Origin of the sequence: Paraburkholderia sp. Tr-20389 (assembly GCF_017104565.1) — a bacterium.
Classification (GTDB): Bacteria; Pseudomonadota; Gammaproteobacteria; order Burkholderiales; family Burkholderiaceae; genus Paraburkholderia.
Genome location: NZ_JAAGPD010000024.1, coordinates 1 through 115,343, shown reverse-complemented (window position 1 = coordinate 115,343; position 115,343 = coordinate 1). Strand labels below are relative to the sequence as shown.

The window sequence follows — 115,343 nt, the reverse complement described above, 5'->3', positions numbered from 1 at the left end:
CGCGCATCGAATTACGTCGAGTGTCGGGACAAAAACAAAACCGCCGGCCTGATATTGGCCGGCGGTTTCATCAAAGCAGATCTTCCTTACGCGGATAGCGTCGACTGACGCCGCGCCGCACGCACCCGGCGCGAACGCGCCACGATCTTCGCAATCGTCACGCGACCCAGCGAACGACGCGTGTTCGTCGTGAGGTTCGCCAGCCGCTTGTCGCTCACGCGATGACGCGCCCACACGTACGCTGCAATCCAGCCGATCACCGTCCAACCGAACAGCACGTTGAAAATCGTCAGTGCGAAGGCGTCTTCGCGTTCGCGTGCATCGGCGACGATGGCGGGCAGAAAGTACACCACCACTGCCGCCAGCAACACCAGTCCTTCGAAGAATGCTCTCATGGCTTCACCTCCTGCCAGCATCATTTGCGCGGCGACACATGGGCCTGCCGCGCAAAGCGATCAATGAGCCTTGAACACGTTGACATCGTGAGCGTCTTGCGCGGGCTGACGGCTGCCCGATTCCGACGATGCGCCGTTCACGCCACCGACGGCATCGTTGGCAGCATTGGCCGCGTTGCGTTCCGCAGCAACGGTCTGCGAGCTGACGCCGCGTTGCGATGCGGGTGCGCCCACGGACGGACGATAGAACGGTGCCGGGCCATAACCCGAGGCGAACGCGGGAGCGGCAACAGCTGCGGACACGGCAACCAGCAAGGCGGCGATAAGACGGGTCTTCATGATGAAACTCCAGAGAATGTTGAATCAGGGAAGAGCGTCGCATCAGGATGATTCGGTGCGGCGTCGATTGAGAGAGAGTGTAGACGAGAGCTATCGAATTTCTATGCTCATAGATTGAAATCACAGTTCCCAAATTTCAAACAATCGGAAATCGCGTGCGGACACGCCGCAGCCTTTATCCATGCCGCTTTCAGCGGTTGTGTGTCCACTGGCGGGTGGGATTCGCCGGGCGATGCTAGGATCAGCTTCCGCTCAATTGCCGCCGGCACATGCCGCCTCGTGACGAGGCGAGCGCGGCGCACCGACGATGACCACTGTCGAAGCCACTATCGATCGCCGGGTATTTTCAGCAGGCCGCCTGTCGATCGGACTGACGCTGCCGCTCTTGCGCGCGGGAACGATCGTCGCGGACTTCCGCGAGCAGGTCGCGCTCGCGACACTCGCCGACACGCTCGGATTTCGCGCACTGTGGGTGCGCGACGTGCCGTTGAACAGCGCCGACTATCCCGACCCCGTCGGCCATCTCGACCCTTGGGTACTGCTCGGCGCGCTGGCGTCGCATACGACGCGGATCGCGCTCGCAAGCGGCGCGATCGTGCTGACGCTGCGTCATCCGTTGCATATCGCGAAGAGTGCGGGGTCGGTGCAGGCCCTGTCGAATGGCCGCTTCATCCTGGGCCTCGGTTCGGGCGACCGGCCGCCCGAGTACGCGGCGTTCGGACGCGATGCCGAAGCGCGCCGCGAACTGTATCGCGCGCACTGGGAGACGGTCGCGGCAGCGCTGGGGGAAGCCCCACGCGTGATACCTGATCTGCGGCCAGAAGATGCACCCGAATTCATGCTGCTGCCACGGCCGCCGTTGCCCGTGCCGATGCTCGCCGTCGGATCGGGCGGACAGAGCGTCGACTGGATTGCGCGGCATTCGATCGGCTGGATGACCTATCACCGCGAGCCGGAGACGCAGCGCTCAAGACACAGCATGTGGCGCGCGGCCGTGGAGCGTCTGCCCGTGCCGGCGTTTCGCGCATTCGGCGTCGCGATGCGGCTCGATCTCAGCGACGATCCACATGAGCCTGCGACGCCGTTATCGCTCGGCTATCGCGCGGGACGGCATGCATTGCTCGCGCTGCTGGCCGACATGCGCGAAACGGGCACACATCATGTGACGCTGAACCTGGCATCGGAGCGGCCCGTGCGCGACGCGATGGCGGAACTGGCCGCCGACGTGCTGCCTGCATTTCACGACTGATGGCCGTGTCGTTCGGTCGGACGTGAAGTTATTTTCCGGTCTTCTTTGACGCAGCAGCGCGGGTCGATCGGGCAGTGCTCTTTTTTGCAGCCGTCGTGCTCCCCGATGCAGCTTCATTCACTGCACTCTTGTTCTCTGCACTTTTCTTCACTGCACTTTTCTTCACTGCACTTTTCTTCACTGCAGTTTTCTTCACCGCACTCTTCTTCACTGCAGTTTTCTTCACACCCCCCGCCGCCCCTCCGAGATCGAGCACAACCCACGCTGGCGCATGGTCGCTCGCATGCGGCTCGCCTCGCACCCATCGGTCGACACCTGCGTCGCGCATCATGGCCGTCACCGTCTCGTTCAACAGCAGGTGATCGATGCGCAAACCCGAATTGCGCTCCCAGTGCTGCCGGAAATAATCCCAGAACGTAAAGATCTGCTCGTCGGGAAAGCGCGCGCGCAACGCATCCGTCCAGCCTTGTTCGAGCAACCGGGCATAGCACGCGCGGCTTTCCGGTTGCAGCAGTGCATCCTTGAGCCACGAGCGCGGATTGTAGATATCGAAATCGGTGGGCACGACGTTGTAGTCGCCCGCGAGCACGACGGGATGCCCGCTGTCGAGCAGCTTCTTCGCATACACGATGAGCCGCTCGAACCACGCGAGCTTGTAGTCGAATTTCGGCCCCGGCTGCGGATTGCCGTTGGGCAGATACAGACAGCCGATCAGCACACCGTCGACGGCCGCCTCGATGTAACGGCTATGCGTATCGTCGGGATCGCCGGGCAGGCCCCGGCGGGTTTCGACCGGCTGGGTGTCTTTCGCGAGAATCGCGACGCCGTTCCACGACACCTGCCCATGCCAGATCGCGCCATAACCGGCATGGTTGAGTTCGGCTTCGGGGAAGCCCGCGTCGGGCGCCTTCAACTCTTGAAGACACACGACATCGGGCGATTCCCGTTCGAGCCATGCGAGCAAGGCCGGCAGCCGCGAACGGATGCCGTTGATGTTGAACGTGGCGAGCTTCATGATCCCCGCGGCTTCGCAAGTCGCATACCCGCGAGCGGATGCTGGCCGCGGCGGGCCGCCACGACAGCCGGGCTCAGTTCTTCAGGTCGTCCGGCACCTTGCCGCCGTTTTCCGCCAGCTTCGTCATCACCTGCTTGTGCAGCCAGATGTTCATCGAAGCCGAATCGCCGGTGTCGCCGCTGTAGTCCAGCTCCTCCGCGAGCTGCTTGCGCGCGGCGAGGCTGCTGTCCAGGTCCAGCAGCTTCATCAGATCGACGATCGACGTGCGCCAGTTCAGCTTCTCCGGGTTCTGGTCAGCGAGCGCCGTCAGGATCGCCTCGACATCGACAGGCTCGGCGGGTGCCGCCGCAGGCGCCGCATCGGCGGGCGGCGAATCAGGCGCGGCATCCGCGACAGGCGCCGCATCGGGTGCCGCGGCGGCCTGCACGGCAGGATGGCTCGACGGGAAGATCTTGCTCAGGATGGTGCTGAAAATGCTCATGGCTTTCCTCCGGACAATCGGTTGAAGGTGTCAGCGTGGCAAGGCCGACGCGCATCGCTTGCACGCGGGCGAACCATTATCCTCGCCGAAAAAAATGACAGCGCCATGCCGCTCAATCTTTCTTGAGGACGTAAAATCCGGCCGCCAATCTTGCGCAGGAATCGGACTCTGATCGGACTCTGAACCGGCGAAGGCTCACAACAAGGCAAAATACGGGTTTTGACGCGGAATCAGCGACTGCGCGTCCGCCCGTTTGCGGCGGCCACGGCCATCCGCCCCGAATCCCACGCGGCCGCGCGAACCCTGTGCACCAACCGGGCGCGACGCAGCAGTATCCAAAGAATCAGGAGCGATCTTTCATGACCGAACCGAACGTTTCGTTGCTGGGCAGGCTGTCGCTTGCTTTCGGCACGTTTTTCAGCATTCTGGGCGACCGCGAGTTCGCAGCGAGCGTGTTGCGCCTGCGCAGCGGCACCGTGCCCGCCCCGACCCCGGCTCCGGCGGCCACGCCCGTGACGCCGCCTGCACCCGCGCCGGCTCCCGCTCCCGTCGTCATCAAGGAGGCCACGCCCGAAGCCGCGCTGCAACTGCTCGGCCTCCTGCAGCGCGATGCGCGCTTCATCGATTTCGTCGAGGAAGACATCGCGAAGTATTCGGACGCCGACATCGGCGCGGCCGCGCGCCTCGTCCATGACGGCTGCCGCGCGACGCTGCGCGAGCACTTCACGATCAAGCCGGTGCGCGACGAAGCCGAAGGCAGCCGCGTGACCATCAATGAAGGCTTCGACGCGACGGCCATCCGCCTGACGGGCAACGTCGTCGGCAAGGCGCCGTTCTCGGGCAGCATCAGCCATCGCGGCTGGCGCGCCGCCGAGGTGCGTCTGCCGAAGCTCACGCAAAGCCACGACGCCACCGTGCTCGCCCCTGCGGAGGTGGAACTATGAGCGATCCGCGCTATTCGATCGGCATCGATCTGGGCACGACGCACTGCGCGCTGTCGTATGTCGATCTCGCCGCCAGCGACGGCGAGAAGACCGATCAGCAGGTAATGCCCGTCACGCAACTGACCGCGCCCGGCGCGCTCGAAGACCTCGATCTGCTGCCGTCGTTTCTGTATCTGCCGCACGAAAGCGAGCTGACGGCGGGCGACCTTGCGCTGCCGTGGACGGGCGAGCGCAATTTCGTGGTGGGCGAGATGGCGCGCACACGTGGCGCAGGCACGCCGATCCGGCTGGTGTCGAGCGCGAAGAGCTGGCTGTGCCACCCGGGCGTCGACCGCCGCGCGGCGATCCTGCCCAGCGACGCGCCGCCCGAAGTCGCCCGCGTGTCGCCCCTCGAAAGCTCGGTGCGCTATCTGACGCACCTGCGCGAAGCATGGAACCACGCGCATCCCGACGCGCCGTTCGACCAGCAGGAAATCACGGTGACGATTCCCGCCTCGTTCGACCCCGCCGCGCGCGAACTGACGGCGGAAGCCGCCAACGCCGCCGGCTACGGCCAGATGACGCTGCTCGAAGAGCCGCAGGCCGCGCTCTATAGCTGGATCCAGAAGAGCACGGGCGGCTGGCGCAAGCAGGTCAAGCTCGGCGACATCATCCTCGTCGTCGACGTCGGCGGCGGTACGACCGACCTCTCGCTGATCGCCGTGATCGAGCGCGACGGCAATCTCGAACTGCATCGCGTCGCCGTCGGCGAGCACATCCTGCTCGGCGGCGACAACATGGACCTCGCGCTCGCGCACGTCGTCGCGCGCAAGCTGGCGTCGCAAGGCACGCAGGCCGATCCGTGGCAGCTGCGCGCCCTCACCTACGCCTGCCGCGGCGCGAAGGAAACGCTGCTGTCCGATCCGTCGACGGATACCGTTCCCCTCGTCGTGCCGAGCCGCGGTTCGAAACTGATCGGCGGCTCGATCCGCACCGAGCTGACGCGCGACGAACTCACGCAGACGATCCTCGAAGGCTTCTTCCCGCAAGTCGACGCGAGCGCGCGGCCCGTCGCCCGCACGCGCGCCGGTCTCACGCAACTCGGCCTGCCGTACGCGCAGGACGCGGGCGTCACGCGCCATCTCGCCGCGTTTCTCGGGCGCCAGGTCGCGGCGCTCGCGGAATTGCAAGGCATGCAGGGATCCGGCCAGCAGCCGCTCGAAGCCAATACGACGTTCCTCCATCCGACGGCCGTGCTGTTCAACGGCGGCGTGTTCAAGTCGCCGCTGCTCGTCGAGCGCATCATGTCGACGCTCAACGGCTGGCTCGCAGCCGATGGCGGCGCGCCCGCGCGCCTGCTCGAAGGCGCGGACCTCGACCTCGCCGTCGCGCGCGGCGCCGCCTATTACGGCTACGTGAAGCGCGGCCGCGGCGTGCGCATTCGCGGCGGCACTGCACGCGCGTACTACGTCGCGATCGAATCGGCGATGCCCGCCGTGCCCGGCATGGAGCCGCCCATTTCCGCGCTGTGCGTCGCGCCGTTCGGTATGGAGGAAGGCACCGACGCGCCGCTGCCGGAACAGGAGTTCGGCCTTGTCGTCGGCGAGCCGGTGCACTTCCGCTTCTTCGGCTCGTCGGTGCGGCGGCTCGATCAGGTCGGCACGATGCTCGACTACTGGTCGCCCGACGAACTGCAGGAACTCGAAGAGATTCAGGCGACGCTGCCCGCCGACGGCCGCACCGTCGGCGAAGTCGTGCCCGTCAAGCTGCACGCGCGCGTGACGGAAGCGGGCACACTCGAACTCGAAGCGATTCCGCGCGGCACGGACGAGCGCTGGAAAGTCGAGTTCGACGTGCGCGGCGGCGCGCAAGGCTGACCCGCAAGGCTTCGATGAAGGGCAAGCTGAAGGGCGAACAACGGCGGCCGGCGAGCCGCTACACGGTCGGCATCGATCTCGGCACGAGCAACACGGTCGTCGCGTATGTGGAGAGAGGTTCCGACGACATCCGCGTGTTCGACGTCGAGCAACTGGTCGCGCCCGGCGAAGTGGGCGCGCGGCCGCTGCTGCCGTCCGTGCGCTATCACGCGGCTGCGGGCGAGCTGAATCCGGGCGATCTGCAACTGCCCTGGTCGCGCACCGACCTGCAGCCCGGCGATGCGCCGCCGCCCGTCATCGGCCAGCTTGCGCGCACGCTCGGCGCGCAGGTGCCGGGACGGCTCGTCACGAGCGCGAAAAGCTGGCTGTCGCATGCCTCGGTGGACCGGCTCGCGCCCATCCTGCCGTGGGGTGCGCCCGACGAAGTCGCCAAAATCTCGCCCGTCGCCGCGAGCGCGAGCTACCTTGCGCACGTGCGCGCGGCCTGGAACACGCGCTTTCCCGATGCGCCGCTCGAACAGCAGAACGTCGTGCTCACGGTGCCCGCATCGTTCGACGAAGGCGCGCGCGCGTTGACCCTCGAAGCCGCGCGTCTCGCGAAGCTGCCCGAGCTGCGGCTGCTCGAAGAACCTCAGGCCGCCTTCTACGACTGGTTGTTCCATCATCGCGCGAACCTCGGCGCCGAACTGGCCGACACGAAGCTCGTGCTGATCTGCGACGTCGGCGGCGGCACGACCGATCTCACGCTGATCAAGGTTCATGTCGACGCGAACGGCGAGCCGCAACTGACGCGCATCGGCGTCGGCAATCATCTGATGCTCGGCGGCGACAACATGGATCTCGCGCTCGCGCGCCTCGCCGAGACACGGCTTGGCGCAGCGCAGGACGGCCAGGCACGGCTGTCGGCAGCGAGCCTGTCGCAACTCGTCGAGCGCTGCCGCGTCGCGAAGGAACAGTTGCTCGATACGAACGCGCCCGCGTCCGTGGCGATCACGCTGCTCGGTTCGGGCTCGCGCGTGATCGGCGGTTCGCGCACCACACATCTCACGCGCGACGAGATCGAACAGGTCGTCGTCGACGGATTCTTTCCGCAGGTCTCTGCCGACGAGATGCCGCGGCGCTCGCGCGCGGCGATCGTCGAATTCGGGCTGCCATATGCGAGCGATGCCGCCGTCACGCGCCACGTCGCGGCGTTTCTGAAGCGGCTGGCGGCGCCGTCCCGCGACGCGCTGGGTATGACGGGCGAAAGCACCGCCGATCAAACGCTCGCCGTGCCCGACACGCTGTTGCTCAACGGCGGCGTGTTCCGTGCACAGGCGCTGACCCAGCGGCTCGCCGGCACGCTCGGCGGATGGCGCGGCAAGCCGTTGCATGTGCTGCAGAACGATCATCCCGATGTCGCCGTCGCGCGCGGCGCTGTCGCTTATGGTCTTGCGCGCGCGGGCAATGCGCCGCGTATCGGCGGCGGCTCGGCGCGCAGCTATTTCCTCGTGCTCGACGGCGATCAGGGCATCTGCCTGCTGCCGCGCGGCACGGAAGAAGCGCATGAAGTGCATCTCGACAAACGCGTGTTCGCGCTGCGGCTCGGGCAGCCGGTGCGTTTTCACCTGATGTCGACGGTCGCCGATATGCGCTTCGCGCCTGGCGAACTCGCCGATCTGTCGCAAGGCGATTTCGTCCGCCTGCCGCCCATCGCAACCGTCGTGCAGCGCCGGCATGCATCGGATGCCGACGAACGTGCCGTCAGGATCACCACGTCGATCACGGAAGTCGGCACGCTCGAAGTGACGTGCATCGCGACCGATGATCCTTCGCAAAGGTGGCTCCTGCAATTCGAGCTGCGCCGCGATGAAGCAGGAGCCACGGATGAAGCCGGCGCAAATGCGCCAGGCGAAGCGCAACGCCATCCGCAGCTCGATCATGCGATCGAACTGATCGAGCGTTCGTTCGGCGCGCGTTCGTCGAACGTCGGACCCAACGAAGTGAAGCGGCTGCGCGCGCAACTCGAACAGACGCTCGGCGCACGCGACAACTGGGACGTCGCGCTGCTGCGCGAACTGTTCGGCGCGTTGTGGGAGCGCGCGAAACGCCGGCGGCGCTCGGCGGATCACGAACGGCTGTGGCTCAACCTCACGGGGTATTGCCTGCGGCCGGGCTTCGGCTATCCGCTCGACGAATGGCGTGTCGAGCAGTTGTGGTCGATCTTCGACGACGGCATTCAATACATCCAGGAAAGCCAGGTCTGGTCCGAATGGTGGACGCTGTGGCGTCGCGCGGCGGGCGGTCTGAACGAGGATGCGCAGTTGCAGTTGCTCGACGCGATGGAGTTCCTGCAGGCGGCAAGCATCAGGAAACAGAAGCTGCCGTTCGATCCCGCGAAGGTCGGCTATGCGGACATGATTCGCGTGCAGGCGTCGCTGGAGCGTATTTCCGTCGAGCGGAAAATCGCGCTCGCGCAGCAGTTGCTGGAGAGGCTGCGCAAGCCTTCGGAGAATCATCAGACGTGGTGGGCGATCGGACGTATCGGCGCGCGCCTGCCGTTCTATGGCAGCGCGCATGGCGTCGTGCCGCCCGAAGTCGCACGCGAGTGGCTCGACGCCGTACTCGCGCTCGACTGGAAGAAAGTCGAGCCCGCCGCGTTCGCGGCCGTGCAGCTGTCGCGCATGACGGGCGACCGTTCGCGCGATCTGCCCGACGACGCTCGCGAAGCCGTGATACGGCGGCTGGAAACGCTCGGCGCGGCGCCCACGTGGATCCAGATGGTCCGCGAGACCGTCACGCTCGACGATGCCGACAGCGGCCGCGTATTCGGCGAGTCGTTGCCGGCGGGGCTGAAGCTGATCGGCGGACTGTAGTTTTCAAGGCGGTTTTCAAAGCGGCTGTGCGCTCGCCCGGCCTTGCGCATGGCGACGGGCATCGTCGCTCGCCTTTGTATCCCGATCCTGACGTGCCTGCGCCGACGTCGCGATCAGCACCGGGCGGCGCGTGCAGCGCGCGATCACGTCGCTCATCCGCTCTTCCCAGAAGCGCCATTTCGGACCACGGCCCGCGCCGACGACGACCATGTCCGCGTCGAGTTCGTCGGCGAGCCTCGCGATCGTGCGGCCCACGCCGCCGTGCAGCGGCACCGTCATCGCACGCGTGTGAATGTCCCACGCGTCGAGTTCGAAGGTCTCGTTGCAGCGGCGTTCGACCGTGCGTTCGAGTTCCTCGACCATCTGCAGCGTGTCGAGACAGCCGTACTCGACGCCCGCCAACGCCCACCAGGGCATTGTGTCGACGACATACACGGCCGTCAGCCGTGCGCCCGTGTGGCGTGCCTTGTCGATGGCCGTCTTCAGTACTTGGTCGTTCCTGTGTGCGCCGACCGCCACCAGAATGTGCTTGATCATTTGAGTGCCTCCGTCAGTACGTCAGTTCATGCAGTGCATGATGCGACGCGAGACTTAGCGGCAAATGAGCAAGACGTAATGAACGAATCAGATGATCAGACGGGATATCTTCGAGCCTTCCAGTGACACGCCCGCCATCAGCCCGCCATTGGTCAGCACGAATGCTTCGACGGGACTCATCGCCGTCGACGTATCGACATTGCCGTTCGCGCCGACCTTCACGAGCGCGACCGTCGCATCGACGCCCGCCGCCCAGCCCTGGCTGCGCGTGAAGCTGCTGAGCGCCTCGTCCGTCATGAACAGCATGACGATCGCTTTGGATTGCGCGCCGATCTGCAAGCCGAACGACGCGGCCGCGATGCTGTAGTAGCCCGACGTCTGCCCGCCGACGCGCAATGCGCCCTGCCCGTACTGTCCGCCGAACCAGAAGCCCGCCGAAAGCACCGATGGAAACACGAGGATGCCGCGCGCCTTGTCTGCGAGTTCGCGCGAGCCGCCGATGGCGTTGAACAGGCGCGTGAGTGTCGCATTGACGTCGGCGTCGATCGACTGGCGCTTGCCCGCATTCGCTTCGGGCGACGCATCCGACGACGGCCCCGTGGTCGTGCAGCCCGCAAGGGCCAGCCCGCCCGTGGCGAGCGTGGCGGTGGTCATCGCGATGAATCGGCGGCGGTGCATTGTCATTGTTCGTTCCTTGCTTGATTCCGTTGTTGATTCCGATATCGGGAATGGCGATCTATCCGATGACAGCGAATGCGACGCGGGAGTTCCTTACGTCGCCTGTCTCAAGCCTCCGCTGCGATACGCTCGTGCATCGCGAGGCAATGACGAACCAGCTCGGGCCGCGATATCACATACGCCTTCAGCGGCGTGTCGATTTCATAGAAGTAAATGTTCGCGACAAAACCGTAAATCGCCGCGTCGATGGTCGCCGGTTCCGGGCCGAACACGAAGCCGCTGTCGCCGAGCAGATCGGCGACGACGCGCAGATCGCCGATCCCGCGCGCGTACACCTGATCCGGATCGTAGCGGCCGATGCCCTGATAGTGATAGCGCTGCCGGTTGTACTCGCGCGCGGCTTCGAGCGCGCTCGCCGTGACATCCGCGTGCTCGCGCAGCACGGCATCGCGAAACGCCGGCCAATAGCGTTCGTCGCGCCAGCGCGAATAGCTCATCGGCCAGTAGAGATCGTCGAGTGTGCGGCGCACCAGAAAGTCGAGGTCGGTCTGCCCTTGCGACAGCGCAGCGTCGATCCGCAGATCGTATTTGTCCTTCAGATACGCGATGATCGCGTCGCTGTCGCCGACCGTCTCGCCGTCATCCGACAGATACGGCAACTGGCCGCGCGGCGCATGCGACGTGTCGAGAATGTGCCGGTGCTCGAATTCGAGTCCGCACAGCCGCATGAACGCGTAGACCTTCAGCCCGAACGCGTTGTTGTCGGCGACGCCGAACAGATCGGGGTACGAGTAGAGCGTCAGCATGAAAGCAGTCTCCATGTGAATCGGTTCGAGATCCGGCTGCGCAAGCGTGGCGCTGCAGCATGCGTTCTTTAACACCTTCCGGCGACGTTTCGCGTGCGACAGCCCACATTCGGCGGACGTGCTTTTTTATTCGGTTTTGATGCGAATCGCGCTACGCTAGCCCTAATGTCAGTCTGGAGAAAGGGCATGACGAAGACCCGAGCGATCCTGCGCGCCATTTTCGGCATCCATCACGCTCCCGAACCGGCCTCGCGACGTCACGCGGCAAGCCGCAGCGTGATGATGCGCGTGACGCTCGACGCGCAACATGTGACGCCGTTGCGCCGCGCGCTCACGCGCGATTGCGCGGGCCAGCCGTGGACGATCCGGATCGCGACGTTGCCGCATACGGAGCGTGTGCAACTGTCGCTCTATCTGCCGAAAGACGCAGTCAACGGTGCGATCCAGCAGGTGACGAAGATCGCGCCCGCTGCGCAATTCGGTCATCTGTTCGAGATTCCCGATACTCCGACGGACGGCTGGCGCGATCTGCTGCGCGCGACGTCATGGGCTCATGCCGCGAGCGTGCTGCGTCCGGCGAAGACGACCGCCAGGGCAGGCGAAGACGACGGCATCGACACGCTCGACCATCTGCTGAGCGCCGACAACGTGTTGCTCGATGCGGACATTGCCGATCGCGACGCACTCTTCGCGCAACTCGGCGCGTTTTGCGAAAGCCGCTATGGCGTGCCCGCCGGCCAGGTGATCGACGGCCTGAACACGCGCGAAGCGCTGGGCTCGACCGGGCTCGGACAAGGCGTGGCCGTGCCGCACAGCCAGATTGCGGGCCTGTTCAGCGCCGTGGTGCTCTATGTGCGGCCGCGCGTGCCGCTCGATTTCGACGCACCGGATGCGAAGCCCGTCAGCGACGTCATTGCGCTGCTCGTGCCCGAAGGCGCGAACACGATGCATCTGAATCTGCTCGCGGATGTCGCGCAACGCTTCTGCAATCAGCATTTTCGCGAGCGCCTGCATGCATGCGGCAGTGCAAGCGAAGTCTGCCGGCTGTTCGCCAACGCGGCTGAAGCGTCCGGACCGCCGTCGGCGATACCCCACGCCACCTCACGTGGCGACGCATCCGGCGCACAACTCAGGGCCTGAGAACCGACCGTTCCTCCGCGCAACGCCGCGCGCTAACCGTGCTTCATTCCCAGCGGTTTTCGTCGCGGCCATGCAGCGCCGCATCGCGCAACGTGTGCTGCGTGCGCCGGAACACGCGCGGCGGCACGCTCGGTGCGTCTTCCGCGAGACGATCGAGCATCTCGCGCACTTCGCTGACATAGCGGCCGTCGCGCGCGCCCGGGTCGCCCGCATAGATTGCCTCGAGGCGGCGCCGCACCGCGCCATAACGCGCGCCCGCCGCGCGATGCGCTTCAGCCCGCTCCGCGTAGCGCAGAAACGTCTGCAGTGCCGCCGACGCAGCCGCCGCAATGCTGACCAGTCCGACGACGAGCCGCCCCCAGGGCGAATCTTCCGATACCACCAGCGACAGAAACACCGTCGTGCCGACCACGGCCGACAGCACCGTCACGCCGATACCGAACAGCCGGTTGCGGGCGGCGAGCAGGTCGGCCATGTCGTAGTGGCTCTTCTGCGATTCGCGCGCGCGGCGGATCCACTTCAACAGCAGCTCGTTCTCGTTGGCGGGCGGCCTGTATTCGCTCTGCACGCCCGCAGCGGCATCGGAACGTGAGCCAGCAGCGGCGCGCGCCTGCGCATCCGTATCGAGCATCGTCATGCCATTGCCCTTCTTCGACGGGGAGAGGCCAGCATAGCATCGCCGCGTGACGCCGACGTCGCGAGCCCCGCCGGCGTCCCCGGCGAATCTTGGTAGGATAAGGGGATGGCGGGATCGCAGGAGCATCGATGGCAAAGCGCGAAGTGGAATCGTGGTATCGGCCGCCGCCGGATGAAGTCTGTCCGCTGTGCGGCCGCGCGATTCCACCTGACCAGCGCGACGAGCATCATCTGATCCCGAAGGCGGAAGGCGGCCGCGAAACGGTCGCGCTGCACCGGATCTGCCATCGGCAGCTGCATGCGCTCTTTTCGGAGCGCGAGCTGGCCACGACCTACGCATCGGTCGATCGCCTGCTCGACAATGAGCAAGTCAGAGCTTTCGTGAACTGGGTACGCACGAAGCCGGTCGGGTTTCATGAACGCACGCGCAGCAGCCGGCGCAAGCGCTGAAACACGATCGCGCACCGTGCGATGACGACGGAACGAGTTATGCCTGTGTACGACTACACCTGCGCCGATTGCGGCGCGTTTGAAGCAGTGCGGCGCATCGCCGAGCGCGACGAGCCCGCTGCCTGCCCCCGCTGCGGCACGCTCGCGGAACGCGTGCGGATCGGCGCGCCCGCTTTGTTGGGCGGTGCTTCGGGAGGCTCATCGGGTGACGCATCCGGTAGCGAGGGCGGCTATGGAATGCGGCATCGCGGCTGTTCATGCTGCCCGTGACCGGACCGGCCACGCGGGCCCTTTTCATTCGAACAGCCGCATCGCGTCCGTGCGCCGCCTGACGCCAACGACGCCCCCTCACCTCCACCGCCCGAAGGTCGCGCCATGCCCCTACGCCTGCCGCCGCTGAATTCGCTGCGTTTCTTCGAGGCAGCCGCGCGGCTCGGCAGCTTCAAGCTCGCCGCCGCGGAACTCAACGTCACGCCGAGCGCGGTGAGTCACGGCATCGTCGCGCTCGAAGAGACGCTCGGCGTCGCGCTGTTCGTGCGCGAGCCTCGCAAGCTGTCGCTGACGCCTGCGGGCGAACTGTATTTTCCCTATATCGCCGAAGCGTTTTCGCTGATCCTGCTCGGCACGCAGCGGCTGCCCGACGGCCGCACGCATCGCACGATCTCCGTGAGCTGCGCGCCGACGCTCGCCGTACGCTGGCTCGTGCCGCGCCTGCACGACTTTCGCGCGCAGTGGCCGAACATCGATGTGTCCGTCGATACGTCGCGCCGTCAGGTCGGCTTTCCCGTCGACGGCTTCGATTTCGGCATCCGTCTGAGTCGCGGCCCCGTGCCCGGCACCGACTGGAACCGGCTGTTCGGCGAAAGGCTCGTGCCCGTGTGCAGTCCCGCGTATCGCGAAACATTGCTCGACGCGCACGGCGACGTCGACTTGCGCCGCGCGACGCTGATCCACGTCGATACCGCGAGCGACGACTGGCAGGCGTGGCTCGACGGCGCGGGCATCCACGATATCGACGCGACGGGCGGTCTGCGCTTCGACACGATCCAGCTCGCGCTCGAAGCGGCGACGACGGGAATGGGCGTCGCGATCGGCAGACGGCCGCTCGTGAACCGCGAACTCGATGCCGGCATGCTCGTCGAAGCGAGCACGCTGAGCGTCGATGCAAAAACGGCGTACTGGCTCGTCGGTTCGGAAGGCGCGGACGAGCGGCCGGAGTTGCAGGCGTTCAAACGCTGGCTGTTGCACGAAGCGCTGGCATTCGAAGACTTCTCGACACACGACCTCACCGCGTCCGCTGCGGACAGCCGTTAGCAACAGCGCTCATCACGAGTGAATTTTCTTCACCCGTCGCCGAAAACTTTTCGTTTGTCGTGCCGCATCGCTATTGCGACGATGCGGCAAGGAGGAAACGAAACATGTCGACGAGCAGATCATCCGCTTATGCAGCCCCCCTGAAAAACCCGACGTTCTATGTGATCGTCGCCGCCGCGCTGATCCTGAGCGCGGCAATGGGCATCCGCCAGACCTTCGGCCTGTTCATCGGGCCGTTTTCATATGATCGTGGTCTGCCCGTTACGCTGATCGCGTTTGCCATCGCGCTGCACAATCTCGTGTGGGGCTTCGCGCAACCGTTCGCAGGCGCCGCCGCCGACCGCTACGGCGCCGCGCCCGTGGTCGCGTTCGGCGCAACGACCTTCGCCGCAGGCCTCGCGCTGGCGGCGAGCGCGCCTTCCGGTATCGCGCTGATCGCGGGGCTCGGGCTGCTGGTCGGCATCGGCGTGAGCTGCACGACGTTCGGCGTCGTGCTCACGGCCGTCGGACGCGTCGCGACACCCGCGCAACGCAGCATGGCGATGGGGATCGCGAGCGCGGGCGGCTCGCTTGGACAGGTGCTGATGGTGCCGTTCGCGCAACTGGTGCGCGAAACGTCGGGCGTGTCGACGTCGCTCTTCGCGCTCGCGTTCCTGATGCTCGTCGCGGCGCCGTTCGGCATTCTGCTCGACCGCCAGCGCGACACGCGCGCATCGCAGGCGGCTGCATCGCCCGTTGCCGTGTCGTTGCGCGAAACGCTCGCTTACGCGACTCAGCATCGCGGCTACCGGCTGCTGACGCTCGGCTTCTTCACCTGCGGCTTCCAGCTCGCGTTCATCGCGACGCATCTGCCCGGCTATCTGACGCTGTGCCACATGCCCATGGGGCTCGGCGCAACCGCGCTCGCGCTGATCGGTCTCTTCAACATGGCGGGCAGCTGGGCCTGCGGCTGGCTCGGCGGGCGGTTTCGTCAGCAGCACGTGCTCGGCTGGCTGTATCTGATACGCGGTGCGACGATTGCCGCGTTCTTCCTGCTGCCGAAATCGACGCTATCCGTCGTGCTGTTCGCAGCCGTGATGGGCCTGACCTGGCTCGGCACCGTGCCGCTCACCAGCGGCCTGATCGCCAAGGTGTTCGGCACGCGGCATCTGGGCACGCTGTTCGGCGTGGTGTTTCTCAGCCACCAGTTGGGTTCGTTTCTCGGCGCGTGGCTCGGCGGCTACGTGTTCGACGCGACGGGTTCGTACACGCCGATCTGGGCCGCGACCGCGCTAGCGGGACTGTTCGCCGCGCTGCTGCATTTTCCCATCGACGATACCGTTCACGCGAGCGCAGAACCTGCACGTGCGTGATGCTTTCCAGAGGCCGGCCAGTATCGGCAGCGGCTTTTTATGCGGACGGCTTGCGCCGTCCGCTTTTTTACGTGCTTACTGCACGCGTCGCAACGACATGCGCCGTCAGGTTTTCGGCGTGTCGCCGAGCATCACGGTCCACCCGAGGCCGCGCACGTTGCGGATCACCGCTTGTCCGAACTTCTTGCGCACGGAATGGATCAGCACGTCGACGGCATTGCTCTCCACTTCCTTGCCCCAGCCGTACAGCTTGTCTTCGAGCTGATCGCGCGACAGGATCGTGCCGGGCCGTTCGAGAAACGCGAGCATCAGCGCGAATTCGCGCGCCGACAGCACCGACGACACGCCGTTGCAGCACAGCGTGCGCTTGTCGAGATCGAGGTTCAGCGCATCGTCGCCGAGACGCGACGACGCGTAGCCCGCCTTGCGGCGCAGCACGGCGCGCATGCGCGCCATCAGTTCGGGCACGTCGAAGGGTTTGAGCACGTAGTCGTCGGCGCCGACGTCGAGGCCTTGCACGCGCGCTTCGAGATCGTCGCGTGCGGTGAGGATCAGCACGGGCACCGTATTGCCCGCGCTACGCGCCGTCTTCAGCAATTCGATGCCGCCCATGCCGGGCAAACCGAGATCGAGCAGCACGACGGTGTATTCGGCGGCGGCGATGGCCGCGCTGCCCGCATTGCCGTCGCGCACCCAGTCGACGCTGTAGTCCGCGTCCTGCAGCGCGCGCATCAGACTTTGACCGATCTGCAGATCGTCTTCAACCAGTAGCACTCGCATGATGTCGTTTCCACAGCAACGAAGCGTTGTCGTCGGCTGCGGCGCGAGGACCGATCGACCGCGCGGCGTCATTGCTCTGGCGGTGTGCGATTCCGGGCCGTAGCCGCCGGCGCGTCCCACTCCCGCGTCGGCCTGATCGCATGATAACCGAGCCCGCATGGCCCACGCCGCGCAAGGGGATGACAAAAAAGGCCGACCGCTTGCGCAGCCGGCCGAAGGATTCTGGCCTGCACCCATTGCCGTGCCAGAACCAGAGGGGCCTGCTCCAACCGTTCTCATGCTATGCGCGCAGGCTTAGCGAAGAATGAGCGCGTTGGCCCTTCTGGTCTCGTCGTTCAGGGTACGGCGGCGAAACCGATCGATGCGACGATGCCGGACTGCCCGTCCGTGCGATTGCGCAGATGCACTGCGCCGCCGTACCGGTTCGCGATGGCCTGCACGATCGACAGACCCAGTCCGCTGCCTTCGATCTGCGTATTGGCCCGGAAGAAGCGATCGAACACGCGCGGCAGTTGCGCCTCGTCGATGCCCGGCCCCGTATCGACGACTTCGATCCACGCCATTCCATCGCGCAGATGCACGCTCAGATCGACCTTGCCGCCGTCCGGCGTATAGCGGATCGCGTTGCTCACGAGGTTGCGCAGCGCAATGCCGATATCGGCGTCATTCGCGTACACATGGGCGCTCGTCATTTCATCAGCGCCGATGTCGATGCCGCGTTGCATCGCAATGGGCAACACTTCGGCGACGGCATCGACGACGACGGCCGACACGTCGACGCGCATCAGCGTGTCCGCCTTCAGCGCCGCATCGGCGCGCGCGAGCCGCAGCAGTTGCGCGATCAGCCGGCCGCTGCGCCGGATGCCGCTTTGCAGCTCGCGAAAGCGCTCCTGATTGCCGGGCGCGATATGCGGCTGCAGATTGTCTGCCTGCAACTGAAGCGCGGTAAGCGGCGTGCGCAGTTCATGCGCGGCGTCGGAGATGAACTTGCGCTCGCTCTCGATCGACTGTTCGAGACGCCCGATCATCGTGTTGATCGACGTGATGAACGGGCGGATCTCCGTCGGCACGCCCGAGGTGGACAATTGCTCGAAATGCGTCATGTCGATGGCCTTCACCTGCGCGCCGAGGCGCGTCAACCGGCGCAGCGCGCGCCGCACGACGAGCAGCACGGCGATCCAGACCAGCGGCACCAGCACGATCATCGGCCACAGCGTATTCAGCGAACGCGCCTGCGCGAGTTCATGCCGCACGCGCGAGCGCTGCGCGACCTGGATCACCATCGACGGCTCGCGCAGCGTGTAGATGCGCCAGCTTTCGCCATCCACCATTTCCGTCGTGAAGCCGGGGTCGGCGTTGCGCGGCAATGCGAGCGCGGGATCCGTCGAACGATACGGCGTGGCGATGTCGTCTCTCCAGACCGTGACGTAGATATCGCGTTCCGGCTGCGAGCCGCGCGCGGGAATGGCGGGCAATGATTCAGCGAGCCCGCTCTTGTACAGCCGCGACGCCGCCTGTTCGAGACGCAGATCGAGCAACGCGCTCATGCCGGCTTTCGCCAGCTGCCACGAACTGACGCCCTGCACCACGCCGACGACGCTCACCAGCACACACAGGGCGAGCACGAGTTGGTTTCTGAGCGAGCGGATCTTGGGCATGGATGATCCTGTTGACGACGCTGTTGCCGAGCCAGTCGGCGAGCCTGCTGCCGAGCCTGTTGGCGAGCCGATTCTACACCGCACGGCATGCTCTCCCGGTTGCGAACGCAATGATGCGGACGCGCAGATTTCTCTGCGCGCCCGCGCGTTTCATCGTGCGGAGAATGGCGTTCCGCAAGCCTTCAATGCCCGACATAAATCGACTTCAATCCGACGTCATATTGCGGATGAAAAGCCGCGCCCGCCTGCGACGTGTGGTCTATCACGCCGCCGTATTCATCCGCGTGCTGCGAATCGATTCGCGCCTGCGTGGCTTCGATGCCCGTCGGATAGTGCGCGTTGTCGCCCGCCGGGCTGTAGCCCGCGCTTTCCAGTTGCGCGAGTTGCGCCCGAACGTCGGCACGCGTGACAGGTGCGCTCGATTGTGCGAATGCGGCGATGGGCAACGCCAGCGCCATCGCGACAGCGGCCGTACGAATCAGCGTTTTCATGATGTTTCCCTCCAGATGTCGATCAAGTGAGCCTTGCGATGAAGCTCATCGTAGAGCCCGAGAATGAGAAGAAAATGAGCGGCCGTTTGCGGCGCGTTCATGCGCGGATCAACGGCTGGCCACCTCGGCGGCCGCCTGCATTTCATAGCGCGCGTCCTGCAGCAACTGGATCGCGCGTCCCGCATGTCCGCCCATGTCGTAGCCATTGGCACGCTGCGCGGCGCGCATGCGTTCGATCGCCTGCTGCGCGTCGAAGTCGGCCGTCGCGATGTTCGGATGACGGCTCAGGAAATAGCCTTCGCCGGCGACCGCACATCCTGAAACGAAGGAAAGTACGCAGGCTGCGGCGGCGATCGTTGCAAGGTGTCGTGAGTTCATGACGTGTGCTCCATTCGATGAAGTTGATTGCGGTGCATCGCGCGCTCAGCGCCAGTAACCGTAGTAACCGCGATACGCCCAATGCGGATGGCCCCAATAGCCGACCACGACGGGCGGCGTGTAGACAGGCGGAGGCGGCGCGTAATACATGGGCGGCGGCGGCGCATACACGGGCACGACGGGAGCGACAGCTACGACGGGTGCTAAGGCGGGTGCGATGCCGACGCCGACGAACACATGCGCCTGCGCCGCACTCACGAGCCCCAGGCCGAGCGCAGCGGCAACGGCAACGTGGCGAATCCCTTTCATGTTGTTCTCCTTGACATCCGATGCCGTGTCATTGACGCATCGGTTGATTCGCATTCTGTGCATCGAGAGTGAGCAAAGAATTAGCGCGCGTTCCGCATCGGACAGCGCGTCGAAACGCACATGCGCACGGCTCTCATTTCCCGCTAATTCAGCCCGCCTACGATGCATTCCGTCGATGCAGCGTCCCTGATCTCAGGCGACCACAGACACTTGAAACCAGGCCTGCGCATCGCACTCATCTCTCATCGCACTACTGAAGGAGAACATCATGTTTAGCGAAATCGCACGCCGTTTCGGCACGCTGCTCACCCATTCCCGCGAAAGCGAACGCGAAGCCTGGCTCGCGTCGTCGACGGATCTGGCCGATCTCGAACGCCGCATGCGCACGGTCGACGACGCGGACTATCCGTTTCATGTGCACTCGAGCGTGATGCCGCGCGACTGGATCGCGTGACGCGGACTGCGTCGTCAATCGAACCGAATCGAAGCAAAGCAAAGGAATGGAGATCTGAAATGCGTCACTATCGAAGCGACAGTCCCGAAGCGGCAGCCCGCATCGTGGCAGCGTGCCTGCTGTCGGACGGACACGTGGGTATCGACGAACTCGAAGCACTGGACCGCTACGGGATGGAAGAGCGTCTGCAGATGAACCGCGGACAGTTGCTCGCCGTCATGCAGCAGATGTGCGAGGACCTCACCACGACGGCCTATCTCAACTGGGGCGACGCTTGCCGGCTGGATCCCGCCGTGGTCTTCGGGCTCGCGCAGGACATCAAGGACTGGCGGCTGCGCCGCGAGATCATCGCGCTGTGCGAGGAAGGCGCGCAGGCGGACGGCCACATCTCCGACCCGGAAGCGCTGTTCATCCGGACCCTGCACGCCGCGTGGTACATGCCCGGCGCGCGCGAGATATACGAAAGCCCGCGCTCGCGCGAAAGACTGACACTTGCCCGGACGCCGCCCGGCTAACGCATTAGCGCGCACTAGCGCGCTGCTTTACCCAGGCGCTGTCCCGTCGAACGCTCGATCGCCCGGCCGGGACAGCGCTTCGCACATCGGCTCGCGATGCACCGGCCATAGCACGAAACCCGCTATCGATAGCGCAGCCCGCATGGACACGTTCGCACGAATCATCAGTTCTCTTTGCGCGGGCGGGCTGCTTGAATGAACGCTCCCCCTACATGGAGACGTCAGATGTCGAATACGCAAGCGGCCATCGCCGCATCGAACGCAGGCGCCATCGCCGCGCATGCGACACCCGAAACGCTCGACGTGCGCCGCGTCGCCGGCCGCATCGGCGCGGAGATTCGCGGCGTCGAACTATCCGGCTCGATCGACGCGCCGACCTTCGACGCGATCCACGCCGCGCTGCTGAAGCACAAGGTGCTGTTCTTCCGTGGCCAGCAGCATCTCGACGACGCAGGGCAAGAAGCCTTCGCGCGACGCTTCGGCGAGACCGTCGCGCATCCGACCGTGCCGTCCGTCGATGGCAGCCGCCATCTGCTCGAACTCGATTCGCAGCACGGCGCACGGGCCAACTCGTGGCACACGGACGTTACCTTCGTCGACGCCTATCCGAAGATTTCGATCCTGCGCGCAGTGGTGATTCCGCCGTATGGCGGCGACACCGTCTGGGCCAATACAGCCGCCGCGTACGAGCATCTGCCTGAGCCACTGCGCCGTCTGGCCGACACGCTGTGGGCGCTGCACACGAACGCGTACGACTACGCGTCGTCGCATGCGAACGCCGATGGCGAGCAGTTGAAGCGCTACCGCGAAGTGTTCACGTCGACGGTCTACGAGACCGAGCATCCCGTCGTGCGCGTGCATCCGGAAACGGGCGAACGCTCGCTCGTGCTCGGTCATTTCGTGCAGCGACTGAAGGGGCTGTCGGCGAGCGAATCGACGCATCTGCTGCAGGTCTTTCACGACCACGTCACGCGCCTCGAAAACACCGTGCGCTGGAACTGGACGCAAGGCGACGTCGCGATCTGGGACAACCGCGCGACCCAGCACTACGCGATCAACGACTATAGCGATGCGCACCGCGTCGTGCGGCGCGCAACGGTGCACGGCGACGTGCCCGTGAGTATCAACGGGCGGCAGAGCGTGGTGGTTCGGGGTGCCGGCGCGACGCTGCAGTGACGTGACGTTGCGCGGCTGCGGGGGCGATCAGAAGTCGCCGCGGCCGATCGTCGTCGGCTGCACGGTGCCCGGCACCGAGTAGAGCGTGATGCTCACGTTGGTCGCGTCGATGCCGTTGCCGCTGTCCTGTTCGGTGACGGCGAAGTTCTGCGACTTGTACAGGCCGCCGTCGTCGAGGTTCTGATAGCGGACGTCGTAGCTGCCCGGCGCGACGCCGAGCAGCGTGAAGCTCTTCCCCGCCGGGATGAAGAAGTGCCGCACCGGCTGGTCGAACACGGAGGCATTGAAGACGAGCTTGGCGAACACGTCGAAGCGGTTGGACGTGTTGTCGATCGTGACGGACGAATGCCCGCCGTCCGCGCCGACAGGCATGCCGTCGAGGTAAGACGCCGTCGACGGCCACGGCAGGCCGTTCGGCGCGGCTGTCGGCCTGGCGAACGCAGGCCGTGCAGACGAGGCGGCATCGCTGCCGGCGGAGGCATCGTTGGTCCACGGCGACGTCGCCGCCTGTGCCGACGACATCGCGGCCAGCGCGCGTCGCTTGCCTTCCGTCGATGCCCCACCGTCGCCGTCGCCTTCATCGCGCGCACCATAAGGCGAGCCGTACGACGTCGACGTGTTGCGCGTGAACGGCCACGGCGTCATCGATTCCGATATCGCGACGTAACCGAAGAAGGCGCAGACGCCGATCGCGATCCAGCTGCGCAGCGAAATCTTGCGCAGTGCAAACCCCGCTGCCGCGCGCGGCTTCTGCGGCGCAGCGCGCGGATCGATGCGCGCCTGCGAGGTCCACGCGCTGGAACGGGGCTGCGGACGCGGCGAAGCATCGCGCTTCGTCTGCGTGGCGGCCTGCCAGTTCGTCTGCTGGGTTTTCTGCTGATTCTTCTGCTGTGCCGGGGTCGCGGGACGCGGCGGAGGTGGCGGCGCAGCGGCGGCTGCCGCTTCGCGTTCCTTGCGCGCGAGCCATTCGTCGTGCTCCTTGCGTTGCACGGGATCGCTCAGCACCGCGTAGGACGCGTTGATGATCTTCATCACCCGCTCGGCATCGGGATCGTCGATCCGCCGGTCAGGATGATATTTCTGACACAAGGTCTTGTAGGCCGCGCGGATCACCTCTTGAGGGGCATCCCGCGAGACTTTCAGATTGTCGTAATGGCTGTGAATCTTCACGCCCTTCCCCGATTGCCGTGCTGGTCTTTTGTGTGATTCTACGCGAGCGCAAACGCCCCGGCCGGTCGCAGACCCAGCCGGATGCCGCCTTTTTGAGCGCCGTTGTGGCCCAGGCCGCACATTTCGTGCCGCGCCGGACCGGTCGTGTCCGTCGTACTGCCGATGCGATGCCGCTTCAGGCGGTTTTCTGATCGGGCATCCGCACCTCCGCCTCCGGGACATCGCGGCGACGCGCCTTCTGCTCGGTCCAGATCTGGCTGTCCGGAAACCAGAACGCGCCCTCGCGCGGCGGCACGGCCAGCCTGACGGGCAACGACGGATTGAATATTTTCGACCACGCCGACAGATATGACGGCGTCTTCAACAGATATCCGCAGTTCGCGAGCAGCAGACTCGCGACGAGCGCCTCGCGGCCGATCGCCAGCCCCGGATGGCCGCTGAAATGCACGGGCGTGCCGCCCGTCGCGAGCAGCCTGGCGGGCGCGACGCTGACGGGCACCCGGAAGCCCCACTTGACGAAGAAATCGAGGAACGCCTGTTCGTCGCTCGACACGAAGATGTTCGTCAGTTGCGGTTCTTCGGCGAGCGTGCGCTCGACGAGACGGCAAAATTCGTCCCAACCGATGGTATGTGCTTCGAGCTTCTTGTCGGTGCCGCGAAAATGCACGCCGAGCGTCGCAGCGCCGATGCCGGTTCGCCGGCGGATTGCGTCGACTTCCGCGCGGATCGGCGCGGTCGGCTGATAGTGCGCGCGGAATAGCGCGCTCGCGTGGCGCAGTTCGAGCTTCGACTCGTAACGGCGGCGAAATCCGAGTCCGCCGAGATCGTGCACGACCGACGTGCGCAGCCGCATGTTCGACGCCGGCGAGGCCGGCACGCCGACGGTATCGAAGTATTCGCCGAACCAGTCGACCTGGCCCTCCGGGTCGCCGTAAATGCCGCCGCGCGCAGAGATGAGCGGCGTGAGGCGCTTTTCATCGCAATACATCAGGATGAACAGCACCATCTGCATGACCGAGAAGAAGCCCGAGTGCGCGCGAATCTCGATCGCGAAGTAGCCGCGATTCAGACGTTGTTGCGCGTGCAGCGTGATGCGGCCTGGCGTGCTGATCGAATGTTTGAAGCGCTCGCTACGTCGGATGTGTCTCGCAATGTCGATCAACTTGTTCAACATGCCACGTCCCTCTCATGCGCCGGGCAGCCCTTCCCGGCAAGCCGTCTGTGTTCGAAGAAATCAGGCGAGATGCGGTGCGGTGTGCGACGGCCGCGAGGCGTCCATCATGCAGGCCTGTCCCTGCGCGCCTCGTTCGTCATACGAATCGGACCGCCGGCCCGATGCAAAATCGGCCAGCAAATAGACGTGTTGCGTCACGCGCCATCTTATAGGGCATAAACGGGCGGGTCGAGTGTAGAAAAATTGACTGTGTGCGACGCCATACATTCGGCACTTTTGCCACACACTTCGCGCTGCTAATCGTGTGAACTTATCGCGCGAGCGAATAGTCGGTGTCGGCTGTCGTGAACACAGCGACGGCTTCGCGCAGCGAGCGCGCCTGCTCCGCCATCGACTGCGCGGCCGCCGATGCCTCTTCGACGAGCGCCGCGTTCTGCTGGGTCACTTCGTCCATCTGCGTGACGGCGAGATTGACCTGTTCGATACCCGTGCTCTGTTCGTTCGATGCCGCCGAAATCTCGGCGATGATGGCCGTCACCTGCTGCACGGAGCCGACGATCTCTCCGATAATGCCGCCCGCGTCGCGCACGAGATCCGAGCCCGCCGCAACGCGCGTCGAAGATTGATCGATTAGCGCCTTCACTTCCTTCGCCGCTGTCGCGCTGCGCTGCGCAAGCGCACGCACTTCACCCGCGACGACGGCGAAGCCCCGTCCGTCTTCACCCGCGCGCGCCGCCTCGACGGCCGCGTTCAGCGCAAGGATGTTGGTCTGAAACGCGATGCCTTCGATCACCGCGATGATCTCGCCGACTTTCGACGAGCTTTCCGTAATGCCCGCCATCGTATCGACCACGCGCCGCATCACGTCGCCGCCGTGCACGGCCGTGTCGGATGCCTTTTCGGCCAGCGTCGCGGCGTGACTTGCGTTGCCCGCGTTCTGCCGCACGGTGCCCGTGAGTTCTTCCATGCTCGCCGCCGTTTCCTCGAGCGATGCAGCCTGTTCTTTTCCGTGCGCGCCGACAGGCTCATATTGCCCGCCGCGATCTGCGAACTGGCCGTCGCGACGCCGTCCGCATTGCGGCGCACGCGGCTCACCACGTTCGAGAGGCTCGCCTGCATCTCGGCGAGCGCGTTGAGCAGCGCGCCGATTTCGTCGTTGCCGTGTGCTTCGATGCGCGTCGTCAGATCGCCTTGTGCAACGCTGCGCGCGACATCGACCGCACGCGTCAGCGGCGACGTGATCGAGCGGCTGAACAGGAACGCGCCGCCCAGGCCCGCGGCGAATGCCGCCATCATCAGCACGAGGCTGATCGCGCCCGCTCGGCGCGCATCGTCGGCGGCTTGCGCGGACATCGCCGCCGTTCGGGTCGCGATCTGCTCGACGGCTTCGCCGAGCAGGCGCGCGGGTTCACGGTCGACACCCGCGACCGCCTTGTCGCCCGCCGTCGGCTCGAAGCCGGCCTCCTTGAAGGCTTCGAGTCCCTTGCGATAGCCGCCGCCCATCGCCACGTGCGCCGTCGCGAACTGTTCGACGAGCGAGCGCGTGCCGCCGTCGTCGAGCGACGAGAGCAGCGCCTTCGTCTGCGTATCGACGATGCTTTCCTGCTTCTCGAATGCGGCCCAGCCCTTGTCGAGCTTCGCGGGATCCTTGCCGCGCAGCAGGATGTCCTTCCACTCCTGCACCTGAAGCTTGAAGTTGACGAGGACGTTCGACGCCGTCCGCTCGTTGGCGACGTGCACACGCACGAGGTCGTTGTATTCGTCGATCGAGCGATGCATCGCGTACAGGCCGTACATCGCGCCGGCGAACATCAGGAAGAGCGCTGCGGCAAAAGCAAGGGGAAGCTTGAATGTGAGTTTCATGAACGATAGAGGGAGGATGCGCGGCCCGGCGCGGCGCAATGGTTCGCGCGCGCGTTGGCAGTGAAAGCCAACGTTTGCTCTCGCCTCTTACGGTTCGTTCAGGGGGATTCTGAATTGCACCCCAATATTTGGGAGGAAAATTTTACTGAAATCGTTTTCACGCAGAGCGTTCACTCGGAGTTCGCGTCGGGCCTGGCCATCCAGGCGCGCGCCGCCGATCAACCCTTCATGTCGACCCAGATGCGGCCCCAGGCGGTCGCGTACTTGAGCGCCTGTTCGCCGTCGTAGAAGTAGTCGAGTGCGTTGAAGATGCGAGGAGGCAGACCCGGTTTTTCGATGGTCAGATCCGCCGCGTGCAGGCCATCGTCGCGAATAGCAGCGCTGGCTTGAAGGCGATAGCCTCGGTGTGTGGTCAGCATGGGAATGGTCATTGATACGTCTCTGGCTTCAATCGAGATTGCTGGCGATCCACGCAACCCACGCCGCGCTTCACGCCCGTCCCGATTGCTCTCAGGCCAGGATCCGCATTATCGCGATGCCCCGTTACTGTTCAATGACGGCCGGCGTTCTCGCACACCGGCCCGTTTTTGTGCGTTTTGTCTGATCAATCGGCGATCGGTTTGCCCGATGCGTCCTTGACCTTGGCCTTCCACTGCGTGCGAATCTGCGACACGACGGCATCCGGCAGCGTGATGTAGTCGAGTTCCTGCGCCGTCTGGCTACCGTTCTTGAACGCCCAGTCGAAGAACTTGAGCGTTTCCTTGCCGCGATCCGGCTTGTCCTGCGCCGAATGCACGAGCACGAACGTCGCGCCAACGACGGGCCACGCGTCCTTGCCCGGCTCGTTGGTGAGGATCTGATAGAACGACTTCGACCACTCGGCGCCCGCTGCCGCCGCCTTGAAGGTGTCCGTCTTCGGCTCGACGACGGCGCCCGCCGCGTTCTTCAGCGACGTGTAAGTCATCTTGTTCTGCTTCGCATACGCCCATTCGACATAGCCGATCGCGCCCGGCAACCGCTGCACGAACGCGGCGACGCCGTCGTTGCCCTTACCGCCCGTGCCCGTCGGCCAGTTGACGGTCGAGCCTTCACCCACTTTGCTCTTCCATTCCGGACTCACCTGCGAGAGATAGTGCGTCCAGATGAAGCTCGTGCCCGAGCCGTCCGCGCGGCGCACGACGGCGATGTCGGTGTCGGGCAGCTTCGCGCCCGAATTGAGCGCGGCAATTTGCGGGTCGTTCCACTTCTTGATCTTGCCGAGGTAGATATCGCCGAGCACGGGGCCCGACAGCACCAGCGAACCCGGTTTCATACCGGGCAGATTGACCACGGGCACCACGCCGCCGACCACCGTCGGAAACTGGAACAGGCCGTCTTTCGCGAGTTCGTCGTCTTTGAGCGGCGCATCGGAGCCGGCGAAATCGACGGTTTTCGCGAGCACCTGCTTGATGCCGCCCGACGAGCCGATGCCCTGGTAGTTGATGCGGCCGCCGCCTGTCTTCTGATACGCGTCGGCCCATTTCGTGTAGATCGGCGCCGCGAAGGTGCTGCCTGCGCCCGTGACGTCGGCTGCGTGCGCGAAGGAAAACGACAGCGCTCCGAGCAGGCCGGCCGCCGCTAACAATGCGAGTTTCATGGTTCACCTCCTTTTGTCGGGAAGAGCGGCTTCGTTGGAGCGTGGCTCTGGTCCCATGCAAGATCGCTGCTGAAAGCTTTGTATGGGGTGCGTTTCGAAATTAGTCGCGCTTCGTGACAATGCGGTGACGGATGAAGCGATCGGCGCCGCTTGCTCTCTGCAGACGAAAACGTGCGATCGCCGCGCGTGTCGCTCGATGGTGTGTGTCGGTGGGCCGGTTGAACGGCACGCGGTTCCGGCGCATTTGAGGTCGCGGGCGCGCGCGACGTTTGTCCGCCGCACCGCACTCAAGCCGTGAACGGCAGTTCGGCCTGGATCGGCAGCGGCGGCGCCTGTTCGCTTGCTAGAGACAAGCCACTCACGCGCACACCGAGCAGCCGCAGCTTGCGCGTCAGCGCGACGCGCTTCAGACATTCGGTGGCCGCACGCCGGATGGCGCCCGCATCCGACGTCGCGGCGGGCAGCGTAAGATCGCGTGTCACGGTGGAGAAATCGTCGAAGCGCAGCTTGATGCCGATGGTATGTCCGACGTAGCCCTTGCGCTGCAAGTCTTCCGCGACGCGCACACACAGCCGCGTGAACGACTCCGACAGCGCGGGCCGGTCATGGCGCGGATGCAGATCGCGTTCGAAGGTCGTCTCGCGGCTCATCGACTTCGGTTCCGATTCGACGACCACAGGACGCTCGTCCGCACCCTGCGCGACGTGCGTGAGCCACGTCGCATACTTGAGGCCGAAGTTCGACTGCAACAGATCCGGCGCGGCGTGCGCCAGATCGCCGACCGTATTGATGCCCAGCGTGGCCAGCCGCTCGCTGGCCTTCGGCCCGATGCCGTTGATCTTGCGTGCGGCCAACGGCCAGATGCGCGAAGGGATGTCCTCGGGCGTCAGGATGGTCAGGCCGTCGGGCTTGTCCAGTTCTGAGCCGATCTTCGCGAGCAGCTTGTTCGGCGCGACGCAGATCGAACAGGTCAGGCCCGTCGCCGAACGGACCGCCTCTTTGATACGCGAGCCGATGTCGGCGGCATCGCCGGATACGTCGGTCAGATCGATATAGATTTCGTCGATGCCGCGATCTTCGATGCGCGTCGTAAACTTCGCCACTTCGGCCTTGAAGAGGCGCGAGTAATGGCGGTAGGAATCGAAGTCGGTGGGCAGGAGGATGGCGTCCGGCGCAAGCTGCGCGGCCTTCATCATGCCCATCGCCGAGAAGACGCCGAAGGCGCGCGCCTCGTACGTCGACGTCGTGACGACGCCGCGCCCCGCGTAGTCTTTCAGTCGCGCGAAACGGCGTGTGCCGTCAGCCAGCGTTTCGGGCGCCGCATTACGCCCTCCGCCGATCACCACCGGCTTGCCACGCAACTCCGGATAACGCAGCAACTCGACGGATGCATAGAACGCGTCCATGTCGAGATGCGCGATACGGCGAACGGTGACACTCATGATGCTTGATGCGGTTGGCGATGGAGGATTGCGCTGCGGCGAGCACGGCGGACACGTGCGGCGATGCGCCCGCGCACGCCCATACGGGCAGGGATAAGCAGTTTAGCAAGTTGCCCGCGCGACCCGGATTGAAGCGACGGCCGCCGCTTCATCGCTCCCCTCACACGCGAAACACGTTGCCATCAGGACCGATTTTGCGCGGAATGCTCCGGTTGCCGGGCCGCTTGGTCGACACCACCGACGACGCGCCCTGCACAGCCGGCGTATCGCCCGGTTCGGTCACCTTTCTGGCGAGCCGCGGCGCAGCGGGTTTTTGAGCATGCTGACGAACCGGCTTTTGCGCAGTGGAACCCGCCGAGTGGCCGCGTGCCTCCGGCGGATTCCAGATCTCGACGTACTTTTCCGCGTGCGCTGCGGAAGTCAACACCAGCGCGACGAGTCCAACCCACAGACGACCTGCATTCATTGCTCACTCTCCTGTGCCGCGCTTGCCGCCACGGACAAACCCGCGGTGCCCACCGACCTGCCGTTTTCGCATGCATAGAAGGTTGGCTCGCCCGCCTTGCCCCGGCGGATGGCCTCGTCGATTTCCCGCTCACCAAACGCGGACTTCAGGGTTGCGACAAACGCCGCAATCTCCGGCATGGGATGACCCGCGGGTTGATGCACACGCATATCCATGACGCACGTTCCTGTTCAATCGCACATCGATACTGTATATCCATACAGCCTTTTGTGCAATTGCTCCGACACGGCGTTGCGCGGATGCCGGGCGCTTCGCCTCAGCCGGCGCGCAGCAGTCTAACGCGCATGGCCGGACAGCGGACGAAGAAACGCCGGGCCGTCGCAATCTCGCGACGCCCGGCGTTCAATCGTTGACGACTGGATGGCAGCTGTCAGAAGGCGTGACGGATGCCCACCATGCCGACGAACGTGATTCGGCGAGAACTTCGCCGATACTTTCTTTTACCTTTCTTATTTCTTTCGATTTAGACTAGCGCCACCATCCAGAACATCACGGAGCGCTATATGGGGAATTTAGGAGGTTTCATGCAAGGTGCAGTCGCATTGGGCGGCTGCATTGGACTGTTCACGACGATCGTCTGTCTCGTCGAACTGTTTAGTGGCTGATCGTCAGATCGAGCGCGTGAGACCACGTGGCACCGAAGAGCCGTCGCGAGCCGACGGCTCTTCCTTTTTTCACTCCTGCTCGACAGCGTGCGCCTCTTCCATCGTCGACGCCCGCACCCGCTCGGCGAAGCTTTGCAACGCCGCCAGCGATCCATGCACGCTGTGATATTCCTGCCGCCCGATCCGGGCTTCGAGCACGACCGTCATGCCTGCTTGCCGCGCCACATCGAGGATGTCCATCTCAACCTCCACAATCCGTCCGATTCCTGAATCGCCTGGCGCCACGTCATCCGGCGCCCCTTGATGACTATTCTATGAATCTCTCGTCAAGCATCAATCGCATGCGCAGGGAATCTATGTTTGCGTGGGCACAACAATCCGCGGGCCGTGCTGGCACGAAAGTTAAGTCCGCGTTTGAGCCCGCTTCCAGGCCCGCTGATACTCCGGATTCACCGCGCGCACGCGCCTGCCTGTAGCATTCCCGTTGCCGCACCTGCACGACGGGCACGGCAAGACCACGACGCATCGCCATCGGAATCACTGCGCACGAGGGGACGCCATGATCGTGTACAAGTTCGGAGACGGCTCGGGCGCGATGCCGCCCGATCTCAGTCCGTTCGTCGTCAAGCTGGAAACATGGCTTCGACTGTCGAACATTCCGTACGAAGGACGCATCGGCAATCTCAATGCGATGCCGAACAAGAAACTGCCCGTGGCGGACATCGACGGCGTGACCGTGTGCGATTCGTCCGCGATCATCGGTTATCTGCAAAGCCGCTATCCGCACGCACTGAACGACGCGCTGCTCGATCCGAAGCAACGCGCGCAGTCGGCGGCGATCAAGGCGCTGCTGGAAACGCACCTGTATTTCGTGATCGTGTATTTTCGCTGGGCCGTCGACGGCAACATGGCCCTCTACAAACCGCTTCTGGTCGACTATGCGCGGCTCACCGCGCCGGCGTTCGCACGGCCGCTGGTCGGCGCGTTCGCGCCGCTGCTGCTGCCCACGATCCGCCGCAAGGTGCTGCGTCAGACGTGGGAGCAAGGCACCGGAAGGCATAGCTACGACGAAGTCGCGCGGATGGGCATCGACGGATGGCAGGCCATCGCCGATCTGCTCGGCGACCAGCCCTTTCTGCTAGGAGACGAACCGTCGACGATCGACGCAACGGGTTTCGCGTGGGTCCACACGACGGCCGTGCATCCATTTGAGAGCCCGGTGCACGATTTCGTCTCGACGCAACCCGCGCTGATGGCGTATCACGAGCGCATCGCCGCGCGCTGCTGGCCGAACCTGGCGCGAGCGGCACGGCGCTGAATCCGTCATGAACTGTCCGGCTTCGCGCGTGCGGCTGGCCTGACTCGCGAATGGCCAACTGTCTATTCCGCCCGATGCATCCCGCAGCGACAATTTTCGAAAACTCACTGAACGCGCGCCCATCCCATGACCAGCCTGCCGATCCTCTCCGCCAACGTCCTGTTCGCCTACTCCGCCTATTTCGTCGGTACGGCGAGCCCGGGCCCGAGCAATCTCGCCATCATGTCGATCGCGACCACGGACGGCCGCAAGGCCGCGTTCTCGTTCGCCGCGGGCGTCGTGTGCGGCTCGTGCTTCTGGGCGATGCTCGCGACACTCGGTCTGTCGGCGGCGCTGCTGGCGTTTTCGGGGCTGATGGCCGGGCTGAAGATTTTCGGCGGATGCTATCTGCTGTGGCTCGCGTTCAAGTCAGGCCGCTCGGCGTTGCAACCGCGTGTCGCGCAGACGCAGACTGCGGACGGCCATCCGTCGCTGCGTCGTCTCTATACGCGCGGCCTGCTGCTGCATCTCACGAACCCGAAGGCGATTCTCGTGTGGATTTCCGTCGTCGCGCTGGCTTCGCCGACGAACGGCGGTGCGCCGCATATGCTGACGATCGTCGCCGGCTGTCTCGCAATCGGCATGCTGGTGTTCGGCAGCTACGCCGCCCTCTTCTCGACGCCGCTCGCACGCCGCGTGTATCTGTCGATCCGCCGCTGGCTCGATGGCGGTCTCGCCGTGGTGTTCGGGCTGGCGGGTTTGAAGCTGCTGACTTCGCGCGCCTGACCAAGGCGCTCATTTCCCCCAGTAGCACACGACGCCCTGCCGCGCGCTGCTATCCGACGCATACGGCACGAAACCCTTCGCGCGGCTGCGCGCGAACACTCGCCGCGCACTTGCCGCGGCATCGCAGCCGCCGACGTAATCGAGCGTCGCGATCCAGAACGCGTGGCCATTCGGCCTCAACGCCAGCACTTTCCACGCAGCCAGTTCCGCTTCGACCGATGCGTCGTACTCCGGCGCGTACACCTCCTCGTGCGCAACGCCGTCCAGCAGCGACGCAAACGCAACGCCGCCCGTCGAGCCTTCGCGCGTCGTGCGGCCCGTGGCGTTCTGCATCACGAACACGAGCCCCGGATACTTCTCGCGCAACTCACGCACCAGATCGAGGCCGCCTTGCGCGCACGCGGCATCGCACGGACCATTGCGCGTCGCCGTGCCATGCTCGACGATTTCGAGGTTGTCGAGATAGAAGCCGTCGGCGCCTTGCGCAACGAGACGCGGCGCGACGTAATCGACGATGAGCCGCTGGTAAGCGGCGTTCGACAAGTTCATCCACACTTCCTGCCGGTAGCCGCGATACGCGCCCGCATACGCCGCCGTATTCGCCCCGCAGGACACGAAGCCTTCCGGCACGTCGCGCCAGTACGAACGCCAGGTCTCGCACGATCCGAGGTTCAGGTAGCTCAGCACGATGTTGCGGCCGCCGTTCTTGAGCGTGGCGATTTCGGCGGGTGTGAAGTTGTCTGCGTCGGGATCGAGGTCGACGTCGATCACGCGGAACGTCGACGCGACGCGCGCGAGATTGCCGAGACCGGCCGCGTCGCCGTAGTACGACATCCACGGCGACGGGTCGAACGCGCGCGACTCGACGACGGCGGTTCGATCCGCGGCATGCGCGCCTGCCAGCGACAACACGAACGCCGCGAACACGCCTGCGAAGACCCGCTTCAACTGTCCGTCCACTCGATCGCTCGCAAGGAAAAAACGAGCGCCAGTGTACCTGCGTCGCGTGAAGATAAAGGAAGCGCCGCGAATCAGATGCCCGCCTGCAGCCGCTGCGCTTCGCGAGCGAAATCGCCCGGCACGACGGGCCGTCCGAACAGATAGCCCTGCTGCCGCTCGCATCCGATCGAGCGCAAAAACGCCGACTGCTCGTTCGTCTCGACGCCTTCGGCCGTCACGTTCATGCCGAGCGAGTGCGCCATCGCGACGACGGCATGCGTGATCGCCACGGCATCGCGATGCTCGGGCAAGCCGGCGACGAACGACCGGTCGACCTTCAGGCTATGCAGCGGAAAGCGCTTCAGATACGACAGCGACGAATAGCCGGTGCCGAAATCGTCGACGGAAATGCGCACGCCCATGCGCGCGAGCGTCGTCAGAAGCGGCATGACGGAGTCGCTGTCGCTCATCAGCACGCCTTCCGTGATCTCCAGTTCGAGCGCCGACGGCTCCAGTCCCGCCCGCTCGAGACTCGCCGCGACATGCCCGATCAGCTCGCCGTTGATCTGCCGCGGCGAGAGATTCACCGCGATCATCAGATGCGGCGTGATCGTCCTGCGCCACTCCACGGCCTGGCGGCACGCGTTCTCCAGCACCCAGCGGCCGATATCGATGATGAGCCCCGTGTCTTCGGCGACGGGGATGAATTCGACGGGCGACACCTGGCCCAGCTCGTCGTTGTGCCAGCGCAGCAGCGCTTCGGCGCCGACGATGTGTCCCGTCGCGCCCTCGACGATGGGCTGATAGGCGAGGCTCAGTTCATTGGCCGCGAGCGCGCGACGCAACGATTGCTCGATCGCGAAGCGCCGCTGCAGACGCTGGCTCAGCTCGGCCGTGAAGAACTGGAAGTTGTTGCGGCCGCGCTGCTTCGCGTCGTACATCGCGGAATCGGCATTGCGCATCAACGTCTGCGCGTCGCGTCCGTCGTCGGGAAAGAGGCTGATGCCGATCGACGCGCCGAGGTAATACTCGTTGCCGCCGACCGCGAACGGCAGCGCGATCGTGTCGAGCACCCGTTGCGCGAGCGTAGTCAGGAACGACACGTCGCCGTAGTCGCCCGTCGCGATCACGAACTCGTCGCCGCCGACGCGCGCGAGCGTGTCCTCGCTGCGTACGCAGCCCGCAAGCCGCGCGGCGACGCTGCACAACAGCGCATCGCCCGCTTCATGGCCGGCGATGTCGTTGACCTTCTTGAAGCCGTCCAGATCGACGAACAGCACGGCCAGCCTGGGCGCAGCGGCCTGTGGTTCCGTGCGCTCGCGGGGCGCAAGACGCTCGCTCATCCGGTCGGCAAGATACGCACGGTTATAAAGACCCGTCAGCGAATCGCGCGTCGCGAGATGCTGCAGTTGCGCGCGCGCAGCCTGCACCGCGCTGATGTCGTTGAACGACACGAGCACGGCGCCTGGTTCCGTTTCGCCCGGCTTGAAGATGGGCACGACGTTCTCGGTGATCCAGATCGAACCGCCGCCCACCAGTTCGAGGCGCAGCGTCATGCCGACCACGGGCCGGCCCGTGCGCAGCACGCGCCGCGTCGGCTGCTCGCTCGTCTCGACGCGCGAGCCGTCGTCCCAGTACGCGGCGCGAATCACCTTGTAGATGTCCTGGCCGATCACATCGCCCGTGGCGCGCAGCATGCGCCGCGCGCTCGGATTGCAGGCCAGCACGATGCCTTCGCGCGACTGCACGACAATGCCTTCATTCAGATGATCGACGACGAGCCGGTGATGTTCCTCGCTTTCCGCGAGACGCTTGCGCATCAGATCCTGATGGACGGCCAGCCCGACGCCTTGGCCGATTTCGCGCAGCAGCGCCTGTTCGTCGTCGTTGGGGCGGCGGCGCCGGTCGTAGTAGACGCCGAACGCGCCGAGCACCTGGCCCGCGTCGTCTTCGAACGGCACCGACCAGCAGGCGCGTAGCCCGAGCGGCAGCGCGAGATGCCGATAGTCGGCCCACAACGGATCGCGTTCGATGTCCTCGACGATCACCAGCCGCCGGTCGTGCATCGCCGTGCCGCAAGAGCCGGCGCATGGACCGATGTGCATACCGTCGATGGCCGCGCTGTACTGCTGCGGCATCGACGGCGCCGCGCCGACGCGCACGGTGATGCCATCCGTGTCGAGCACGAGTATCGAGCATCGCGCGCCTTCGCCAAGCAGCGTCTCGGCGCGGCGGCACACCTCTGCGAGCAATTCGGGCAACGGTGTGCTGCGCGTGAGCAGGCGCAACACGCTCTGCTCGGACGCGAGCACTTCGGCGGCCAGATCCGCGCCGTGGTGAGTGCGGCCGGCTGGCTTGTCAGTCGCGATGTCTGCAGTCACTTGACGACTCATGGTTGCACTCCCTTCATGCAACAACGGCAGACGGACGCGCGTCGCGTATCAGGGTTTACACGAGTCGCGCGTGCCTGGACGTGCAAAAGGCCCTACGTTCCATGCGGATCGAATGACCGCGAGTCGATCGTGCCGCGCCGCGCGACGATCGCCGTCGACTCCGGAATTTCTTCCCACCACCCTTCCAGATCGACGAGCGGTTCCGACAGCACGAGAAACGCGTCTTCGCCGACGGCGGCCAGACGCGGATCATCAGGATACAACTCCATCAGATGACGGATCGACGTGCTGTGATAGAGCGAGCGCGACTGCCGTTCGCTCGAATAACGCGCCGACACGATCTGCTCGCCGTCCGTCGCGCAGACGGTCATGTTCAGCGGCGCCTCGATGCCGTGCCGCCGCCCCGTTTCCTCGACGAAACCGGCCATGCGTTCGAGCGCCAGTACGGGATCGATTTCCAGCCCGAACGTCAGCGCGAGATAGAACATCACCTCCGAATCCGTCGAGCCTTCGATCGATGCGAACAGGTCCGGGTCGATCCCGAGCATCAGGTCGCGCCGCACTTTCGGATAGTCGCGTATGAGCCCGTTGTGCATGAACAGCCAGCGGCCGTAGCGAAACGGATGGCAGTTGGTTTCCTGCGACGGCGTATCTGTCGCCGCGCGGATATGCGCGACGAACAGCGCCGCGCGCACGGCACGCGCGGCATCGCGCAGATTGCGGTCGCTCCACGCGGGATGCGCGCAGCGGTAGCGGAACGGAATGTCGGTTGGCTGGCCGTACCAGCCGACGCCGAAGCCGTCGCCGTTGGTGGTGGTCTGGCCGAGCCGCGAGTGCAGGCTCTGGTCGATCAGCGAGTGCTTCGCCCTGAACAGGACGGCTTCGAGCTGAATGGGGTTCCCTGTGTAAGCCAGCCAGCGGCACATGATCGCTCTCCTCGATGAAAAACGTCTATGCACGCGCCGCTTTGAAACACAGCGCGGCGCTCAGTTGTTCAGCCGCCCGGCCGCAATCGGCGCAAGAAACTCGGACAGCCCCGTCAGGATGATCTGCACGCCGATGCACAAGAGCAGGAACGCGGACACCCGCAAGGCCACCTTCGTCCCTTCCTTGCCGAGCAGACGTCCGAACGTAGCAGCATGGTTATACGTGAACCAGATCGCGAGCATGACAAGAAACGAAATCGTCACGGAGGCAATCGACGACATCAGGAACTCCGACAGCTTGTGACTGCGGTTCGCGTTCAGCGCGATTGCCGTCGCCATCGTGCCGGGGCCTGTCGTGAGCGGCACCGTCAACGGGAAGAATGCCTTCGACATCGCGTTGTCGGGATCGACGGGCTTGACGGCGGCTTCGTTCGGCTGCCGTTCGGGCGCGTTGAGCATGTTCCATGCGCTGACGGCAACGGCCAGTCCGCCGCCGATGCGCAATGCCTCCATCGAGATGCCGAAGAAATGCAGGATCGGCGTGCCGACAAAGAATACGACCAGCAGCACGAAGAACGCATTGATGGCGACGCGCCTCGCGAGCGCGGCGCGTTCGGCGTCCGTCAGCGAGTCCGTACGGTCGAGAAACACGAAGGCGATCGCGATCGGATTGATGATGCTGATCAACCCTGTGAAGCCAAACAGAATCTCCGAAATGAGGCTCGCAATCATCGATGAATTCGCTCTTGAATGGTTTTGTTTTTTGCGCCGCGCAACGGAGCATGAAGGCCGATCAGTGTAAATGCAACGAAATCCGCACGCTATTCGCGGGCACCTTCTTCATGCAATGCAGCACGGGTTCGATGCATGCCGATGCGTGCCGATGCATGCAGGCACTGCGTTTGCGCAACATCCTTTCAATATACCTGCATATTTTTGGCGACCTTTACCGAAATGTGGCAAGAGGCATACAGTCGGTGCGCGGCACCCAGTCATTGCTTCAGGAATTGACGTTCATCGAGACCGACTCATTCCCATTCGAGGAGTTGTCCCATGTCATTTCGTCTGCTCGCCGTGCTGCCGTTCATCGGCATTCTGCTCGGCGTTCCGTTCGTCAACCGCGTCGAACCGCTCGTGCTCGGCATGCCGTTCGTGCTTGCGTGGATCGTCATGTGGGTGGTGCTGAGCTCGGTCATCATGGGACTCATCTACCGGTTCGATCCTGCTAACCGTCAGGCTTCGTCGGGCGAGGAGGTGCGTTCATGAGCAGCGCCCTCGCAATCATCGCCGCCGTCACGCTGTTCGCGCTGTATCTCGGCGTGCGCGCCCGTCATGGTCACGACATGAGTCTGGAGCAATGGACGGTGGGCGGCCGCAGCTTCGGCACGGCATTCGTGTTCCTGCTGATGGCGGGTGAAATCTACACGACGTTCACGTTCCTCGGCGGCAGCGGCTTTGCGTACGGCAAGGGCGCGCCCGTCTACTACATTCTTGCGTACGGCACCCTCGCCTATATCCTGTCGTACTGGATGCTGCCGCCCGTGTGGCGTTTCGCGAAGGCGCATCGCGTGGTGTCGCAGCCGCACTTCTTCACGCGCAAATACGAGAGTTCCTCGCTCGGTGTGCTGGTCGCGATCGTCGACGTGGCCGCGTTGATTCCCTATCTCGTGCTGCAACTGAAGGGGCTCGGCATCATCGTGTCGACGGCATCGTATGGCGCGATTCCTTCGTCGGCGGCCATCTGGATCGGCGCGGCCGTGGTCACGATCTACGTGATGATGTCGGGCGTGCGCGGCTCGGCATGGAACTCCGTCGTGAAGGATATGCTGATCCTCGGCATCGTGCTGTTCCTCGGCATCTATCTGCCCATTCACTACTATGGCGGGCTGGGCCAGATGTTCCATGCGATCGACGCGGCGCGTCCCGGCTTCCTGACGTTCCCGGAAAAAGGCTCGAGCGTGACGTGGTTCCAGTCGACGGTGCTGCTGACTGCGCTCGGCTTCTTCATGTGGCCGCATACGTTCGGCTCGGTGTTTACCGCGAAGGACGAGCGCATTTTCCGGCGCAATGCGATCGTGCTGCCGCTGTATCAGCTGATTCTTCTGTTCGTGTTCTTCGTCGGTTTTGCCGCGGCGTTGAAGGTGCCGGGACTCAAGGGTGGCGATATCGATTTGTCGCTGTTCAAGCTGTCGCTCGCGACGTTCGATCCGTGGTTCGTCGGGGTGATTGGTGCCGCGGGCGTGCTGACTGCTCTGGTGCCGGGATCGATGATTCTGACGACGGCTTCGACGCTGCTCGCCAACGATATCTATCGCGGGCTCGTGCAGCGTAATGCTGCTGATGAAACTGTCGCGAAGCTCGCGCGAATGTTCGTGCCTGTTGTCGCGGTGGTTGCCGTGCTCTTTACGCTGCACGGCGGTGAGACGATCGTTGCGCTGCTGTTGATGGGTTATAGCTTTGTTACTCAGCTGTTTCCTGCTGTTGTTTGCAGTCTTGCGCCGCGAAATCGTGCTACGAAACAAGGGGCGTTTTGCGGGATTCTCGTAGGCGTCGCTGTTGTTGCTGTGACGACTATCTTCAAGCTAACTGTCGCGCAATTGATGCCGTTTTTGCCGGATGCTTTGAAGGATGTGAATATCGGGTTTGTTGCGCTCGCGCTGAATGTGGTCGTGTTTGTTGTTGTCAGTGCTCTGACTCAGCCGCATGCGCGGGCTGAGCAGTCGCAGGTGCATACGCATTGATTTTTCTCTGGGAAAAAAGGCCGTGCGGAGAGGCACGGCCTTTTTTCGGTCCGGTAGTACAGTCGCTCGTACGTTCAGGGTCCCGCTTTCTGTTCCGTTGCAAGGCAATCGAGAGCCTTTCATGTAGCCCGATAGTGTGAGCCGCTTCGTGCCCGTTGGACAGACTTTTGCTCAGAACTGTGCCGTCGCCTGCACACCGACCGTCACGCGTGCGGTCGGAAATCCGGCCGGTTTGTAGATCGGTGTCCCCACGAACAGGTCATACGAGATTCCTGCGTACTTCGCCGGTATGAGGCCGCGAATGCCGATCACCGCGCCCGCGAGTTGGGTGCCCGCCAGAATCGCCGTGTTAGGACCGAACACGCGGCCGTAGTCGATCCCTGCATAGAGCGTCTGCCCGGTCTGGAAGATCGGCCATTGCAGTTCGTTGCGCCAGTAGAAGCCTTTCTCTGCGGCGAGCATCGTTTCGCCGTCGAAGCCACGCACCGTGTAGCGGCTGCCGATGGTCAGGTCGTCGAGATAGAACAGCGTGTCGTTCGTGAACTGACCGTGAACGGTCGTCACGTAGCGGAAGGCTTGCGACGCGACAGCGAACGGAATCGACAGGTTCGCGTCGAGTACAGCCATCCTGAACAGATACGTCGGATAGGTTGCGGGCTTGCTGGTCTGGTCGTATAGGCCGGGGTTCGGATCGCCCGTCGCGCCGAGGCCGCGAACGCCCTGGCGGTACGCGAGCGTGCCATCGAACTGTGCCGCGCCGAAATAATGACGGTCGGTCGCGCCTGCTTCGATGAACGTGTTGTTGCGGTCCTGGATCGGGATGGTCGTTCCTTCGATGAAACTCTCGCCGAAGCGTTTCGACAACTGGATGTAGGCACCGAGTACGTCGGTCTGGCTGCGCGACAATACACGCGCGAGCCTGAACGCGGCTGTCTGCGAATTGCCGCTCGATACGAACGTCTCGTTGACCGCCGCGATGTTCTGATAGTACGTGTTCGTGTTGCCCGACAGCGTCGCGGTCCAGTAGCCCCATGGCACGGAGTACGAGCCGTTAAAGCCGTGCGAGCCAAGTGCCTTGTTGCCGAATGACAGGTCCTGGTTCGCGCCTGCTGCAAGCACGTCGTTCAGGCCGAGCGGGTTGTCGAGACCAAGGCTCACGTTGCCTTGCCACTTGCCCGTTGCCTTGGTGCCTGAGTTATCGACCGATGCGACGAAGCTCCATGGCTTCGCGCGCTTCATGTTCAGCACGATATCGCTCTCGCCGGGTGTTTCTGTCGGCTCGATCTTCATGTCCACGTCCTGCGACGCGACACGCTTCATTTGCTCCAGCCCTTGCTCAAGGTCGCGCAGGTCGAGCAGGTCGCCGTCGCGCGCGGGGAACGCGGACTTCCATGTGCCGCGTGTGTCAGGATCGGCGAAACGGATATGGCGCACGACGCCTGGCACGAGCGCGACCTTGAGTGTGCCCGTCGACAGATCCTGTTCTGGCAGCAGCACGCGCGTGGTCACATAGCCGCGCGACAGTATCGTCTGCTGCAATCCCTTGGTGAGCGTATCGAGTCCTACCTTGCCGATGCACTGACCCTTGTAGTGGTCAGGCCATTCGCGCGCGAACCAGAACGGATCAAGCGGCAGATTCGATGCGCCGTGTTTGCGTGCGATATCGGGCAGTGTCGCGGGCACGTCGAGCGCGAATGTGTCGATGCGAAAGCACGGCAATTCGACGGGCAACACAGGGAAGCCTTCGGCCTTCTGTGCCGTCGAGCGCACGGCAGGCGCGTTGACCTGTTGGGTGCGCTGCTGTGCGTCGCGCTGCTGCTGTAGCTGCTGGTTCTGTTCGGCATTCGCGCGGGCCGCTGCCGCTTCATCGGCGGGCGCTGGTGCGCGTTGCGCGGACGCGAGTGTGACCAGGGCTGTGAGCGGCAACGCCGCCAGCCTCTTGCTTATCTTCATAGAATCGATCGGAACTTAGGCTCGACTACGGTGCCGAGCCTGCAGAGTTAAATTTGATGTGCTTCGAGTGGGGCACGGAATTCGACATTACTTAAGTCACCACCAGGCCAGACCCCGTTGTGCCAGTTGTCAATAAGCCAGCGAGTCGACAGTTGCGACGGTGACGCTTCTTCAGGGAATACAACGTAGCAATTGATCCCTGCCTTGTATCCGCTAATCGCGATCAATCCGAGTCTGCCCGATTTATCTGGCGCCTCACATACCATCATCACGACATATTCCTCGAATGGATAGCCTGCTGCGAATCTAAGCAAGGAGCCACGTTCAATGTGCTCACTCGTTGAAGCCATAAGTTTTTGCCAAGTGTTCAATTTATTCACTTGGGGGAAAGCTTTTCAACGGTGAAAAGTCAACTTTCAAAATGTCAAGCTCGTATAGCTCGCCGCTGTCGTCTATATTCAAAGTCGCCAAAACGGCCACTCCGTCTTGGTCAGCAAACTGTTTCTCCGCTAAAACAGGTCCTAAGGAGCGATTTTCCCTGGACGAGATGAACGTTAATCCACCCATTCCGCCATCGTCCATGTCGTCCACCAATCTATCCGGCAAGCTTGAGGCGATTCTTTCTTCATCAGGCACGCCTTTCAGCATTTCCTTGACAAATGCAAGTTCACTTGGTCGCAATTTGCGCATTTTTATTTTGTCCTCGGTGGAGTAATACGTCCGACATTGACTGTTCCGTCGGGCAACTTAAACGCGCTGTAATCGAGCTTCACACCATTCACCACAACTGCTCCGCTGTATTGGCCTTGCGGAAGATAACTGGCGATACCAGATAGATCGGATTGGATCGCATTCTGCACAATATCGCGATCGAATCCTGTTGCTTCGATGTGGCGGAATGTGTGACTTATTTGGTTTTCAACCTTACCGAACTAAACAGCATCACCTACTGCTTCAACCGCAGCGCTTTTTCCTGTACCCCTCGTAGCAAGAGCTGCAGCAAAGAACTCTACACCAGTGCCAATCTGATCTCCCGGGGTGTAGGGCAATCGCGCCCCGTCTAGCGAGATATAGCCGGGGTCACCTGGCGAAGCAAACGGGCCACCGTTAGGCAAGTTGACACCCAATTCAGCAACGGCGACAAGACCATTCCAGGCACCAGCACTTGCATTCCTGGCGCTATTAATGAACTCGCTTTTCGTTTCGCCGTTGCCCTGTCCATTGGTTTCACTGCGGTTATACAGGTCCGCATTCGATGCCGTGAACGCACCCGAGTTGCCGCCCACCAGTCCACCAATCCCGCCCGCGATGATGTTGGCGGCGACGTTGCCCGCCGTCAGGCCGGGGTCTGCACCGCTGCCGTTGCCCGTCTCGAACTGGTCGGCCAGCGCATTCAGCTTGCCGCCAATCGCCGACGACAAGCCCGCGCCAGCCGCGCCGCCAAGCGCGCTGCCACCACCGAGGCCCGCGATCAGCGCGCCGCCTGCCGTGTGCATCGCAACGCGATAGGTCCCGCCTTCGCCCCAAAATCGGCAGACGCCGGGTTTGTTGTTTGCGGAGCTTAAATGCTCTTAATCAGTTCAAGTCCAATTTCCAATCTCTGTCGAACGTCGCGCGAATGTCGCATCTTCTGATAGACCGCAACGTCTAGTACCTTTAGCAACGGAGTGTTCCCCTCTGCATACTCACCTCGTGGAATCTCAATCTCCGCAACCTCCGTCGGACTCACCAGTACCCAGTAAATATCCTCCGCTTGCTCCGGTATCCAATGCACCACGAACGCATATGCTATTTCTGGAAACAAGCGACGCAGAGCTAGCCCTAGAGCATCTGTTTCATTACCAGCAAGCAAACTTGCGGAGCTTTGAAGCAGGTCGCGTCGAATAGCCTCCAATGTTCCATTTTTGCCTATACTCATTTCAATTTCCCAGGAAAGGCTGTCACGAGGTTCCCGTATCGGTCAGTCAGAACTGTCATTACGGTAGTCGGTTGATTGTTATTGAACTTATCTGTTCCGATGACTTGCCCAGTATTCACTTCGCGGACATAGCTCACATCGGCGCCGCTTTGAACAGTCTTGCTGATCGGCGTTGAGACAGTATTCGGATCTTGCAGTAAATTGCGCAAATCGTTTTCACTGATTGTAAATTGGCTTGCATTCACTGTCGGATCGAGGTGACGATCGCCGATGTGATCCATGCCGTCGTTAGTAACGTTAATACGCGACTGGACTCGCCCAGGAGTGGAATCAAAACCGCTGCTCGACTGTTGATTGTCGCCACTGTTCAGCGTAGCGTTACCGGCCCCATACCCCGGTGTGGCATTTATTCGAAGTTCACGGCAAAGACATCGCCCGCAATCTGCTTGCTGGTGTACTTAGTAAGTAACCCTTCGATAAGCTTGGATGCCACTGCCACAGACTGGGTGACATCCACCCCATCAAGATGAAGGGAGAAAGTGCTCAAGCAACCGTCCCTGCTCCAAGACACGAACATGTCGTCACTGGAAGAACTCCAAAACTGCACGTTTGTCAGCTCACCAGAATTAATTTTTGGCAATATCCTCTCCGACGCGGTCACAACCTGTTCCCCTTCGTCTGACCAAGAGGTGATCTTGTCAGTCTCAGGATTTTTGATCGTCAAGCCCGCGGAATCGATGCAGGCGGCTATGAAAGTAAATGCCAGATCCAAACCCTCAGGGATTGAAACACGAAAGATGCGAGTTGCCATCATTTACTCCCAGGGAATATTTTTACGTTGCCTTCGCCAAGAATCTTAGTCGCAAGGTTGATCGCCGACTGCGGGGTTCCCTCTGCGAAGTAGACCTGCGCAGAGACGCCACGTTGATCAGCTATCGTTTGATAGATACGAAGCTCTTGTCCCAACTTCCCAAGATTGTTCGCCTTGGCAGGCCCACCGACAGCGATCAGGTCGCCGTTTGGCGCAACCACATCGATGTCCGTCGATCCAATGCCGGGGACAGCGACCTTTTCGCCCGAAGTTGCACCGTTGACGATGTTGGCGACCGTTTCCTCGCGTTGTTGCCCAGTCAATCGTGCTGCATCGCCCGATGATTTAGATGCACCTTGCTGAGCGTCGCCACCGCCATCGTTGTTAAGTATCGCATTACCCGGCACATACCCCGGCACAACAATACCCGGCGCAACCGGCACTGGACCCTCAGGCGTCATCGCATAGGCTGGCGGCGTCACGACCGCTCCAGCAGGACCAGACGGAGTATTGCCACCATCATTGGCTTGCACTAGTGGATTGGGATCGGCGGGTGGCTGCTGACCCGAAGGTGACGGAAGAATGCTGTTCAGTGCATGGTTTAACGCGCCAAGCGGATCTGTCGCCGTGGACACGAGCGCATCGCCCAGCCTGTCCAGGAACTCGCTGCCCGTGCCGCCCTTGCCATCACCATTTCCGGTGCTGCGGTTATACAGGTCCGCATTCGACGCAGTGAACGCACCGGCACTACCGCCAACCAGCGCACCACCCATACCAACCAGCACGTTCGACGCCACGTTGCCTAGCGTCATCGAGCCCGTTGCATCGCCAATCTGGTCTGCAAGCCCGTTCAGCTTGCCCGCAAACGCCGCCGACACCCCTGCTCCAGTGGCCCCGGCAAACGCACTTCCGAAACCACCGTCGCCAAGTCCTCCCATCAGGGCGCCCCCAGCAACGTGAAGGGCCACCCGATTCGCTCCCCCCTCATCCCATTTGTCGGCCTCGGCCTGATACTGTGCCGCGAGTTCGGGATTGCCGTCCGCCGCCGCTTGATCCGCCGCATCCTTCGCTGCTTTCTGCTTCGCGTTTGCAATCTCGCCAATCTGCGTGGCAACGGCCTGACCCGCCGCGCTCGACGCGTTCATCATGTCAGCCTGTTTGTCGAGCAGGTTGTTGACATCGGGCAACTTCGCGACCGTGCCGTTGGTATCCGCCGTGTCGCGATTCAGGCTCGCCACGTCCTGCGTCTGGTGATCCTTATCTGTGACGTTGATCGTGCCCGCGCTGACGGCGCTGCGTGTCGTGGCGCTACCGCTACCGCTATCGCTCTGGCTTAACATCGGCGTGAAGCCGCCGCCGTTGCTCCGCGACGCCGGTCCCGTTCCGTCCTGCGCCATGCCGACCGACGCGCCACCGCTGAATCCACCCGAATGCGCGTCGTAATTCGACTGGTTCTGGATATCGGAGAATGTGAGCGTGCCCGTCGACAGCGTGTTCTTCGAGTCATCGGCATCGCTCGCGATCACTGCACCCTTCAGATCCGTGTTGCCCTTGACGTTGAGGTTGAATCCACCATCTCCGGCCCGGATGCCAGCCTGTTCATTCACGCCCGCATACCTGCCGTGTGCGTCACCGTGCTGGTTGCTGAAGCTGCCGCCGCCTCCCGCCTGACTGATGCTGACGCCGCCGCCCGAGCTTTCCTGATGCGCGCTGCCGCCGGTCGTATCCTGGACGCTCGCGATGTTCAGATTCCCGCCGATGTCGGCCGAAACCTGCTTTCCGTTCACATTCGCGCCGACGATGTTCGTGTCGCCCCCCGACGCAATCGTGACGCTGGTCGCGCCGTTGATGTGCGTGTTGTTCTGCATAGCGGCGTCGCTGTTCGCATCGCCGTGCGCCTTCGACATCGCCGCATCCACGCCCCATCCCTGCGTGCCATACGAGATGCCGACGCTCGCGCTCTTCGACTCGTTGGTGCTGAGGGTCGTGTCCGTGTCGGTGGAGTAGACGAGATTGACCTGATTCTTTGCCGCCAGCAGCACGTCGTTCGCATTCACGTCGGAACCGGCGATGGTCAGGTTGCCGCTGCCCGGCGTGCCGTTACCCGTCGCCGCAAATGTTGCCGTGCCGCCCGCGCGGACGGACGAACCCTGCTGCTGCGTGCCGTCTTCCGTGAAGGTGTTCTTGCTGCTACTGCTGCCGAAGCTCAGTTCGAGCTTCACATCAGGCGTGCCGTTCGCAAGCGATTCGGCCGCGCCTGCCACGTTACCCACCGCCGCAATCGTGTGCAGGACGGACGCGCGCGAGTCCTGGCTCTTGCCCGATGCCTGCGCCTGATCCACGGCAGTCTGGATCATGTCGACGAGGCCGCCCGCGACGCCGAGCGTCACGCCGCTCTTTTTGAACTCGTGCGTTTCGTCGTGATGCGTGGTGTTCGCGACCGAATCGATGGTGATGTTCGCGCCCGTGCCCGTCACGTTCTGTGCCGCGATCAGGTCGCTGCCCGTCACGTGCAGATCGGCGCCCGCCGACAGGTGGACGCTACCGTCCGTGCTGCCGACGAGACTTGCGTTGTTCGTCAGCGAACTGTCGTGAGCCGTGTCCTTCTGGTCGACCGTGCCGTAGGAAATGGCCGCGCCGCCCGAACTACCGAGGCCCGACTTTTCCTTTTCGTGGAAGTGTGTACTGTCCTTCGTATCCTGCGTCGTATTGATAGCAAGGTTGTTTCCCGCGGCAAGCGTTACATCGTTCGTCCCGGCAACCGTCGAGCCGCTGATGGTCATATCGTGACCCGCCGCGCCCGTCACCGTATCGCCCGATACCGTCGAACCGTTAGCGATTACCTGATGCGAACTCGCCGTGTCCGTGTCTTTCTGTTTCGACATGAACCCCGAATGCTCGTTGTGCGACCAGCTTTGAGAATCGTGCGTTTCGTTCACGCTGCCGATCGTCACGTTACCCGTGGATACCAGTTTGACGCCGCCGCCATTCGCATCCGTCGACACGGACGAACCAAGCACGGCAAGATTGCCGGTCCCGTTCTGACCGGCCGCTAGCGTGACGTTGCCGCCCGCGCTCACATCCGAACCCTTGACGGTTTCGTCATAGCTCGAAGCCGTGTGCTGGCTTCTGTTGTTGCTCATCGACTGTTCGGCGTGCGTGCTCGCGTCCTTCGCCGCCGTCACAGTCAGATCGCCGCCCGCGATCATCGTCGCGTTGCCGCCCGCGCGAACCGTCGCGTCGGTCAGTGTCGTGTTGCGGCCCGACGCCGTCGCCACGTCGCCGCCGGCGACGATGGCGCTGCCCAGGTTCTGCGTCTGCTTCTCGTGCAGCGAATCCTGCCCGCTGTAGCCGCTTGAATCCTTCGTCGTGGTCAGTTCGGTCGTGCCGACGTTCAGATCACGGCCCGCGACAACGGACGCATTGCCGCCCGCCTGCACCAGTGCGCCGTTCAGGTTCACGTCACGGCCCGCGATCACCGCCGCGCTGTTCGTCGCCGAAATCGTGCCGACCGCATCAACGCTGGTACTGCTGGCGCTGCCCGCGTAATGACCATCCGTGAATGACTTCGACACGCCGTAGGTCTGCGTCTCGTTGATGACATCGCGCCCGGCCTGCACGACGACATCGCCGCCGCCAATCCGCCCGCTTGAATTGCGCACGTCCTGCACCGCGACGACCGCCGTCGTCCCGGCGCTGCCGATAATCCCGCTATTCGTGATGTAGTTGCCGATGACGGTCGTCGCAAGATTGCTCACGATGTGCCCACTGTTGTTCACGTCGCCGCTCGCGTTCAGGTTCACCGCGTTGCCCGCGACGAGTGCACCGCTATGCGTGAGATCAACCGTGCTCGACTGCGCCAGATACACCTGTGGCACGAGCACGCTCTGATGCGAGCCATCGGGCAACGTCACGTCCTGCGACACCAGCCACACCATGTCGGTTGTTAGCTGCTGCATCTGCCCGGGCGTCAGCGCAATGCCGGGTTCCAGCCCGAACGTTTTCGCATACGTGACGCCGCTGTTCATGAGCGCCGTGTATTCGTCCAGGTTGTCGGTGAAGCCCGCAAGGAACGTGCGGCCCGTCAGTTGCGTGACCTGGTTGCGGATCAACGTTTCCTCATACAGCCCGTCGCCCAGGCGCTTGTCGATCTTCGTCGGATCGAGACCCAACTGGTTGAGCATGTAGTCGCTCGAAATGAACTTCGTGTATTGCGTAAAACGCGGGTCGGTCGCAATCAGGTAATCCGCACCGGGCGCGGTGTTGTACGTGTACAGACCATTGACAGGCAGTTTCAGGTTCGGAATACCGCCCGTTGCACCGCCGACCGTCTGGGGCCGGTTCGACTGCCCGTTGATGGTTCCCGTCTGCGTGCCGTCCGCGCTGCCGCCTGTCACGCCGGAACCGGCGACTGTCTGCCCCTGGCGGTTCACCGAGTTGATGCTGATGGTCTGCGCATCCGTCTGGACGTTCTGGTTCGACGTGGCAATTGCAGGGAGAGCATCGACGGTCGTCGTGTACTGGCTGATGCCGTCGAACGCGCCATCGTTGCGGGGCGCCGTCGTGGAACTGCTGCCGCCCGTCTTCTGATGCCAGTAAAAGATCGAAGACGTATCCTGCTCGACGCTCTGCTGGAGCACGACACCCGTATCCGTGACGCTGCCGCCGTTCGCGCGACGGACGAGGTCGCCGCCTGCGGCCATTGTCGACGCGTCGTTGCTGATGCTGCCGTTGTCGGCATTGATGCGGATTGCGCCCTGCGCCTGGATCGTCGCGCCGTTGCCCGCGCTCACTAGCTGGTCGGTGGTCGTCGTGGTCTGTGTCGTGCGCGACTTCTCGACGTAGTCATGGTTGCCGATGTCCCAGCGAACCTGTAACGGGTCCGGCCGCATGTTCTTGTTCGGATCGAAGTCCGGCCAGAACGTGATCGACACCGTACCGTCGCCGTTATCCGTCAGGCTGTTGTACCACTGCGTCGCGTTGGTCGTAACGTTGCGCGCCACCACGGTCGCGCCCGACTGGTAGTGATCGTAGATCGGCTGCGTAAGCGAGAATGTTTGTGCGGTCGTGTCCAGGTTCGTGACCTGCGAGGCCGGAATCGTGACGGTGACCGGCACCGCCAGGCCGTGGATGGTCTGGTCGGAAATCGCGCCTGCGCTCCAGTTCCATTGCGGGAAGTCAAGGCTGTGATAGTTGCCGAATACGCCAGCCGACAGGTCGCTTCCGAGGCCAGCCGTCCACAGCGTCAGGGTCGTCGATCCCGCGTCCTGCGGCGTGCCAGCCTGCGTGACGATGCCCGGACGAACGTTGTTGACCGTTTTCGCCGCGATGTCGATATCGCCGTCCGCCTCGATGGTGGCCGCGCTGTTGGTGAGCGTGCCTGTCTGGTTCGCCAGCAGGCCGGACGCATCGCGCGTGCTGTCCTTCGCAATCTCCAGATTGCCCGCGCTATAAATGAGTGCGCCGTCCGCGTTCGTGACGGAGTTCTGCGCATACACGTGGACGCGGTTCGCGCCCGCGATGACGGCCGTCGCGCCCGTGTTCTGCACGTCGTTCGCATTGACCGTCACATCGTTGCCGATGACCGTACCGGTATTCGTGAGGCTCGCGCTGTTCGTCGTGACAGTATCGCCTTCGATGCGTCCCGCGTTGGTCAGCGTGCCGGATGCGTTGACGGTCGTGCTGGCCGAATTGATGTCGCCCGTAGCCGCGTTGACGACGTTCGCGCCCGTCGCGGTGAGCGCGCCATTGGCGGCGAGCGTCCCCGTGTTGGTGAGCGTGCCCGTGGCGCGCACGTCCATGTCACCGTCCGCGTGCAGGTTGTTGCCCGCATCGTTGGTGTAGTCGCCATTGACGGCAAGCGAAAGGTTGCGGCCCGCGACCATCCCGCCATCGCCCGATACGACGCCACTTGTCGATACGTCGCGGTTCGCGCGGATCGCGCCGCCCGCGTTCGACAGCGACGCGACGTTGACCGACACGTCCAGCCCGCCGAGGATCGTGCCGCCATCGTTGATGACGGATGCGTTCGCCTGGTTGAGCGTCAGCCCCGTGCCCCCGAATAGCGTGCCGCCCGCGTTGTTGATGCTCTGCGCGACGTTCAGGTTCGCCACCCCGCCTGCAACGAGGTTCGCGCCTGCGTCGTTCGACAGCGTCTGTGCATTGACCGTCACGTCGCCGTTGCCGCCGAGCGTGCCGCCCGTGTTCGTGATGCCCGTTGACGAAGTGACGGTCGTCGCGCCGTCGCCCGCATTGGTCAGCTTGCCGCCCGTGTTGTCGATGCTGGCCGCGCTGACGTTTGCCGTGCCGTGCGCGCCGTTGGCTGCGATGGTGCCTTGCGCGTTGAACAGTGCGCCGCCCACCGACAGCGACAGGTCGCCCGCTGATTGTGCCGAGCCGCCCGTATTGTCGAAGTCGCCTTGTGTAGTCGCTGTCAGTCCGCCCACGCCGTAGAGCGAACCGCTGTGGTTTACGATGCCCGAGGTCGCGCTAATCTGCGCGGCCTTCTGCGCCGTGATCGTGCCGTTGCTGTTGTTCAGACTCGCAGCCGTTGCGTTCAGCGCCCCGTTGGTCTGCACCTTGCCCGCCACGTTTGACAGCGCGCCCGCCGATTTAACGTTCAGCGTACCCGCTCCCGCGTGCTGGATCGTGCCGCTATCGTTCGTGACGGTCTGTCCTGAGACGGTCAGGTTCGCCGCGTTCGATGCGATCGTGCCGCCTGTGTTGTCGAGCGTTCCGCCCGCGCTGACCATCTGGTTGGCGGTGCCGTACTGCGTGATGCTGCCGCCGCGATTGGTCAGCGCACCGGGCGTCGAGATGTTGAGCGTGTCGCCGTCGATATCGCCGTTCGTGTTGTCGATAGACGAAGCGGAAGCGGTGGTGGTCGCGCCCGTGAGCGTGCCGCCCGCGTTGTTCAGCGCAGCATTCGACGCGACATTCAGCGCACCGCCCGCGCTGATCGTGCCCGCGTGATTGTCGATGCTTTGCGCGCGCACCGTGGCATCGCTCGCTGCGCTGACGCTCCCCTGATTTGCGAGCGTGCCCGTGCTTAGATTCAGCGCGCCATTCGAGCCGAGCGTGCCGCCCGCGCCGTTGACGAGCACGCCCGTCGTCGTGACGGTCATGCCGTCGGCGTTGAGCGACACCACGCGGCCCTCGGTGTTGTCGAGCGATCCCGCGCTGACCGTCGAGCCGGCCGCCGACTGGATCGTGCCGTGACGGTTGCTGAGCGCGCCCGCCGTGTTCAGGTTCACCGTCGAGCCGGACACCATTGTGCCGCCCGCGTTCGATATGTTCGCCGCCGATACCTGCACGCCATTACCCGATAGCTCGCCGCTGTCGTTCGTGAGCGTGCCCGCTGCATTCGCGGCGAGCGTGCCGCCCGCCGTGGTCGTCGAGTTCGACAGGTTCATGTCGCCCGCGCTGGCGGTCAGTGCAAGCGTGGAATTTGCGGACGTATTGCTGCCCGCGAGATTGAGCGACGCGCCCTGAATCGTTGTATTGCCGCCGCCTTCGTTGCGCCCGGTTGCTGTGACCGCGCCGCCCGAACTCACCGACAGGTCGCCTGTGTTCGTAACCGTGCCGTCGCCGTTCACACCCGCGCCGAGCGTGCCCGTCGATGCGACGCTGCCCGCGCTGATGCTGGTGTTCTGCTGCGCGGCGAGCGTACCGCTGTTGGAGAGTGCGCCCGATGTCGTCGCGTTGACGTTCTGCTGTGCGTAGGTGGTGCCGCTGTTGTCGATGCCGTCGCGTGCAGAAGCGTTGATGTTGCCGCTCGCGTTGGTCTGTCCGGCCAATACCAGCTTGCCCGCCGTAGTCAGCACGAGGTCGCCCGATTGCGCAGCCGTGATGCCCTTGAGTGAAATGCCGACACCCAATTCCGTCCCGACCAACTGGATGCGGTTGGCGTACATACCGCCCAGATTGCTCACGTCGATGGACACAGCAGGGGCGGTGCCGCTGCCCGCGATGGGCGTTGCATTGAGCGTGTCGTGGTCGACGCTGTTCGCGCCTGTGATGACGTTCAGGTTCTTGCCGGCGTAGATGGCCGCATTGACCTGAACAGCGCGCGCAATCAGGTCCACCTGGTCGATATTCGAGCCGTTGAAGCCCGCGCCCTGAATCGTGACGTTGCCGCCCGTCACACTGAAACCCGCGAGCGACCCGTCCGCCGCGAAGTTCGGCGAGCCTGAGGTCAAAATCGAGCGGGACGTGTTGATAAAGCCGCCGCCGTTCACGCTGATGCCCGAGCCGTTCGCGATCACGACTTCGGCACGCGGTCCGGCGACTTCGACATAGCCGTTGATCTGGCTCGCGCTGCTGGAATTGACCTGATTGACGATGATCTTCGCGGCATCGTTCGGGCCGAAGTTCGGGTTGCCGTTGATGTAGCCCGCAAGCTGCGTGTTCGCGATCCGGTTCGCGTTGTTCAGAATTGCGCCGTTTTTCGATATGTCGAACTGGCTGTAGGTGTTCATCGATACACCGCCTGCACCGGACGGTCGATTGACGTTGACCTGCGGAATGCCGTTCTGCGTACTGATGACGCCGGGCGCGTGCGCGCCGCCCGGAACGATCTGCGCGAACGCCAGAAGCGGCGCGACGGCGGGCAGCAGTGCCGCCAGGCGTTGCAGTGGTGAGTGGGTTGTCTTCTTCGATGCGCGTCCGGAGACGCGTGTTTCGCCGGCCGATTTTCCGGAGGCCGTCGCGTTCTCCTCGACTGCGATCAGCATGTCTCTCAGTTTGCTGAATACCAGCCGATAGCTTCTCTGATTCATTGTTATTCGTTATGCGAATTAAGCTGAATCGGTAAACCTATCGGACTCGCGAAGGCGGAAGTGTCAAGGTTTGCAAAGGCTGACGCACGCGCAACACGTCGAGCGAAATAGGTCTTTTCTGATTGCGCGAGGAAAAGCTGCAAACCGGCCGACGAAAGAAAGCCCGCTCGGAGGCGGGCTGTAAAGAAAGCTTGCTTGGCTGGTAGGTAGGGCAGCCTTAATCTTCAAGCGCATACGGGATATGCGCGCAGTCAGGTTAGGGATATCGCCGTTCGGTCCACCATGGGACCAGCTCGAAAAATCGCTCTCGTGCAGGCGCGACGAATCGAATCGCTTGTGTCGTCTGTCGACAGTGATTGGCGATCAACCCGCGTGTGCCCCGTGGGTGTCCCCGGAAACAACGCGGACTCACACCGTCAGTGCGAGTTCCTACCCACGGCACCCAACGTCCCCATCCTTCTCACGGTAACGCGCTCGCGTGTGCGCGTCGCCATCGCTCTTCGTTGCTACTCCACTTTTTTTACTCCGCTTCCTTCGCATACAGCGTCGAATCGGCGAAATGCTCCGCATCCAGCACGCGCCCCACCAGAATCAACGCCGTTCGTTCGATATCCGTCGCCTGCACCTTACCAACGATATCCGCCAGCGTACCCGTCACCTTCTCTTCATCCGGCCAGCTCGCGCGATAAATCACCGCCACTGGACAGTCGCTGCCGTAATGCGGCGTCAGTTCCTCCACGATGCGCGCAAGGTGCCGCACGCCGAGATGAATCGCCATCGTCGCGCGATGTCGCGCCAGGTCCGCAAGCTGCTCGCCTTCCGGCATCGACGTCTTGCGCGCATAGCGCGTCAGAATCAGCGTCTGCGACACGTCGGGTAACGTCAACTCCACACCGAGCGCCGCCGCGCACGCGGCCGTCGCCGTCACACCCGGCACGATCTCGTACGGAATGCCGAGCGCTCTCAGGCGGCGAATCTGCTCGCCGATCGCGCCGTACAACGACGGATCCCCCGAATGCACGCGCGCGACGTCCTGCCCTTTCGCGTGTGCGTCGGCCAGCAAAGCGACGATCGCGTCGAGATCGAGTTCGGCCGTGTTCACCACTTTCTCCGCGACGTTCCCGCTCAACACGGCCTCCGGCACGAGCGAGCCCGCGTACAGAATCACCGGACATGTGCGCACCAGTCGCTGCCCCTTCACCGTGACCAGTTCAGGGTCGCCCGGTCCCGCGCCGATAAAAAACACCGTCATCTCTCACCACTCCAATCTTCTTCGTTCAATGCGCGCAGCAGTTGCACCGGACTGTCGAACTCGCGATCGACTTCAGGCAGCGCCGGTCGCCGCATCATCACGACGGGCACCTTCAGCTCGCGCGCGACATCGAGCTTCGCCTGCGTCGCCGAACCGCCGCTGTTCTTGGTCACGAGCACGTCGATGCGATTCAGCGCGAACAACGCCCGCTCGCCATCGATATCGAACGGGCCGCGTGCATCGATGATGCGCGCGCGCTCATTGCCCGGCTGCGCGTCGAGACAGCGCACGATCCAGTACTGATGCGCCGGTATCTCGTCCAGATGCGCGAGCGGCTCGCGACCCGACGTGAACAGCACGCGCCTGAACGGACGGATCGCATCGACGAGGCCATCCCAACTGTCGACCATGCGCCAGTCGTCGCCCGCTTGCGGCGTCCAGCCAGCGCGGCGCAGCGCCCAGCACGGCATGTTCGTCGCGCGGCACGCAGCGGCTGCATTCGCGCTCATTTGCGCGGCATACGGATGCGTCGCGTCGATCACGAGCGCAATGCCTCCACTCTCGATGTAGCGTGCCAGCCCTTCGCTGCCGCCGAATCCGCCGACGCGCACTTCGCAGGCCAGCCCTTCCGGCACGCGTCCGAGTCCGGCAAGGCTATACACATGGTGCGCCGCCAGTTGCCGCGCAATCTGCAATGCGTCGCCCGTGCCGCCGAGCAAAAGCACACGCTTCATCGCGCCTCTCCCACGATATGCCCCTGCCGGTCGATCGCGAACATCTCCACTTCGACCGACGCAGGCACGATCTCGCGCGCCACGTCGCGCGCCCGCGCACAGACGATATCGCCGAGCGGCACGCCCTTCTTCAGCGCCATCGCCAGCGCTTCCTGACTCGTGTTCGCGCCGACGATCGCGGCCTGCAACGCGGCGTCGCTGGCTGCATGCCCCGCACACCATTGCGCGAGCTGCGGCAAGTCGATGCTCGAATTGCGGCTATGCAGATCGAGGTGCCCCGCCGCCAGCTTGCTCAATTTGCCGAAGCCGCCGCACATGCTCAGCTTGTCGACGGGCGCGCGTTTCAGATGCTTGAGCACCGCCCCCGCAAAATCACCCATTTCGATCAGCGCGATATCGGGCAACCGGTAGTACGCGCGCATCGCGTCTTCGCTCGCGTTGCCCGTGCACGCCGCGATATGCCGATAGCCGTTCGCGCGCGCGACGTCGATGCCCTGGTGGATCGACGCGATATACGCCGAGCACGAAAAGGGCCGCACGATGCCCGTCGTGCCGAGTATCGACAATCCGCCGACGATGCCCAGACGCGGGTTCATCGTCTTCTGCGCGAGCGCTTCGCCATTCTCCACGCCGATCGAGACTTCGAAGCCGCCTGCATAGCCGCATTCCGCGGCGAGATCGCTGAGATGTGCCGTCATCATCTGGCGCGGCACCGGGTTGATGGCGGCCTCGCCGACGGGCAGCGTGAGCCCCGCGCGCGTCACCGTGCCGACGCCTGGGCCCGCATGAAAACGCACGCCGGGCGTATCGGCAAGGCAGACGCGCGCGAACACGACGGCACCGTGCGTGACATCGGGATCGTCGCCCGCATCCTTGACGGTGCCCGCTTCCGCGCCGTCCTTGCCATCGTTCAGCAAGCGGCAGAAGACCAGCTTCATCGGCACATGCTGGCCTTTCGGCAGCACGATCTCGGCGACATCGCTGGCGATACCCGTCAGCAGCAGACGCGCCGCCGCCAGCGAGGTCGCCGTTGCGCAGCTTCCTGTCGTGTAACCGCTGCGTAGCGGCGCAGGTTGTTCGGGTGTTTCGTCGCGCATCACGGTTTACGGGTGTCGAGCAGCGTGACCGGCAGCGCGGAACGCCACGTTTCGAAGCCGCCGAGCGGCTGGGCTTCGGCGAGCGCGATGCGCGTCAGCGTGCCGCCATGCTGCGCGCGCCACGCAATCAGCGCCGCTTCCCCTTCAAGCGTGACGGCATTCGCCACCAGCCGCCCGCCGCTTTTCAGCGCACGCCAACAGGTGTCGAGCACGCCTTCCACCGTGACGCCGCCGCCGATGAAGATCGCGTCCGGCGCGGGCAAATCCTGCAATGCAGCGGGTGCCTTGCCCGCGATCAATTGCAGGCCCGGCACCCCGAGCGCGTCGCGATTGTGCTCGATGAAACCCTGGCGCTCGCCGTTCGCTTCGATCGCTATCGCGCGGCAGCTGGCGTGCGCGCGCATCCACTCGATGCCGATCGAACCGCAGCCCGCGCCCACGTCCCACAGCAACTCGCCGGGCGCGGGCGCGAGACGGCCGAGCGTCAGCGCGCGCACGTCGTGCTTCGTCAACTGGCCGTCGTGACGGAATGCGTCGTCGGGCAATCCGGGTGTCAATGGGAGGCGCGGCGCATCGGGTGCAGCGCGCCGGCATTCGAGCGCAATCAGGTTCAGCGCCGCCGTCTCGCCGATCGACCATTCATGCGCGCGCGCGTCGATTGCGCGTTCGGCCTCGCTGCCCAGATGCTCCATCACGATCATGCGCGTCGCGCCGAAGCCGCGTTCGCCGAGCCATGCGGCGACGGCGGCGGGTGTCGTGCCGTCCGCGCTCAGCACGAACACGCGCGCGCCGTCGTGCAGATGCGTCTGCAAGGCCGCGAGCGGGCGTCCGACGAGCGACATCGTCGGCACGTCCTGCAGCGCCCAGCCGAGCCGCGCGGCGGCAAGCGACACCGACGACGGCGCCGGCAGCACGCGCAGTTCATCGGCGGGAAGATGGCGCGCGAGCGTCGCGCCGACACCGTAGAACATCGGGTCGCCGCTCGCCAGCACGCACACGGGCGTGTTGCGCCGCGCGAGCACGGGCGCGATGTCGAACGGCTGCGGCCACGGCTCGCGCACGGCGTTCAGACACACGGGCAGCATCGACAGATGCCGCTCGCCGCCATAGATCACCGACGCGTCGATCAGCGCGCGCCGCGCCACCTTTCCCAGACCGGCAAACCCGTCGTCGCCCATTCCCACCACGGTCAGCCAGGCCCGCATGCCTCGATCCTCATCTGCTTGATGGTCTGAAAACGCTGCGGCGGGCCGTGTTCAAAGGCCGCGGCATCGTTGTACTGTTCGAAAAAAGGCATAATACCCGTTCGCCGGTGCCTTTCGGGGCCTAAGAGGGAACACACATCACTGCGATGACCGTGACTGCCCCCGCAACTGTATGCAGCGAGTCCACGCCAATTTGCGCCACTGGTATCGACCGGGAAGGCCGGCATGGGCAATGACCTACTAGTCAGGAAACCTGCCGGCCAATCGTTCGTGCCAGCCAACATCGGGCGGGGTGTACCGATGCCGAGCCGCTCTCCTTCGAGACGCCCGGGCCGTCGCGCGACGTTAACCCGGTAATGCCTTGAGCCACGCTTTCCATTCGTCCGACGCTTCCGCCTTGCGCCCTTCGGCCTGTCCGGGGCTGCTGCGCATCGTGCCCGCGCTGGACGGCGGCATCTGCCGCGTGAAGCTCGCGGGCGGCGAGTCGAGCGCAAGCCAGGCGCTCGCCATCGCCGACGCCATCGACGAGCACGCGTCCGGCATCGTCGACATTACCAATCGCGCGAACCTGCAACTGCGCGGCGTGAAGCGCGGCCATGAAAACGCACTCATCGCGGCGCTGCTCGATGCGGGCCTCGGTCCGCGCGACGCGGCGCATGCTCACGCCGACGACGTGCGCAACGTGATGGCGAGCCCCGCCGCAGGCTGCGATGCACACGCGCTGTACGACACGACCGCACTCGCCGCCGATCTTCTGACCTTGCTGCAAAACGACGCGCGTTGCGTGGCGTTGTCGCCGAAGTTCGCGCTGCTGCTCGATGGCGGCGAGCGTCTGATGATGCTCGACCATCCGCACGACATCTGGTTTTCGGCAATGCATCCAGTCGATCGCGCGGAGCCCATGCTCGCGTTCGGTCTCGCAGGCTGCCCCCCTGTGACCTCGGAACATGCCGCTGCGTTAGCTGCCGTCGCGGCGCCGGACGTGGTCACGTTGACGCGCGCGCTGCTGCACACGTTCCTCGATCTCGCCGCGCCCGATCACTCGCGCATGCGTGACGTGATCGCGGCGCATTCAATCGAACGCGTGCTCGCGCATGCCGAACGCGCAAGCGGCGTACGGGTGCTGCGCGATGAGTCGATCGAAAACTGGCGCCGCGAGCCCGCCGATGCATCGTGCAGATTCGGCTCCTGTCGGCAAAAGGATGGCCAGCGCTGGCACATCGGCGGTCAGCCCCCGCTCGGCCGCATGAACAGCGCCATGCTGCGCGGTCTCGCCGCCCTCACGCAAGCACAAGGCGCGACGCTGCGCATGACCCCGTGGCAAAGCATATTGCTCACTAACATCGACACAGCGAATCTCGACGCCGCGTTGCAAACGCTCGACGCACTCGGCCTCGTGACCACGACGCACAATCCGCTGTCGCGCGTGATCGCCTGTGCCGGATCAACAGGCTGCGCGAAGAGCCACGCGGACACGAAAGCCGACGCCGCGAGACTCGCCGCGCGCTTACCCGAACACACGCAAGTCCATCTGAGCGGCTGCCCGCGTTCATGCGCGGCCGCGCACCGCGCACCGTACACGCTGCTCGCGGTGCACGATGGCCGCTACGACCTCTACACCACACACGACCCGCGCGAATCGACAGGCTTTGGCCGCCTGCTTGCGCGCGGTCTGACGATCGACGAAGCGGCGGACCTCCTGAACACGTCCGCCGTGCCCCCTTTTGATGAGCCATTCGATGCCTGACTACATTCGCGACGGACAAGAAATCTATCGCCAGTCGTTCGCGACCATACGTGCGGAAGCCGACCTCTCGGCCATTCCCGCCGACCTCGAAAAGCTCGCCGTACGCGTGATTCACGCGTGCGGCATGGTCGATATCGTCGGCGATCTGCGTTTTTCGGACGGCGCGGGTCGCGCCGGACGCAACGCGCTGGCGAACGGCGCGCCCATTCTGTGCGACGCCCGCATGGTGGCCGAAGGCATCACGCGCGCGCGGCTGCCCGCGAACAACGACGTGATCTGCACGCTCGCCGATCCGTCCGTGCCCGCGCTTGCCCGCGAACTCGGCAACACGCGCTCGGCCGTCGCGCTCGAACTGTGGCGGCCGCATCTGGAAGGCAGCGTCGTCGTGATCGGCAACGCGCCGACCTCGCTGTTCTATCTGCTCGACATGCTCGATGCCGGCGCGCCGCGCCCGGCGCTGATTCTCGGCTTCCCCGTCGGCTTCGTCGGCGCGGCGGAATCGAAGGCGATGCTCGCCGCCGACAGCCGCGGCGTGCCTTTCGTCGCGGTGCACGGACGACGCGGCGGCAGCGCGATGGCCGCGGCCGCTGTCAACGCGCTCGCCACGGAGGTCGAATAAATGGCCGAACAGAACGTCACGCGCGGACGGCTTTACGGACTCGGCGTCGGTCCCGGCGATCCGGAACTGATCACCGTGAAGGCGCTGCGGCTGCTCAAGTCGGCGCACGTGGTCGCGTACTTCGTCGCGAAGGGCAAGAAAGGCAACGCGTTCTCGATCATCGAGGCGCATCTCTCGGCCGAGCAGGAACAGTTGCCGCTCGTCTATCCGGTTACGACGGAGGCGCTCGAACCGCCGCTCTCGTATGAAGCGATCATCGCCGACTTCTACGATACGGCGGCCGAAGTCGTCGCGAAGCATCTCGATGCGGGCCGCGACGTGGCTGTAATCTGCGAAGGCGATCCGTTCTTCTACGGCTCGTACATGTATCTGCACGACCGGCTCGCGAACCGGCTCGCGCCGCGTTTCGAGGCCGAAGTCGTGCCCGGCGTGTGCTCGATGCTCGGCGGCGTGGCCGTGCTCGGCCAGCCGCTCGTGTACCGCAACCAGACCTTGTCGGTGCTGTCGGGCGTGCTGCCCGAAGAGGAACTCAAGCGGCGTCTCGCCGCCGCCGACGCCGCCGTCGTGATGAAGCTCGGCCGCAACTTCGACAAGGTGCGCCGCGTGCTCGACGAACTCGGTCTCGCGGAGCGCGCGCTGTATGTCGAGCGCGCGACGATGGCCAACCAGCGCATCGTGCCGCTCGCCGACGTCGATCCGATGGCGTCGCCCTACTTCTCTCTGCTCGTCGTGCCGGGGGAAAAATGGCAAGGATGACGTCGCCGCCCGCGATCGTGATACTCGGCGTCGGCGCGCTCGACACCGCGAGGCGCGTGCAGGCGCTCTACCACGGCGCGAAGGTGCATGGCCTGCAAGGGCGCGTGAGCGAAGCCGATGTCGCGTATGCCGAGCTCGGCGAGCATCTGCGCGAACTGTATGCGAGCGGCACGCCCATCGTGGCGCTGTGCGCGGCGGGTATCGTGATCCGCTGCGTGGCGCCGCTGCTGTCGAACAAGGGGGCGGAGCCGCCTGTGCTCGCCGTCGCGGAAGACGGCAGTGCCGTCGTGCCGCTGCTCGGCGGGCTGTCCGGCGTGAACGTGATGGCGCGCGAGATCGCCACGGCCCTCGATGTGCCGCCCGCGATCACGACGAGCGGCGAACTGCGCTTCGGCGCGTGCGTGCTGAATCCGCCCGAAGGCTACGCGCTCGCGAGCCTCGACCAGGGCAAGCGCTTCGTGTCGGATTTGCTCGCGGGTGAAGCGACGCGTATCGAAGGCGACGCGCCGTGGCTCGACGACGTGCAACTTCCGCGCGCCGACGACGCCCGCCGCACGATTCGCGTGACGCCGCTCGCGTGGAGCGGCGCGACGGACGAACTGGTGATCCATCCGCGCAGCGTGGTCGTCGTGGTCGATGCAAACGTGACGGGCGACGCCTTGCACGAACGCCTGCTGGAAGCGGCGCGCGCGCAAGGGCTGGCCGCGCCATCGCTGGCGGTGCTGCTCGCTCCGGCTTCGCGGCTCGGCGATCCCGCGCTTCGAGAAGCGGCGGACGCGCTGCAAGTCGCGTTGCGCTTCGCAGCCGACAGCGACGGCGCGAGCAACGCGGCTGACATGCTCCGCCAGACCTTGCGCGTACCGCACGCCCCATTCGACGCGGGCACCTCCATCGCATTCGCCGCCGCCCATGGGCCGCTCGATCCCGCGACCGTGGGCCGCGCACGCGGCAAGCTGAGCGTGATCGGCCTCGGTCCCGGCGATGCATCGCTGATGGCGCCCGCGGCGCGCGCGGCGCTGACGCAGGCGACCGACATCCTCGGCTACGAAACCTACGTGAAGATGGCGGGCCCGTTCCGCACGGATCAGCGCGTGCACGGCACCGACAATCGGGAGGAAATGCAGCGCGCGCGCCATGCTTTCGAACTGGCCAGCGCGGGGCGTCATGTCGCGATGGTTTCATCGGGCGATCCGGGTGTGTTCGCGATGGCAGCCGCCGTGCTCGAAGCGCTCGACGAAGCGCAGGCCGACGCGCACTACGCGACGTGGTCCGCCGTCGAACTGGAGATCGTGCCCGGCGTGTCGGCCGCATTCGCGACGGCCGCGCAGGCGGGCGCGCCGCTCGGTCACGATTTCTGCGTGCTGTCCCTGTCGGACAACCTGAAGCCATGGGACGTGATCGAAACGCGTCTGCGGCATGCGGCCGAAGCCGATCTGGTGATGGCGTTCTATAACCCGATTTCACGCGCCCGCCCCTGGCAACTCGACAAGGCGCTCGATATCGTGCGCGATTTTCGCGCACCGTCGACCGTGGTAGTACTCGGCCGCGATATTGGACGGCCCGGTGCGACATTGAAAACCACGACACTCGCCGAACTGAAATCCGGCGATGTCGATATGCGCACGATGGTCATCGTCGGCTCGTCGGCCACGCGTGCGTTCCGCGCCGCCGAGGACGGCCGGGAGTGGGTTTACACGCCGCGCTGGTATGAATGAACACGAGATTAAACGTTTTCGTCCGCTTTAAATCAACGGGTTATGTCGACTGAATAGCCTGCTGAATGGCAGTTTGATAACGCGTTTAAAAAGAAATTAAAGTTTTTCAGAAACGCGACGTATACAGCAGTTATCTCCAGCCAAAGCTTCATTCGTCCAGCATGCAAACCAGTGAAGACACCGTCGACACAGTCGCAGACGCGCCCGTCCCGTCCCGTCAGCTCGCGCCCGACGCCGTGCCCGTCGGCGAGCCGCTCGCGTTCCCGGTCGTCGATAGCGACGGCACGCTGCTGTTCGAACGCGGCGCGGTCGTGATCGGCGCAGAGGAACACCGTTTTCTGTTCCAGCACTTCAAGCCACAGCGCGGCGACCTGAGCGCGGTCACGCAAGGGGGCTCGGCCGCTGCCCTGTCCGCCGCCAAACAGCAGGCCGACGCCGATTCGCTCGCGCTGAAGGACATGCACCTGACCATCGGTGCGCTGATCGGCGTGCGTTCGCAAGTGGGAATGGGTGCGCCGATGCATCCGTCGCGCATCATCGGCTTCGCGCCGAACGAGTCGCTGTTCGTGACGCCGCCGCTCGTCGACGGCAAGGCGATGCAGCTGGCCGTCGGCGAAAACGTCGAGATCGTCGCGATTGCGAGCCAGGCCGTGTTCCGCTTCGTGTGTACCGTCGATTCCGTTTGCCAGGTGCCTTTCCACTATCTCGTGCTGTCGAAGCCGGGCGTGGTCCGCCGTCTGCGCGAGCGCAAGTCGGTGCGCGTGCGCGCGAACCTGCCGCTGCGCTTCGGCATCGACGCGGACGGCACGGGCTACGAAAGCCTCGGCCTCGTGCAAAGCGTGAGCGCGATGGGCATGTCGTTCTCCGCGCCGTGGACGGTCGGCGAAGTCGGCAAGCGCATCCGCGTTGCGTTCACGCTGCGCTCGAAGGATCTGGAGACGTCGATCGAAACCACGGCGATCATCCGCAATGTGCAGGCGGGCCCGGCACCCGGTGACCCGTCGACGCACGGCATCGAATTCGAGAAGCTCGATCAGGTCGAGCAGATGGCGCTGAAGGTCTACGTCTTCGACCGGATCGACGATGTGATCTTCTGGACGAGTGGTCCGAAGTAAGGAACCCGGCTCGGTCCAATAGAAAAACGGCCCGGTCATCGCTGATGACCGGGCCGTTTGCCTTGTGGACCGCACGAACGGCATGCGGCCCCGAGGTTACGTTGCGTGTCGTTACGGCTGTGCCGGCGCCGGTTGCGACTGCGTCGGCATCTGCCACTGCTTGCGCAGCTGCAACTGCTGCTGCGCAAGCGGCAACGGCTGCTGTTGCGCTGGCGCCTGAGCACGCTGAGGCTGGGTCGGCTGCGGCGCTTGCGCCATCCGCTGCGAACCCGCCTCCTGCGCGGGCACGGAAGCGGCAGTCTGCCCGCTCACGCGAATCTCCACGCGCCGGTTCGGCGCCAGACACGCGATCACGGAAGACTTCTTCGGCCCCGGGCACATGACCACAGGCGCCGTCGAACCCGCGCCTCGCACGTCGAAGCGCACAGCATCCACGCCGCGCTGCTTCAACGCGTCGGCGACGGCCTGCGCGCGGCGCCGCGACAGATCGCGGTTGTGCGCGACCGAGCCGAAGCGGTCCGTATAGCCGATCACGGTGACGACGTCGATTGCCTTCACACGCTTCAGGTTCAACGCGAGCAAGTCGACGGCCTCGATGCCTTCCGCCTTCAGCTTCGCGCTGTCGAAATCGAACAGCGCATCCGCGGACAGCGAGATCGGCTTCTCGGGCAGCGGCGTCTCCGCAGCCGGAGGCGGCGGAGGCGGCGGTGCGCAATGGTCGAGCTCGTCGTTGACCTGCACGCTCAGCTTCTTCGCGCGCTCGATCGCCTCCCAGCCGTGCACCCAGTGCGTGCCGTGCGTTTCGTCCTGCTCTTTCCAGACTTCGTCCGTCAACGCGAGCAGACGCCCTGCCGATTCGCCCTTGCACGTCGATGACGCCGCGCGGGCGTTGGTGGCTTCGATCTCACGGATCGCCTGCACCCACTTCTCGCGGGTCGGCCAGTTCTTCGCCGCGTACAACGCCTGCCACGGCGCGCCGTTGTCGATCAGAAAGCGTGCATCGCCGAGCGCACGGTTCGCCGCATCGTTGTACACATGCGAAACGAGCACATGACTATCCTGCCGCTCCGCGATTTCGAGGAAGCCTTCGGCCGCCCCGCGCCGATAAGGATCGGCGATGCGCTGCGCCAATGGCGTCAGCGCCTGGACCTGACTCGAGATGCTGTCCGCGAACGCCGGTGCGGCAAAAGCCGCCGCCAGCGTCGCGGCGAGCGTCATGAAGACCGGGCCGCGTAGTTTTGGTGTTTTCATCGTTTTTCTCCCCGCCCGCCGCGCTCATCGCGCGGCGGGCTGGTCACGCCTTTAGAACCCGAACGTCGCGCCGACCGAAGCGCCCGTGCTTGCGCCGTAGCCCGTCGAGCGGGTCACGTGCGCGTTCACCAGCAAACGGTCGCTGACCCAGTAGTTCGCACCGAGCGCGATGGCAGCAGCGCCGCCATACGTACCCGCAGCCGCCGACATCTGGAAGTTGCCCTCTGCCCGTGCATTCGGGATCAGCGACGTTGCCGCCATCGCCGCCGCGCCGAGCGAGTTCATCTTCTTGTCGAGGTTGTTGATCTGCTGGTTCGTGTACGCGTTCGCGGACTGGACACCCTGGGTGACCTTGTCGTCGACCGATGCGTTTGCCTGCGCAATCGCGTCGTTCAACTGGCCAACGTTGACGGCGTCCGTGGACGAGGTACCCGCGGCGACGTTCGTGACGCGGCGCTGCTGCGTAGCCGAGCCGACCGACACCGTGTTGTCCTGATCCGCGACGGAACCCGCGCCGAGGGCAACGGAGTTGTTGCCGCTCGCCGTCGAGTTCGCGCCGATTGCCGTCGACGTGTTGCCCGACGCGTTTGCGAGCGCACCCATTGCGGTGGCGTGCGTGCCACTTGCCTTGGCTGCCTCGGTGCTGCGGTCGCCGTCGCCGACGAACAGCGTATCGACACCCGTACCCGCGTTCGTGATGTTGTTGACCTGAGCCTGCAACGCCGCGTACTGCGAGTAGTTGACCGCATCGTTCGACTGCGTGCCCGCTGCGACGTTGTGGATCGTCACAGGTGCCGCGTTGGACGTACCGTCACCCAGCGTGATGCTGCTGTAGTCGGTCGAACCGTCGGACTTCGTGTCGTACGTCACGACAGCCTTCGTCTTGCCGGCCGGGTCGATGATGCCCGCCGCCTGCAACTGGCCGACGTTGACAGCATCCGTTGTCGCTACGCCTGCTGCGACACCCGACAGAACGCGAGCGCCCGCCGTACCCGTGAAGTCGACAACCGAACCGTCCGTCTTCGACGCAACGAGGATGTTGCTGCCCGGCTTGTCCTGCGTAACCATGCCGGTGCCGACTTCGTTGATCTGCGTCTGCAGGTTCGTGATGTCCGTGCTGTTCGCATAGACACGGGCGTCGAGGTTGGTGATCGCACCGCCGATCGTCGTGACCGTCTTGCCGCCCACGATGTACGTCGGGTTGCTGATCGTGCCGTTGCTGTTCACCGTCGAACCGCCGCCGATCACGTTCGCCGCCGATGCCGCCACGTTGTACAGCTGCGAGCCGTTCACCGCGTCGAAGCTCGCCGCGTTCACCTTGCCTGCCGCTACACCCGTGAGGACGCGTTGGCCGGCCGTACCCGTAAAGTCGACGATCGAACCGTCCGTCTTCGATGCAACGAGGATATTGCTGCCCGGACCGTCCTGCGTCACGAGACCGATGCCGCCCTTGTTGATCTGCGTCGTCAGGTTCGTGATGTCCGTGCTGTTCGCAATGACACGCGCGTCGAGGTTCGTGATCGCGCCGGCGACGTTGGTCACCGTCGTACCGCCGACATTGAACGTCGGGTTGCTGATCGTACCGTCGCTGTTCACCGTCGAACCGCCGCCGATCACGTTCGCAGCCGAAGCCGCCACGTTGTACAGCTGCGTGCCGTTCACGGCATCCGAGCTGGATGCGTTCACGTCGCCTGCTGCCAGCTTGGTGATCTTCGTGCCGTTGGCGCCCTTCAGCGTGATCTGGCTGTTGGTGGCGTCGTCATACACGACACCCAGTACATTGCCCGATCCCGCAGCGTTGCTCAGTGCCGACAGCGCTTCGCCGACGTTGGTGTACGTCGAGCCGCCGAACGTGTACTGCGGAGCCGTGATCGCGCCCGTCGTCGTATTGACCGACGCGCCGCCGCCCAGCGCCTGAGCCGTCGATGCGCCCTGTGCGAACAGCTGAGAACCGTTGACTGCTTCCGTGCTGGTTGCATTCAACGCGCCTGCCGTCAGACCGGTGATCTTCGTGCCGTTCGCGCCCTTCAGCGTGATCTGATCCTTCGTCTGGGTGTCGTAGTCGACAGCGAGCGGATCGCCGCCCGATGCGATACGCGTATCCAGCGACGACAACGCTGCGCCTACGTTGACGTAGGTGCTGCCTGCCAGCGAGTAGGCCGGTGCCACGACTGCGCCCGTGGTCGGGTTGATCGTTGCGCCGCCGCCCAGTGCGCTGACTGCGCCCGTGAGCTGCGAGACGTTGACGGCATCAGTCTTCTGCGTGCCTGCTGCGACGTTGATGATCTGGCGTTGCAGCGAACTGCTACCCACGGCGAGCACGTTGGCACGGCCGCCGTCGGCACTGGCGTAACCGAGCACGACGCTATTCGAACCCGACGCGACAATGTTCGCACCGATGCCCAGCGTGTTCGGGCCACCGACCTTCACATTACTGCCGATCGCCATGGCGTTGTCGGCCAGGACCGTCGTGCTGTTGGTGCCAATTGCGATTGCGTTGTTCGCCATCGCCGAGACGTTCGTCCCGATCGCGACAGAACCCACGCCGTCCACGGCGACCTGCTGGCCGATACCGACGGAAGACGTGCCGAGCACTTGCGCATTGCCGCCGATTGCGACCGCATAGTCAGCCGTCGACTGGGAGTTCAGGCCGATCGCGAGCGAATCGGTACCCGACGCCGTCATCATGCCGCCCTTGTTCGTCGGTCCCGCGACCAGCATCTGATCAGGTGTCAGACTCGAATTGATGGGGTCGCCCAACAATGCGGTCGACCTGACTGACGACGAAAGCAGCTTCGGCTGAGATACCGTCGAACTCAGATTCAGATTGGCGATGGCCGATTGGATATCCGAGTTCACCTGGCCAACCGTGGCTGCGTCCGTTGCGTTGACACCATCGGCCACGTTCACAATACGACGCTGCGTGAAGGCATTGCCCACCGCGAAGGTGTTGATGTCGGAAGCCTGCGAGCCGTAACCGATCGCAACCGTGTTCAACGCGCTGGCAATCGAACCGCGTCCGATCGCGAGCGCACCATTCGCACTCGCGATAGCGTTGCCGCCGATCGCGATGGAATCCGTACCGGATGCCTGCGATTTTGCTGCCGTGCTCGGACCGAAGTTGATGTACTTCAGGTTCGTCTGCAAGTTGCTCGATGCGCTCAGGAAGGCCCCCAGCGCGTCGCCGACGTTCGAATAGGTCGCGCCAAGCACGTTGTACGCCGGAGCAACGATTGCGCCCGTCGTCGGATTGACCGACGCGCCTGCACCCAGCGCCGCCGTGACGCCTGCGAGCTGCGACACGTTGACCGCATCGGTCGCGTTCGTACCGGCAGCCATGTTCACGACCTGGCGTTGCGCGCTCGATGAGCCCACCGACACCGTGCTCGCACGATCAGCCAGCGAGTTGGCACCCAACGCGACTGCGTTGCTTGCCGTCGCCATAGCGTTCGGACCTGCCGCGACACTATCCGTACCCGTTGCCGATGCACCCGCCAGTGACGAGTTCACCTGGAAGTACTTCATGTTCGCGCCGCCGCTGCTGATGTTGTTGACGACGTTGGTCAGGTTCGACAGGTTGTTGCCGACGTTGTTGACCTTCGCGTCTTCCGCCATCAACTGGCTGACGTTCACCGCATCCGTTGCCGCCGCGCCTGCTGCGACGTTCGTCACACGGCGAGCGAGGCTTGCATTGCCCACGGACACTTCGCCCGCAGCCGTTGCGCCTGCCAGCGTGCCGCTACCCGGATTGAACGCAGCGGCCGACAGGTTGGCCGTGGTCGTCGAGCTTGCGCCCAGCGCCACCGAGTTCGAGGCCGACGAAATGGCAGCACCGCCGATCGCCACCGAATTCGCACCCGATGCCGTCGAATCCGCCAGCGTCGAGTTCGCGTGGAAGTACTTGATGCCGCCGCCGAGATTGATGTTGTTGATGCGTGCATCAATGCTGGTCAGCGCGCCCGCGACGTTGTTCGACGTCGAACCTGCGACGTTGTACGTCGGGTTCGTGATCGAGCCGTTCGACGGGTTGTAGGTCGAACCGCCGCCCAGCGCTGCTGCCGTAGCTGCACCTTCTGCGTTGACCTTGGCGTCTTCCGACATCAGCTGGCTGACGTTCACCGCATCCGTTGCCGCCGAGCCTGCTGCCAGGTTCGTGATGCGACGCTCTGCGCCTGCGTAGCCCACCGAGACTTCGCCTGCTGCCGTCGTGCCCGACAGCGTTGCGCTACCCGGGTTATACGCGGCTGCCGACAGGTTGGCCGTGGTCGTCGAGTTCGTACCCAGCGCCACCGAGTTCGCCGCCGAAGCAATGGCTGCACCGCCGATCGCCACCGCGTTCGCACCCGATGCCGTCGAGTCCGCCAGCGTCGAGTTCGCGTGGAAGTACTTGATGCCTCCGCCGTTGATGACGTTGTTGTTGAAGACGTTGTTGAGGTACGTGATCGAGTTGCCGAGGTTGTTCATACGACCATCGACGCCCGTCAGTGCACCTGCGACGTTGTTGTAGGTCGCGCCTGCAACGTTGTACGTCGGGTTCGTGATCGAGCCGTTCGACGGGTTGTACGACGAACCGCCGCCCAACGCTGCTGCCGTCGCCACACCTTGAGCGTTGACCTTCGCGTCTTCCGACATCAGCTGGCTGACGTTCACCGCATCCGTTGCCGCCGAGCCTGCTGCCAGGTTCGTGATGCGACGCTCTGCGCCTGCGTAGCCCACCGAGACTTCGCCTGCTGCCGTCGTGCCCGACAGCGTTGCGCTACCCGGGTTATACGCGGCTGCCGACAGGTTGGCCGTGGTCGTCGAGTTCGTACCCAGCGCCACCGAGTTCGCCGCCGTTGCGCTGGCGTTGTAGCCCACCGCGATTGCGTTGGTGCCTGCAGCGGTCGCTTGCGGGCCCACAGCGATTGCGTTCGTGCCCGATGCCACCGAATCCACCAGCGACGAGTTGGCGTGGAAGTACTTCATACTGCCGCCGCCGGCCGCCATGTTGTTGACGGTGTTGCTCAGGTTGCTCAGGTTGTTGCTGACGCCGTTGACCTTCTGGTCTTCCGCCATCAACTGGCTGACGTTTACCGCATCCGTTGCCGAGTAACCTGCCGCGACGTTCGTGATGCGGCGTTCTGCACCTTGCGCGCCGATCGACACTTCACCTGCTGCCGTGGAACCCGAGATCGAGAAGCCGCCCGGTGCGAAGCCTGCCGTCGACAGCGTGGCCGAGCTTGCCACCGAATTGGAACCAAGCGCCACCGAGTTCGACGTGTTCGCGACCGCATTGCCGCCGATTGCAACCGAATCCACGCCCTTCGCCGCCGAATCAGCCAGCGTCGAGTTCGTGTGGAAGTACTTGATGCCACCGCCGTTCGTGATGTTGTTCACCACGTTGGTGACGTTCATCACGTTGTTGTTGATCGCCGTCTCGCCTGCGTCGAGTGCAGTCAGTGCAGCGCCTACGTTGTTGAACGTGTTACCCGCGACGTTGTACGTCGGTGCCACGATCGCGCCCGTCGTCGGGTTGACCGTTGCGCCGCCGCCCAGTGCCTTCGTCACGCCCGTAAGCTGCGAGACGTTGACGGCGTCGGTTGCCGCATATCCTGCTGCGACGTTGATGATCTGGCGTTGCTGCGTACCGCTACCGACCGAGACAACATTGGCACGAGCGCCGTCCGCGCTGCCATAACCCAGCGTGACGCTGTTGGAACCCGACGCGATGATGTTGGTGCCGATTGCGAGCGTGTTCGGGCCACCCACCTTCGTGTTGTTACCGATGGCGATGCCGCCGTTAGCCAGTACGGTCGTAGCGTTATTGCCGATTGCAATTGCGTTGTCCGCCATTGCCGACACGTTCGTACCGATCGCAACGGAGTTGACGCCGTCCACCGCGACCAGCTGGCCGATACCGACGGAAGACGTGCCGAGCACCTGTGCATTGCCGCCGATTGCGACCGCATAGTCTGCCGTCGACTGGGAGTTCAGGCCGATTGCGAGCGAATCGGTACCCGACGCCGTCATCATGCCGCCCTTGTTCGTCGGTCCCGCGACGATCATCTGATCCGGCGTCAGGCTCGAAGTCGAGCTGGCGCCCAGAAGCTGCGTCGACCGTACCGACGACGTGAGCATTGCCGGCTTGGCTTGTACCGTGCTCAGATTGAGATTGGCGATCGCCGTCTGGATATCCGAGTTCACCTGTCCGACCGTCGCCGCATCGGTGGCACTGATGCCGTCGGCCACGTTGACGATGCGGCGCTGCGTAAACGCGTTACCCACGGCAAACGTGTTGGGATCCGTAGCCTGAGAACCGTAACCCAGCGCCACAGAGTTCACGCCGCTGGCAAGCGCACTGCGCCCGATCGCAACCGCGCCATCCGCACTAGAGATAGCGTTGCCGCCGATAGCCACAGAATCGCTACCCGACGCCTGCGCCGATGCCGCATTGCTCTGACCGAACTTGATGTACTTCAGGTTCTGAACAATGTTCGACGTATTGTTGTTGATGCTGGCAAGCGCATCGCCGACATTGGTATACGTCTGGTTGTAGACGTTGAACGTCGGCTGTGCGATGGACCCATCCGCCTTCACCGATGCACCGCCGCCCAGTGCCGTTGTGACGCCCGAAAGCTGCGACACGTTGACGGCGTCCGTTGCCGCCGTACCGGCTGCCATGTTGACGATCTGGCGCTGTGCCGTCGACGAGCCGACCGACACCGTATTCGCGCGATCCGCCACCGAGTTCGCGCCCAATGCCACTGCACTGCTTGCGCTAGCCGATGCCGCCGGACCTGCTGCAACGCTGTCCGTACCCGTCACCGTCGAGTCTGCCAGCGTCGAATTCGCGTGGAAGTACTTCAGGTTGCCGGGGTTGACGCCGTTGCCGAGGTTGTTGACGGTGTTGCTGAGGTTATTGACCCGTCCGTCTTCCGCCATCAACTGGCTGAGGTTGACCGCATCCGTTGCCGAGTAGCCGGCTGCGACGTTCGTGATGCGACGCTCTGCGCCTGCCTTGCCGATCGAAAGTTCACCGCCCGCAGCGCTCGCAGCCGAGATCGCCGCGCCGCCCGGATTGAAACCGCTCGATGCTAGCGTCGTCGCGTTCGCGACCGAGTTCGAACCCAGCGCGACCGAGTTCGAGCCAACTGCGTTTGCCTTCTGACCGATAGCGGACGAGCCGTTACCCGAAGCGATGGCCGTGTCGCCGACCGCGAGCGCGCTCTGACCGGAGGCTGTCGATTGCGTACCGACAACGACCGAATACAGCCCGCTTGCCAGTGTCGTGTCGCCGAACGCAGAACTTTGATCGGTCAACGCCCGCGCTGCAACGCCAACGGCGACCGCCGAATCGCCCACCGCTGTGGAGACGTTGCCAACGGCGACACCCCAACCGCCTGTCGCCGAGGCGCCCGCTCCAAGCGCTGTCGCGGCACCCGAGCTTGCGACTGCCGCACCACCGATTGCAACAGCATCGCTGGCCGTCGCACTCGAATCCGCCAGCGCCGAATTGGCGTGGAAGTACTTGATGCCGCCGCCGTTCACGATGTTGTTCACCGTGTTGGTGACGTTCGTGACGTTGTTGCCCAGGTTGGTAACGCGCGCGTCGATGTTCGTGACGTTGTTACCCAGGTTGGTGACACGCGCATCGATGTTCGTCAACGCACCCGCGACGTTGTTGAACGTCGTGCCGCTCATGTTGTACGTCGGGTTCGTGATCGCGCCCGTCGTCGTGTTATAGGTCGCCCCGCCGCCCAGTGCTGCGGCTGTCGATGCGCCTTCCGCGTTGACCTTCGCGTCTTCCGACATCAACTGGCTGAGGTTGACCGCATCCGTTGCCGAGTAGCCGGCTGCGACGTTCGTGATGCGACGCTCTGCGCCTGCCTTGCCGATCGAAAGTTCACCGCCCGCAGCCGTCGCGGCTGCGATCGCCGCGCCGCCCGGATTGAAACCGCTCGATGCAAGCGTCGTCGCGTTCGCGACCGAGTTCGAACCCAGCGCGACCGAGTTCGAGCCAACTGCGTTTGCCTTCTGACCGATAGCGGACGAGCCGTTACCCGAAGCGATGGCCGTGTCGCCGACCGCGAGCGCGCTCTGACCGGAGGCTGTCGATTGCGTACCGACAACGACCGAATACAGCCCGCTTGCCAGTGTCGTGTCGCCGAACGCAGAACTTTGATCGGTCAACGCCCGCGCTGCAACGCCAACGGCGACCGCCGAATCGCCCACCGCTGTGGAGACGTTGCCAACGGCGACACCCCAACCGCCTGTCGCCGAGGCGCCCGCTCCAAGCGCTGTCGCGGCACCCGAGCTTGCGACTGCCGCACCACCGATTGCAACAGCATCGCTGGCCGTCGCACTCGAATCCGCCAGCGCCGAATTGGCGTGGAAGTACTTGAGGCTGGTCGGCGTACTGCCGATGTTGTTGACGCGTGCGTCGAGGTTCGTCAGCGCACCCGCGACGTTGTTGAACGTCGTGCCGCTCATGTTGTACGTCGGGTTCGTGATCGCGCCCGTCGTCGTGTTGTACGACGCGCCGCCGCCGAACGCCGCTGCCGTCGACACGCCTTGCGCGTTGACCTTCGCGTCTTCCGACATCAACTGGCTGAGGTTCACGGCATCCGTTGCCGAGTAGCCGGCTGCGACGTTCGTGATGCGACGCTCTGCGCTTGCCTGGCCGATCGAAAGTTCACCGCCCGCAGCCGTCGCAGCCGCGATCGCCGCGCCGCCCGGATTGAAGCCGCTCGATGCAAGCGTCGTCGAGTTCGCGACCGAGTTCGAACCCAGCGCGACCGAGTTCGAGCCGACTGCGTTTGCCTTCTGACCGAAAGCGGACGAGCCGTTACCCGAAGCGATAGCCGTGTCGCCGACCGCGAGCGCGCTCTGACCGGAGGCTGTCGATTGCGTACCGACAACGACCGAATACAGTCCGCTTGCGGTTGTCAGATCGCCGAATGCAGAGCTTTGCGAGGCCAACGCGCGCGCGGCAGAACCCACGGCGACTGACTGGGAACCCGCCGCTGTGGAGTTAGCGCCGACGGCGAGGCTGTGATCCGCCGAAGCCGAGGCGCCAAGACCAATCGCTGTCGCGGCGCCATTGCTTGCGACTGCCCCACCGCCAATTGCAACAGCCTCCGCGCCGCTTGCACTCGAATCCGCCATCGTCGAATTGGCGTGGAAGTACTTGAGGCTGGTCGGCGTACTGCCGATATTGTTGACGGTATTGCTGAGGTTGTTGACGCGGCCGTCTTCGGCCATCAACTGGCTGACGTTGACGGCGTCGGTTGCCGAATAGCCGGCTGCGACATTCGTGATGCGGCGCGCCGCACCCGAGCTGCCGACCGACAACTCACCCGCTGCCGTCGAGCCCGAGATCGTGGCGCCGCCCGGTGCGAAGCCGGCCGAGCCGAGCGTCGTCGAGTTCGCGACCGAGTTCGAACCCAGCGCCACCGAGTTCGAGGTGGTCGCATTCGCACCCGTGCCCATTGCGATTGCGTTCTGCGCCGCAGCCGTCGCCGACTGGCCCAAGGCGATAGCCGAACTGCCCGTGGCAGCAGCGACGTAGCCCATCGCCACCGAACCGCTGGCGGCATTCGAGGTGTAGCCGACGGCGACCGCGTTGCTCGCCGCCTTGGTCGCATAGCCGATTGCCGTGCCTTCGTAACCCGTCGTCGTCGCGTACGCGCCGAGTGCCGTGTTTGCGCCCCAGACGTTGTCGCCGTTCGCGTTGGCCTGATAGCCGACGGCGACGCTCGCCATCGAGCCGTTTGCCTGTGCACCGCCGCCAATCGACACATCGCCGGTCGCGCTCGCCACTGCCGCGCCACCGATTGCAACAGCCTCCGTGCCGGTTGCCGTCGAATCCGCCGCCGTCGAATTGGCGTGGAAGTATTTGAGGCTGCTGGTGTTGCTGCCGTTGCCGAGGTTATTGACGGTGTTACTGAGATTGTTGACGCGTCCGTCTTCGGCCATCAACTGGCTGACGTTGACGGCGTCGGTTGCCGAATAACCGGCTGCAACGTTCGTGATGCGGCGCGCCGCACCCGTGCTGCCGACCGATACCTCGCCTGCTGCCGCGGAGCCCGATAGCGTGGCGCCGCCCGGTGCGAAGCCGGTCAAGCTAAGAGTCGTCGAATTCGCGACCGAATTCGAACCCAGCGCGACCGAGTTCGAACCGACGGCCGTCGAGTTCCCACCCAATGCGATTGAGTTATAGCCTGTGGCAGTGCTCGACATGCCTACGCTAGTCGAATTCGTCCCTGACGCTGTGGAATACGATCCCAACGCTGTCGAATTCGTCCCATTTGCAACTGTATGTTCACCGAAAGCGGACGCATCTGATGCAGTGGCGAACGCAAAACCTACGGCCGTGGACTCATATCCACTTGCGACGCTCGACGTGCCTAAGGAAACCGCAAACGAGGCAGTGGCCGACGCCGACTGGCCCAGTGCAACGGCACCATATGCGTTCGCAAGGCTGTTACCGCCGAGAGCTTCCGCGTATCCAATAGCGGAGCCTCCGTCGACCCCGCCCGCATGCGCCGACAAGGATGCAAAAAGACTTGCTCCTGTAGCAAGCACGCTCATTGCCGTTCGAGTTTTCGTCTTGCCGCGACCCTTGGCGTTCTCTTGTACCGCCATCCAGGTTCCCGTCGCGTCATTCCAGACCGATCTATACGTCTTATTCATTCGTTATCCTATTTACCTGAACTGATATTTCTCTAAATCTGCAGCGATTAGGTGGAAAACCCATCTCTTCAAACGATCGCGTGTGGATGACCACGCATGAATAGCAATCTCTCTCGCCAACGCACAAAGAAATAGCTACCTCGCACGGCATTGACCGACGCGCCCTGAACGGTATGAAAACCGGAAACAATCAGTAATAGGACAACTCTGAACAGAGAATACGTCTCACCACATTTCGAAGTAGTACTACATTAAATGAATGCGGAAATAGAAGAAATTCGAAGCATGCCGACGATGTCGGACTTATTCGAATGCACAGTCTTGCTCGTTCTTGGCGAACGCAATATCGAATGCTTGAGGCTGCGCGAGAGACAATCGCCCGCGCTTCAAGAAACGCACGGCGTGTCGAATGGAATCGCGATCAACGAGGCAGATTCCGGTTTAACTAGCTTAAACGCGAGCGAATACCCGATAAGCAATGGAGTCAGCGTCCCACGCGTTTGCGAGGTGAGCGCATCGATCAAGCCGTACCTGCCCGTCGTCGAAATCAACGAATACGACGCGATCCGCATCGGAAGGACGAACGGGCGTCCCGCTACTGCGCCCATCGGTGAGAATCCACAGCCAGCGCTGCTGCGCAGGCTTTACCAACGCGGCCTGCTGGAGCAACCCTGCCGCCGTCTCGACGCCGGATACCAGCGGCGTCCCACCGCCACCACCCACGGGCTCGATCCATCGCTCGTTCCACCAGCGCGGCACGGTAGGCCGCAGGCGCACACGCGCCCCATCGCCGCCGAAGCAAACCAGCGCGACCTCGGCGCGTGCGATACGCGCCTGATCGAACAGCGCGACAAGAATGCCCTTGGCAAGCGCGAGCCTCTGCCCGGCCATCATCGAAGCCGAGCAATCCAGCAAAAAGCAATGCAGCACGCCGCCTTGTGCTTCCTCGCGCACAAAGCGGAAATGATCGGCAGTCAAACGCTCATTGCGTTTCGCGGCAAGTGTGCGTGGCCAGTCGACACGAGCCGTAGCCGCGCCATCGAGCGCCGCATCGCCCGCGCCTTGCCGCCACCGAAAACCGCTGCGCATTGCACGCGCGGCTGCGCCCTTCCGATGGCCTAGTGTTTTTTTGCCGGAAGCGGAATGACGCCCTTGACGCGCGCGATGCCCGTCGGTTCGGGCGGCAGATAGCCGTAATCGCTTTCGTTGGAACTGCTCGAACCGGACGCAGCCGAATGATCCTTGCCGGCGGAGGAAGACGATGAACCGCGCGAACCGTCATCATCGGACGCTTGCGCTTCATCATCGAATCGCCGCCGATGCATCAGCACCGAATCAGCGACACGCTCCACATGCTCGACAGTCACGGCGTCGGCATTTTCCAAAGCAGCCAGAGCACGCGCGGCCTTCAACATCACGAGGTCCGCCCGCAAGCCATCGACGCCCGCCGCAATACACAGTTCACTCACGCGTGCATGAACATCGTCGCGGAACGAAAGACTCGCCAATGCCTCACGCGCGTCGCGCAAGCGCTGAACATGCGCATGCTGCTGCGCTTCGTGCTGCGCGCGAAACCCCGTAGCATCGAGATCGAACGCCAGCCGCGCCTTGACGATCGCCTGCCGCGTTTGCGGCTCATAACAGTTCTCGAGCGTAACCATCAAACCGAAACGGTCGGTCAACTGCGGCCGCAACTCGCCCTCTTCAGGATTCATTGTCCCGATCAGCACGAAGCGCGCATCGTGCGTATGCGACACGCCATCGCGTTCAACCGTGTTCACGCCGCTCGCAGCAGCATCGAGCAGCACATCGACGAGTCCATCCGGCAACAGATTCACTTCATCGACATACAACACGCCGCGATGTGCCTTCGCCAAAAGCCCCGGCGAGAAACGCACGGATGAATCGCGCAACACGGATTCGATATCGAGCGTACCGATCAACCGGTCTTCGCTCGCACCAAGCGGCAACGTAACGAACTCGCCTTCCGGCAGCAACTCGGCGAGCGCACGCGCCGCCGTCGATTTTGCGGTGCCGCGCGGACCGCTCACCAGCACGCCGCCGATGCCCGGATCGACGGCCGCGAGCAGCAGCGCCTGTTGCAACGGTGCCTGACCGATCAATGCAGAAAACGGAAACACCGCGCGCGGCGCATTGGCTTCGCTCATGATCGTGATCCTTCGATGTGCTGTTCGCTATCCAGCAGATGCTGTTCGACTTGCGCGCGATAGTCGCCGGGTTCTTGCCATAGGCCGCGTTGCATCGCTTCGAGCAGCCGCTCGCAGACGCCGTGCATCGCGTGTGGATTGTGCCGCTGCATGAACTCGCGCGTGTCGGCATCGTTCAGATAGGCATCGGCGACCAGCGCATATTGATGATCGGTCACGACGCGCGCGGTCGCATCGTAGCCATAGAGATAATCGACCGTCGCCGCGATTTCCGCCGCGCCCTTGTACCCATGCCGCTTCACGCCATCGAGCCATTTCGGATTCACGACGCGGGAACGGATCACGCGCGCGATCTCTTCATGCAGCGCACGAACGCGCGGCGCATCCGGGTTGCTGTGATCCGCGTGATACACATGCGGCTGCGCGCCCGCGAGATGCCGCACGGCCGCCGTCATACCGCCCTGAAACTGGGAGTAATCGTTCGAATCGAGGATATCGTGCTCGCGGTTGTCCTGGTTCTGCAACACGACGTCCATCGCCGCGAGCCGCGTGCCGAATGCGTGGCGCGCTTCCTCGCCCGAACGCTTCTGCGTGTACGCATAACCGCCCCACGACAGATACGCGTTCGCGAGATCGGCATCTGTCTGCCATTGCCGCGTGTCGATCATCTGCTGCAAACCCGCGCCATATGAGCCCGGCCGCGCACTGAATACACGAAAGCCCGCGCGCCTGCGCGCTTCGCCGGGCGCGACGCCACGTTCGATCCACGCATCGCGCTCGCGCATCACGCGCGCGCGAATGGGATTCACGTCTTCGGGTTCGTCGAGTTCGGCGACGGCCTGAACGGCGGCATCGAACAGATGCATCACGTTCGCAAACGCATCGCGGAAGAAGCCGGACACACGCAACGTCACGTCGATACGCGGACGATCGAACGCCGCGATCGGCATGATCTCGAAGTCCGTCACGCGATGACTGCCCGGCGCCCATTTCGGGCGCACGCCGAGCAGCGCCAGTGCCTGCGCGATATCGTCGCCACCCGTGCGCATCGTCGCCGTGCCCCACACCGACAGTCCGATCGCGCGCGGATAATCGCCATGCTCCTGCAAGTGACGCTCGATCAAAGTCTGCGCCGATTTCAATCCAAGCGACCACGCCGCTTGCGTCGGAACGGCGCGCGTATCGACGGAATAGAAGTTGCGTCCCGTCGGCAGCACGTCGGGACGTCCACGCGAAGGCGAACCACTCGGGCCAGGCGGCACGAAACGCCCTTCGAGCCCCCGCTTCAGATGCATCAACTCATGTGCGCCACATGCATCGAGACTCGGCAGAATCGCGTCTCGCACACGTTCAAGCACGCGCGACGTTTGCGGCAGTTCATCCACGACTGCGATTGCGATTCCACGCGTATCTTCATCAGCCATCCCGCACATCTCATCGAGCAACGTCGCCGCAAGCAATTCGAGCCGTTCGCGTGTGTCGCCGTTATGACGCCACGGCGCGTCGCTGACCTGCCGCAACATGGCGGGACGCGGACCGTTCCACTCCGCGGCCCAATCCGCCGACAACGGATCGAAGATACGATCGACATCCAGATCGCGCGCCAATGCATCGATCAGCCCAGCCTTCGCACCTTGACCATCACCGACCGGAAAACGCGCGAGCGCGAGCAGCGTATCGCGCCGCTGCACGCCTGCCGGCGATTGTCCGAACGTATGCAAGCCATCGCGTATCTGTGCTTCCTTCAACTCGCACAGCCACGCATCGACCCTGGTCAGCAATATGTCTTCGGCGTCCGCATCGCTCGGTGCCGCGAGACTCAGCTCTTCATGCAGCCGATGCTTCACGATCGTATCGAGGATCGTCTTGCGCAACAGCTTCGCGCGACGCGGATCCACCATCAGCGCGTCGTAGTATTCATCGACCTGCCGTTCGAGATCCTGCAAAGGCCCGTAGTTTTCCGCGCGCGTGAGAGGCGGCATCAGATGATCGACGATCACGGCCTGTGTGCGCCGCTTCGCCTGGCTGCCCTCACCCGGATCGTTGACGATGAACGGATAAAGATGCGGCAGCGGCCCGAGAATCGCATCGGGCCAGCACGCATCGCTCAACGCCACGCTCTTGCCCGGCAGCCATTCCAGATTGCCGTGCTTGCCCACATGCACGACAGCATCGATATTGAACTGATGGCGCAGCCAGAAATAGAACGCAAGATATGCGTGCGGCGGCACGAGTTCGGCATCGTGATAGCTCGCATAATCGTTCTGTTCGCGCGTGCGCGGCGGCTGGATGCCGATGAACACATGCCCGCATCGCCAGCCGGCGATCATGAAGCGCCCGCGCCGCAACGTCGGGTCCTGCTCCGGCGTACCCCATTTCGCGTTCAACGCATCGCGCAGCGCTTGCGGCAATCGCGCAAAGTACGCGTTGTAATCGCTCAACGCGAGGCTTTGCAACGCAGGGCGCAGATCGCGCACGACGGGATCGTTCGTCACGCCTTGCGTCAACGCGTCCATCAACGCGTCGCCGTTAGCAGGAACGTCCTCGACGCGATAGCCCTCTTCGCGCAGCATCGCGAGAATGTTCACGACAGACGCGGGCGTATCCAGTCCGACGCCATTGCCGATGCGTCCTTCGCTCATCGGATAGTTCGCGAGGATCAGCGCGAGCTTCTTGTCCGCGTTCGTCGTGCGGCGCAGCTTGCACCAGCGCTCGCTCAACTCCGCGATGAACGCGACGCGCTCGTGATCCGGCTGATAGCGCACCACGTCCACTTCCGTATGCGGACAGCGATACGCGAGGCCCTTGAAGCTGATCGCGCGCGTGATGATGCGGCCGTCCACTTCGGGCAGCGCGACGTGCATCGCGATGTCACGCGAATTGAGGCCGTGGTTGTCGTTCACCCAGTCTTCGCGATTGCCGCCGCTCAGGATCACCTGCATCACAGGCGCGTCGCCGGCCAGTTCGAGCGGCTCGGGATCGTCGATCGCGGAAGCCGCGAACGCCGTCGTGTTCAGCACGAGCGCGATACTGTGCTGCGCGGCAAGCTGCTGCACGACATCGCGGCTGATCGCATCTTTCAGCGACGTGATCGCGACGGGCAACGGATTCATGCCGCGCGCTTCGAGCGCGTCGATCAGCGCATCGAACACGGCCGTGTTGGCCGCCTGCAAATGCGCCTTGTAGAACAGGATCGCGACGACGGGCGCACCCGGCGTCCAGCGTGTCTGCCAGTCTTCGATGGTCGCGACGTCGCGCGCGGGATGATAGAGCGCGGCAGCGGGCAACGGACTCGGCGGTGCAGGCTCCTTGCCCCAGCCCAGCGCGCGCCACGCGATGCAGCGCATGAACGATTCGGCGTTGTGCGGGCCGCCCTCGCGCAGATAGCGCCACAACTGATGACACAGGTCCGCATCGGCCGTGCTGCGCGCGAGCAGATTCGGATCTTCCTGCAAGTCGCCGGAAAACATCGCGAGCGTCTGCTGCTTGCGCTGCGCGAGTGCGACGACCTGTTCGATCCCATACGGCCAATAAGCCTCGCCGCCAAGATGATCGACGACGACGACGCGCGCATGCTGCAACACGTCGTCGACATAGAAGTCCACCGATGCCGGCTGCCGCAGATACGTGACATTCGCGAGCCGCACGCTCGGGAAGCCGTCGCCCAGACGCGTCACGACGCTCGCGAGCAGAGACAGCGTGGTGTCGGCGGAACTCAGGATCACGATGTCCGCGGGCTTCTGATCGATACGGATCACGCCTTTCGTATCGTCGACGAAACCGCCCGGGACGGTGCGCAGCAAATGCATCGGAACGCCCTTAAACCTGTTGCGCCTGAGTGCTGAGCGCTTCGTCGAGCGCGCGCTGCAATGTGGGCTGATCGAGATCTTCGCCGATCAGCACGAAGCGGCTGAGCGCCGATGCATCGATTTCACCCTGCTGCCAGCGCCGGTCGAAATAGCTGTCGAAGCGTCGGCCCACGCCCTGAATCACGAGCCGCATCGGAGCGCCCGGCAGCGCGGCAAAGCCTTTCACGCGATAGATCGTGTGCCCTTCCACCACCCGCTGCAACGCCGCGATCATGATGTCGCGCGACGGCGCGCCGGCCGTGACGACCACGGAATCGAACTCGTCGTGGTGATGATCGGCGTGCTCGGGATCGTCGGCGGAACCGTGATGGTCGTGGCGCAGATGAATCGTCTCTTCCGATGCGGATTCGAGTCCGAGCAGCGCGTGCAGATCGAGTTGCCCCATCGTCGCGCGCACCACCTTCACCTGCGGCGGAATCTCTTCTCGAAGCACGGCCTCGACGCTCGCCTGTTGTGCATCGTCAAGCAGATCGGTCTTGTTGAGAATCACGAGATCGGCAGCCGACAACTGGTCTTCGAACAGTTCGTGCAGCGGCGATTCATGATCGAGATTGGGATCGGCCTTGCGCTGCTTGTCGACGGCAACGGGATCTTCCGCAAACTGCCCGCTCGCGACGGCAGGACCTTCGACCACGGTGACGACGGCATCGACGGTGAAACTGTTCTTGATGGACGGCCAGTTGAACGCCTGCACGAGCGGCTTCGGCAACGCGAGGCCCGACGTTTCGATCAGCACGTGATCGATCTGCCCGCGCCGTTCGACGAGCTGCTCCATCACAGGGAAGAACTCTTCCTGCACGGTGCAGCACAGGCAGCCGTTGGCCAGCTCGTACAACTGGCCTTCCGTCTCATTGCCGTTCTCGTCGCAACCGATGCCGCAGCCCTTGAGAATCTCACCGTCGATGCCCAGCTCGCCGAACTCGTTGACGATCACCGCGATGCGCAGTCCGCCCGCGTGTTGAAGGATGTGACGCATCAACGTCGTTTTGCCGCTGCCGAGAAAGCCCGTGACGATCGTCACGGGAATCTTGCGCATCTGAGTCTGCATGATGGCTCCGTAGCTCGAAGGTCGTTCGAGTGACCTTGAAGTCGCGCGCCGCATAGCGGGCGCGCGCTGTCGTAAGTGATGCACGGGGACGAAAAACCGCGCGGCACGGTAAGAACCGCGCGGCGACGCATGAGGAATCGTGAACGCCGTGCCGCATCCCCGCAGCGTGGCGCGTCTACCCTGGCCGGTATCCGGGCTGGTGAAAGCGCCGCCTCTCCTTCCCGCGCGAGCGTTTTCGCGCAGTGGATTTTTCCGCATGGGCCGCTATTGGACGCACATGCAGCGAGGCCGGCTCTGCATCGTCTGCGCGATGCCTTCACCTACCGTTGCGGGGAGCAGCATAGTTTGGCCCGCCGCTGTGAAGCATGGCGAGGCCCGCTATTTCCCGTTTAACTGCGCGCGCAGACAGCGCGCGCGAGCACCAGAGTGCGTGCGAGTTTAGGCCCGCAGGCAGGTAGCGTCAAGGAAGCATGGGAGAAACTCGGGAGCGACTCGCACAGCCCCGTGTGCTATCGTATGCGCGCATCGGGTGCCGCGCGGACGGGCTTCAAGGTCCGCACGGTTAAACGGGAAACAGGGAAGCGCCCGGTCGTCGCAACATCGAAGCGATCACCATGCGCCCAGCCTGTGCTGTCCCCGCAACGGTCACGCGGCGAGCGGAAAGAACACCTTCCGCGCAGTGCGTTCAAAGCCACTGCCTGCAACGCGCAGGTGGGAAGGCGAACGCGATGAGCCGCCAGCCCGGATACCGGCCCGATGCAAGGGGGCGAACGAAGATTCGCCATTCGCTGAAGCCGCGGGAAACGGCCGCCAGCGCCACGCGCGATGCACGCTCACGCAAACTGCAGCCGTCGCGCGTCACTCGCACCATCGCATGACCTGTCACCCATCAGCGCCCGCCCGCATCGCGGCGCTCTCTTTGCCATGAGCCGCGCCTGGCTGATCGGCGCCGGCCCCGGCGACGTCGAACTGCTGACGCTCAAGGCCGCGCGCACGCTTGCGCTCGCCGACGTCGTACTCGTCGACGATCTCGTCAATCCCGAAGTGCTGCAGTTCGCGCGCGCTGACGCGCAGATCGTCTATGTCGGCAAACGCGGCGGTCAGAGTTCGACGCCGCAACATGAAATCGTCGCGACGATGCTCGATCATCTGCGCGCGGGCCGCAGCGTCGCGCGCCTCAAAGGCGGCGATCCGTTCGTGTTCGGACGCGGCGGTGAAGAACAGCAGGCGCTGCAGGCAGCGGGCGTGCACGTCGAAATCATCAGCGGAATCACGGCGGGCATCGCCGCGCCCGCCGCGATCGGCATTCCCGTCACGCACCGCGACCACGCGCAGGGCGTGGTCTTCGTCACAGGCCACGGCGCGGGCGAACACGAAGCGGACTGGCGCGCGCTCGCCGCCACACACATGACGCTCGTGATCTATATGGGCATGCGCCGGCTCGGCGATATCGTCGACGCGCTGCTCGATGCCGACATGCCGCCCGATACACCCTGCGCGGCCATCGAATCGGCGACGCGTCCCGAGCAGCGCCACGTCGCGGCGACCTTGCATGAACTCGTGCGGCGCGTGACCGATGCCGGACTCGGCTCGCCGTCGATCGTCGTGATCGGCGGCGTCGCGTCGCTGGCAACCTCCGACGCCTCTTCGCCGCAGCCCGCGCCATGACGATGCTGATCGCGGGCATCGGCTGCCGGCGCGGCGTGTCGGCGCAACAGATAGAAGCGGCCGTGCGCGACGCGCTCGGCGACACGCTGCCGTTCGCGGCATTGATCGCCGTGGCGTCGATCGATACGAAAACCGACGAGGCCGGCCTCGTCGAATTCTGCGCACGGCACGCGCTGCCGCTGCACACCTTCACGCGCGAACAGATCGCAACGCTCGACGCACGCGTCAGCGCGTCCGCCGTCGTGCGCGAACAGATCGGCGTCGACGGCGTCTGCGAACCGTGCGCGCTGCTTGCCGCACGCGGCGGCAGTCTGCTCGTCACGAAACGCGTGAACGACGGCGTCACCGTCGCCATCGCGTGCGCTGCCGCACACCCCCATTCCAACGACACACCCAGAATCAAGGAACCTCGATGAAGACCGATCCCGAATCGCATGCACGCATGACGCAGCGCCGCCGCGAGGGCCACGAGAAGAAGCAGGCTCAGGCCACCGTCGAAAAAGGGCTGCTGATCGTCAATACGGGCACGGGCAAGGGCAAGACGACGGCCGCGTTCGGCATGGCCGTGCGCGTGCTCGGCCACGGTATGAAGCTCGGCGTCGTGCAGTTCATCAAGGGCGCGCTGCATACGTCGGAGCGCGATTTTCTCGGCGCGGTCGCGAATTGCGATTTCGTCACGATGGGCGACGGCTACACCTGGAACACGCAGGACCGCGAGGCCGACATCGCGACGGCACGCAAGGGCTGGAACGAGGCACGCCGCATGATCGAAAGCGGCGAGTATCAGATGGTGATTCTCGACGAGTTGAATACCGTGCTGAAGTACGAATATCTTCCGCTCGATGAAGTGCTCGAGGTCGTGAACGCGAGGCCGGAGATGGTGCACGTCGTCATCACGGGCCGCCACGCGCCCGATGCCCTCGTCGAAGCCGCCGATCTCGTCACCGAGATGCGCCTCGTCAAGCATCCGTACCGCGAGCAGCACGTGAAGGCGCAGCGCGGCGTGGAGTTCTGAACGATGCCCGCGTGCCCCGCTCTCTTCATCAGCGCGCCGGCGTCGGGCCAGGGCAAGACGACGGTGACGGCCGCGCTTGCGCGGCATCATCGGCGGATGGGGCGCGACGTGCGCGTGTTCAAGACGGGCCCGGACTTTCTGGACCCGATGATTCTCGCGCGCGCGAGCGGCGCGCCTGTGCTCTCGCTCGACCTGTGGATGGTCGGCGAACGCGCATGCCGTGCGCTGCTCGCGCAGGCCGCCCGCGAAGCGGATCTGATCCTGATCGAAGGCGTGATGGGCCTGTTCGACGGCACGCCGAGCAGCGCCGACCTCGCCGCGAAGTTCAACGTGCCCGTCGCCGCCGTGATCTCGGCGAAGGCAATGGCGCAGACCTTCGGCGCCGTCGCGTTCGGCCTCGCGCGCTTTCGCGAGGACGTACCGTTTCATGGCGTGTTCGCGAACCGCGTCGGCTCGCCGCGCCACGCGCAGATGCTCGAAGAAGCCTTGCCGCGCGATCTGAAGATGCTCGGCCATCTGTCGGCCAGCGATGCGATCGAATTGCCCGATCGTCATCTGGGCCTGCTGCAAGCGGCCGAAATCGACAATCTCGATGCGCGGCTCGATCGTGCCGCCGATGCGCTCGCATCGACGGCGCTCGCGCAGTTGCCTCCCGCCGTCACGTTCGAAGACGACGCGCACGAAGTGCCGTTACCGCGTCTGCTCGACGGCATGCACATCGCGATTGCGCGCGACGCCGCGTTTTCGTTCATCTATCCGGCGAACGTGCAACTGCTCGAAACGCTCGGCGCACGTCTCACGTATTTCTCGCCGCTCGCCGACGAAGCGGTTCCCGCCGATGCCGACGCGCTCTATTTGCCCGGCGGCTATCCCGAGTTGCATGCGCCTGCGCTCGCGGCCAACACGCGCAGCGCGGCAACGATCCGTGCGCATGCGGATGCGAACCGGGCCATCGTCGCCGAGTGTGGCGGCATGCTGTATCTGCTCGACAGCGTCACCGATACACGCGGTGTCACGACGCCGATGCTCGGCTTGCTGCCCGGCGACGCCGCCATGCAGACGCGCTTCACCGCGCTCGGCATGCAGCAGATGAACGACGCCGTGCACGGCACGCTGACGGGCCACACGTTCCACTACTCGCGCGTGAGCACGCCGCTCGCACCCGTGCGCCACGCGACGCGCGCCCAGTCCGACGCGCCCGGCGAAGCGGTCTATCGCCAGGGGCCCGTCGTCGCCACTTACATGCACGGCTACTGGCCGTCGAACCCGGCCTTCGCGGCCGCTCTCTTCCATGGCCGAGCCTTTTAACGACGCCGAACGCGCCGCCGTCTACCGCGCGATCTACGAACGGCGCGACATGCGCCACTTCGTGCCCACGCCCGTCGATCCCGCCGTGCTCGCGCGCCTGATCGACGCCGCGCATCACGCGCCGAGCGTCGGCTACATGCAGCCGTGGCGGATCGGCCGCATCACCGATCCCGTGCTGCGGCAACGCCTGCACGCCGCCGTCGAACGCGAGCGCGTGCTGACGGCCGACGCGCTCGGCAAGCGGCGCGACGAGTTCATGAAGCTCAAGGTGGAAGGCATGCTCGAATGCGGCGAGCTGCTGGTGATGGCGCTGATGGACGGCCGCGAGAAGCACGTCTTCGGACGGCGCACGCTGCCCGAGATGGATCTCGCGTCGGTGGCATGCGCGATCCAGAACATGTGGCTCGCGGCGCGTGCGGAAGGTGTGGGGATGGGCTGGGTATCGCTGTTCGATGCCGACGAAGTGCGCGCGATGCTCGGCATGCCCGAAGGCGCACGGCCCGTTGCGCTGCTCTGCCTCGGGCACGTCGAACATTTCTATCGAGAACCGATGCTCGAAACCGAAGGCTGGGCCACGCGCAGGCCGCTCGCTGCGTGTCTGTTCGAAAACACGTGGCCCGAAGCGCCGCCGGACTGCAACGAGAAGCAGCCGGAAGGCGACGCGAGCGAGACGGTCTAGAACGCCTTTAAAAGGCGCTAGACGCGCTCATCAAGCCTCGCCCTTCTCGATCCGTTCGAGCCGGTATCCATAGCCGTAAATCGGCATCAGCCGATAGCCGTTCTCGGGACGCAGACCGAGCTTCGAACGCAGCATCGACACATGCGTGTCCATCGTGCGCGATGGGATGCCCGCCGCCTGCTTCCAGATCGCATCGAGAATATGCGAGCGCGACAGCGGCCGGCTCAGATGCTTGAACAGCAGCAGCGCCAATTCGAATTCCTTGTGCGTCAACGTGACGGCACTGCCGCGCACATGAACGCGCTTCGAGCCGGGCTCGAATTCGTACTCTCCGAAGACTTCCTTGTCGGCCACCGGCTGCCGCTGAAACGCACCGCGCAGCAGCATGCCCACGCGCGCGAGCAGCGCCGCCGCGCTCACCGGCTTGACGAGATAGTCGTCGGCGTCGACGTCCTGATGCGCGACATCGCTTGCGCGGGTCATGAACAGCACGGTCAGACGCTCGGCGAGATTCTGACGGACCCAGCGCAGCACCTCGTCACCCGACAGCGCGGGCGCGTGTCGATCCAGCACGAGCAGATCGAACGGCTGGCTGCGCAGTTGCCTGACGAGTGCGTGGCCGTCCTCGAATGCATGACACGTATGCCCCGCCGCCGACAAGGTCCTGCACACGAAGTCGGCTTGCGCCTGCGTCTCCTCCAGAACTGCAATTCTCATAAAACCCCGCAACGCTAATTCATTGTTTCCGTCCGACCGGGAAATCCCCGATGAAGGATGACGGCTCACGAATATGAAATTTCAAATCCACATTCGCCGAGTTCTTCACGCCTTACATCGAATGTCGGCAAATTGCTTCACATTGCCAGACAATGCCTCGATTGCCCGATATTGCTTTAAGGCCTGCTTCCGATCCCCGCCATGGAACGACGGGAATTAAACAGGCGCACAAACCACTTCTTTTGACCGCGCAGTACCAGCGGAATCTTTTTCTTGCGTTTTCCTGCCCGCGCGTTTGACTGCTTCATCGCCTGGATTGCCGGGCGCCACGCCCGAAAGGCATGACGCTACGCGCTTTCCGGCCAGGCGTAGCACATCTTGTGCGGCTGGATATGACGGATAGTCGACCGAACGCTGATCGACGGACGAATCCGCCGATGCGTGGCGGCACTGCATCACGAACGTCCCCTTTTGCGTGTTCTATTCCACGCATTAGAATAAAAGTTCGTGCCAGATACCTGGGAGATTTAACAATTCGAGCGTCGCCGCAGACGCATTCGATTTAAATCGGGGTGAAGATTATTAGAACGAATTGATTCAGTCAATTAATCTCGCCATTTTTATGTGGCGAGGGGGCCATTTCGTTAAATCGTCCCAATGATACCGATAACTGTCTTATCGGTGCCATATGCACATTACGCTCGTAAGCTCGCAAACCGCTCTGCCGTTCAACCGGGTTAGCGGCGTTTGCGGCACTGCACTTTAGGGCTGCGCGCAGGCGCTTGCTGGGCGACCTGCGCGTGAATTCGTTGCGGGATCGCTCCGCCTCATACGCGACGGGCCACGCAAGTCCTTTACGGACGATTAGACGACTTCCTCATTTGTATCGTCGGCAACGGGCGACACACAGATTATCTCCACACCGGCGTGCGTCAGGACTTTCGACAGCCCGGCCGCCGGCACGGCATCCGTGACCAGCGTGTCGAGACCGTCGGCGCCGAACACATGCACGAGCGCGCTATGGCCGAATTTCGTGTGATCGGCGGCGACGATGCGGCGCTCCGCTTGCGCGAACGCCACCTGCGCCAGCGCGGCGTCGGCGGGCTGGGCATCCATGAAGCGCCCTTTCGCGTCGATGGCCGTTACCGACACGATCGCGTGGCGCACATGAAACTGCCGGAGGAACGCGAGCGCGCTGTCGCCGACGGCGGATGCATCGTCGGCCCGCAACTCGCCGCCCGCCATCAACACCCGGTTCTCGTTGCGCGGCGCAAGCAGGCGCGCGACCTCGGCCGAGTTGGTCACGACCGTGAGGCGCGCGTGCGATTCGAGCGCCTGCGCGATGTGCACGCAGGTCGTGCCGCCGTCGAGCATCAGCGAGTCGCCATCCTCGATCAGTTGCGCGACGCGTGCCGCGATCGCGCGTTTCGCGTCGCGCTGCTCGACCATGCGACGTTGGAACGGCGGCTCGTCGAGCTGCGCGGGCAGCATGACGCCGCCGTGCACTTTCACCAGCAACCCTTCCGCGACGAGCGGCTTCAGATCGCGGCGGATCGTCTCGTCGGATACCTCAAAGGTGGCGGCCAGATCCGTGATCGTGCAGGTCTGCTGTGCGCGGACGAGCCGCAGGATCTCGTTCTGTCGATGCGTGGAGAACATAAGGGCGGGATCGGGAAATTGGCGCCAGTCTAGCAAACCCTTTCGCGCGAATTCAATATAAATCCAATCAAATCCACACATCCTGCCTGGGACTGCAGTCAGTGAAGTTGTTCTTCGACATTGCATCTGCATTGTTTTTGCGGCAAAGTACGCAGCAACACACATCCACGCATTTCCACTTAATTCCACATTTCCCGCGAGACGCCATCCATGTCAACTTCTCTTCCGACCCAGGCGCGTGTCGTCATCGTCGGCGGCGGCATCATCGGATGCTCGGTCGCCTATCACCTCACGAAGCTCGGCTGGACCGACGTCGTGCTGCTCGAACAGGGCCAGCTGTCGTGCGGCACCACGTGGCACGCGGCCGGTCTCGTCGGCCAGTTGCGCGCGCAGGAAAGCATGACGAAGCTGATCCGCTATTCGACGGCGCTCTATGCGGAACTCGAGGCCGATACGGGCCTCGCGACGGGTTGGAAGCAATGCGGCTCGCTGTCGGTGGCGAGGACGGCGGAACGCATGACGCAACTCCGGCGCACGGCCGCCGTCGCGCGCGCCTATGGCGTGACCTGCGACGTGATCGGCCCGAAGGAAGCCGGCGAACTGTGGCCGCCGATGCGCACCGACGACCTGCTCGGCGCGGTCTGGCTGCCCGGCGACGGCAAGGCGAATCCAACCGACCTGACCCAGGCGCTCGCGCGCGGCGCACGCCGGCGCGGCGCGCGCATCGTCGAAAACTCCCGCGTCACCGCGATACACACGCGGCCCGCCGCGAAGGGCCGCGTAGCCAGCGGCGTCGCGTGGCGCGACAAGCAAGGCAACGAAGGCACGATCGCAGCGGAGATCGTCGTCAATTGCGCGGGGCAATGGGCGAAGCAGGTCGGGCGCCTGTGCGACGTCACCGTGCCGCTGCATTCGGCCGAGCACTACTACATCGTCACCGACCGCATCGAGGGCGTGCACCCCGACCTGCCCGTGATGCGCGACCCGGACGGCTACATCTACTTCAAGGAGGAAGTGGGCGGACTCGTGATGGGCGGCTTCGAACCCGACGCGAAACCGTGGGGCATGAACGGCATACCCGAGAACTTCGAGTTCCAGTTGCTGCCCGACGACTGGGATCAATTCCAGATCCTGATGGAGAACGCGCTGCAACGCGTGCCCGCGCTGGAAACGGCGCAGGTGCGCCAGTTCTACAACGGCCCCGAGTCATTCACGCCCGACAACAACTTCATGCTCGGCGAAGCACCGGAGCTGCGCAACTTCTATGTCGGCGCGGGCTTCAACTCGATGGGCATCGCGTCGGCGGGCGGCGCGGGCATGGCGCTCGCCGAGTGGATCGTCGCGGGCGAGCCGACGATGGATCTGTGGCCCGTCGACATCCGCCGCTTTGCGCGCTTCAACGGCAACGATACATGGCTGCACGACCGCGTGAAGGAGACGCTCGGCCTGCACTACGCGATGCCCTGGCCGAATCGCGAACTCGATAGCGCGCGCCCCTTCCGCCGCTCGCCGCTGTATGCGCTGCTGCGCGACGACGGCGCATGCTTCGGCAGCAAGATGGGCTGGGAGCGCGCGAACTTCTTTGCACCGACGCGCGACCAGGCCCGCATCGACTATTCGTTCGGTCAGCAGAACTGGCTGCCGTGGAGCGGCGAGGAACATCGCGCGTGTCGTGAAGGCGTCGCGCTGTTCGATCTCACGTCCTTCTCCAAGTTTCTCGTCAAGGGACGCGATGCCGAAGCGGTGCTGCAACAGATCGTCGCGAACGATGTCGCGGTGCCGCCGGGCACAGCCGTCTATACGGGCATGCTGAACGAGCGCGGCGGCTATGAATCGGACTTCACGCTCACGCGTCTGAGCGACGACCAATACCTGCTCGTCACGGGCTCCGCGCAAACCACGCGCGACTTCGACGCGATCGACGGACGCATTCCGCCCGACAGACATTGCATGCTCGTCGACGTGACGAGCCAATACGCGGTGCTCGCCGTGATGGGACCGCGTGCGCGCGATCTGCTCACGAGCGTGTCGAAGGCCGACTGGCGCAACGAGGCGTTCGCGTTCGGACAGAGCCGCGAAGTCGATATCGGCTATGCGACCGTGCGCGCGACGCGCATCACGTATGTCGGCGAACTCGGCTGGGAACTGTATGTGCCCGTCGAGTTCGCGGTCGGCGTATATGAAACGCTGCATGCCGCAGGCAAGCAGTTCGGGCTGAAAAACGCGGGCTATTACGCGCTCGATTCATTGCGGATCGAAAAAGGTTATCGTGCGTGGGGACGCGAACTGTCGCCGGATACGAATCCGTTCGAAGCGGGTCTCGCGTTTGCCTGCAGGCTCGACAAGGACACGTCTTTCATTGGGCGCGAAGCGCTCGTCAGGTTGCGCGGCGAGCCGTTGCATCGACGCCTCGTCGTGCTCACCGCCGACGGCGCGAGCGATCGCATGCTGTGGGGCGGCGAAGCCATCATGCGCGACGGCGTGGCCGTTGGCTTCGTGTCGTCGGCGGCGTTCGGGCATACGCTTGGATGCCCTGTCGCGATGGGCTATGTCAAACGCGACGATGGCGCTGCGCTCGACGACGCGTGGCTCACAAGCGGCCGTTATCAGATCGACGTGGCGGGCGAACTGCTGCCTGCCACGCTGCATCTGAAAGCACCGTACGATCCTTCGTCGACGCGCGTCAAAAGCTGAACTCGCAACGCACGACGCCGACGCTAGCGCACGATCTCGCGCGGCGTCACGCCCAGCAGGCGCTTCATCCAGTGCGCCATATGGCTCTGATGCGCAAAGCCGACTTCGAGTGCGATCTGACTCGCGCTCGAACCGCCTTGCAACAGCAGTTCTCTCGCGCGCTCGACGCGCCGCTGCACCACGTGCCGATGCAAGGGCATCCCCATGGTTTCGCGAAACAGCACCTTGAAATGCGGCACGCTCAGTTCGACGAGCGCGGCCAGTGCGGTCAGCGTCAGACGTTCGTCGAGATGCGCCTCGATGTAGTCGATCACGCGCGCCGCAGCGCGCGTCGACAAGGTGCGCCGCTTGCCGTCGTCAGGCATCGCGGCGCCCGCGAGCCGCACGATCATCGCCGTGCACAGACTCTCGGCGTAAAGCGGATCGGAAGCGTGCTCGGCTTCCAGTTCCGCGCGCATCGCCCACGCCAGATGCTGCACGCGCGCGTCGCGTAGCTGAAACTGCGGCCGAATGTGCTGTTGCGCGCCGCGCACGCCGAGTTGATCGACTGTCGCGCGCACGAAGTTATCCGCGAACCAGATGCGCAGCACCGTGCAGCTTGCATCGTCGGACCATTCGCCGTCGACGCCCGCGGGAACCACATCGGCGTCGCCATGCGCCTGGATGCGCGCGGCGCGCTGGCCGTCGCATCGGCAGACGGCACGCACGGGCGCGCCGACATGCACGCCGACGCGATGCTCGGCGATCGCCGGCAGGCGATGCATGCCCGCCGATATCCCCAGCAGTTCCGCGCCGAATCCCGACCAGCCGAGCGACGCGCTCGACAGCAGGCTTTCGCGTGCGCCCGAGTGCGGTACCAATACAGGGGGAACGGCATTCATCGCTTGCATCTCGTTCCATCATCCGATTGCCGCATTGTGCTGCGTTTTGCGCCGGCGTGCTGGCGTCATGGTTTTCGTGGTGCCAATGCGATGCGCAGATCGTCATCCGGATCTGCTGCGCGTCATCTTTTCATGCGCGCTTCCCGTCTTGTTGACTCGTACGCTTGATGGCACCGAAACCGAGGAGATGGACGATGTATGTGATTTTTGGCGCATCAGGCAACGTGGGACGCGCGACTGCAACGGCGTTGCGCAATGCCGGGCACGCGGTGCGCGCCGTCGTGCGCGACACGGCGAAAAGCGACGGGCTCACGCATATCGGCTGCGAAGTCGTGCACGGCGATCTCGGCGATGAAGCGTCGTTGCAGCGCGCGCTCGATGGTGCGCATGCTGTGCAGATGCTGTGTCCGTTGCCGCATGACGACCCTGATCCGGCCGTCGCGATGCATCGGATGATCGCAACGGCCGCGCGTGCGTTGCGGACGCACCCGCATCTGCACGTCGTCGCGCTGTCCGACTATGGCGCCGAACTGCATGAAGGCACGGGTATCACGATGCTGTTCCACGATCTCGAAGCGGCGTTCAGTGAGAGCGTGCCGCGCCTCACGCTGCTGCGCTCGGCGGAACACATGCACAACTGGGCGCGCGTGCTGCCCGTCGCGCTTTCGACGGGACGGCTGCCCAGTCTTCATCATCCCCTCGACAGGCCGTTTGCGACGGTGGCCGCGCATGATGTCGGCGTGCTTGCCGCACAATTGCTCGCCGAAGGGCGTGATGACGATGGCGTTCGCATCGTGAGTATCGAAGGCCCACGCCGTTACGATGCCAACGATGTCGCCGGCGCGTTGAGCGAAGCAGCGGCACGCGACATCGCCGCGCTCGCCCTGCCGCGAGGCGAATGGACGGCGACGATGCTGCGTGCAGGCCTCGGTGCGAATCACGCCAAGCTCATCACGGATCTCTACGACGCACAGAACGCCGGACGTATCGATGTCGATCCGCGCAGCGAGCGGCGCTTCGGCACGACGGATTTGCGGGATGTTTTCGCCACGCTGATACGTACCGTCGACGCGTGACGTGCTCGTTACGCCATCGAAAGTAAAAAGGCCTCGCAATCTGCGAGGCCTTTTGGCGTGTTGCTACGGCTATTGCTGCTATCGCATCGAGCCGGAAGCAACAACGACGTCACTCGTTCTCTTCAAAATAGTGCCCAAACTTCACCTGCTTGGTGCGGATGTAGCGTTCGTTCTCCTCGCGCATCGGAATGGCGAGTGCAACACGTTCGCAGACAGGAATGCCGTGCTTCGACAGCGAGTCGAACTTCTTCGGGTTGTTGCTCATCAGGCGCACGGAGGTGACCTTCAGCAAACGCAGGATGGCCGCCGCCGAATCGTATTCGCGCGAATCGTCGGGCAGGCCGAGATCGAGATTCGCCTCGACGGTGTCTCGTCCCTGCTCCTGCAGCGCATACGCGCGGATCTTGTTCGACAGGCCGATGCCGCGTCCTTCGTGACCGCGCAGATACAGCAGCACGCCACACCCTTCCGCTGCGATATAACGCAGCGCGAGATCGAGCTGCTCGCCGCAGTCGCAGCGGTATGAGCCGAGCACATCGCCCGTCAGACACTCGGAATGCAGACGCGTCAGCACCGACTGCTGGCTCTCGACATCGCCCATGACGAGCGCGAAATGCTCGGCGCCCGAGTCGTTCACGCGAAACACGTAAGATTTGAAGGTGCCGTAGCGGGTGGGAAGCATGGCGGTCGCGTCGAGCGTGACGCATTCGCCGGTGATTGCGCCGTCAGCTTGCGACGGATCGTGAGACATGGGCATGGCGGTAACGGAATTGCGGACATGAACCCGTGCACTACCGGGGATAAAGTACAGAAGCGGAGTTTACCGCTAAACGCCTAATTGTACCTGGCAGCCGCTTCGCATTGGTGCACATGGGCAATACGGTGCATTCCATCCATGCAACGCGCCGCCCCGGCCCCTGCGAACGGTCGCTTCGCATGGCATGCGTGCCGCGCCACACGAAACCAGGCGAAGCGAGCGTCGCCGCCGCTCCCGTCCACGCCTATACTTGACTTGCGCTTGATCTGCGCTTGACGTGCCTCTCCTTCACCCCAGCGCGCCGCGACCGGGCGTGCTGCACTGCAAACGGAGCCGCTCCATGACTAGCGTTGCACAAGTCCTCAAATCGAAGCCGACTCAAGACGTCTACACGATCGAAGCCGCCGATTCCGTCTACAACGCCGTCAAGCTGATGGCCGAGAAACAGATCGGTGCGCTGATCGTCAAGGAAAACGGGGCGATCGCGGGGATCGTCACCGAACGCGACTATGCGCGCAAGATCGTGCTGATGGACCGTTCGTCGAAGACAACGCCCGTACGCGACATCATGAGCAGCGCCGTGCGCTTCGTGCGCCCGGAGCAGACCACGGACGAATGCATGGCGCTGATGACGGAGCGCCGCATGCGTCACCTGCCCGTCATGGAGAACGACGACCTGATCGGCATGGTGTCGATCGGCGACCTCGTGAAGAACATCATCGCCGAACAGCAGTTCACGATCCAGCAGCTGGAGCACTACATCCACGGCGCATGACGGCTCGATAGCCGCTACGCGTCTGCTTCGCCCGGCGCCGCAAGCCAACAAAAAAAGCCCAATCCGCGAGGTTGGGCTAAGCCACCTTGCGGGCGGCGGAGGTTCATGCTTTCGTAGACGGCGGCACGGAGAACGTTTTTCTGTCCTCACCGCGCCGCCGTCTGAATGTCTGTCATCTGCGCTTCATGCCTGCGCCGAAGCCGCACACGCCGGGCCGTGAACACTGCGGCCCGGTTTGTTGAAGCGTCGATTAATGCCCGAAGTACACGTCTTGAGCCGGGTTCAGCGTCTTCGCGCCCGCTTGCGACGAACCGTTGGTCGATGCGCCGTAGCCGGTATCGGCGACGGCGGCTTGCGCCACTGCACCGTTTTGAGCCGAGACGCGCGCTTCGGCAGCCTGGATATCGGCCGGATAGGTCGAGTCGACAGCCGTCGCCGGGTTGTAGCCTGCCTTTTCGAGCTGGACCAGTTGCGCGCGGACTTCAGCGCGGGTCACGGGTTGGTTCGACTGGGCGAACGACACAGCGGGAACGGCGAGAACAGCAGCGAGTGCAACAGCCTTGATCAGCGATTTCATGGTAACTACCTCCAGAAGTTGTTTTGTCAGGTGCTTCACTCATCTGTTTGTGAAGCGAGTGAAGCCAGTTTAGCCACCGGCCGACCAAGGGAAAACCCCTATTCCGGAGATACTTAATTGCGCTGTTTGCAAAAGTCACGTCGTCCTGCAAGCGCCCGTCAATTCCCGTGATAGCGCGGCGTAATAATGTCGGGACGCACCACGCCTTATACGGCGAAAAGCCAAGGTCACGTCACCCGGACGCTGGCCCCCCGCCCGTCAGCAGCTTGCGCGGCCCGCTGACGAACGGGCTGCCGGGCACAAAAAAGCGCAGCAGCCGGTGCGTTTCGCGCGCGATGCCGATGCGCGTCGTGACGGCGAACGGCGACGGCGGCGTGCGCGCGCCGCCTGCCGCGCCGAGCCACAGCCCGTGTCCCGTACACAGATCGACACCGTCGAAGCCAGCTCCAATGCCGAGCGCCAGCGCGAGCCGTCCTGGCCCACGCGTCAGATCCCGCGGCTTCGTGCCGGGCCGGCGCGCCTGCATACACTCGATGCCTTCCATGGGTTCGAGCGCCCGGATCAGCACGGCGGCGCCCGTGCCTTCGCGCTCGCTGACCACGTTGATCACGTTGTAGATGCCGTACGTGAGACGCACGTAGGCGTGTCCGTGCTCGAGGAACATCGAGCCGTTGTACGCGCGCCGCCCCGGATATGCATGATTGGTCGAATCGCCGACGGGATAGGCCTCCGTCTCGACGATCCTCCCCGCAGTCCGCCCTTCGAGCAGATCGTGGACCAGGTATTTACCCAGTAAGAAGCGTGCAAGGTCAACCGTATCGACGGGTAGATCGTTGCGATGTAGAGGAACGAGGGAAAGCGTCGTCGTCGCCATGCGATGATGTGCCGGAAGTGCAGTCGAGGCCCGTCGGACCGGGCCGTTTGCAGCATGATGGCGTGCCGCGCGATTCCATGCACGGCGCACGCCGGATGGTGCAAACGGCATCGATCCGTTGTAGCAATGCCTCATCACGGCGACCCTTAGTCTTCACCATGGAACCAATTGAGGTATCGTTACTGTCCAGCCAGCCGCATCGGTGATTCAGGTGTGCCCGTTCTATCGGCAAACCACCCGATGCGTAGACAACCGCAGCCGTTTTCATCCCCGAAGTAAAGAAGTGGTAGTGCAGTGGTATCGCGCGTGAAGAACCCGCTCGCCGGGCGCGTTTCAGGCGCGACACCGTCGCAAATCATGACAACAGGAGAAAGTGAATGAAGGCGATCCAGGCAATCAAGATGGTAGGCGCAGCACTCGTGGTTCTCGCATCGGTCAACGCCTATGCTCAGGCAAGCGATGCCGACATGACGGCTCAACCGAGCGCCAAGCAGACTTCGAAGGCAGCCAAGTCGGCTGACCGTGCGCTCGCCAAGAAGGTGCGCAGCGCACTGGCGAAGTCGAAGGACATCAGCGTCTCCAACATCACGGTTCGCGCGAAGAGCGGCGCTGTGGTGCTGCAGGGCTCGGTGCCGGAGCAGCCGCAAGTCGACAAGGCAACGGAAGTCGCCCAGGGCGTCCAGGGTGTAACGTCCGTGAAGAACGCACTGACGATCCGCCCGGTCGGCCAGTAAGTTCAACGTAGCGCCCCTTCGTGCCCGCCAACGGGCGCGATAGCCGGACAACGCACCGCTCTTCGTCGCGAGGAGCGGTGTTTTTCTTTGTGATGCGTTTTTTTGCGCTCCCGTCACACCGCCCGTTGGTCCGGCTGGTTTAATCTCACTGCTATGCGTGCCGCCCGTCGACGATGCACGAGCGTCCCGTGATGAACCACCACACGAACAACAACAAGCGGACTGAACCCATGGCATCGACATCGCCCGTACTGCCCCGCTGGACGATTGCAGCGCCCATCATCGCGTGGCTCGTGCTCGGCGCCGCCTATGCGCTGCCCGGCAACGGCCTGCTGACCGCGCTCGCCGCACTCGCGCTGGCAGGCTCGGTGTTCGCCGGCGTGCACCATGCGGAAGTGGTCGCGCATCGCGTCGGCGAGCCGTTCGGCACGCTCGTGCTGGCCGTAGCGGTGACGGTGATCGAAGTAGCGCTGATCGTCTCGGTGATGCTGTCGGCGGGGCCCGAGAAAGCGGGCCTCGCGCGCGATACCGTGTTCGCCGCGGTGATGATCGTGTGCAACGGGATCGTCGGGATCTGCCTGCTGGTCGGCGGCTTGCGCCATCGCGAGCAGGACTTCCAGATTCGCGGCGCCAGCGCGGCGCTGGCCGTGCTCGCCTCGCTGTCCGTGTTGACGATGGTGATGCCCAACTACACGAGCGTCGCACTCGGCCCCGCGCTCAGCGACTCGCAGCTTGCGTTCGCGGGTGTGTCGTCGCTGGTGCTGTATGGCGTATTCGTGTTCGTGCAGACCGTGCGCCATCGCGATTACTTCCTCGCCGACACTTCTCACGCCGCCGATGAAGATGCCCACGCCGCGCCGCCCAGCACGCGCGTCGCGCTGGCAAGCGCCGCGTTGCTCGTAGTGAGTCTCGTCGCCGTCGTGCTGCTCGCGAAGGTGCTGTCGCCCGTCGTCGAGCACGCGGTGCTCGAAGCAGGCGCACCCGCTGCCGTGGTCGGCATCGTGATCGCGGCGCTCGTGCTGCTGCCCGAAGGCCTCGCTGCCGTGCGCGCGGCACGCGCGGACCGCTTGCAGACCAGCCTCAATCTCGCGTTGGGCTCGGCGCTCGCGAGTATCGGCCTGACGATACCGACCGTCGCGCTGGTCTTCATCTGGACGGGCCGCCCGCTCGTCCTCGGCATCGACGGCAAGGACACCGTGCTGCTCACGTTGACGCTGCTGATCAGCGCGCTCACGCTCGGCACCGGCCGCACGACGATCCTGCAGGGCGCCGTGCACCTGTCGCTATTCGCCGCGTATCTGTTTCTGTCGTTCGCGCCGTGAAGCCGGTTCGAACCGCGCGGCGCGGCCCGCTTAGTGCGCCCAGTGCGCGTCGATCCAGTCGCGAAACAGATTGACCTTCTGCTGATGCGCGACGCTGTCCGGATACACGAAGTAGTAGCGCGCACCCGTCGTCAGCACGGTATCGAACGGACGCACGAGCCGTTGCGCGGCCACGTCCTCTTCGATCAGCGCGAGATCGCTGATCGCCACGCCGAAGCCCTGTAATGCGGCGTTCGTCGCGAGATCGAGTGTGTCGAAGCTTGGGCCCAGGTTCGCATCGACGTCGCGTGCGTCCACGTGATCGAGCCACATCTTCCAGTCGCGATGATCGCGTGTCGGATGCAGCAGCGTGTGCCGCGCGAGATCGGCGGTCTTCGCGAGCGGCTTGTCCTGCATCAGTTGCGGCGCGCAGACGGGCGTGAGGCGCTCCTCGAAGAGCGGCACGGCCTGCACGTCCGCGCCCGCCGACGTGCCATAGACGATGGCGGCATCGAACGGCTCGACCTGGAAGTCGACGTCGTGCTGCCACGTCGTCGTGATCTGCACGTGCAGGTCCGGATAGTCGGCCTGGAACTGCATGATTTTCGGCAGCATCCAGCGCATCACGCAGGTCGGCACCTTCAGCGCGAGATCGGTGCGCTGACGCGTAAGACGCAGCGAAATTTCTTCGATGCGCGCAAAGCTCTCCTTGACGGCGGGCAGCAGCAGTTCGCCTTCCGCCGTCAACGTCAAACCTTTCGCATGCCGCTTGAAGAGCGGGAACTGATAGTAGTCTTCGAGCGCGAGAATCTGCCGGCTCACAGCGCCTTGCGTGAGGCACAGATGCTCGGCCGCGCGCGTGAAGCTGCGATGGCGCGCGACGGTCTCGAAGATCTGCAGGGCATTCAATGGCGGGAGTCGTCGCATGGCGTTCGTCGTATCAGGAAAATTCATCGTGGGTGCATGCTTTGACGCAGAACATACACGCAACAATGCCTAAGCATACGCGATCCAAAAATTCTGCACGTACATCGGCCATGCGTCTTGCTCATGCGCGAGACGCACCGGGAGAACCCCTACGGCATGAGCGCTATGCATGGCTTCCATGCGCAGATTTCGATTGTTCGAGGTTTTTGGCAAACCTAGAGTGGGCTCACCGCAGTTCCAACATTCACGAAGGATGCTTCCATGACCACCGCTGCCTTGTCCCGCCGCCGCTTCTCCCGTGCGTTCGCCGCGCTCGCTTTCGCGGGTGCCGCGCTGACGGCGTTCGCCCCGCTCGCACATGCGGACGCGCTCGATACGATCACGAAGGCGGGCGTCGTGCGCGTCGGCGTGTTCATGGACTATCCGCCGTTCGGCTCGATCGGCCCGGACATGAAGCCGCAAGGCTATGACATCGACGTCGCGAACCTGATCGGCAAGTCGCTCGGCGTCAAGGTCGAACTGGTAGCGGTGACGGGCGACAACCGCATGGCGTATCTCGCCGACCACAAGGCGGACATGCTGCTGTCCGTGGGCCAGACGCCCGAGCGCGAGAAGGTGATCGACTTCTCGCAGCCTTATGCGCCTTACTACCTTGCCGTGTTCGGTCCGAAGTCGTTGAAGGTGAAGGACGCGAACGATCTGGCGGGCAAGAGCATTTCGGTGGCGCGCGGCACGCTGGAAGATCTGAGCGTCACGAAGATCGCGCCGCCGTCGGCGAACATCAAACGTTTCGACGATCCGAACGGCGCTATTTCGGCGTTTCTTTCTGGTCAGGTACAGTTGATGGTCGTTGGCAACGATGTGGGCGCGACGATCCTCGCGCGCCATCCTGCCAACGATCCCGAGCAGAAGTTCTCGCTGTTCAGTTCGCCCGATCACGTCGGGCTGAACAAGAACGAGCCGCGTCTCCTGAAGAAAGTCGACGAGACTATCGCGCGCGCCCGCAAGGACGGCACGATGAACGCGATTTCGCAGAAGTGGCTGCGTGCGCCGCTGCCGGAGACGCTCTAAGCCTTTTCTTTCGATCAGCCGATGTCACGATGAGCCGCATGCGATGAGTTACACATTCGATTTCAGCAGTTTCGACATGTATGCGGGGATGCTCGTGCGTGGCGTCGGCGTGACGCTGGCGCTGACAGCCGTATCGACCGCGCTTGGCGGCCTGGTGGGCATTGGCGGCGCGGTGGTGGCCGCATCCGGACCGAAGTGGGCGCGCTGGCTGATCGCCGGTTATGTCGAGGCGATCCGCAACACGCCGTTTCTGGTGCAGCTGTTCTTCGTGTTCTTCGGGTTGCCGAGCCTGGGCATACACATCGACGAGATCCAGGCCGCGGTACTCGCGATGACGGTCAACCTCGGTGCGTATGCGATCGAAATCGTGCGTGCGGGCATTGATTCGATTCCGCGCGGCCAGGTGCAGGCGGCGCAAGCGCTCGGTTTGCAGGGACGCCAGGTGTTCCGCCACGTGGTGTTGCCGCAGGCGATTGCGAACGTCTTCCCGGCGCTGTTGAGTCAGGTGTTGATCGTGATGCTCGGCTCGGCCGTCGTGTCGCAGATCTCGGTGCCCGATCTGACCTATGCGGCGAACTACATTCAGTCGCGCAATTTCCGTTCGTTCGAAGCGTACGTGATCATCACGGCGACGTATCTGGTGTTGTCGATCGTGTTGCGGCAGATGTTGAACCGGCTCGGCAAGGGTCTTTTTGCAGGCCGTGCCGCGCGTTCTGTTGACGCGTCGCCGCGTCGCATTTTCTCATTGCGCGGCGCGCGTGCTGCATCGTCGACGGAGCGCTCATCATGATCGAATTCACGCTATGGGACATTGCGCGTAATCTGCTGCTCGCGGCGCGCTGGACGGTGTTGCTGTCGTTGATTGCGTTCGTCGGCGGTGGCGTGGTGGGTTTGCTGTTGCTTGCAATGCGGGTTTCGCCTTTGCCCTGGCTGCGGCGCATCGTCGTGCTGTATGTCGAGTTGTTTCAGGGCACGCCGTTGCTGATGCAGCTTTTTCTGGCGTTCTTTGGTTTGCCCTTGATGGGCGTCGATGTGTCGCCGTGGGTCGCAGCGACTGTCACCTTGACGCTTTATACAAGTGCTTATCTCGTGGATATCTGGCGCGGTTGCGTTGAAGCTGTGCCGCGTGGGCAATGGGCCGCGGGCGCGAGTCTCGGGATGACGTTTGCGCAGCAGCTACGGTATGTCGTCTGGCCGCAGGCCTTGAAGATTGCTGTCGCGCCGACGGTTGGGTTTCTCGTGCAGGTGGTCAAGAGCACGGCCTTGACTTCCATTATCGGGTTCACCGAACTCACCAAAACCGGGACCATGATTACGAATGCTGCCTTCCGGCCGTTTCCTATCTATGGGATGGTTGCTGTGCTGTACTTTTTGATGTGCTTTCCGCTGACGTGGTGGGCTCGGGTTTTGGAGCGTAAGCAGAAGGTTACGCAGCATCGTTGAGGGTTTTTGTCTGCGACGCAGTCGTCGTTCTTGCCTTCTCGGCGCGGGCTTCGCCTTTTGGGTTTTTGTGTTGTTGTCGCTGGCATCCGCATGATGTTGTCGTTATTCATGCGTTGCCCCTGTGCGGGGCGGCACTCACTTTCTTTGCCGCCGCAAAGAAAGTAAGCAAAGAAAGCGGGCTCACACCGCCAGCCCTTGTTCTTGCCTGCGGGCCCCCAACGGGTCCCGCACTTCACACGGCGACACTGTGTTTTGCGCCCGTTGCCAGCGCCTTGAACCGGCGCATCACCCACTCCAATCACCCGCAGGCAGCCCGCGGCAGCGACTCGTCTGCGCCGCCCAGGTGGCAAACTGTGTGTAGCTTGTCGCACCATATGCGTTCGCGCTTCTACGACACCGATCCCGCTTTTCAGTCCGGAGTGGTGCACTTCGATCGCGACGGCTTACACACCGTTTGCCACCTGGGCGGCCGCGAACGCCTGGTAACGCGGCCCGTGACGCGAGAGTGTGAAGTGGGTGATGCGTGAGTTAGCACGCTGGCAACGCGCATGAAATAGCACGTTGCCGCACGGAGCGTAAGAACCGTCGGGGGCCCGCAGGCAAAAACAAGGGCTGGCGGTGTGAGCCCGCTTTCTTTGCTTACTTTCTTTGCGGCGGCAAAGAAAGTAAGTGCCGCCCCGCACAGGGGCAACGCAAGAAGCAAGACAACATCACGCGGATGCCAGCGACAACAACACAAAAACCCAAAAGGCGAACCCCGCGCCGAGAAGGCAAGAACGACGACTGCGTCGCAGACAAAAAAACGACCTACTGAGTAGCCTTCCGGACCTTGGCGACATCAGCGGCGCCAACAGAACCCGCGCCATTCCTCCATCCACCCCGAACAAAAGTAATCACATCAGCGATCTGCTGATCACTCAACACATCAGCGTACTTAGGCATAGGATACGGCGCCGGAACACCCCCAATCACAAGATCTTCAGTGCCATTCAACGTCACGTTGATCAACGAACTGGCATCCTTCTCCAAGACATTGGGATTCCCGGCAAGCGGCGCAAGCATAGGCGCGAACCCGCGCCCATCCACCCCGTGACAGTGCATGCAATAAGCCGTATAAACCCGCGCCCCCGCATCGTTCGCGGGCCGCGTCAACGACACCTTCGTCGCCGCCGCGTCGTATGCATAAGCAGGCCCGCCGGAACCGCCCGCTGCCGGCAACGACTTCAGATACCGCGACATCGCAGCAATGTCGCCATCCGTCATCGCCTGCGTGCTGTTGTTGATCACGCTCGTCATCGCGCCGAACGCCGACGCGTGCTGGTTCGCGCCCGCCTTCAGAAACTGCGCGACATCGGCTTCCGACCAGCGGCCCAGACCGACGTTGTGCTCGCCCGTCAGATTCGACGCAAACCAGTTGTCGAGCAAACCACCCGTCAGAAACGCACTGCCGCTTTCATCAAGCGCCCTCTCCTGGAACGCGACGCCGCGCGGCGTATGACACGAGCCGCAGTGACCAAGCCCCTGAATCAGATACGCGCCGCGATTCCATGCAACGTCCTTGCCCGCCTTGTCCCGGTACACGCCCTTGTCGAGAAACACCATGTTCCAGAACTTCAGCGGCCAGCGCATGTTGAGCGGCCACTTGATGTCCGGCTCGCGGTTCGCCTGCTTCACCGGCGTCACACCATTCATGAAGTACGCGTAAAGCGCATGCATGTCGTCGTCGTTGACCTTCGCGTACGACGGATACGGCATCGCCGGATAAAGATTGTGGCCGTCCTTCGCGATGCCTTCACGCATCGCGCGTTTGAAGTCGTCCTCGCTGTATTGTCCGATGCCCGTCTGCGCATCAGGCGTGATGTTGGTCGAATAGATCGCGCCCATCGGCGTCATCATCTGCAGGCCGCCCGCAAACGGCTTGCCATGCGGCGCGGAGTGACATGCGATGCAATCGCCCGCTTTTGCAAGGTACTCGCCGCGTTTGACGAGCGCATCGTCGGCGGCGTTCGCGAACAAAGGCAGCGCAAGCGCGGCGCTCAAGGTCAAAGCCTTCAATGTGGTTTTCATCGCCGGCCTCCCCTTACGCGCTCATCAACTGATTACCGACGGGCAACTGCCGCAGGCGCTTACCCGTCGCCGCATAGATCGCATTGGCGACGGCCGGGATGGCAGCCGCCGTCCCCGGCTCGCCGATGCCGCCCGGCGCCTCGCTGCTCTTCACGATATGCACCTCGATGGGCGGCGTCTCGTGGATGCGCAATATCCGGTAGTCGGTGAAATTGTTCTGCTGCACGCGGCCGCGGTCGATCGTGATCTCGCCATACAGCGCCGCCGTGATCGCGAAGATAATGCCGCCCTGGATCTGCGCGTCGACCGTGTTCGGATTGACGACCATCCCGCAATCGACCGCGCATACCACGCGGCTCACGCGCACCTCGCCCTGATCGACAGTCACGTCGGCGACCATCGAAAAGAAACTGCCGAACGCATGCATCACCGACACGCCACGCCCCTGGCCCTTGGGCACCGTGCTGCCCCAACCGGCCGCCTGCGTCGCGACGTTCAGCACGTTCAGCGCGCGCGGCGACTTGCCGAGCAGATCCTGCCGATACTTGACGGGATCGACCTTGGCCTGCGCCGCAAGCTCGTCGATGAAGCTCTCGACCACCCACGTGCCGCGCGTCGGTCCGACACCGCGCCAGAATGCGGTCGGTATGTCGCGCGGTTCCTGACGCACGTAATCGATCAACTGGTTCGGCAAGTCATACGGCAGATCGGAGGCCACTTCGACGGCATCGGGATCGACGCCGTTCTTCACGGCGGGCGGCGCAAACCGCGCAAGAATCGACGAACCGACGATCCGATGCTGCCAGGCAATCGGCTTGCCGTTCGCGTCGAGCCCCGCCGAGATCCTGTCGTAGTAGGCCGGGCGATACATGTCGTGCTGGATGTCTTCCTCGCGCGTCCACACCACTTTCACGGGCACGCTCAGTTGCCTCGCCACCTTCACCGCCTGCGTGACCATGTCGAATTCGAGCCGCCTTCCAAAGCCGCCACCGAGCAGGAAGTTGTGCACGACGATCTTGTCGGCGGGCAGGCCCGTCACGTTCGCGCCCGCATCGCGCGCCCGCGTCGGCACCTGCGTGCCGACCCAGATCTCGCAACTGTCGGGCTTCACATGCACGGTGCAGTTGACGGGCTCCATCGTCGCGTGCGCAAGTAACGGCTGCTGATACACAGCATCGACACGCGACTTCGCCTGCGAAAACGCGTTGTTCACATCGCCTTCCTTGCGCGCGACAGCGCCATGGCCTTGCGATGCCGCCTTCGCCAGATCGTCGAAGATCGTTTTGGTCGACACCGACGCGCCCGCGCCTTCGTTCCATGTGATCTTCAACGCCGACGCACCGCGTTTCGCGGCCCACGTGTGATCGCCGATCACCGCGACGCCGTTGTCGAACTTCACGATCTGCCGCACACCGGGAATCGTCTTCGCAGCCGTATCGTCGACGCTCGCAAGCGTGCCGCCGAACACCGGGCAATTGACGATGGCCGCATACACCATGTCGGGCAGACGCACGTCGAGGCCGAACATCGCGCTGCCGTCCACCTTCTCCGGCGAATCGAGACGCTTCGCCTGCGTGCCGATCAGCTTGAAATCTTTCGGGTTCTTGAGCGGCACGTTCTGCGGCACAGGCAGCTTCGCAGCCGCTTCCACGAGTTGTCCATAAGCGATGCTGCGCTTCGTATCGGCATGAATCACCTGGCCTCGCTCGGCATGGCACGAGGCCGGTTCGACCTGCCACTGCTGCGCGGCCGCGCCGATGAGCAGCATGCGCGCGGTCGCGCCCGCGCGGCGCATCGGCTCCCATGTGGAGCGAATCGATGTCGAGCCGCCCGTCAACTGGCCGCCGAGCAGCGGGTCCGTAAAGAGTTTTTCGTTGGGCGGCGCGTGATCGACGGTCACGCTGTCGAGCGGCACTTCGAGTTCTTCTGCGATCAGCATCGGAATCGACGTGTACACGCCCTGTCCCATCTCGACCTTCGGGATGATCAGCGTGACCTTGCCCGCCGTGTCGATCTGCACGAACGCGTTGGGCGCGAACACGCCGCTTTGCGGCGTCTCCACGCCGTCGCCTCCGATCACCGACTTGCGTACGTCGCCCTGGCTTTGCGCGGGCACGCTGAAGCCGAGCAGGAGTCCGCCGCCCGCTACCGCGGCAACGCTGGCGCTGAACTTGAGAAACGTGCGGCGCGAGACGGACGCATGACCGTCATCGCGCGGCTTGCCGTTTTGTGCATCGAGCAATCCTTGCGACATGTCATGCCTCCTTCGCCGCCTGCTTCACGGCAGCGCGGATGCGGTTGTACGTGCCGCAGCGGCAGATGTTGCCCGCCATCGCCGCGTCGATGTCGGCGTCGCTCGGATTCGGGTTCTGCGCGAGCAGCGAAGCCGCCTGCATCACTTGCCCCGACTGACAGTAGCCGCATTGCACGACATCGATCTGGCGCCACGCTGCCTGCACCTTCTTGCCGGCTGGCGTATCGCCGACGGCTTCGATCGTCGTGATCTTCTTGTCGCCGACGGCCGCGATGGGCAGCACGCACGAGCGCACGGCGACGCCGTCCAGATGCACGGTGCATGCGCCGCACTGCGCGATGCCGCAGCCGAACTTCGTTCCCGTGAGACCGACGAGATCGCGCAACACCCAGAGCACGGGCATGTCGGGCGGCGCATCGATAGTGTGAGACTGGCCGTTGATGTTCAGCGTTGCCATGAGCGTTTCCGTAAGGGGGTTTCTTTTATCCGCCGACGTCGAACAAAAACCGGTCGACGACCGTGCTTTGTTAGACGTGACGCGCTAATCACGCGAAGCCGACAAGTGCATACGCACCGCTTGCATACGTTGCGCATGCATCGGGAGATCGGTCAGCCGATTGTAGAGGCACCTTAAAAAACGTGCGTGCGAGGTGTCTCTTGCAGATCAGACGCGGATGGGAGCGCGAAAGCGATCCATGCGGAGGGGACGAAGCAACGCAGCCCTTGCGTCGCTTCGTTGGAGAACAGGCTTTACTCGTTCACGGGCAGATAGTACGAGCGCACGGGCGACGGCGGGAATATGCTCAAGCCCGTCTGCTTCGTGAACGCATAGCGCACGTACACGGCAGCGACGAACTCGCGATACTGATACGCGTTGCCGAACGAAGCGGCCGCGCCCACCGCGAGCTGCGGCGCGAGCTGATACTCGCCGACGGCATCGATCGAATACGACACGCCCGTCTTGCTCTGGCCGGGATAGACGGCACCCGAGTCCGGCACGTTCGAAGCAGACGCCGCGCTGCTCTGATACTTGCTGTTGCTCGGGAAGTAATCGGACTCATCCTGACGATAATGCTGCACGCCGATCGACGCTTTCAGGTCATAGGTGAACGGGCCGTTGCGCCCGGTGTACTCGATGGGCAGATTCAGGATCGCATACTGCTGCGGGCTGAAATAGCCGCCCTGGCCGAACGTGAAGTACGACAGGTTCTTGTCGTAGTGCATCAGCGTCGTGTTGACGCCGACCGTCAGCGTCTGGTCCGGGTCTTTCACGAGCCGCGTATAGACACCGCCACCGCCCTTCACGGCATTGTTCGACGCGACGTTGTGGCCCATCAGATACGCCCACGACGCGTTCACATAAAGGCCATTCGTGCCGTCGTCCCAGCCAGCATCCCCGCGCAAGCCGTTCGACGTCACGCCGCCCCATTGCAGATTCATCGCCGAATCGTGTGCGCCCGCGTACGACAGCAAACTGTCCGTCACCGCCCGCCGTCCCGCCGTCAGCTTGTACGAGACCTTGTCGGTGATGTTGCCGCGATATTGCACGCCGCCCACGATGTTCTGCTCGCGAAAGCCCCACGGCGTCGCGCCGACGTCGGCCTTCAGCCCGCGCCATTCGTAGCCCACATCCGCGCCGACGCCGCTGGCCGTCTGCGAGCCGGGCAGCACCGTGCTGGTGCCGAACGACTGCGACGAGCCAAAGCGCGCCAGCGTGTTGGTGCTGTTGCTCGCCGTACCTGCATCGAGCGTCACGGGCGTGACCTCGACGATCACGTGGCCATCGCCCGCACGAATGCGGCCTTGCAGCGGCGCTTCGATGTCGGTCAGATTCGACAGGCCGTTTTCGCCGTCGCGGTTGCGAAACACGATACCGCCGCTCACGGTGCTGGTCTGCTCGCGGTTGATCTGCGCGAGTTCTTCTTCGACGGTCAGCGGCTGCTGCTGCGCCGGCTGCGGATACTGCCGGTTCTGTTCGTCCTGCAACTGCGCATTGCGCGTCGGATACGGCGCGGGCGGCTGCGGAATGTACGGCACGAGACCGTAGCCCTGGTTCGTGTAGTTCTGCGGATAACCCTGCTGCGGATAGGCCTGCTGCTGATTCGGTTGCGGCTGATAGCCCTGCTGCGGATACGCCTGTTGCGCATAGGCGCGCTGCTGCGGATAAGGCTGTTGCGCGTAGCCGGGCTGCTGTGGATACGGTTGCGGATAAGCCTGCTGCTGCGGATACGGTTGCGCATAGCCCTGCTGCTGCGGATAACCGCCCTGCTGCTGCGCAGATGCCGTGCTGTTATTGCCCGTGCGGGCATTCTTCGCCGTGCGCTTCTTCGACGTCGACGTCGGCTGCGGGTTCATCCCCTGTGTCGCCTGCGCCTGCGCGGCGGCCTGTGCCTGCGGCGACATCGGCCAGGGCGTGCTCACGTAAGCATCGTTCGGTTGCGCGTACACCGGTTGCTGATACGTTTGCTGCGGATAAGGCTGCTGATAAGTCTGCGGCTGCGCATAACCTTGCGCCGGATACGCCTGCCCCGGCGCAAGCCCGCCGCCCGACTGCGACGAACCATATTGATCGGGACCGTAGCCATCGGCATCCGGCGTGTCGGGTCCGTTCGATGCCGCCTGCGGCGCGAGCACACCGAGCGAATTGATCTGCGAAGCCGGTTGCTGCTGCGGCGCGATGTAAGGCGCCGGCTGCGTCGGCGGAGTATAGGCAGGCATGGCTGGCATCGGATACGGTTGGGTGTTCTGCGCAGGGAACGGCACACTGTTCGACGCATCCGCCGACGTCCGGTTCGCAAACGGGTTCGTGCCGGGCAGCGGAATCGGACCTCTCGGCCGCAACGGCACATCCCAGCCGCTCGGCACGGGCTGCCCATTCGCACCCACCGTCTGCGCGCCGGGACGCGCGAGCGGCGCGTTCTGCGCAATCAGCGCACGCTGGAAATACTGCGCGGCCAGACTGTTCCTGCCTTGCGCACGATACATGCGGCCCATTGCAGCGAGCGCATCGGCATTGTTCGGCGCGATGCGCAACGCCTGCCGCAAAGTCGACTCGGCGAAATCGAACTTGCGGATCTGCGTCGCCGCGCCCGCCGCGTTCAGCAACAGGCCAAGGTCGTTCGGATTCTGTGCGAGCGCGAGGCGGTAGGTGGCGAGCGCATTCGCATTGTCGTTGTTCGCGGTGTACAGACGCGCAAGCGCCGCCAGAATGTCGGGATCGTTCGGGCGGGCGGCAAGCCACGGCGACAGCACGTCAAACGCGCTCGCGAGATCGTTGGCCTGACGCAGCGCATCCGTACGGCGCACGACGATCGCCACGTTGATCTTCTCGAAATCGCTGCGCTGCTGGCCCGTCAACTGCATCGACGCGAGGCGCCGCATCACTTCGCCCAGTTCGACGTCCTGGCCCGCGTTCAGCAGAATGCCCGCGTCGGTGAGCAGCAGGCCCGCGTCATTCGGCGAACGCGCGACGGCGCTGCGCACCATCATCAGCGCGCGCGCCGTGTCGCCTGTATTCACATACGCCGACGCAATCGCGCCGATCAACTCGGCATTATTGCCCGCAACAGGCTCCGCGTTCTGCAGCACGCCGCGTGCCTGCGCGACGCGGCCGCTCTTCGCCAGCGCCACGGCTTCATCGCACTGCTGATGGACCCACAGCCGGTGTTGCAGCATCGCCATCGCGTCGGTGCGCTTATTGGCGGGAATGCGTTCGAGTTGCGACAGACCGTAGCGCCAGTCCTGCATGTCCGCGGCGAGCAAGGCGCTCGCATAGAACGCGTCGGGCATGTCGGGATGCAGCGCGATCAGGCCATCCATGATGCTCTTCGCATTCGCATAGGCGCCCTGCTTCGCGTAGATGCGCGCAAGGTCCAGACGCAGCCATGGATCGTCGGGATTGCTCAGCAGCGCGTCTTCGAACAGGCTGCGCGCATTGCCGAGATCGCCGCGCGCTTCGGCCGCACGCGCCTGCGCCGCCTGCGCCTCGCCGCGCAGACGGTCCGCGCCGCCCACCTTCTTGCGCTGCTCGTCCGTCAACTGGTTCGCGAAGCTGAGCGCTTCGTCGCCGCGCCCCTGTGCGGCGAGCGCGCCGACCAGCCCGCGGATCGCATCGGGATTGTCGGCCTGGCGGCGCAGCGCCATCCGGAACGCCGCTTCCGCGCCGCGAGGATCGCCGCTTTGCATCAGCAGATCGCCGAGCGCGGTTTGCGCGGTGACGTCGCCGGGACTGACGGCAATCGCCTTTTCGAACGATGCCTTCGCTTGCGTCAGATTGCCGTTGCTCTGTTCGCCGAGGCCTTCGCTCGTGTACATCCAGTACGTCGCGCTGTTGAGCGCCTCGCGCCAGCGCGCCGCGCCGCCCTGCTGCGACGCGCGCAGCAGATACTCGCGCGCCTGCGCGAACTGCTCCTGCTTCAGCAACGCGACGCCCATGCCGCCGAGCGCGTCGCCGTCGTTCGGCGAACTCGCGAGCACCGACGAGAAGCGCGCCTTCGCCGTCACGAGGTCGCCGCGATCGAGCGCCGCGAAGCCTTCCGCGACAGCGCGGCCGCGCGCGTCGGTGCCTGCATTCTGCTGCGCTCGCTCGCTCGCGCGACGGTCCTGTTCGGCGATCGAATCGGCGCGCGCCTTGACGGCGGCATCGTCGGGCGCGACGGACAGATACGCCTGAAACAGCGGCGCATCCGATGCCCGCACGCCGAGCCACAGCAGCGCCTGGCGCCACGCCGCTTTGGCCTGCACACCGACGATCGAATCTTTCGACAACTGCGCAAGCTGCTCGATGCCCTCGCGCCGGTTCGCTTCGCGATACGTCAGATGCTGCGCATACGCGAGCGCGAAACGCGGATCGTCGCGATGCTCGCGCGCGAGCTGTTCGAGCCCGCGACGCGCCTCTTCCCAGCCCTGCGGCGACGAACCGAGCGCCTGGTAATACTCGAGCGCGAGCTGCGGATTGGTCGGCTTCGTGCCCAGCGCCTGCCGGTAAGCCTGGGCCGCCGACGCCTGCTGGCCGGACTGCGCGAGACGCCGCGCGTCGTTGACGGCTTGATCGGTCGGACTCGACTGGCCGAGGCGCCGCGCGAGTTCGTCCATGTTCGGGTAGTTCGGCGCGGCCTGGCGCAGCCGCGCGAGGTACTGCTGCGCGCCCGCGCCGTCCTTGCGGTCGGCCATCACGATGCCCATGCCGTACAGCGCGTCGGGCTGCTTCGGATCGATGCGCAGCACCTTCAGCCACGCCTGCTCGGCGAGATCGCCGCGCTGGTGCGCCTGCCAGTACTTGCCCTGATCGATCAGCACGTTCATGGGATCGTTCGGCTGCGCCTGCGCGAATGCCGACACCGCCGCGCCCGTGCCGAGCGTGAGCGCGATACCGATTACGAGCGCGCGTTGGCGGATTGGCATGTGTTCTCCCAACGCGGCACGAGACGGCCGTTTTCATCGAAGCGGTAGCGGCCGTCTGCGGACCCTGTACCGAAGAGCATCAACACCTCGTCGTAATAGACAGGCTGGTTTTGAGTGGTTTGAGCAGCGCCAGGCGCGGGCGTCGCGAGCGAGGCCAGATGCGTTTGCGCGAGGCCCGCCGCACGCGTGTCGCCGAGCGCGCGGAAATACGGCAAGAGCGCGCCCCAGAAACCGATCGGGCCTTCGCCCGTCGCATTGCCTGTTGTTGTCGCGACTTTTTCGGGCGGCACGCCCGTTTGCGCGATCCGGTCGCGCATGCCGTGCAAAGCGGCGAGCCAGGGCTTCGCAAGGGGATCGGCGGGCGCGGCGAGGCCGGCCCACAGATAGACGCGAATCGCGTCGTAGCTGCCGACATCGCCCTTTTGCGGATCGACGACGAACTGGCCGTCGCGATAGGCCGCCCAGTCCGGCGCGAAGCCAAGCGGCGCAGTCGTTTTGACGAGCCTGAACGCGCTGTCCGCGACGCGCGACCACGGCCCGTTGGGCGACTGCGCGGCGAGCGCGCGGATCAGCGGCAACGGCAGATAGCTCGGATTCAGACGCGTCGTCGCGCCGTTGCGAAAGCCTTGCGGACCGGGCAGCAGCATCGGACCGAGGCCGCGCAGATCGGCGACTTCCTGCTTCTCGATCTGCGTGACGAGCGCGTACGCGAGCTTCGTGTAGGCAGGCTCGTGCCACAAACGCCCCGCTTCGAACAGGTCGTAGGCGATCCACAGGTCGGAGTCCGCCGCCGAGTTCGGGTCGATCACGCCATACGAGCCGTCCGGCTTCTTGCCCCATTGCCATGACGGCAGCTTCACGTCGTCGCCGTCGAAACGGCCCGCCGACAGGTTGGCGCGCGTCCAGCGCAACAGGCGCTCGAAGGTCGCGCGGTCATTGGCGACGAGTGCGAAGAACATCCCGTACGACTGGCCTTCGGACGTGGTCTGCTGCGTGGGCGTCGAAAAATCGACGACGCGTCCGTCCTGCTGCACGAAGCGCGATGCGAACGCGCGATACGCGGGCCAGTCGTCGCATGTCGCGGCCTGTGCATGGCCCGTCATGCCCGCGACGAGACCCGCGCACGCGAGCATGCGGGCAAGCGGTACGCGCAACCCGAAGCGCAATGAAGGAAAGAAAAACGCCGCCCGCATATCAATCCTTCAGCCGGCGCGCCGCGACCGCGCGCAACAGCCGGTAGAACACGGCCGCGATGATCAGCGCCGCCAGCAGGCCGCCGAACATCAGCAGCAGCGGATGCACGGACAGCGCCCAGCGCATGTACTCGACGGGCGACAGATGGCCGACGTAGTACACGTCGCCGTTCGACACCACTTCGAGCGTCCGGCCGCGCACCACTGTCAGTCCGCCCTGGATCGACTGGACGAGATCGGGGTCGAGCATCGCGTTGGTCAGATCCGTTTCCGATTGCCCAGGCGCGGAAATCAGCGCGACTACGCTGCGCCCTTTTTCGAGCGGCGACTGGAAGCCGGTGACAATCGCGTCGCCCGATGAATTCACGAGCGACAGGTCGGCGCGCCCCGCCGTGCGCACGCCGCCGCGATTGCCGTGCCACCAGTTGGCGATGCGGAACGACACGTTCGAGAACTGCATGCGTCGCGTGTCGTCCGCGGCGGAGAACGGCATGTCCTTTTCCCAGGTGGCCAGCAACGGCTGCTGGCCGGGCGCGCCGATCACGAGCAGATCCTTGTCGGCGAGACGCTGCACGTCGGCCGCCGTCGCGACCGTGACGCCCGTCACGGGATACGCCGTCGACGCACCCATGCGGCCCATCACCATCAGATACAGGCTGTAGTCGCTCGGGTTCGCGTTCACGGGAAGGATCACGGCCGTCTGCGACAGGTCGGCGAGCTTCGTGAACGGCCAGCCGCTGTTCGCGAACGCGGCCAGATCGGGCAACGCCATGTAGTGCGGGAAGGACGACAGGTCGATGGTCGAATCGGGATCGATCTCGCCGCGCACGTTGTCGAGCACCTGCCCCTGGCATTCGCCCGTCTTCGGCATGTCGTAATAGAAGTGGAAACGCAACTGCGCCTGCGACGCGAGCAGATGCGGCGGAATGTAGATCTCTTTCGATGCGGGCGCCGTGTGGTCCGGCAGCATCCGGTTCAGATAGCGGCCGAGATCGAGCATCGACGACGACTCCGCCGGAATGCGCAGCGCCTGCACGAAATTGTTGTTGACGCTGATGTTGAGCGTCGAGCGGTCGGGCGCGGGGCGCACCGTGTAGCGGTAACGCAGGTCGACGGGGACGCCCTTCGTGCGCCACGTGAACAGATCGGGCGCGATGCGCAGATCGACGCGCACCACGTCCGGGTTGTAGCCGCGCACGGAAAGATCTTTCGGCACGGTCAGTTCGCCGAAGCGCACGGCGCGGTCGGTCGGCAGCCAGCCCGGCGCATCGTACGGCTGACGCGCGCGCGGCGCGTCGACGTGCGTGATCGTCTGTGCCGTGCCCGACAGCGCCGCCTCGCCGAGCGACAGCGCGTTCGCCGCGATCTTCAGTTCGCGCGCGTCGCGGCCCATCACGAGCAGCAGCTTGCCGTGCGCGGGCGCTTCGCGATCGACGATCGCCAGCATCGGACCGTTGATGGTGGGCAGCGTGACGCCCGCGGGACGTTCATCGTTGGTCGCGAACACGACGGCATTGCCCGACAGCGGCGCGTTGTCGAGTTGCGCCGGAAACAGCGCGCCGCGATAGCCCGCCAGCGAGCCGAACCACGATGCGACGGCGCCCGCCGCTTCGAGCGCCTGCGACGACGGCTTCGCGGCGAACACGAACGGCAGTTCGAGCCGGCGGATGTCGCGCCGGTCGAAGAACGGCAACGGCAGCGCGCCGAGATCCGGCTTCGTCGCCAGCGACGCGAACGTCAGGTCGAGCGTGCTCGCATTGCTGACGGTCGCCCACAGCGCGCTGCTCGCAGGGTCTTCACAGCCCTGCGTGTAATGGCCGATCAGCTGGATGTTCAGGTGATTGAACTCGGTGACGAGGCGCGGTTCGAGCGGAATGTCCCGCGCGAGCAGCGTGCCCGCCTGCTCGCGCGGCAGCGGCAGCGTCGCGGCCACTTCGCCGTTCACGAGCACTTTCAGATGCGACAGGTTCGACAGCAGCGACGGCGAATAGCTGTAGATGAGATGCAGGTTCGCGCCCGTCACCACTTCGTCGGCACGCACCGAGAACGGTACGCCGTTCTGTCCGTCGACGCCGCGCAGTTGCAGCGGATCGAGTGCGCCCAGTTGCGCGAACGTGAAGGTCTGACGGCGTCCGCCGGACACGGCCGTGCCGTTGTCGGCCGTGGTCGGCATCGTGTCGCGGCCGCTGCGCACGGCGGCGAAGGTCTGTGGCGTCGGCTCGGCGAATGAAGGCTGCTGCGCCGCGCGGGCATCGACA

The 115,343-nt window shown here is 64.2% G+C and carries 89 protein-coding genes, 1 pseudogene and 3 riboswitches; of the genes and pseudogenes, 34 read left to right on the top strand and 56 right to left on the bottom strand.

Annotated features, from left to right (window positions below):
* Positions 1-86: 86 nt before the first annotated feature.
* The gene (locus G3N95_RS21640) at positions 87-395 is read right to left on the bottom strand and encodes a superinfection immunity protein (RefSeq protein WP_205972110.1); all 309 of its coding nucleotides are present in this window, start codon (positions 393-395) and stop codon (positions 87-89) included.
* 60 nt (positions 396-455) lie between these two features.
* On the bottom strand, positions 456-734 hold the full coding sequence (locus tag G3N95_RS21635) for a hypothetical protein (protein WP_205972109.1): 279 nt from the start codon (positions 732-734) through the stop codon (positions 456-458).
* Between the two features lie 307 nt (positions 735-1,041).
* On the opposite strand from G3N95_RS21635, the gene G3N95_RS21630 reads away from it, so the two are divergent.
* Complete coding sequence (locus G3N95_RS21630) at positions 1,042-1,983, top strand: TIGR03571 family LLM class oxidoreductase (RefSeq protein ID WP_205972108.1); 942 nt, start codon at positions 1,042-1,044, stop codon at positions 1,981-1,983.
* 28 nt (positions 1,984-2,011) lie between these two features.
* Here the strand turns inward: G3N95_RS21630 and xth are convergent, their stop codons facing one another.
* Complete coding sequence (xth, locus tag G3N95_RS21625) at positions 2,012-2,998, bottom strand: exodeoxyribonuclease III (protein ID WP_205972107.1); 987 nt, start codon at positions 2,996-2,998, stop codon at positions 2,012-2,014.
* A gap of 73 nt (positions 2,999-3,071) precedes the next feature.
* Complete coding sequence (locus G3N95_RS21620) at positions 3,072-3,479, bottom strand: DUF3597 domain-containing protein (RefSeq protein ID WP_205972106.1); 408 nt, start codon at positions 3,477-3,479, stop codon at positions 3,072-3,074.
* A 359-nt stretch (positions 3,480-3,838) separates the two neighbouring features.
* On the opposite strand from G3N95_RS21620, the gene G3N95_RS21615 reads away from it, so the two are divergent.
* The 3 genes from G3N95_RS21615 to G3N95_RS21605 are packed head-to-tail and all read left to right on the top strand — an operon-like array spanning position 3,839 to position 9,134.
* Complete coding sequence (locus tag G3N95_RS21615; protein WP_205972105.1) at positions 3,839-4,423, top strand: DUF2760 domain-containing protein; 585 nt, start codon at positions 3,839-3,841, stop codon at positions 4,421-4,423.
* Entirely contained in the window at positions 4,420-6,279 is a 1,860-nt protein-coding gene (locus G3N95_RS21610; protein WP_205972104.1) for an Hsp70 family protein, read from the top strand. Before G3N95_RS21615 ends, G3N95_RS21610 begins: the two co-directional genes overlap by 4 nt.
* 14 nt (positions 6,280-6,293) lie before the next feature.
* On the top strand, positions 6,294-9,134 hold the full coding sequence (locus G3N95_RS21605) for an Hsp70 family protein (protein ID WP_205972103.1): 2,841 nt from the start codon (positions 6,294-6,296) through the stop codon (positions 9,132-9,134).
* Positions 9,135-9,149: 15 nt separating this feature from the next.
* Here the strand turns inward: G3N95_RS21605 and G3N95_RS21600 are convergent, their stop codons facing one another.
* From G3N95_RS21600 to G3N95_RS21590, 3 genes are all read right to left on the bottom strand, one after another.
* On the bottom strand, positions 9,150-9,671 hold the full coding sequence (locus G3N95_RS21600) for a universal stress protein (RefSeq protein WP_205972102.1): 522 nt from the start codon (positions 9,669-9,671) through the stop codon (positions 9,150-9,152).
* A gap of 87 nt (positions 9,672-9,758) precedes the next feature.
* Entirely contained in the window at positions 9,759-10,349 is a 591-nt protein-coding gene (locus G3N95_RS21595; RefSeq protein ID WP_205972148.1) for a YSC84-related protein, read from the bottom strand.
* A gap of 107 nt (positions 10,350-10,456) precedes the next feature.
* Complete coding sequence (locus G3N95_RS21590; protein WP_205972101.1) at positions 10,457-11,155, bottom strand: glutathione S-transferase family protein; 699 nt, start codon at positions 11,153-11,155, stop codon at positions 10,457-10,459.
* 186 nt (positions 11,156-11,341) lie between these two features.
* On the opposite strand from G3N95_RS21590, the gene G3N95_RS21585 reads away from it, so the two are divergent.
* The gene (locus tag G3N95_RS21585) at positions 11,342-12,295 is read left to right on the top strand and encodes a PTS sugar transporter subunit IIA (RefSeq protein WP_205972100.1); all 954 of its coding nucleotides are present in this window, start codon (positions 11,342-11,344) and stop codon (positions 12,293-12,295) included.
* A 43-nt stretch (positions 12,296-12,338) separates the two neighbouring features.
* On the opposite strand, the gene G3N95_RS21580 is transcribed toward G3N95_RS21585, so the two are convergent.
* Complete coding sequence (locus G3N95_RS21580; protein ID WP_205972099.1) at positions 12,339-12,932, bottom strand: SLATT domain-containing protein; 594 nt, start codon at positions 12,930-12,932, stop codon at positions 12,339-12,341.
* A 128-nt stretch (positions 12,933-13,060) separates the two neighbouring features.
* Here G3N95_RS21580 and G3N95_RS21575 point away from each other — a divergent pair, with 128 nt between their 5' ends.
* From G3N95_RS21575 to G3N95_RS21560, 4 genes are all read left to right on the top strand, one after another.
* Positions 13,061-13,381, top strand: a complete 321-nt coding sequence (locus G3N95_RS21575) for an HNH endonuclease (RefSeq protein ID WP_205972098.1) — start codon at positions 13,061-13,063, stop codon at positions 13,379-13,381.
* Positions 13,382-13,420: 39 nt separating this feature from the next.
* Positions 13,421-13,651 carry a zinc ribbon domain-containing protein gene (locus tag G3N95_RS21570; RefSeq protein ID WP_205972097.1) on the top strand — a complete coding sequence of 77 codons (231 nt, stop codon included), beginning with the start codon at positions 13,421-13,423 and terminating at the stop codon, positions 13,649-13,651.
* Positions 13,652-13,756: 105 nt separating this feature from the next.
* Complete coding sequence (locus G3N95_RS21565; protein WP_205972096.1) at positions 13,757-14,695, top strand: LysR substrate-binding domain-containing protein; 939 nt, start codon at positions 13,757-13,759, stop codon at positions 14,693-14,695.
* Positions 14,696-14,799: 104 nt separating this feature from the next.
* Positions 14,800-16,047 carry an MFS transporter gene (locus tag G3N95_RS21560; RefSeq protein ID WP_205972095.1) on the top strand — a complete coding sequence of 416 codons (1,248 nt, stop codon included), beginning with the start codon at positions 14,800-14,802 and terminating at the stop codon, positions 16,045-16,047.
* Positions 16,048-16,152: 105 nt separating this feature from the next.
* Here G3N95_RS21560 and G3N95_RS21555 read toward each other — a convergent pair whose 3' ends face one another.
* The 5 genes from G3N95_RS21555 to G3N95_RS21535 form a co-directional block, all read right to left on the bottom strand.
* The gene (locus G3N95_RS21555; RefSeq protein ID WP_205972094.1) at positions 16,153-16,827 is read right to left on the bottom strand and encodes a response regulator transcription factor; all 675 of its coding nucleotides are present in this window, start codon (positions 16,825-16,827) and stop codon (positions 16,153-16,155) included.
* Positions 16,828-17,162: 335 nt separating this feature from the next.
* Positions 17,163-18,485, bottom strand: coding sequence for an ATP-binding protein (locus G3N95_RS21550; RefSeq protein ID WP_205972093.1), 1,323 nt, complete (start codon positions 18,483-18,485; stop codon positions 17,163-17,165).
* Positions 18,486-18,667: 182 nt separating this feature from the next.
* Entirely contained in the window at positions 18,668-18,976 is a 309-nt protein-coding gene (locus G3N95_RS21545) for a DUF4148 domain-containing protein (protein WP_205972092.1), read from the bottom strand.
* Positions 18,977-19,084: 108 nt separating this feature from the next.
* Positions 19,085-19,354 (bottom strand): hypothetical protein, encoded by a 270-nt coding sequence (locus G3N95_RS21540; protein WP_205972091.1) that lies wholly within the window; start codon positions 19,352-19,354, stop codon positions 19,085-19,087.
* Positions 19,355-19,399: 45 nt separating this feature from the next.
* On the bottom strand, positions 19,400-19,663 hold the full coding sequence (locus G3N95_RS21535; protein WP_205972090.1) for a hypothetical protein: 264 nt from the start codon (positions 19,661-19,663) through the stop codon (positions 19,400-19,402).
* Positions 19,664-19,931: 268 nt separating this feature from the next.
* Here G3N95_RS21535 and G3N95_RS21530 point away from each other — a divergent pair, with 268 nt between their 5' ends.
* The 3 genes from G3N95_RS21530 (at position 19,932) to G3N95_RS21520 (ending at position 21,808) form a co-directional block, all read left to right on the top strand.
* Positions 19,932-20,117, top strand: coding sequence for a DUF3563 family protein (locus G3N95_RS21530; RefSeq protein ID WP_205972089.1), 186 nt, complete (start codon positions 19,932-19,934; stop codon positions 20,115-20,117).
* Positions 20,118-20,176: 59 nt separating this feature from the next.
* Positions 20,177-20,632 carry a TerB family tellurite resistance protein gene (locus G3N95_RS21525; RefSeq protein WP_205972088.1) on the top strand — a complete coding sequence of 152 codons (456 nt, stop codon included), beginning with the start codon at positions 20,177-20,179 and terminating at the stop codon, positions 20,630-20,632.
* 225 nt (positions 20,633-20,857) lie between these two features.
* Positions 20,858-21,808 (top strand): TauD/TfdA family dioxygenase, encoded by a 951-nt coding sequence (locus G3N95_RS21520; RefSeq protein ID WP_205972087.1) that lies wholly within the window; start codon positions 20,858-20,860, stop codon positions 21,806-21,808.
* A 27-nt stretch (positions 21,809-21,835) separates the two neighbouring features.
* On the opposite strand, the gene G3N95_RS21515 is transcribed toward G3N95_RS21520, so the two are convergent.
* The 9 genes and pseudogenes from G3N95_RS21515 to G3N95_RS21475 all read right to left on the bottom strand — a co-directional run bounded on the left by G3N95_RS21515 (position 21,836) and on the right by G3N95_RS21475 (position 30,464).
* Positions 21,836-22,978 carry a J domain-containing protein gene (locus G3N95_RS21515; protein WP_205972086.1) on the bottom strand — a complete coding sequence of 381 codons (1,143 nt, stop codon included), beginning with the start codon at positions 22,976-22,978 and terminating at the stop codon, positions 21,836-21,838.
* Positions 22,979-23,153: 175 nt separating this feature from the next.
* The gene (locus G3N95_RS21510) at positions 23,154-24,152 is read right to left on the bottom strand and encodes a hypothetical protein (RefSeq protein WP_205972085.1); all 999 of its coding nucleotides are present in this window, start codon (positions 24,150-24,152) and stop codon (positions 23,154-23,156) included.
* A gap of 310 nt (positions 24,153-24,462) precedes the next feature.
* Positions 24,463-26,015 (bottom strand): annotated as a pseudogene (locus G3N95_RS21505) (methyl-accepting chemotaxis protein).
* A 218-nt stretch (positions 26,016-26,233) separates the two neighbouring features.
* A complete protein-coding gene (locus G3N95_RS21500) occupies positions 26,234-26,446 on the bottom strand; it encodes a hypothetical protein (RefSeq protein WP_205972084.1) in 213 nt (70 codons plus the stop codon).
* A 173-nt stretch (positions 26,447-26,619) separates the two neighbouring features.
* Positions 26,620-27,651, bottom strand: coding sequence for a phosphate ABC transporter substrate-binding protein PstS (gene pstS, locus G3N95_RS21495; protein WP_205972083.1), 1,032 nt, complete (start codon positions 27,649-27,651; stop codon positions 26,620-26,622).
* A 287-nt stretch (positions 27,652-27,938) separates the two neighbouring features.
* Positions 27,939-29,093 (bottom strand): DNA polymerase IV, encoded by a 1,155-nt coding sequence (dinB, locus tag G3N95_RS21490; protein ID WP_205972082.1) that lies wholly within the window; start codon positions 29,091-29,093, stop codon positions 27,939-27,941.
* A gap of 160 nt (positions 29,094-29,253) precedes the next feature.
* Entirely contained in the window at positions 29,254-29,559 is a 306-nt protein-coding gene (locus G3N95_RS21485; RefSeq protein ID WP_205972081.1) for a hypothetical protein, read from the bottom strand.
* Positions 29,556-29,774, bottom strand: coding sequence for a hypothetical protein (locus G3N95_RS21480; RefSeq protein WP_205972080.1), 219 nt, complete (start codon positions 29,772-29,774; stop codon positions 29,556-29,558). The genes G3N95_RS21485 and G3N95_RS21480 overlap by 4 nt, the downstream gene beginning before the upstream one ends.
* A 519-nt stretch (positions 29,775-30,293) precedes the next feature.
* Positions 30,294-30,464, bottom strand: coding sequence for a hypothetical protein (locus G3N95_RS21475; RefSeq protein WP_205972079.1), 171 nt, complete (start codon positions 30,462-30,464; stop codon positions 30,294-30,296).
* 319 nt (positions 30,465-30,783) lie between these two features.
* Here G3N95_RS21475 and G3N95_RS21470 point away from each other — a divergent pair, with 319 nt between their 5' ends.
* The gene (locus G3N95_RS21470) at positions 30,784-31,542 is read left to right on the top strand and encodes a glutathione S-transferase family protein (RefSeq protein WP_205972078.1); all 759 of its coding nucleotides are present in this window, start codon (positions 30,784-30,786) and stop codon (positions 31,540-31,542) included.
* Positions 31,543-31,668: 126 nt separating this feature from the next.
* Complete coding sequence (locus tag G3N95_RS21465; RefSeq protein WP_205972077.1) at positions 31,669-32,307, top strand: LysE family translocator; 639 nt, start codon at positions 31,669-31,671, stop codon at positions 32,305-32,307.
* Positions 32,308-32,316: 9 nt separating this feature from the next.
* Here the strand turns inward: G3N95_RS21465 and G3N95_RS21460 are convergent, their stop codons facing one another.
* From G3N95_RS21460 to G3N95_RS21445, 4 genes are all read right to left on the bottom strand, one after another.
* On the bottom strand, positions 32,317-33,255 hold the full coding sequence (locus tag G3N95_RS21460) for an endo alpha-1,4 polygalactosaminidase (protein WP_205972076.1): 939 nt from the start codon (positions 33,253-33,255) through the stop codon (positions 32,317-32,319).
* 83 nt (positions 33,256-33,338) lie between these two features.
* Positions 33,339-35,639, bottom strand: a complete 2,301-nt coding sequence (locus G3N95_RS21455; protein WP_205972075.1) for an EAL domain-containing protein — start codon at positions 35,637-35,639, stop codon at positions 33,339-33,341.
* Positions 35,640-35,731: 92 nt separating this feature from the next.
* The gene (locus G3N95_RS21450) at positions 35,732-36,565 is read right to left on the bottom strand and encodes a class II glutamine amidotransferase (protein WP_205972074.1); all 834 of its coding nucleotides are present in this window, start codon (positions 36,563-36,565) and stop codon (positions 35,732-35,734) included.
* A 60-nt stretch (positions 36,566-36,625) separates the two neighbouring features.
* The gene (locus G3N95_RS21445) at positions 36,626-37,297 is read right to left on the bottom strand and encodes a MarC family protein (RefSeq protein ID WP_205972073.1); all 672 of its coding nucleotides are present in this window, start codon (positions 37,295-37,297) and stop codon (positions 36,626-36,628) included.
* Positions 37,298-37,618: 321 nt separating this feature from the next.
* On the opposite strand from G3N95_RS21445, the gene G3N95_RS21440 reads away from it, so the two are divergent.
* Together G3N95_RS21440 and G3N95_RS21435 are read left to right on the top strand one after the other, a co-directional pair.
* A complete protein-coding gene (locus G3N95_RS21440; RefSeq protein WP_205972072.1) occupies positions 37,619-37,831 on the top strand; it encodes a DUF3311 domain-containing protein in 213 nt (70 codons plus the stop codon).
* The gene (locus G3N95_RS21435; protein WP_205972071.1) at positions 37,828-39,306 is read left to right on the top strand and encodes a sodium:solute symporter family protein; all 1,479 of its coding nucleotides are present in this window, start codon (positions 37,828-37,830) and stop codon (positions 39,304-39,306) included. Before G3N95_RS21440 ends, G3N95_RS21435 begins: the two co-directional genes overlap by 4 nt.
* Before the next feature lie 171 nt (positions 39,307-39,477).
* Here the strand turns inward: G3N95_RS21435 and G3N95_RS21430 are convergent, their stop codons facing one another.
* The 11 genes from G3N95_RS21430 to cbiE form a co-directional block, all read right to left on the bottom strand.
* Entirely contained in the window at positions 39,478-41,259 is a 1,782-nt protein-coding gene (locus G3N95_RS21430; RefSeq protein WP_205972070.1) for a ShlB/FhaC/HecB family hemolysin secretion/activation protein, read from the bottom strand.
* Between the two features lie 372 nt (positions 41,260-41,631).
* A complete protein-coding gene (locus G3N95_RS21420; RefSeq protein WP_205972068.1) occupies positions 41,632-41,949 on the bottom strand; it encodes a hypothetical protein in 318 nt (105 codons plus the stop codon).
* A gap of 242 nt (positions 41,950-42,191) precedes the next feature.
* Entirely contained in the window at positions 42,192-42,755 is a 564-nt protein-coding gene (locus G3N95_RS21415) for a hypothetical protein (RefSeq protein ID WP_205972067.1), read from the bottom strand.
* Positions 42,756-42,820: 65 nt separating this feature from the next.
* Positions 42,821-43,177 (bottom strand): hypothetical protein, encoded by a 357-nt coding sequence (locus G3N95_RS21410; protein WP_205972066.1) that lies wholly within the window; start codon positions 43,175-43,177, stop codon positions 42,821-42,823.
* The gene (locus tag G3N95_RS21405; protein WP_205972065.1) at positions 43,174-43,458 is read right to left on the bottom strand and encodes an adhesin; all 285 of its coding nucleotides are present in this window, start codon (positions 43,456-43,458) and stop codon (positions 43,174-43,176) included. The genes G3N95_RS21410 and G3N95_RS21405 overlap by 4 nt, the downstream gene beginning before the upstream one ends.
* Before the next feature lie 125 nt (positions 43,459-43,583).
* Positions 43,584-43,991, bottom strand: a complete 408-nt coding sequence (locus tag G3N95_RS21400; RefSeq protein WP_205972064.1) for a hypothetical protein — start codon at positions 43,989-43,991, stop codon at positions 43,584-43,586.
* The gene (locus tag G3N95_RS21395; protein ID WP_205972063.1) at positions 43,988-52,765 is read right to left on the bottom strand and encodes a hemagglutinin repeat-containing protein; all 8,778 of its coding nucleotides are present in this window, start codon (positions 52,763-52,765) and stop codon (positions 43,988-43,990) included. Before G3N95_RS21395 ends, G3N95_RS21400 begins: the two co-directional genes overlap by 4 nt.
* Positions 52,766-53,285: 520 nt before the next feature.
* Entirely contained in the window at positions 53,286-54,017 is a 732-nt protein-coding gene (gene cobM / locus G3N95_RS21390) for a precorrin-4 C(11)-methyltransferase (RefSeq protein WP_205972062.1), read from the bottom strand.
* A complete protein-coding gene (locus G3N95_RS21385) occupies positions 54,014-54,751 on the bottom strand; it encodes a cobalt-precorrin-6A reductase (RefSeq protein ID WP_205972061.1) in 738 nt (245 codons plus the stop codon). The genes cobM and G3N95_RS21385 overlap by 4 nt, the downstream gene beginning before the upstream one ends.
* Positions 54,748-55,848: a cobalt-precorrin-5B (C(1))-methyltransferase gene (locus G3N95_RS21380; RefSeq protein ID WP_205972060.1), complete on the bottom strand. Its 1,101-nt coding sequence runs from the start codon at positions 55,846-55,848 to the stop codon at positions 54,748-54,750. The genes G3N95_RS21385 and G3N95_RS21380 overlap by 4 nt, the downstream gene beginning before the upstream one ends.
* Positions 55,848-57,053 carry a precorrin-6y C5,15-methyltransferase (decarboxylating) subunit CbiE gene (gene cbiE / locus G3N95_RS21375; RefSeq protein ID WP_205972059.1) on the bottom strand — a complete coding sequence of 402 codons (1,206 nt, stop codon included), beginning with the start codon at positions 57,051-57,053 and terminating at the stop codon, positions 55,848-55,850. The genes G3N95_RS21380 and cbiE overlap by 1 nt, the downstream gene beginning before the upstream one ends.
* 88 nt (positions 57,054-57,141) lie before the next feature.
* Positions 57,142-57,329: riboswitch (cobalamin riboswitch) on the top strand.
* Positions 57,330-57,414: 85 nt separating this feature from the next.
* On the opposite strand from cbiE, the gene cobG reads away from it, so the two are divergent.
* The 5 genes from cobG to G3N95_RS21350 all read left to right on the top strand — a co-directional run bounded on the left by cobG (position 57,415) and on the right by G3N95_RS21350 (position 63,005).
* A complete protein-coding gene (cobG, locus tag G3N95_RS21370) occupies positions 57,415-58,800 on the top strand; it encodes a precorrin-3B synthase (protein ID WP_205972058.1) in 1,386 nt (461 codons plus the stop codon).
* Positions 58,793-59,419 (top strand): precorrin-8X methylmutase, encoded by a 627-nt coding sequence (locus G3N95_RS21365; RefSeq protein ID WP_205972057.1) that lies wholly within the window; start codon positions 58,793-58,795, stop codon positions 59,417-59,419. Before cobG ends, G3N95_RS21365 begins: the two co-directional genes overlap by 8 nt.
* The gene (locus G3N95_RS21360) at positions 59,420-60,175 is read left to right on the top strand and encodes a precorrin-2 C(20)-methyltransferase (protein WP_205972056.1); all 756 of its coding nucleotides are present in this window, start codon (positions 59,420-59,422) and stop codon (positions 60,173-60,175) included.
* Complete coding sequence (gene cobJ / locus G3N95_RS21355; protein ID WP_241018796.1) at positions 60,163-61,890, top strand: precorrin-3B C(17)-methyltransferase; 1,728 nt, start codon at positions 60,163-60,165, stop codon at positions 61,888-61,890. The genes G3N95_RS21360 and cobJ overlap by 13 nt, the downstream gene beginning before the upstream one ends.
* 161 nt (positions 61,891-62,051) lie before the next feature.
* Entirely contained in the window at positions 62,052-63,005 is a 954-nt protein-coding gene (locus tag G3N95_RS21350; protein ID WP_205972055.1) for a flagellar brake protein, read from the top strand.
* Between the two features lie 111 nt (positions 63,006-63,116).
* Here G3N95_RS21350 and G3N95_RS21345 read toward each other — a convergent pair whose 3' ends face one another.
* From G3N95_RS21345 to cobW, 6 genes are all read right to left on the bottom strand, one after another.
* Positions 63,117-64,256 carry an OmpA family protein gene (locus tag G3N95_RS21345; RefSeq protein WP_205972054.1) on the bottom strand — a complete coding sequence of 380 codons (1,140 nt, stop codon included), beginning with the start codon at positions 64,254-64,256 and terminating at the stop codon, positions 63,117-63,119.
* A 51-nt stretch (positions 64,257-64,307) separates the two neighbouring features.
* Positions 64,308-74,825, bottom strand: coding sequence for a YadA-like family protein (locus tag G3N95_RS21340; protein WP_346778388.1), 10,518 nt, complete (start codon positions 74,823-74,825; stop codon positions 64,308-64,310).
* Between the two features lie 552 nt (positions 74,826-75,377).
* Positions 75,378-76,016, bottom strand: a complete 639-nt coding sequence (locus G3N95_RS21335; RefSeq protein WP_205972052.1) for a VWA domain-containing protein — start codon at positions 76,014-76,016, stop codon at positions 75,378-75,380.
* 29 nt (positions 76,017-76,045) lie between these two features.
* Positions 76,046-77,095 carry an ATP-binding protein gene (locus tag G3N95_RS21330; RefSeq protein ID WP_205972051.1) on the bottom strand — a complete coding sequence of 350 codons (1,050 nt, stop codon included), beginning with the start codon at positions 77,093-77,095 and terminating at the stop codon, positions 76,046-76,048.
* A complete protein-coding gene (gene cobN / locus G3N95_RS21325) occupies positions 77,092-80,904 on the bottom strand; it encodes a cobaltochelatase subunit CobN (protein WP_205972050.1) in 3,813 nt (1,270 codons plus the stop codon). Before cobN ends, G3N95_RS21330 begins: the two co-directional genes overlap by 4 nt.
* 10 nt (positions 80,905-80,914) lie before the next feature.
* Positions 80,915-82,012 carry a cobalamin biosynthesis protein CobW gene (cobW, locus tag G3N95_RS21320; RefSeq protein ID WP_205972049.1) on the bottom strand — a complete coding sequence of 366 codons (1,098 nt, stop codon included), beginning with the start codon at positions 82,010-82,012 and terminating at the stop codon, positions 80,915-80,917.
* 164 nt (positions 82,013-82,176) lie between these two features.
* Positions 82,177-82,453: riboswitch (cobalamin riboswitch) on the bottom strand.
* Between the two features lie 69 nt (positions 82,454-82,522).
* Positions 82,523-82,784, top strand: a riboswitch (cobalamin riboswitch).
* Between the two features lie 152 nt (positions 82,785-82,936).
* Here cobW and cobA point away from each other — a divergent pair.
* The 5 genes from cobA to bluB are packed head-to-tail and all read left to right on the top strand — an operon-like array spanning position 82,937 to position 86,682.
* Positions 82,937-83,680 (top strand): uroporphyrinogen-III C-methyltransferase, encoded by a 744-nt coding sequence (cobA, locus tag G3N95_RS21315; protein WP_205972048.1) that lies wholly within the window; start codon positions 82,937-82,939, stop codon positions 83,678-83,680.
* Positions 83,677-84,096, top strand: coding sequence for a cobalamin biosynthesis protein (locus tag G3N95_RS21310; RefSeq protein WP_205972047.1), 420 nt, complete (start codon positions 83,677-83,679; stop codon positions 84,094-84,096). Before cobA ends, G3N95_RS21310 begins: the two co-directional genes overlap by 4 nt.
* A complete protein-coding gene (gene cobO, locus G3N95_RS21305; protein ID WP_205972046.1) occupies positions 84,093-84,695 on the top strand; it encodes a cob(I)yrinic acid a,c-diamide adenosyltransferase in 603 nt (200 codons plus the stop codon). Before G3N95_RS21310 ends, cobO begins: the two co-directional genes overlap by 4 nt.
* Positions 84,696-84,698: 3 nt before the next feature.
* On the top strand, positions 84,699-86,003 hold the full coding sequence (locus G3N95_RS21300) for a cobyrinate a,c-diamide synthase (RefSeq protein ID WP_205972045.1): 1,305 nt from the start codon (positions 84,699-84,701) through the stop codon (positions 86,001-86,003).
* A complete protein-coding gene (gene bluB, locus G3N95_RS21295) occupies positions 85,987-86,682 on the top strand; it encodes a 5,6-dimethylbenzimidazole synthase (RefSeq protein ID WP_205972044.1) in 696 nt (231 codons plus the stop codon). Before G3N95_RS21300 ends, bluB begins: the two co-directional genes overlap by 17 nt.
* Positions 86,683-86,712: 30 nt before the next feature.
* Here bluB and G3N95_RS21290 read toward each other — a convergent pair whose 3' ends face one another.
* Together G3N95_RS21290 and G3N95_RS21285 are read right to left on the bottom strand one after the other, a co-directional pair.
* Positions 86,713-87,399, bottom strand: a complete 687-nt coding sequence (locus G3N95_RS21290) for a response regulator transcription factor (RefSeq protein ID WP_205972043.1) — start codon at positions 87,397-87,399, stop codon at positions 86,713-86,715.
* 864 nt (positions 87,400-88,263) lie between these two features.
* Positions 88,264-89,058, bottom strand: a complete 795-nt coding sequence (locus G3N95_RS21285) for a DeoR/GlpR family DNA-binding transcription regulator (RefSeq protein ID WP_205972042.1) — start codon at positions 89,056-89,058, stop codon at positions 88,264-88,266.
* A 210-nt stretch (positions 89,059-89,268) separates the two neighbouring features.
* Here G3N95_RS21285 and G3N95_RS21280 point away from each other — a divergent pair, with 210 nt between their 5' ends.
* Complete coding sequence (locus G3N95_RS21280) at positions 89,269-91,752, top strand: FAD-dependent oxidoreductase (RefSeq protein WP_205972041.1); 2,484 nt, start codon at positions 89,269-89,271, stop codon at positions 91,750-91,752.
* A 23-nt stretch (positions 91,753-91,775) separates the two neighbouring features.
* Here the strand turns inward: G3N95_RS21280 and G3N95_RS21275 are convergent, their stop codons facing one another.
* A complete protein-coding gene (locus tag G3N95_RS21275) occupies positions 91,776-92,633 on the bottom strand; it encodes an AraC family transcriptional regulator (RefSeq protein ID WP_205972040.1) in 858 nt (285 codons plus the stop codon).
* Between the two features lie 194 nt (positions 92,634-92,827).
* Here G3N95_RS21275 and G3N95_RS21270 point away from each other — a divergent pair, with 194 nt between their 5' ends.
* Entirely contained in the window at positions 92,828-93,709 is an 882-nt protein-coding gene (locus G3N95_RS21270; protein WP_205972039.1) for an NmrA family NAD(P)-binding protein, read from the top strand.
* 109 nt (positions 93,710-93,818) lie between these two features.
* On the opposite strand, the gene ribA is transcribed toward G3N95_RS21270, so the two are convergent.
* Positions 93,819-94,460, bottom strand: a complete 642-nt coding sequence (ribA, locus tag G3N95_RS21265; RefSeq protein ID WP_205972038.1) for a GTP cyclohydrolase II — start codon at positions 94,458-94,460, stop codon at positions 93,819-93,821.
* A gap of 346 nt (positions 94,461-94,806) precedes the next feature.
* Here ribA and G3N95_RS21260 point away from each other — a divergent pair, with 346 nt between their 5' ends.
* Positions 94,807-95,241 (top strand): CBS domain-containing protein, encoded by a 435-nt coding sequence (locus tag G3N95_RS21260; RefSeq protein WP_205972037.1) that lies wholly within the window; start codon positions 94,807-94,809, stop codon positions 95,239-95,241.
* Positions 95,242-95,491: 250 nt separating this feature from the next.
* Here G3N95_RS21260 and G3N95_RS21255 read toward each other — a convergent pair whose 3' ends face one another.
* Positions 95,492-95,818, bottom strand: coding sequence for a DUF4148 domain-containing protein (locus G3N95_RS21255; RefSeq protein ID WP_205972036.1), 327 nt, complete (start codon positions 95,816-95,818; stop codon positions 95,492-95,494).
* A 232-nt stretch (positions 95,819-96,050) separates the two neighbouring features.
* The gene (locus G3N95_RS21250; protein WP_205972035.1) at positions 96,051-96,692 is read right to left on the bottom strand and encodes a DNA-3-methyladenine glycosylase; all 642 of its coding nucleotides are present in this window, start codon (positions 96,690-96,692) and stop codon (positions 96,051-96,053) included.
* 377 nt (positions 96,693-97,069) lie between these two features.
* Between G3N95_RS21250 and G3N95_RS21245 the strand changes: the two genes are divergently transcribed.
* Both G3N95_RS21245 and G3N95_RS21240 read left to right on the top strand, forming a co-directional pair.
* Positions 97,070-97,426 (top strand): BON domain-containing protein, encoded by a 357-nt coding sequence (locus tag G3N95_RS21245; protein WP_205972034.1) that lies wholly within the window; start codon positions 97,070-97,072, stop codon positions 97,424-97,426.
* A 230-nt stretch (positions 97,427-97,656) separates the two neighbouring features.
* Positions 97,657-98,748, top strand: coding sequence for an ionic transporter y4hA (locus tag G3N95_RS21240; RefSeq protein ID WP_205972033.1), 1,092 nt, complete (start codon positions 97,657-97,659; stop codon positions 98,746-98,748).
* A gap of 30 nt (positions 98,749-98,778) precedes the next feature.
* On the opposite strand, the gene G3N95_RS21235 is transcribed toward G3N95_RS21240, so the two are convergent.
* The gene (locus G3N95_RS21235) at positions 98,779-99,654 is read right to left on the bottom strand and encodes a LysR substrate-binding domain-containing protein (RefSeq protein WP_205972032.1); all 876 of its coding nucleotides are present in this window, start codon (positions 99,652-99,654) and stop codon (positions 98,779-98,781) included.
* Positions 99,655-99,915: 261 nt separating this feature from the next.
* Between G3N95_RS21235 and G3N95_RS21230 the strand changes: the two genes are divergently transcribed.
* The 3 genes from G3N95_RS21230 to G3N95_RS21220 are packed head-to-tail and all read left to right on the top strand — an operon-like array spanning position 99,916 to position 102,168.
* On the top strand, positions 99,916-100,725 hold the full coding sequence (locus G3N95_RS21230; protein WP_205972031.1) for a transporter substrate-binding domain-containing protein: 810 nt from the start codon (positions 99,916-99,918) through the stop codon (positions 100,723-100,725).
* A 43-nt stretch (positions 100,726-100,768) separates the two neighbouring features.
* A complete protein-coding gene (locus G3N95_RS21225) occupies positions 100,769-101,515 on the top strand; it encodes an amino acid ABC transporter permease (protein ID WP_205972030.1) in 747 nt (248 codons plus the stop codon).
* Positions 101,512-102,168, top strand: coding sequence for an amino acid ABC transporter permease (locus G3N95_RS21220; protein ID WP_205972029.1), 657 nt, complete (start codon positions 101,512-101,514; stop codon positions 102,166-102,168). The genes G3N95_RS21225 and G3N95_RS21220 overlap by 4 nt, the downstream gene beginning before the upstream one ends.
* A gap of 807 nt (positions 102,169-102,975) precedes the next feature.
* On the opposite strand, the gene G3N95_RS21215 is transcribed toward G3N95_RS21220, so the two are convergent.
* The 6 genes from G3N95_RS21215 to bcsB all read right to left on the bottom strand — a co-directional run.
* A complete protein-coding gene (locus G3N95_RS21215) occupies positions 102,976-104,235 on the bottom strand; it encodes a cytochrome c (RefSeq protein WP_205972028.1) in 1,260 nt (419 codons plus the stop codon).
* Between the two features lie 13 nt (positions 104,236-104,248).
* On the bottom strand, positions 104,249-106,489 hold the full coding sequence (locus tag G3N95_RS21210) for a xanthine dehydrogenase family protein molybdopterin-binding subunit (protein ID WP_205972027.1): 2,241 nt from the start codon (positions 106,487-106,489) through the stop codon (positions 104,249-104,251).
* A 1-nt stretch (position 106,490) separates the two neighbouring features.
* A complete protein-coding gene (locus tag G3N95_RS21205; RefSeq protein WP_205972026.1) occupies positions 106,491-106,946 on the bottom strand; it encodes a (2Fe-2S)-binding protein in 456 nt (151 codons plus the stop codon).
* 293 nt (positions 106,947-107,239) lie between these two features.
* Positions 107,240-111,892: a cellulose synthase subunit BcsC-related outer membrane protein gene (locus G3N95_RS21200; RefSeq protein WP_205972025.1), complete on the bottom strand. Its 4,653-nt coding sequence runs from the start codon at positions 111,890-111,892 to the stop codon at positions 107,240-107,242.
* The gene (bcsZ, locus tag G3N95_RS21195; RefSeq protein WP_205972146.1) at positions 111,865-113,025 is read right to left on the bottom strand and encodes a cellulose synthase complex periplasmic endoglucanase BcsZ; all 1,161 of its coding nucleotides are present in this window, start codon (positions 113,023-113,025) and stop codon (positions 111,865-111,867) included. Before bcsZ ends, G3N95_RS21200 begins: the two co-directional genes overlap by 28 nt.
* A gap of 61 nt (positions 113,026-113,086) precedes the next feature.
* A partial coding sequence (gene bcsB, locus G3N95_RS21190) for a cellulose biosynthesis cyclic di-GMP-binding regulatory protein BcsB (RefSeq protein ID WP_205972024.1) occupies positions 113,087-115,343 on the bottom strand: 2,257 nt, incomplete at its 5' end.

Bases quoted from the DNA above. Each gene is read 5' to 3' on its own strand.
- bcsZ (WP_205972146.1), bottom strand. From the start codon at position 113,025: ATGCTCGCGTGCGCGGGTCTCGTCGCGGGCATGACGGGCCATGCACAG.
- G3N95_RS21240 (WP_205972033.1), top strand. From the start codon at position 97,657: ATGGCATCGACATCGCCCGTACTGCCCCGCTGGACGATTGCAGCGCCC.
- cobN (WP_205972050.1), bottom strand. From the start codon at position 80,904: ATGCATTTGCTGCGCACCGTCCCGGGCGGTTTCGTCGACGATACGAAA.
- G3N95_RS21590 (WP_205972101.1), bottom strand. From the start codon at position 11,155: ATGCTGACGCTCTACTCGTACCCCGATCTGTTCGGCGTCGCCGACAAC.
- G3N95_RS21420 (WP_205972068.1), bottom strand. From the start codon at position 41,949: ATGCGCAAATTGCGACCAAGTGAACTTGCATTTGTCAAGGAAATGCTG.
- G3N95_RS21400 (WP_205972064.1), bottom strand. From the start codon at position 43,991: ATGATGGCAACTCGCATCTTTCGTGTTTCAATCCCTGAGGGTTTGGAT.
- G3N95_RS21385 (WP_205972061.1), bottom strand. From the start codon at position 54,751: ATGAAGCGTGTGCTTTTGCTCGGCGGCACGGGCGACGCATTGCAGATT.
- G3N95_RS21310 (WP_205972047.1), top strand. From the start codon at position 83,677: ATGACGATGCTGATCGCGGGCATCGGCTGCCGGCGCGGCGTGTCGGCG.
- G3N95_RS21255 (WP_205972036.1), bottom strand. From the start codon at position 95,818: ATGAAATCGCTGATCAAGGCTGTTGCACTCGCTGCTGTTCTCGCCGTT.
- G3N95_RS21405 (WP_205972065.1), bottom strand. From the start codon at position 43,458: ATGGATCACATCGGCGATCGTCACCTCGATCCGACAGTGAATGCAAGC.
- G3N95_RS21220 (WP_205972029.1), top strand. From the start codon at position 101,512: ATGATCGAATTCACGCTATGGGACATTGCGCGTAATCTGCTGCTCGCG.
- G3N95_RS21560 (WP_205972095.1), top strand. From the start codon at position 14,800: ATGTCGACGAGCAGATCATCCGCTTATGCAGCCCCCCTGAAAAACCCG.
- G3N95_RS21475 (WP_205972079.1), bottom strand. From the start codon at position 30,464: ATGGACATCCTCGATGTGGCGCGGCAAGCAGGCATGACGGTCGTGCTC.
- G3N95_RS21450 (WP_205972074.1), bottom strand. From the start codon at position 36,565: ATGTGCCGCTGGCTGGCTTACACAGGGAACCCCATTCAGCTCGAAGCC.
- G3N95_RS21600 (WP_205972102.1), bottom strand. From the start codon at position 9,671: ATGATCAAGCACATTCTGGTGGCGGTCGGCGCACACAGGAACGACCAA.
- cobM (WP_205972062.1), bottom strand. From the start codon at position 54,017: ATGACGGTGTTTTTTATCGGCGCGGGACCGGGCGACCCTGAACTGGTC.
- G3N95_RS21440 (WP_205972072.1), top strand. From the start codon at position 37,619: ATGTCATTTCGTCTGCTCGCCGTGCTGCCGTTCATCGGCATTCTGCTC.
- xth (WP_205972107.1), bottom strand. From the start codon at position 2,998: ATGAAGCTCGCCACGTTCAACATCAACGGCATCCGTTCGCGGCTGCCG.
- G3N95_RS21380 (WP_205972060.1), bottom strand. From the start codon at position 55,848: ATGCGCGACGAAACACCCGAACAACCTGCGCCGCTACGCAGCGGTTAC.
- G3N95_RS21215 (WP_205972028.1), bottom strand. From the start codon at position 104,235: ATGAAAACCACATTGAAGGCTTTGACCTTGAGCGCCGCGCTTGCGCTG.
- G3N95_RS21485 (WP_205972081.1), bottom strand. From the start codon at position 29,559: ATGAATGCAGGTCGTCTGTGGGTTGGACTCGTCGCGCTGGTGTTGACT.
- G3N95_RS21635 (WP_205972109.1), bottom strand. From the start codon at position 734: ATGAAGACCCGTCTTATCGCCGCCTTGCTGGTTGCCGTGTCCGCAGCT.
- G3N95_RS21540 (WP_205972091.1), bottom strand. From the start codon at position 19,354: ATGAACTCACGACACCTTGCAACGATCGCCGCCGCAGCCTGCGTACTT.
- G3N95_RS21520 (WP_205972087.1), top strand. From the start codon at position 20,858: ATGTCGAATACGCAAGCGGCCATCGCCGCATCGAACGCAGGCGCCATC.
- G3N95_RS21525 (WP_205972088.1), top strand. From the start codon at position 20,177: ATGCGTCACTATCGAAGCGACAGTCCCGAAGCGGCAGCCCGCATCGTG.
- G3N95_RS21280 (WP_205972041.1), top strand. From the start codon at position 89,269: ATGTCAACTTCTCTTCCGACCCAGGCGCGTGTCGTCATCGTCGGCGGC.
- G3N95_RS21230 (WP_205972031.1), top strand. From the start codon at position 99,916: ATGACCACCGCTGCCTTGTCCCGCCGCCGCTTCTCCCGTGCGTTCGCC.
- G3N95_RS21640 (WP_205972110.1), bottom strand. From the start codon at position 395: ATGAGAGCATTCTTCGAAGGACTGGTGTTGCTGGCGGCAGTGGTGGTG.
- G3N95_RS21290 (WP_205972043.1), bottom strand. From the start codon at position 87,399: ATGAGAATTGCAGTTCTGGAGGAGACGCAGGCGCAAGCCGACTTCGTG.
- bluB (WP_205972044.1), top strand. From the start codon at position 85,987: ATGGCCGAGCCTTTTAACGACGCCGAACGCGCCGCCGTCTACCGCGCG.
- G3N95_RS21435 (WP_205972071.1), top strand. From the start codon at position 37,828: ATGAGCAGCGCCCTCGCAATCATCGCCGCCGTCACGCTGTTCGCGCTG.
- cbiE (WP_205972059.1), bottom strand. From the start codon at position 57,053: ATGCGGGCCTGGCTGACCGTGGTGGGAATGGGCGACGACGGGTTTGCC.
- G3N95_RS21210 (WP_205972027.1), bottom strand. From the start codon at position 106,489: ATGTCGCAAGGATTGCTCGATGCACAAAACGGCAAGCCGCGCGATGAC.
- G3N95_RS21350 (WP_205972055.1), top strand. From the start codon at position 62,052: ATGCAAACCAGTGAAGACACCGTCGACACAGTCGCAGACGCGCCCGTC.
- pstS (WP_205972083.1), bottom strand. From the start codon at position 27,651: ATGAAACTCGCATTGTTAGCGGCGGCCGGCCTGCTCGGAGCGCTGTCG.
- G3N95_RS21225 (WP_205972030.1), top strand. From the start codon at position 100,769: ATGAGTTACACATTCGATTTCAGCAGTTTCGACATGTATGCGGGGATG.
- G3N95_RS21595 (WP_205972148.1), bottom strand. From the start codon at position 10,349: ATGCACCGCCGCCGATTCATCGCGATGACCACCGCCACGCTCGCCACG.
- G3N95_RS21535 (WP_205972090.1), bottom strand. From the start codon at position 19,663: ATGAAAGGGATTCGCCACGTTGCCGTTGCCGCTGCGCTCGGCCTGGGG.
- G3N95_RS21360 (WP_205972056.1), top strand. From the start codon at position 59,420: ATGGCCGAACAGAACGTCACGCGCGGACGGCTTTACGGACTCGGCGTC.
- G3N95_RS21610 (WP_205972104.1), top strand. From the start codon at position 4,420: ATGAGCGATCCGCGCTATTCGATCGGCATCGATCTGGGCACGACGCAC.
- G3N95_RS21500 (WP_205972084.1), bottom strand. From the start codon at position 26,446: ATGACCATTCCCATGCTGACCACACACCGAGGCTATCGCCTTCAAGCC.
- G3N95_RS21330 (WP_205972051.1), bottom strand. From the start codon at position 77,095: ATGAGCGAAGCCAATGCGCCGCGCGCGGTGTTTCCGTTTTCTGCATTG.
- G3N95_RS21445 (WP_205972073.1), bottom strand. From the start codon at position 37,297: ATGATTGCGAGCCTCATTTCGGAGATTCTGTTTGGCTTCACAGGGTTG.
- ribA (WP_205972038.1), bottom strand. From the start codon at position 94,460: ATGTCTCACGATCCGTCGCAAGCTGACGGCGCAATCACCGGCGAATGC.
- G3N95_RS21615 (WP_205972105.1), top strand. From the start codon at position 3,839: ATGACCGAACCGAACGTTTCGTTGCTGGGCAGGCTGTCGCTTGCTTTC.
- G3N95_RS21345 (WP_205972054.1), bottom strand. From the start codon at position 64,256: ATGAAAACACCAAAACTACGCGGCCCGGTCTTCATGACGCTCGCCGCG.
- G3N95_RS21570 (WP_205972097.1), top strand. From the start codon at position 13,421: ATGCCTGTGTACGACTACACCTGCGCCGATTGCGGCGCGTTTGAAGCA.
- G3N95_RS21530 (WP_205972089.1), top strand. From the start codon at position 19,932: ATGTTTAGCGAAATCGCACGCCGTTTCGGCACGCTGCTCACCCATTCC.
- G3N95_RS21395 (WP_205972063.1), bottom strand. From the start codon at position 52,765: ATGAATCAGAGAAGCTATCGGCTGGTATTCAGCAAACTGAGAGACATG.
- dinB (WP_205972082.1), bottom strand. From the start codon at position 29,093: ATGAGTGTCACCGTTCGCCGTATCGCGCATCTCGACATGGACGCGTTC.
- G3N95_RS21245 (WP_205972034.1), top strand. From the start codon at position 97,070: ATGAAGGCGATCCAGGCAATCAAGATGGTAGGCGCAGCACTCGTGGTT.
- G3N95_RS21575 (WP_205972098.1), top strand. From the start codon at position 13,061: ATGGCAAAGCGCGAAGTGGAATCGTGGTATCGGCCGCCGCCGGATGAA.
- G3N95_RS21270 (WP_205972039.1), top strand. From the start codon at position 92,828: ATGTATGTGATTTTTGGCGCATCAGGCAACGTGGGACGCGCGACTGCA.
- G3N95_RS21235 (WP_205972032.1), bottom strand. From the start codon at position 99,654: ATGCGACGACTCCCGCCATTGAATGCCCTGCAGATCTTCGAGACCGTC.
- G3N95_RS21465 (WP_205972077.1), top strand. From the start codon at position 31,669: ATGACCAGCCTGCCGATCCTCTCCGCCAACGTCCTGTTCGCCTACTCC.
- G3N95_RS21480 (WP_205972080.1), bottom strand. From the start codon at position 29,774: ATGGATATGCGTGTGCATCAACCCGCGGGTCATCCCATGCCGGAGATT.
- G3N95_RS21455 (WP_205972075.1), bottom strand. From the start codon at position 35,639: ATGAGTCGTCAAGTGACTGCAGACATCGCGACTGACAAGCCAGCCGGC.
- cobA (WP_205972048.1), top strand. From the start codon at position 82,937: ATGAGCCGCGCCTGGCTGATCGGCGCCGGCCCCGGCGACGTCGAACTG.
- G3N95_RS21620 (WP_205972106.1), bottom strand. From the start codon at position 3,479: ATGAGCATTTTCAGCACCATCCTGAGCAAGATCTTCCCGTCGAGCCAT.
- G3N95_RS21335 (WP_205972052.1), bottom strand. From the start codon at position 76,016: ATGCGCAGCGGTTTTCGGTGGCGGCAAGGCGCGGGCGATGCGGCGCTC.
- G3N95_RS21565 (WP_205972096.1), top strand. From the start codon at position 13,757: ATGCCCCTACGCCTGCCGCCGCTGAATTCGCTGCGTTTCTTCGAGGCA.
- G3N95_RS21260 (WP_205972037.1), top strand. From the start codon at position 94,807: ATGACTAGCGTTGCACAAGTCCTCAAATCGAAGCCGACTCAAGACGTC.
- cobO (WP_205972046.1), top strand. From the start codon at position 84,093: ATGAAGACCGATCCCGAATCGCATGCACGCATGACGCAGCGCCGCCGC.
- G3N95_RS21510 (WP_205972085.1), bottom strand. From the start codon at position 24,152: ATGTTGAACAAGTTGATCGACATTGCGAGACACATCCGACGTAGCGAG.
- G3N95_RS21250 (WP_205972035.1), bottom strand. From the start codon at position 96,692: ATGGCGACGACGACGCTTTCCCTCGTTCCTCTACATCGCAACGATCTA.
- G3N95_RS21340 (WP_346778388.1), bottom strand. From the start codon at position 74,825: ATGAGCGTGCTTGCTACAGGAGCAAGTCTTTTTGCATCCTTGTCGGCG.
- G3N95_RS21365 (WP_205972057.1), top strand. From the start codon at position 58,793: ATGCCTGACTACATTCGCGACGGACAAGAAATCTATCGCCAGTCGTTC.
- G3N95_RS21555 (WP_205972094.1), bottom strand. From the start codon at position 16,827: ATGCGAGTGCTACTGGTTGAAGACGATCTGCAGATCGGTCAAAGTCTG.
- G3N95_RS21470 (WP_205972078.1), top strand. From the start codon at position 30,784: ATGATCGTGTACAAGTTCGGAGACGGCTCGGGCGCGATGCCGCCCGAT.
- G3N95_RS21300 (WP_205972045.1), top strand. From the start codon at position 84,699: ATGCCCGCGTGCCCCGCTCTCTTCATCAGCGCGCCGGCGTCGGGCCAG.
- G3N95_RS21415 (WP_205972067.1), bottom strand. From the start codon at position 42,755: ATGCACACGGCAGGCGGCGCGCTGATCGCGGGCCTCGGTGGTGGCAGC.
- G3N95_RS21605 (WP_205972103.1), top strand. From the start codon at position 6,294: ATGAAGGGCAAGCTGAAGGGCGAACAACGGCGGCCGGCGAGCCGCTAC.
- G3N95_RS21285 (WP_205972042.1), bottom strand. From the start codon at position 89,058: ATGTTCTCCACGCATCGACAGAACGAGATCCTGCGGCTCGTCCGCGCA.
- G3N95_RS21410 (WP_205972066.1), bottom strand. From the start codon at position 43,177: ATGAGTATAGGCAAAAATGGAACATTGGAGGCTATTCGACGCGACCTG.
- G3N95_RS21630 (WP_205972108.1), top strand. From the start codon at position 1,042: ATGACCACTGTCGAAGCCACTATCGATCGCCGGGTATTTTCAGCAGGC.
- G3N95_RS21580 (WP_205972099.1), bottom strand. From the start codon at position 12,932: ATGACGATGCTCGATACGGATGCGCAGGCGCGCGCCGCTGCTGGCTCA.
- G3N95_RS21430 (WP_205972070.1), bottom strand. From the start codon at position 41,259: ATGAAGATAAGCAAGAGGCTGGCGGCGTTGCCGCTCACAGCCCTGGTC.
- G3N95_RS21545 (WP_205972092.1), bottom strand. From the start codon at position 18,976: ATGAAAACGCTGATTCGTACGGCCGCTGTCGCGATGGCGCTGGCGTTG.
- G3N95_RS21550 (WP_205972093.1), bottom strand. From the start codon at position 18,485: ATGCCCAAGATCCGCTCGCTCAGAAACCAACTCGTGCTCGCCCTGTGT.
- G3N95_RS21275 (WP_205972040.1), bottom strand. From the start codon at position 92,633: ATGAATGCCGTTCCCCCTGTATTGGTACCGCACTCGGGCGCACGCGAA.
- cobJ (WP_241018796.1), top strand. From the start codon at position 60,163: ATGGCAAGGATGACGTCGCCGCCCGCGATCGTGATACTCGGCGTCGGC.
- G3N95_RS21200 (WP_205972025.1), bottom strand. From the start codon at position 111,892: ATGCCAATCCGCCAACGCGCGCTCGTAATCGGTATCGCGCTCACGCTC.
- G3N95_RS21585 (WP_205972100.1), top strand. From the start codon at position 11,342: ATGACGAAGACCCGAGCGATCCTGCGCGCCATTTTCGGCATCCATCAC.
- G3N95_RS21205 (WP_205972026.1), bottom strand. From the start codon at position 106,946: ATGGCAACGCTGAACATCAACGGCCAGTCTCACACTATCGATGCGCCG.
- cobW (WP_205972049.1), bottom strand. From the start codon at position 82,012: ATGCAGACTCAGATGCGCAAGATTCCCGTGACGATCGTCACGGGCTTT.